Consider the following 115,343-nt stretch of genomic DNA (forward strand, 5'->3'; position numbering starts at 1 on the left):
GGCCGGGGCCCCGAAGGCTTCCGACCCTCCCTGTGTGGGAGACGGGCAAGATAGCCGAACTGCCTGGGGGAGTCAACAGGAATTTCACCACGACCACACAAAAAACTAATGATCCGGAGCCGAGATCACAAGTTCAGTTAGTTAGCATAATAGCCAAAGGGCAAAGCCTGGGGTTTTTCCTTTGACCAGGCTGTTTATTCCACTACAATCGGAACAGATTACCGGCCCCGCAGACAGCGGGCGGACAAACAGATCTCCCTTTTTAAGCCGGGCCAATCTTCATCGCCTAAGATTATGACGACAGGAGGAGCGCCATGGAAACCGCACGCTTTTACCGAGTTCTGGATGAAGACAAGGTGCAGTGCTACCTCTGCCCCCATCATTGCCGAATCACTCCGGGGAAAAGGGGGATTTGCCGGGTGCGGGAAAATCGGGCCGGAACCCTGTACACTCTCAACTATGGCCGGTTGATCAGCGGCAACATCGACCCCATCGAAAAAAAGCCGATCTTTCATCTGCTGCCCGGCTCGCTCTCCTACTCCATCGCCACCGTGGGCTGCAATTTCCGCTGCCTGCATTGCCAGAATTATGAAATTTCGCAATATCCGGCCCTGCACAACAATGAGATCGCCGGCATTCTCCATACGCCGGCGGAGGTGGTGGCGGCGGCCCAGGCGGGAAGCTGCCGCAGTATCAGCTATACCTATGTCGAGCCGACCATCTTCTATGAATTTGCTTTTGATACCGCCCAATTGGCCCGAAAGGCGGGGGTGCGCAACATCTTCGTCAGCAACGGCTACATTGGCCCCGAGGCGACCCGGGAGATCGCCCCCTGGCTTGATGCCATCAACATCGACCTCAAGGCTTTCAGCCAACGATTTTACCATGAGGTCTGCGGCGCCCACCTGCAACCGGTACTGGACACCATAATATTAATGAAGGAGCTGGGGATCTGGGTGGAGGTAACCACCCTTATCATTCCCGGCTGGAACGACTCGACAGAGGAGCTGACAGAGATCGCCCGCTTCCTGGTGGCGATCGATCCCCACATCCCCTGGCACGTCTCCCGTTTCTGGCCCACCTATAAAATGATGGGCCCCCACCCCACCCCACCGGAAACCCTGCATCGGGCCCGGGAGATCGGCCGGGCATCCGGGCTGCATCATGTTTACGTGGGCAATATCCACGACAATGAAGGGGAAAACACCACCTGCCCCAACTGCGGCACCACTCTGATCACCAGACTGGGGTTCGGGGTCGGCAGCAATCAACTGATCAAAGGCCACTGTCCGCAATGCGACACGGAGATCGCCGGCCGCTGGTAGGCGAAGGTGCGGGGGGCCAAGCAAAAACCTTCCACCAATTTCAACGGCAATTTCATTGACGAAACTCGGAATTCAGGGTTTAATCTCGTGATTTTGTCGTCTCTGCGGGAAATACCCGGAAAAAATTGCTAATAGGCCGCCTGCCCATTGAGTTATTTCGTTTACCAGATCATCGCCTGGACCATTTTCCTGATTGTTTTTCCGTTTTTTTTAATCTATTCACTGGGTGGCGGCAGACAGGAACTCTGGCAACGGCTGGGACTTTATCGTGCCACTCCGCGCAAGCCTGACGGCAGGCCGCGAATCTGGCTGCATGCCGCTTCGGTGGGAGAGGTGCAGGTGGCTCGCGCCCTGGTCCGGGAGCTTGGCCGGCAGTTACCCGAAGCCGAAATATGGGTCTCCACTCTGACCCGGCAAGGGTTGCAGGTTTGTCGTGAACAGATGCCGGACGGGGTTCATTGCCTCTTTGCCCCCCTGGATCTGGCCGGGATCTGCTCCCGGATGATGCGGAACATCGGGCCCGATCTCTATGTCTGTCTTGAGACCGAGCTCTGGCCGGAAATTATCCGTCAGGCGGCCCGGCACCAGGCCGGCCCGGCACTGCTTAATGCCAGGCTTTCCGAGCGATCTTTGCGCCGCTATCGGCGCTGGCCGGCCGCCTCATTGATTATGGCAACCATCTCCCGTTTCCGGGTCATCGCCGCCATCGGCGAAGATGACGCCCGCCGCTACCGGGAGCTGGGCGCCGATCCGGCCGCCGTGGTTATCAGCGGCAATGCCAAATATGATTTGACCCCGGTCGCCGCTGGCAAACCCTGCTCGACCCCGGCGACCAGGATCGAGCTGGAAGGTGGTCTCAACAGCTTGTGTTCCCAACTGGGAATCGGCCCAGAGCAACCGGTTCTGGTCTGCGGCAGCACCCACCACGGTGAAGAGGAGCTGCTGCTCACCGCCTGGCGCAAGCTGAAGCGTAATCTGCCCGGCCTGGTCTGGGTTATAGCCCCCCGCCATCTCCGCAGACTGCCGGAGATCGAGGCCATGTTCCGGGGCAGGAATCTCGAATATTGGCGGCTGAGCGAACTCTCCTCCGGAGCGGCGGCCGGCGGAGCCGCCCGAACCGAGAATCAACGGGCCACGGTGATTCTGGTGGACCAGATGGGGAAACTGGCCGAACTTTACGCGGTGGCCGACTATGTTTTCTGCGGCGGCAGCCTGGTTCAGCGCGGGGGCCATAATCTGCTGGAGGCGGCGGCCCACGGCAAGCCGGTGCTGTTCGGACCCCATATGGATGATTTCCGGGAGGATGCCGAGCTGCTGCGCCAGGGAGGTGGCGGTTTTCTGGTCCGTGACGAAGAGGAACTCTGTCAACGGATCATGGCTTTCCACACCCGCCCCGCCGAGTACCACCGGGCGGCGGAGCAGGCTGGCGGCATCGCCCGGCGCCTGCGGGGCGCGGCCCGGCAACAGGTAGAAATTATTAAACAACTGATCGACCAGAACGTCGGAAAAAATAACAGCAGAGGACAATGATGAAAGCATGCATCGCCCTGGAAGACGGGACTGTTTTTGAAGGGGTATCCTTTACCGGTCGAGGCGAAACCACCGGTGAGATTGTTTTCAATACCGGTATGAGCGGCTATCAGGAGCTGTTGAGCGACCCCTCCTATAAAGGCCAGATCGTCGCCATGACCTACCCGCTGATCGGCAACTATGGGATCAACGAGGAAGATATGGAGTCGGGTCGGGTCCAGGTGGAGGCCTTTATCGCCCGCGAATACTGCCCTTTCCCCAGCAATTATCGTTCCACCGGCACCCTGGCCGAACTGCTGCAAAAATATGGGGTACTGGGGATCGAGGGGGTGGACACCCGGGCTCTAACCCGCCATATCCGAACCGTCGGAGCGATGAAGGGGATCGTATCAACCGAGGATCTGGATCATGCCTCGCTGGTGGCCAAGGCGAAAAAATCGCCGGGCCTGGTGGGACGCGATCTGGTCCGGGAGGTTACCTGCCCCGAACCTTACGTCTGGACCGACCGGGGGCCCCAGCCCGGCACCGCCTTTGCGGGGGCCACGCCGGGTCCTTACAAGGTCGTGGCCATCGACTACGGCCTTAAATACAATCAGCTGCGTCTGCTGGCCGAGCGGGGCTGCCAGGTCCAGGTGGTTCCCTGCCATACCGACGCCGACACCATCCTGGGCCTCAACCCCGATGGTATTTTCCTTTCCAACGGCCCCGGTGACCCCGCCGGCATCCCGGGGGTGATCGATACCATCCGGGCCCTGCTGGGCAAAAAGCCGATCTTCGGGATCTGCCTGGGCAACCAGTTGCTGGGACTGGCCTACGGTGGCAAAACCTACAAGCTCAAGTTCGGCCATCGCGGCATCAACCAGCCGGTCAAGGATCTGACCACCGGCAAGGTGGAGATCACCTCACAAAACCATGGGTTCTGCCTGGACATGGCCACTCTCGACCCCACCGAGGTTGAGCTGACCCACATCAACCTCAACGATGATTCGGTGGAGGGGATCCGGCATCGCCGATTCCCGGCCTTCTCCGTCCAGTATCATCCCGAAAACGCCCCCGGCCCCCATGATGCCATCTATCTATTCGACCGTTTCGTCGACGCGATGAAATAGATTGGCACCACCAAGCTTCAATCGATAAAACCATAGATATAAGGATAGCCAACGGCCATGCCCAAACGTACCGACATCAAAAAAATTCTGATCATCGGCTCCGGCCCCATCATCATCAGCCAGGCCTGCGAATTTGACTACTCCGGCACCCAGGCGGTCAAGGCCCTGAAGGAGGAAGGCTACCAGGTGGTGCTGATCAACTCCAATCCGGCCACCATCATGACCGATCCGGAGATCGCCGACGCCACCTATATCGAACCCATCACCCCCGAGTTCGTGGCCAAGGTGATCGAAAAGGAGCGACCTGATGCCCTGCTCCCCACCCTGGGCGGCCAGACCGGCCTCAACACCGCCATCCGGGTGGCGGAGATGGGAGTGCTGGAAAAGTACGGAGTGGAGTTGCTGGCGGCCAAGATCGACGTAATCCGCAAGGCCGAAGGCCGGGACTCCTTCCGGGCGGCCATGCGCAAGATCGGCCTCAAGGTGCCCGAGAGCGTGATTATCCACACCCTGAGCGAGGCCAAGGCGGCGGCGGCCGAGATCGGTTTCCCCATCATCGTTCGGCCCAGCTTCACCCTGGGCGGCACCGGGGGCGGCATTGCCTACAACCAGCAGGAATTGGAGGAGATCTGCGAATCCGGCCTCGACCTTTCCATCAACAGCGAGGTGATGCTGGAAAAGAGCCTGCTGGGCTGGAAGGAGTATGAGCTGGAGGTGATGCGGGACAAGAACGATAACGTGGTGATCATCTGTTCCATTGAAAATATCGATCCCATGGGGGTCCACACCGGCGACTCCATCACCGTGGCCCCGGCCCAGACCCTGAGCGACCGCGAATACCAGGCCATGCGCAACGCCTCCATCGCCATCATGCGGGAGATCGGGGTGGAAACCGGCGGTTCCAACGTCCAGTTCGCCGTCAACCCCGCCGACGGCGAACTGATGGTGATCGAGATGAATCCCCGGGTCAGCCGCTCCTCGGCCCTGGCCTCCAAGGCCACCGGCTTTCCCATCGCCAAGATCGCCGCCAAGCTGGCGGTGGGCTACACCCTGGATGAGATCAAAAACGACATCACCCGCGAGACCTACGCCGCTTTTGAGCCCACCATCGACTACTGTGTAATCAAAATTCCCCGCTGGACCTTCGAAAAATTTCCCGAGGCCGATGATTTCCTCACCACCGCCATGAAATCGGTGGGTGAAACCATGGCCATCGGCCGCACCTTCAAGGAGGCCCTGCAGAAAGGGCTGCGCTCCCTGGAGATCGGCTGCACCGGCTTTGGAGCCGACCGCAGGTTTGAAAAATTCGCCGAGCTGGATGAAGCCGACCTGGAAAGCGCCCTGCGCAAGCCCAATTCCCAGCGGATTTTCCAACTTTATGAAGCTCTGCGCCGGGGAATCAGCGTGAATCGGATCCACGAGGTCACCATGATCGACCCCTGGTTCCTCAACCATATGGCCCAGTTGGTGGAAACCGAGCGGGAAATTCGCCAAGCCGGCTTCACCGGCCTGGAGGCCCAGCGACTCCACAAGGTCAAACAGTACGGCTTTTCCGACCGGCAGCTGGCTTACCTGACCGGCACCTCCGAGGATGATATTCGCGAGTTGCGGGACAAGCTCTCGCAAAAACCGGTTTACAAGCTGGTGGACACCTGTGCCGCCGAGTTTGAAGCCTACACCCCCTATTTCTACTCTACCTACGAGTCAGAAGACGAGGGGCGAGCCAGCGATCGGCGTAAGGTTATGATCCTGGGCGGCGGCCCCAACCGGATCGGCCAGGGGATCGAGTTCGATTACTGCTGCGTCCACGCCTCCTTCGCCCTCAGGGAGCTGGGGGTTGAATCGATCATGGTTAACTCCAATCCGGAGACGGTCTCCACCGACTACGACACCTCCGATCGCCTCTACTTCGAGCCCCTGACCCGGGAGGATGTGCTTAACATTATTGAGCAAGAGCAACCGGAGGGGGTAATCGTCCAGTTTGGCGGCCAGACTCCTTTGAATCTGGCAGTGCCCCTGGCCAAGGCCGGGGTGCCGATTCTGGGGACCTCCCCCGACTCCATCGACCGGGCCGAAGATCGGGAACGATTCCAGCAGTTTCTGCAGAAGTTGAACCTGCGCCAGCCGGCCAACGGTATCGCCCACAACGCCGAGGAAGCCCTGGTGATCGCCAAGGAGATCGGCTACCCGGTGGTGGTCCGCCCCTCTTACGTTCTGGGCGGTCGGGCCATGCGGATTGTCTACAACGAACGGGACCTGACCCATTACATGCACACCGCCGTCGATGTCTCCCCGGAACACCCGATCCTGGTGGACAAATTCCTCAAGGATGCCATCGAGGTCGATGTGGACGCAATCTCCGACGGCCAGACCACCATCATCGGCGGCATTATGCAGCATATTGAAGAGGCGGGGATCCACTCCGGTGATTCCGCCTGCGTCCTGCCTCCCCACACTTTGGCCGCCGAGATGATCGAAGAGATCAAGGCGGCCAGCCGGGCCATGGCGGCGGAGCTTAAGGTCAAGGGGTTGATGAACGTCCAGTTCGCGGTGAAAGAGAACACCCTTTTCGTCCTGGAGGTCAATCCCCGGGCCTCGCGCACCGTGCCCTTTGTCAGCAAAGCCACCGGAGTGCCCTTGGCCAAGCTGGCCACCAAGGTGATGATGGGGGCCACCCTGGCCGAACTGGGCCTGACCAGTGAGGTTAAGATCAAACATTTCGCGGTCAAGGAGGCGGTTTTCCCCTTTGACCGGTTCGATAATGTTGACACCATTCTTGGCCCGGAGATGAAATCCACCGGCGAGGTGATGGGAATCGACGATTGCGTGGGGCTGGCCTTTGCCAAGTCGCAACTTGCCGCCGGCCAGAAAATCCCTCAGTCGGGCACCGTCTTCTTAAGTGTGCGGCATCCCGACAAACCGGCCATCGTGCCCATCGCTCGGCGCCTGGTTGAACTGGGCTTTACCCTGGTGGCCACCGGTGGTACCGCCGCCCAGCTCAAGGGAGAGGGAGTGGATTGCGCCAAGGTGCAAAAAATTTCCGAAGGACGCCCCCACGTTCTGGATATGCTCCGCAACCACCAGATCCAGTGGATCGTCAATATCTCCATGGGCACCCGAACCACCGAGGACTCCTACACCATTCGCCGGGCCGCCCTGGACTACCACCTGCCCTACACCACCACCCTGGCCGGGGCCGAATCGATGGTTCGGGCGATCAGCACCATGCGGGAAAAAACCATGGGGGTTAAGCCGATCCAGCAGTTCCAACAAAGCACCAATTGAGCCGAGGACTGGACTTTCCTCCCTTTCTGGCTTAATGTGTCCGTTTCGGGCTTAACAGCGATCTCACTTGGAGGATCATTTGAATATTTTCTATAAAAACCTCTCGATGTGGCTGATCATCGGTCTCACCCTGATCATGCTCTTCAACCTCTTCAACAAACCGCAGCCCCAGGTCAGCGAAATGAGCTACAGCGATTTCATGACCAGCGTCGAGGCCGGGGCGGTGCGCGAGGTGGAGGTCCAGGGCAGCGAGCTGAGGGTTGAGGGGCCTGAAGGGCGTATCTTCAAGGTGATAACCCCCAACGACGCCGAAATGATCCCCCTGCTGCGCCAAAACGGGGTCAACATCAAAGTCAAGGAGAAGGAGGGCACTCCCTGGTACCTGACCATCCTGGTTTCCTGGTTTCCCATGCTGCTGTTGATCGGGGTTTGGATCTTCTTCATGCGCCAGATGCAGATGGGCGGCGGCAAGGCGATGAGTTTCGGCAAAAGCCGGGCCCGACTGCTGGATCATGAAACCAGCAAAATCACCTTCAAGGATGTGGCCGGCATTGAAGAGGCCAAGGAGGAGTTGTCCGAGATTATCGATTTCTTAAAAGATCCCGGTAAGTTTACCCGGCTGGGCGGTCGTATTCCCAAGGGGGTGCTGCTGATGGGTCCCCCGGGCACCGGCAAGACCCTGCTGGCCAAGGCCATTGCCGGCGAAGCCCAGGTTCCCTTTTTCTCCATCAGCGGTTCCGATTTCGTGGAGATGTTTGTCGGGGTCGGGGCCTCCCGGGTCCGGGACCTTTTTATCCAGGGCAAGAAGAGCGCCCCCTGCATCATCTTTATCGATGAGATCGATGCGGTGGGCCGCCACCGCGGGGCGGGCCTGGGCGGCGGCCACGACGAGCGGGAGCAGACCCTGAACCAGTTGCTGGTGGAGATGGACGGCTTTGAAGCCAACGAGGGGGTGATCATTGTCGCAGCCACCAACCGGCCCGATGTTCTCGACCCCGCCCTGCTCCGCCCAGGCCGTTTCGACCGCCAGGTGGTGGTGCCGGTGCCCGATGTTAAGGGGCGGGAGATGATCCTGCACGTCCATGGCCGGAAAACCCAGATCGCCGATAATGTGGATTGGGCCCAGATCGCCCGCGGAACCCCCGGTTTCTCCGGGGCCGATCTGGAAAACATGGTCAACGAGGCAGCCCTGCTGGCCGCCCGCCAAGGGGCGGAAAAGGTCGAAATGACCCATTTGGAGCAGGCCAAGGACAAGGTGATGATGGGCTCCGAACGCCGGAGCATGATCATCACCGAGAAGGAGAAGAAGATCACCGCCTACCACGAAGCGGGCCATGCCCTGGTGGCCCGGCTGCTGCCCGGCACCGACCCCCTGCACAAGGTCACCATCATCCCCCGGGGGCGAGCCCTGGGCCTGACCCAGCAGTTGCCCCTGGAGGATAAATATACCTACGCCCGCAGCTACCTGATCAACAATATCTGCATTCTGCTGGGCGGCCGGGTGGCCGAGGAGCTGGTGTTTGGCGAGATCACCACCGGCAGCGGCAACGATATCGAACGGGCCACCACCATGGCCCGCAAGATGGTTTGCGAGTGGGGGATGAGCGACGCCATGGGGCCGTTGACCTTCGGCAAGAAGGAGGAGCAGATCTTCCTGGGGCGGGAGATCTCCCAGCATCGGGATTACTCTGAATCCACCGCCATCCAGATCGACAACGAGGTCAAGCGCCTGGTCCAGGATGCCAACGACCAGGTTCATGCCCTGCTCAAGGAAAACCTGGACGCCCTGCACCTGGTCGCCGCCGAACTGCTGGAAAAGGAGACCCTGTTGCTGGAAGATATCGAGCGGATCATTGCCGAGGCCAGGGGGGAGACTCCGCCCCAAGCCCCCCCCCAGACTGAACCGGCGGCCAAGCAGGGGAAAGATAACCCGCCGGAACCCGAGGCGGAATCGGATCAGGCCCCTCCTCCCGAGCAACCGCAAAGCTGAACCATGGAAACCCCAAGCAGTAAAGCCGGGTTTCTCGACAGCTCAGTCCCCCACCGGGCACGGATCATGGGGATCCTGAACCTCACTCCGGACTCCTTTTCCGACGGCGGGAAACTGGCCGATCACCGAAGCCTGCTGGGCCATACCGAAAAGATGCTCGCCGCCGGGGTTGATATCCTGGATATCGGCGGCGAATCCACCCGCCCCATGGCCCCGGCCGTGGCGGTGGAGGAGGAGTTGCGCCGGGTAATTCCCGCCATCGAAGCGATCCGGAAACTGGCCCCCAAGATCCCCATCTCCATCGATACCACCAAGGCCACCGTGGCCCGCCAGGCCCTGGCCGCCGGCGCCGATATGATCAACGACATCAGCGCCCTGCGCTTTGATCCGGCCATGGTGGAGCTGGCCGCCGGCGGCGACTGGCCGGTGATCATCATGCATATGCAGGGCACCCCCCGTGACATGCAGCTTGCCCCCCACTATGATGACGTGGTGGCCGAAATCAAGCGGTTTCTGGCCCGGCGGATCGAAGAGCTGAGCCAACAGGGGATTCAACGGGAGCGGCTGATTATCGACCCGGGCCTCGGCTTTGGCAAAAGCCTGGAGCACAATCTGGCGATCCTGCGCAATCTGGCCCAGTTCCGTTCCCTGGGCCGACCGCTGTTGATCGGCCACTCCCGCAAATCGTTTCTGACCAAACTGCTGGGGGAGTTGCCGATGGAGGAGCGCGACCTGCCCTCGGCGGTGGTGGCCGCTCTCTGCGCCCTCAATGGCGCGGATATTATCCGTACCCACAATGTTGCAGCCACCCGTCAGGCCCTCCGCCTGGCCCAGGTGTGGCAATAAAGGCTGCCCAAGACGTTTGCCCAAACCTTTTGGATGATGCCAAAACCATGAGCCTGCAAACCAAAATTGCCCGCTATCGCAAATATAACGATGAGCGGATCGCCAAGTCGATGGTCTTCAACCCCCAGAAGGGCAATATTATCTTCTCGGTGGTGCCTTACCTGCTCCACGTCAACCATCCGGACCTGCCCGGCCATTTGCCGGCCCCCGGCTCCCCCCGGGGCATCTGCGATTTCGACCCGACCGTCGCTCTTTCCAGTGAACTGTTCCGCCGTTTTTTCCCCACCTCCTCGGCCCCGAAAAGCGATGATATCATGCTGCCGCCGGATCAGTGCGCCATCCACTCACTAAAAACCATTGGCAGTGTCGGCACCATCGCCCAGTCGGAAAAATCGGATTGCGACTACTGGGTCAGTATCCACCAGGAGCAGCTGGGTAGCGAGGGGGTTGAACTGTTGCGCCGGAAATGTGCCGGGATTGAAGAGTGGACCCAAAAGAAAGGGGTTGAGACCCACTTCTTTCTGATGGATATCACCCAGACCCGGGACAATTGCTTTGAATCCACCGCCGAGGAGGAATCCGCCGGCAGCGCCCTCAAAATTCTGCTCAAGGACGAACTGTTCCGCACCCATCTGCTGGTGGCGGGCAAACCCCTGCTCTGGTGGTTTATCCCCCCGGGCCTGGGTGAAGGACAATACCGCTCCCTGGTGCAGCGCCTGGTCGAGGAGCGCAAGATCAACCCCGATGATTTTGTCGACCTGGGCAACGTGACCGGGATCCCCAAGGCGGAGATCTTCGGCGCCTGCCTCTGGCAGATGAACAAAGCCCTGGACAGCCCCTTCAAGTCGGTGATCAAGTTCGCCTACCTGGAGTTGCTGCTCCAGCAGCAGAGCAACGCCCTGCCGCTCTTTTCCGACAAAGTCAAACGGCTGGTCACCTGGCCCGAAAAGCTGACCTACCCCAAGGAAAAGCTCGACCCGGCCGAGGTGGACCCCTATCTCCTGCTGGCCCGGGAAATCATCGCCTTTTATCAGCAGGCCAAGGTCGAACAGATGCACAAGTGGGCCGACCTGATCCGGGAATGCCTCTTCCTCAAAACCCTGGAAGGGGTCGAATCACAAAAGCAGGCCAAGTTCGGTCAGAAAAACCATCTCAAAACCACCATGGCCCAGATGGAAAGCTGGGATATCCTGCCGGCCAACCACCAGGATTTCCTTGATTTTTCCTGGCAGTACAAAGAGCTGCTCTTTTTTGGGACCAGGGTCCATGAGTACCTGATTGAAACCTACAAACGCCTGCGCTGGTTCTTCAAGAAATTCGGTCCCAATACCGGCCTGACCATCACCGAGCGGGACATCTCCATTCTGGGACGTAAACTTTTCACCTTTTATGAACAGAAATCGGCCAAAATTGACTATATCCGCAGCGTCTCCCGCCACCTGATGGCGATGGATGATATCACCATCCATATCACCAAATATGAGGGACGTTTTTTCTACTACGCCTTCTGTGGCGAACAGGACCACAACACGGTCAAGGAGCGGATGGAGTCGGTGATCAAGCGCGACGACAACCTGATCCGGCTGGTCGCCTGGCTCCTGGTCAACGGCATCCTGGCCGCCCAGACCCGGCTCCATCTGACCAAAAACTTTCTCCCCATCGACCTGGTGGACATCCAGAACCTGGCGGAGAGCATGCTCAACACCTTTCCCATCATCCACTTTTCGCAGATCCCCCCCAATCGCTTGCTGGAACAGGAAAACACCCTCCGGGCCCTGGTGATCGTCAACTTCTTCAAAGAGCCGATCATGGGCGGGAAAACCATGGCCTCAACCATCATGAGCGAAAACAGTTATGGCGAATATTTTCTCCACGATTACAGTACACTGACCCAGCTTAAAAACGCGATGCGGGTCCTGCTCACCCGCCACTTTGTGAGCCGCTGGAACAACAACCTGGATTTTTTTATTACCAACCAGGAAGAGGCCAGCAACATCAAGCTGATGCTGAACAATTGACAACCGTTGACGAGAGAGCCTTAATGACCCGCAAAAGCAAGCTTACCTTGGGCCCCGAATCCTGCAAAGAGCACTGCGCCGCCGAGCAGTGCCCGAGCAAGGAACAAGACCAGGTCGCCACCATCCGCTCCCAGTTGCCGGAAGTGGTGGATCGGATCGTCGCCACCTGTGAAAACCGCAACTGCTTCGAGCATGTCGAGGCCGAACCCCTCCCCTCACGGCGCCGGGCGGTTAGCATCCTCGATTCCTGCCGGGAGATCATTTTCCCCGGCTACTTCGGTCGCCAGGGGATCGACCGGGTCAACCTGAGATACCGGATCGGCCTGGAGGTTTCCGAGCTGTTTGATCTCCTGGCCGCGGAGATCGCCAACGCCATCCGCCACGAATGTACCCGTCACGGCCATATCTGTCAGCACTGCGAGGAATCTGGCCAGGAAAAGGCCCTGCTCTTTATCCAGCAGTTGCCGGAGCTGCGCGCCCTGCTGGCCAGCGACGTTCACGCCGCCTACCAGGGGGATCCGGCCGCCGCCGGTTACGACGAGATCATCTTCAGTTATCCCGGCCTGCACGCTATCACCATCTACCGGATCGCCCACGCCCTTTATCGTCTTGAGGTGCCGATCCTGCCCCGGATCATGACCGAACACGCCCACAGTATCACCGGCATCGACATCCATCCCGGGGCCCGCATCGGTCGATCCTTCTTTATCGACCACGGCACCGGGGTGGTGATCGGCCAGACCGCGGTGCTGGGCACCCGGGTCAAACTTTACCAGGGGGTAACCCTGGGAGCCCTGGCCTTCCGCCGTGACGAGGCTGGCCAACTGGAGCGCCATACCAAACGCCATCCCACCCTGGAGGATGACGTCACCGTTTACGCCGGTTCCACCATTTTAGGCGGCGAGACGGTGATCGGGGCCCGCTCGGTGATCGGCGGCAATATCTGGCTGACCCATTCGGTGCCGCCTGATACCAAAGTGGTACTCAACCCCCCCGAGCTGGTTTACAAACGGCAACCAAACGGCGGTCAATCGTCGCCGGAAGTGGCGGCCGCCGACAAATAATAGTGGAAATTAACGACGATTTAGTTTAGCTTTCTCTGATTTGTCGGTCTGCCGGAAGCCAGCGTTCCATGGCCCCTGGTCCCGGATCCACACCCCTGCACAATCAATGGGTATTAACTTATCCTTTTCAATTCAAGCTGAAGGAGTCGAACTATGTCGCGTAAAATGGTCACCATCGACGGCAATCAGGCCTGCACCCATGTAGCCTATGCCACCAGCGAAATCATCACCATTTACCCCATTACCCCCTCCACCCCCATGGCGGCCGAGTCCGACACCAAAGCCGCCGCCGGCCAGAAAAATATCTGGGGTTCAATCCCGGTGGTTACCCAGATGCAATCCGAGGGCGGGGTGGCCGGCGCCCTGCATGGCAGTCTCACCACCGGGGCACTCTGCACCACCTTCACCGCCTCCCAGGGTCTCTTTCTGATCATGCCCAATATGTACAAGATCGCCGGTGAGCTGACCCCCACCGTTTTTCACGTCACCGCCCGTTCGGTGGCCTGCCAGGGGCTGTCGATCTTCGGCGACCACGGCGACGTGATGGCGGTCCGCCAGACCGGCTGGGCGATGCTCTGCTCCCAGAACGTCCAGGAGGCCCAGGATATGGCCCTGATCGCCACCCAGGCCTCCCTGAAGTCCCGGATCCCCTTTATCCACTTCTTCGACGGTTTCAGGACCTCCCACGAGATCCAGAAGATGGAGCAGCTCAGCTTCGACGACATGCGGGCCATGATCGACGAGGAGCTGGTGACGGCCCACCGGGCCCGCGGCCTCTCCCCCGACCGGCCGATGATGCGCGGCACCGCCCAGAACCCCGATGTCTATTTCACCGGTCGCGAGACGGTCAACAAATACTATCAGGCCTGCCCCGGCATCGTCCAGCAGACCATGGACCGCTTCGCCCAACTGACCGGCCGCCGCTACCATCTCTTTGATTACTTCGGCGCCCCCGACGCCGAAAACGTGGTGGTGATGATGGGCAGTGGCTCCGAAACGGTACGGGCCACCCTTGAACACCTGATCGCCAAAGAGAATGCCAAGGTCGGCCTGGTGGTGGTTCGTCTCTTCCGCCCCTTCGACAGCAAGGCCATGGTCAACGCCCTGCCGGCCAGCGTCAAGCGGATCACCGTGCTGGACCGCACCAAGGAGCCGGGCAGCGCCGGCGAACCCCTCTACCTCGACGTCCGGGCCGCCATCGGCGAGTCGGTGGAGAGCAACCGGGCCGCCTGCCAGCCCGTAATCCTCGGGGGCCGTTACGGCCTGGGGTCGGCCGAATTCACCCCGGCCATGGTCAAGGCGATCCTGGACAACATGGCCGCCTGGGCCCCCAAGAACCACTTCTGTGTCGGCCCCAACGACGACGTGGCCTACACCAGCCTCGACTACGACACCGCCTTCAGCATCGAGGGCCAGGAGGTGCATCGCTGCATGTTCTACGGTCTGGGCAGCGACGGCACCGTGGGCGCCAACAAAAACACCATCAAGATCATCGGCACCGAAACCGACAACTCGGCCCAGGGCTACTTCGTTTATGACTCCAAGAAATCGGGCTCGATGACCGTCAGCCACCTCCGGTTCGGCAAAAACCAGATCATCGCCCCCTACCTGATCGACAAGGCGACCTTTATCGCCTGCCACAACTTCACCTTCCTCGATAAGTACGACATGCTGGGCAACCTGGAGGACAAAGGCACCTTCCTGCTCACCTCCCCCTACAGCGCCAAGGAGATCTGGAAGCATCTGCCGGCCCCGGTTCAGCAGCAACTGATCGACAAGCAGGCCAAATTCTACGTGATCGATGCCATCAAGCTGGCCGAGGCCCTGGGCCTGGGCGCCCGGATCAACATGATCATGCAGACCGCCTTCTTCCTGATCTCCGGCATTCTGACCAAAAAGGAAGCGATCGACCGGATCAAGGACGCCATCAAAAAGACTTACGGCAAGAAGGGCGAGAAGGTGGTCAAGATGAACTACGACGCCGTTGATGCCGCGGTCAACAATATCAATGAGGTCAAGGTACCCAAGAAGGTGGATGGTCACCTGCTGCCGCCGGTGGTGCCCGAGGATGCGCCCGAGTTCGTCAAAAAGGTCAGCGCCAAGATGATCGCCGGCAAGGGTCACCTGGTCAAGGTTTCCGATATGCCGGCCGACGGCACCTGGCCCACCGGCACCACCCAGTACGAGAAGCGCAATATCGCCGTCCACGTCCCGGAATGGCTGCCGGAAAACTGCATCCAGTGCGGCCGTTGCTCGCTGGTCTGCCCCCATGCCGCCATCCGGATGAAGGTCGTCAACCCCGCCGACCTCAAGGGCAAAAGCAAGAGCCTCAAGAGTGTCGCGGCGGTGGGCAAGCAATTCAAGGACCGGGAAGCGGTTATCCAGGTCTTCACCGAGGATTGCTGCGGCTGCACCCTGTGTGTCGAGGTCTGCCCGGCCAAGACCAAGGCCCTGAAGATGATCGACAACACCGAGAAGGTCCGGGAGCAGGAAGCTCCCAACGTCAAGTTCTTCCTCAACCTGCCGGAGGTTCCCGATGCCGACGTCGATATCTCCACGGTTAAGGGCAGCCAGCTGAAACGGCCGCTGATGGAGTTCTCCGGCGCCTGCGCCGGCTGCGGCGAAACCCCCTATATCAAACTGGCCACCCAGATGTTCGGGGACCGGATGCTGATCGCCAACGCCACCGGCTGTTCCTCGATCTACGGCGGCAACCTGCCCACCACCCCTTACTGCAAGCGGGCCGACGGCCGGGGACCGGCCTGGGCCAACTCGCTGTTTGAGGACAACGCCGAATTTGGTCTCGGCATGCGCTACTCGGTCAACAAACTGGCCGCCCAGGCGGCTGAACTGCTGGGCGAGGCGGTGGCGGCCAAGCTGATCACCAAGAAGATGGCCGATGAGCTGATCAACGCCTCCCAGAAAAACCAGGTGGAGATCGAAGCCCAGCGGGAGCGGGTGGCCAAACTGAAGGAAAAACTGGCCGGTGACGACTCCGTCATCAGCCGCCGGCTGCTGCCGGTGGCCGACTACCTGGTCAAGAAGTCGGTCTGGATCATCGGCGGCGACGGCTGGGCCTACGATATCGGTTACGGTGGTCTCGACCATGTTTTGGCCTCCGGCGAGAACGTCAATGTGCTGATCATGGACACCGAGGTTTACTCCAACACCGGCGGTCAGATGTCCAAGTCCACCCCCCGGGCGGCCACCGCCCAGTTCGCGGCCGGCGGCAAGAAGATGCCCAAGAAGGATATCGGCATGATCTTCGCTACCTACGGCAACGTCTATGTCGCCCGGGTGGCCCTTGGCGCCAACCCGGTGCAGGTGGTCAATGCCTTTGCCGAGGCCGAGGCCTATGACGGCCCCTCGCTGATCATCGCTTACTCGCACTGCGTGGGCCACGGCATCAACATGGCCAAGGGTCTGGACCAGCAGAAGAAGGCGGTGGAGTGCGGACACTGGCCGCTCTACCGCTTCAATCCCATGCTGGAGGCTGAAGGCAAGAATCCGCTCCACATCGAGAGCAAGGCCCCGTCGATCAAGTTTGCCGAATATGCCCTCAACGAAAACCGTTACCGGGCTTTGAAGCTGATGAATCCGACCATGGCCGACTCGCTGATGGAGCTGTCGCAGCAGGATGTGGATAAGGGTTGGAAGCGGCTGCAGGGGCTCCACAAGGCTCTGGAACCCAGCAAGTAAAGTGGCGGCAATCGCCAATAGCGGATGTTGTCGGGGGACCTCGGAATGAAAATTTCCGAGGTCCCCAACGACACCGGCATCACCGAAGGCGGGCGGGAGATCCGCTACGCCGTCGATGAAGCCGGGCGCTACAGCCCGGTGGGCAGCACCGGCTGGGAACCGGTAAACATTGCCAACAGCCTGGCCTGGGAAAAGATCCAGCAGGAGGTGGCGGCAATGACCATCGCCATCAAAAACGGCAGATTCAGCCCCCTGGCCTATTACATGGCCCTGAACCAGATGGATGCCGCCCTGTTGGCCGGATATGTCGGCATCTCCCGCTGGCGGGTCCGACTCCACCTCAAGCCGTTCTTCTTCCGGCGCCTTAACGACAAAACTCTGGCTCGTTACGCAACCCTCTTCAATATCAGCCCCGATGATTTGCGCCGGGGCAAACTGCTTCCCCCTTCCTACCCGCCGATCCTGACCGAACCGAGCAGATGAACTTCAACCACCGTCAGACGGCCCACTGTGAAAGCGGGGCCATTGCCAATCTGTTGACCCACCACGGCCTTGAACTGTCGGAACCCATGGCCTTCGGGCTGGGCCGCGGCCTCTTCTTCGGCTACTTCCCCTTTATCCGCCTCAATCACCTGCCCCTCATCGCCTATCGAGAGATGGCCGGGGCTATTCTCAAGGCGGTGGTGCGGGCGGTGGGTGCTAGACTGGAGGTGCAAAAGTTCCGTGATCCCCATCGGGCCATGACGGCTCTGGATCAACTGCTGGAGCGCGGAATTCCGGTGGGACTGCAGACCGGGATTTACTGGCTGCCCTATATTCCCCGGGCCTTCCGTTTCCATTTCAATGCCCACAACCTGATCGTTTACGGTCGCCGGGGTGATGAGTATCTGATCAGCGATCCGGTGATGCCCTGGCCCACCACCTGCGCCCGGGCCGACCTGATCCGAGCCCGTTTTGCCAGGGGCGCCCTGGCCCCCAAGGGGAAGATGTACCACATCAGCGCCCTGGAGCAGGCCCCCTCCCTGGCCCCCGCCGCCCGGACGGCGATTAAAAAAACCGCCGCCCGCCTTTTAAATCCGGTACCGCTCTTCGGGGTCAAGGGGATCCGTTTTCTGGCCAAACGGCTGCAAAAATGGCCGGAAAAAATGAGCCCGGAACAGGTAAAACTGCATCTGAGCCAGGTCATTCGCATGCAGGAAGAGATCGGCACCGGCGGTGGCGGCTTTCGCTTTCTCTATGCCGCTTTTCTCCAGGAGTGCGGCGATCTTTGCTCCGATCCCCGTCTGGCCGACTGCTCGCTGAAAATGACCGCAGCCGGGGATCGGTGGCGGGATTTCGCCACCATGGCCGCCAGATTTTGCAAGGATCGCACCCGGGAGGATGATTCTTTTCTGATGATGGGAGATATTCTCCGTGATTGCGCTGAGATGGAAGAAAAACTTTTCCGTGAACTGTTGCTTCTGTAACCATGGATGAGCTGCTGATGGCCCACGGATTGGGCAAGGTTTACCCCGGCCTGACCAGGCCGGCGGTGGATGGGCTTGATATCACCCTTGGCTCCGGGGAAATCCTGGGGCTGCTGGGCCCCAACGGCGCCGGCAAAACCACCTCTCTCGCCATGCTCAGCACCAGGTTGCAACCCACAAGCGGGGAGTTGCGGATCGAAAAACTGGAGGCGGGACGACATAAAAGCCGGGTTCGCCGGCGGATCGGCTATGTCCCCCAGGATATCGCCCTCTATGGCGATCTGACCGGACGGGAAAACCTCCTCTTTTTCGGCAGCCTTTACGGCCTGACCGGAGAGCGGCTGAAAAGGCGGGTCGAGAGGTGCCTGGATTTTGTCCTGCTCGGCAAGGTGGGAGAGCAGCAGGTTGGGACCTATTCCGGTGGCATGAAGCGACGGTTGAATCTGGCGGTGGCCCTGCTGGCCGAACCGCCCATTCTGTTGCTTGATGAACCGACGGTGGGAATCGACGCCCAGTCACGCAGCCTGATCCTGGAATCCCTTGCCACTCTTGCCGCTCGGGGCAACGGTCTAATTTACACCACCCACTACATGGAGGAGGTGGAACAGCTCTGTGACAGCGTGATCATTCTGGACGGCGGCAAGGTGATTGCCCGCGGGACCCCGGTGGAACTGGTGGCCCGGGAAGCCTGTGCCAATCTGGGCGATCTTTTCCTCAAACTTACCGGCAAGAGCCTGCGGGAATAGCATGTTTTTCGCCACCCCCCTCTGGGCAACCATAAAAAAAGAGCTGATCCTGCTGGGCCGGGACCGGGCCGGATTGCTGATCCTTTTCGTGATGCCGGCGGTGCTGGTGCTGGTGATCACCCTGGTCCAGGACAATGTGCTGAAAAAAATGGGGGAAAGTCCGCTGGAGGTGATCCTGGTCGATCAGGATGGGGGGAAGGCGGCCCGGGATTTCAGCCGGCTTTTAACCCAATCGGGACAGCTCGGGCTGCGGCGGGAAGAGGACGAATCGGCGGCCCTGGCCGCGGTGGAGCGGGGAGACGCCCAACTCTGCATTGTTATCCGCCAAGGAATGAGCGACGAGCTTCACAGGCTTGGCCGGGCCATGGTCCGGGAGATGGTGGAGGGCAACAGCTCCCCTCCCCCCGCCCTGGCCCCTGGCCGGCTCGAACTCTATTTCGATCCGCTGGTCATGGGGGGATTCCGCTCCAGCATGCTGGCCTCGGTGAAGATGGCCGCCATGGCGGTGCAGTTCGAGGAACTGCTGGCCGCCCTCCAGGCGGAGCTGACCGGCCTCTTTAACCAGCTGCCGCCACTACCGCCCGAGTTCGAACTTTCCGGCCATACCTCCTGGGAGCTGACCGAGCTGGCTGGCCGGGAGCTGATCACCGTCACCGAGCCCCGTTTTACCCAGGAGAGCGGGGTCGCCCTGCCCGATTCGGTGCAACAGAATGTCCCGGCCTGGTCACTTTTCGGCATATTTTTCATCGTGGTCCCCCTGGCCGGCTCCATCATTCGGGAGCGCATCACCGGCACCCTGGGCAGGCTGCTGGTGATGCCGGTACCCTTTTTCGTTTTTCTGCTGGGCAAGGTCGCCGCCTATGGGCTGGTCTGCCTGGCCCAGTTCGCCCTGATTCTGGCCATCGGCAAATTGCTCCTGCCCTTGCTGGGAGCGCCGGTTTTTGAGCTGGGAGATAATTACGGAGCGATTATTCTGGTTCTCCTGGCGGCGGTGGCCGCCGCCGCGGGCTACGGCATTCTACTGGGCACCGTGGGTCGCTCCTACGAACAGGTCTCCATGTTCGGGGCCATGAGCGTGGTCATCGCCGCGGCCTTGGGCGGGATAATGGTTCCGGTTTACGCCATGCCGGAGGCGATGCAAAAGCTCAGCCAGTTCTCCCCCCTGGGCTGGGCCCTGGAAGCGATGCTGGAGATCTTTGTCCGCCAGGGCGGCTACCGGGAGATTCTGCGGCCCACCGCCCTGCTGACCGCCTTTGCCCTGGCTTGCCTGGCTGGAGCCTGGAGCTATTTCAGCCAGCGGGAAAGGAGCGGCAAATTTTAATTTCATCAATCTGTTGGGGACAAACCCATGAATAAACTGGAAGAGGAACTGCTGACCCTGATCTGCGAGATCTGCCGGCTACCAAAGCCGGAGCATTTCGATCCCACCGGGGACTTGGTCGGCCCGGAGTCCGCCCTGGGGATCGACTCGCTGGATGCGGTGGAGATTGTGGTGACGGTGCGGAAGAGATATGGGGCCAGAATCGCCTCGGAGGAGACGGGCCGCAAGATCATGGCCTCCCTGAGCAGCCTGGCCGATTTTCTGCGGGCCAACGGAGTTGAGTGATCAGGACTCCAGCACGGTCAACAGCATGAATGCGGTGGAAAATCTTCCACTTTCCGGAATATAGCAAAGAATCTTCTGGCCGTGGCGCAGGTGGTTGCCGTTGAACAGCTCCTCCAGCATCAGGTAGACGGAAGCCGAGCCCACGTTGCCCACCGAGGGCAAATTGGTGAACCAACGCTCAAAGGGGATCTCCATTCCCACCTTGCGGAGCCCCTCATACACCTTGTCCCGGAAAAAGCCCGATGAGTAGTGGGGCAGAAACCAGTCGATCTCCTCGGGCCGCAGGGGATGACGGGTAAGGGTGTCGGTCATTCCCCGCTCAACGGTCATGTGAATCACTTTGTCATTGAGCAGTTTGACATCCTGTTTCAGGGCAAAGAGCGATTCCTTCATCACATCTTCCCCGGGATATTCATGCCAGCCGACGAAACGGCCCCAGGCATCCTTGTCGCCACCGGCGTACATGCACACCGGCAGTTCGTGGGCATAGGAAAACTGCTCGATCCACTCGATCCTCAATGACAGCCCCCCGGCTTTAGGTTGGGGCTCAAGCAGCATGGCCCCGGCGCCATCGGAAAGCATCCAGCGCAGGAAATCTTTTTCAAAGGCGATCACCGGACTGCTCTCCAGTTCATCCACCCGGGCCTCATTCTCGGCGGAGAAATTCTTGGCGGTCATGGAAGCGGAAGCGGTTTCCGAACCGGTCACCACCGCGTTATGGTGCAAACCGGCCAGCACCGCCATGTAACCATACTTGAGGGCGATGATCCCCGAGATGCAGATCCCGCTGGGGGAGGCCACCTCACAGGTGGGGTTCCCCAACTCACCATGCACCATCACGGCATGGCCGGGAAGCAGCTGATCCGGCGAGCTGGTCCCGCAGGCCAGGCACTGGATCCGGTCAAGGGTAAAGCCCCCCCCCTCCAGCCGACGAATCGCCGCGGCCGTGAGCTGGGCATTGTTCAGGCTGGGCTCACCGGTGGCGGGATCAATGGCATAGTAGCGGGTCTTGATCCCGTTGCTGCGCAGCACGATGGCCCGGGCCCGGGAGGGTCGGCCACCAATCATCCCCAGCACCGACTCCATCCGGTCGTTATCGATGGGCTCACCGGGTAGATAAGCTGCAATTCGGTTGATATAGACGGCTCTGTTCATCGGCGAGCCATCCCGGCGCTGTACTCCCGCATCCGCTCTTCACCGCTGCCGGATGGTCCTTCAAAATAGCGCCGCTGGGCCTCCAAGCGGCCGGCAAACAAGGGACGGAGCAAGGCGCGCAGGGCCATGCTGACCGGGACCACCGTCATGATCATGGCCAGCAGAAAAACCAGATAGATCATCAACACCGGCTTGCGACCGGGGCTGCCCGGGGGGCCCATCAGGCGGACCAGCCGACTCCAGATTAAAAAACTGCGGGTGGCGATTTTCTCTCCCGGAATAAGACGGATATCGGCCTTAACCGCCTTGAGGCCGGTTAACACCGGCTGGCCGCCATCGAGGATACCTTGGCGCAGGGCGTCAAGAATGGCCTGGCCAAAACGGGTACTGGCGGCAATCTCCTCTTCCGCCACCCCGGCGGGGGGAAACAGCCCCCACAGACGATCCCGACGGCCGGTCAACATCCAGCGGGGAGTGGTGACAAAGGTGGCCAGGCTGCTGCCCTGATCGATCAGCACCACGTTATCCGATAAGCGAGCTCCCGCCTCCCGCAACAAGGTTTTCATCTTCTCCTGGGCCAGATGCCACATGTTGCGGCAGGCGATGACGGTGATTACCGGGGCATCCCGCAAAATCGCCCGCCCGACCTGGGAACGGAGAAAGGCCACCACCGGCGGCGCCGGAGCCAAAAACCAGACGGTATAGGCCAGAATCACCAGATCATAACGGCTATCATCGGCAATGGAGGGCGGTTTAAGGGGCGGAGGATCGAGCCGGACCGACTCCGGGAAGGCGTCAAGAAAGCGCAGGAGGGGCCAGGGGTAGGGATACTCCACCGCCGGGCGCAGGGACTCGACCTGCAGTTCAACATCGGGCGCCATCGCCAACGGGGAGGTGATGGTGTCGACCACGCGCTGGAGCTGCCCGCTCTGGGAGTAATATACCACCAGGACCTTTTTCATGCCGGGTGCACTGTGTTTAAAGATATGGTGTACATGGGAACTGATTCCTATAGCGATTGCATTTGGGATTGTCAACCAGAAACTGGCCTTGAAAAAAAATCGCCCTCGTTTAGCTTCTCCCGGAAAACCGGTCCAAAATGCGCCCTCAAGGGGGACCGGGGCTTGACAGCCCGGCCATGGCCTATTATAGAGCACCCTTGCAGCACCATGGCGATGGCCGCTCCTGGGACAATTTCACCGGGTAATTACGGACTAAAATCGTGGTTCAAAAATCGACAAATGGCCGCAAAGTGGTCGTCACCGGTCTGGGCATCGTCTCCTCTCTCGGCTTGTCCCGCGACCAGGTAACCGCCTCGCTGCGCGACTCCGTCAGCGGCATCGCCCTGTTGCCGGCCAGGAAAAAACTGGGCTTCCAGAGCGGATTAAGCGGGGTGATCAACGATTTTGTCGGCCGCAACCCTTTGGACCGAAGGTATCGCAACCGCTTGCCCGAGTTCGGCTGGTGGGCCTGGGACGCCATCGTCCAGGCTCTGGAGCAGGCCGCAATCGACCCGGCGGAACTGGCCGGCGACCCCGCCGCCGGTTTTCTGCTGGGCAACGATTCCTCGGTGGTGACCGGCGTCGAACAGTGCGAAATGCTCAAGGAGGCGGGGGAGACCAAGGCGATCGGCAGTGGCCACATCTTCCGCCTGCTGACCAGCACCGTAACCCTCAACCTTTGCACCAAACTGCAGTTACGAGGAGCTTCCTGGTCGATCAGCGGAGCCTGCGCCAGCGGGGCCATGGCCATCGGCCAGGCCGCCGACCTGATCGCCCGGGGCCGCCAGGATCGCATGCTCTGCGGCGGCGCCCAGGAGATCTCCTGGCAGTCGATGTGCAGCTTTGACGCCATCGGGGCCTTCTCCCGGCGGGAGGATGCCCCCCATCAGGCCTCCCGACCCTTTGATCAGGAGCGCGACGGCCTGATTCCCAGCGGGGGAGCGGCCATCCTTTTCCTGGAAGCGGAAGAGGTCGCCCGGGCCCGGGGGGCGAAGATCATCGCCGAGATCAGCGGCTACGACTTCTCCTCCGACGGCTATCATCTTTCGGTGCCCAGCGGCGAGGGCCTGTTACGAGCCATGGGGGGGGCCCTGGCCAACGCCGGGGTGCTGCCCGCCGAGATCGACCTGGTGATGGCCCATGCCACCTCCACCCCGGCCGGAGATGAAAAAGAGGCCCAGGTTTTGAGTCAGCTTTTCGGCCTGGAACAGGGGGAGCGGGGACCGATGGTGGCCGCCACCAAATCCCTTACCGGCCACGAATTCTGGATGGCGGGCGCCTCCCAACTGATCTATGCCCTGCTCATGAGCCGGGCCGGCTTTGTCGCCGGCCATCCCAATCTGAGTAAACCGGCGCCGGAAGCGGCGCTGTTACGCATACCCACCGCCACCATCGCCGCCACCCCCCACCATATTCTTTGCAACGCCGCCGGATTCGGCGGCGTCAACGCCTGCCTGGTTGCCAAGGTACACCATGCAGTGTGAGGTGGTGGTGATCGGCAGCGGCGTCAGCGGTTTGACCGCCGCCGCCCTGCTGGCCAAAAGTGGCCGAAAGGTGGTGATCGTGGAGCGGACCTCCCGGCCGGGGGGGGCGCTGAAAAGGTTTGTCCGCCAGGGGGTCCCCTTTGATGTCGGCTTCCACTACACCGGCTGCCTGGGTGAGGGTGAAGTCCTGACCGCCCTCTGGGATTACCTGGGGGTGCGTCCCCTGCTGCCCATCCGCCCCTTCCCCCCCGACGGCCACGACGAGTTATCCATCGCCGGCTACGACCAGCCGGTACGGGCTTTTTTCTCCTACCAGCGCCTGAGGGATGAACTGAACCGGCAATTCCCCGAGGAGCGGACCGCCATCGGTGACTATCTGGGGAAGATTGCCGCAATCTGCCGGCAAATCCCTTTTTACAATCTGGATCTACCCTTGACCCCCTTTCTGCGGGGCTTCCAGGAACCACCCATTTCATTACACGGCTATTTGACCGAAATCACAGCCAATCCCAAGCTCCAGGCGGTCCTGGCCAGCCCCGCCTTTCTCTACGGGGTCCCAGCTTCACGGGCCAGCCTGGCGGTGCATGCCATGGTCGCCCACGGCTTTTACCGCGGGGCCTATACCATCGATGGCGGTGGCCAGGCGGTGGTGGACGCCTTCCTCCAGATCCTGGAGCAGACCGGGGTAACCATACTCGGCAAAAACCGGGTGGAAGAAATCCTGGTGGCGGGTGGCGTGGTAACCGGAGTCCGCACCCACCGCGACCAGGTGATCCATTGCCGGGACGTGATTTACACCGGCCACCCCGCCGCCGTGCCGGCCATGGTGCCGGCGGGCATTTTCCGGCCGATCTATCTGAAGAGAGTGCAAGAGTTGCGCAACACCGCCTCCATGGTCGCGGTTTTCGCGGCGGCTCCGGCTGAGACTCCCCAGGAGCCCGACTGGGTCAACCACTACCACGTCCCGGCCGGACTCGCCATTCTGCCCGAAACCCCGCAGGTGCCCATGGCGGAGAGGGCCCTGATGATGACCATTCCGGAGCGGGGCCGCTTGCCAAACTTGAAAAATAGCCGCCGCGGCATTATACTCCTCAGACCCGCACTCTGGGAGGAGATAAAGAGATTTGAGCCAACCACCCCCCGCCACCGCCCCCCGGCCTACCTGGCCTGGAAGGAGGAGTTGGCCGGGGAGATGATCGCGGCGGCCGGTCGCCACTGGGGAGAAAGCTACGCCACCCTCCACCCCTTGGCGGTGGGAACCCCCCTGACCTTTCGCGACGAGCTGGCGGCCCCGGAGGGAGCCGCCTACGGCGCCCAACACTGCCTGGGCCAGCACAACCCCGGGGCCCGGACCAGACTGCCGGGTTTCTGGCTCAGCGGCCAGAGCACCCTGATGACCGGAGTGGTGGGAGCGGCCCTGGCCGGGCTGGTCAGCGCCGGCGAGATTTTGGGATTGGAATCGACATGGGAGCAAGTGCGCCAATGCCGTTGAAACGAGTTGTCATTACCGGCCGCGGCGCCGTTTCCCCTTTCGGGCTAGGGGTTCAGCCCCTGCTGGAGGGGATCTGGGCCGGGCGCTCCGCCGTCCGGGCCATGCCGGAGTGGGCCCGGATCGACGGCTTAAAAAGTCTCCTGGCCGCCCCGGTTCCCGATTTCCCCGACAAGGAACTCCTGCCCCGCAGCCTGCGACGCACCATGGGGCCCATGGCCAAATATGCCACCCTGGCAGCCCTTGAGGCCGTCAAGGACGCCGGAATCGACCAAGCCCTGCTGGCCACCGGCACCATCGGGGTAGCCGTCGGCTCCACCACCGGCAGCCCCTCCGCCTATGAGGATTTTTACCGCAGCTTCCTGCCCGCGGAAACCATCGGCGGCATCAGGTCCGGCGAATTTTTTAAAATCATGGGCCACAGTTGCGCCGCCAACATCTGCCTGGCTCTGGGGATTCACGGCGAGCAGTGGTCCCCGGTCAGCGCCTGCGCTTCCTCCTCCCAGGCCATCGGCCTGGGCTATCTCCTGATCCAGGCAGGCCGCCAGCGGGCCATGCTCTGCGGCGGCGCCGACGAAGTTCATCACTCGGTCACCGGGGTTTTCGACGTGGTCCGGGCCGCCTCCCTGCAAAACGACAAGCCGGCCGCCACTCCCAGACCCTTTGATGCCGAACGGGACGGGGTGGTTTGCGGCGGCGGGGGCGGGATTCTCCTGCTGGAGAGCTACCAGTCGGCCCGGGAAAGGGGCGCCAGGATTTACGGCGAAATCATCGGTTTTGGCAATGTCAACGACAGTGAGCATATTGCCAACCCCCATGAGGGTTCCATGGCCAGGGCCATGCTCAACGCCATGGGCGAGACCGGGGTCAGCCCCGCCGAGGTGGATTATGTCAACGCCCACGCCACCGGCACCCTGCTGGGCGATCCGGCCGAGGCCGCGGCCATTGCCAAGGTGATGGGGCCCTCAGTGCCCACCAGCTCCCTTAAGGGGCATATCGGCCATACCCTGGGAGCGGCGGCGGCCCTGGAAACCATTGTGGTGCTGGAGATGCTCCAGCGGCAGGAAGTTGTTCCCACCCTTAATCTGGCCGACCCGGACCCGGAGTGCGCCGTGGCCAACCTGGTCCGTAAACTTGAAAAAAGAGCATTAACCACCGTGCTGAAAAACAACTTTGCCCTGGGCGGCGTCAACGCGGCTTTGGTTCTGAGGAGATTAACCCCATGATGAGCAACGACGAACTTCGCCGGCGAGTGGTCGCAACCCTGGCGGAAGAACTGGAGCTGGACCCCGAGGCGTTGACCCCGGAGGCCACCCTTTACGACGATCTGGGTCTGGACAGCCTGGACGCCGTGGATATGGTGGTGGCTCTCGAGAAGAGTTTCGGGATGAAATTTACCGACGAGGAGAGCCTGAAGGCCGTCCGCACGGTCAACGATCTTTTTGAACTTCTGATCAGACTGAAGGAAAGCCAAACCGCGGATGAAGCTTAGCAAGCTGGCGGCCAATCTCTATTGCTGGTCAGTCTTTATCGTCGTTACCCTGGCCTTCGGAGCGTTTCTGCCGCTGTTTGCCCTGGCCCAAACCATCTCTCCGGCGAGATCGCCCGGCCGGCCCCTGCGGCTTGCCATCAGAAGATATGGCTGGATTCTGCTGCGGCTCTTCGCCCCGGTCGTACCAATTTCCGTTGAAAACCGGGCCGGCCCCCTGCCTCTGCCGGCAATCTTTGTGGCCAACCACCGTTCCGCCCTCGACCCCTATCTCTTCGGCATCCTGGAGGTGGAAAACGCCTTCATCACCGGCTGGCCGTTCAACATTCCGATCTACGGCCGGGTGATGCGAGCCGCCGGCTACATCGACGCCCGCGACGGCTGGCCGGAGGTCGAAACCCAAGGCCGGCGTTTGCTGGATGACGGCTGTTCGCTGATCATCTGGCCCGAAGGGCATCGTTCCCGGGACGGCAAACTGGGCCGTTTCCGCCAAGGCGCTTTCAAGCTGGCGGCGGCCAGCGGCCGTCCCCTGATCCCGGTGGTAATCATCGGAGCGGGCGAGGTGTTGGCCCCCGGTAAATCCTTGTTGACTCCCGGCCCGATCAAGCTGATCATTCTGCCGCCGATCACCTTGAAAAAGGGAGATGACGGTGTTATAGTCCCCCGTCTTTTGGCGGCGGAAACCCGCAAGGCAATCACCAAGGAACTGGCTGTTTGGTAAGAGCAGCCCACAACTGTTGGCCACCTGAACCGAAAATGCGGAAACCGCCCACCACCAGCCGATACTCCCTTGCAAGCGGAATCTCCTTGCGCGAATGCGGAAAAGCCCAACGGGAAGCCGTCCAGCTGGAGTTGCTGCGCCGCCACCTGGAACTGGCGGGTAGCTCCGAATTTTATCGGGAAAAATTCCGGCAGGCGGGGGTGGTGCCCAGCCAGCTGCCTTCCCTGGCCGAACTTAACAGGCTGCCCCTCACCGAAAGGGCGGATCTGAACCGCGGCCACGGCTCTTTTTTCCCCGCCGCCGACCTCACCCCCACCGACCTGGCCCTCACCTCCGGCACCACCGGCAATGCCGTCACCGTGCCCTACACCAGCAATGACCTGGAGCGGTTGGCCTACAACGAGATGATCGCCTTTTTTCGCATCGGCATCAAACCCGGCCAACGGGTTCTGCTCTGCGTCACCCTGGATCGCTGCTTTATCGCCGGTCTGGCCTACTATACCGGCCTGGTCCGACTGGGGGCCACCGCCATCCGCAGCGGCGCCGGCAGCCCTTCCCGGCAATGGGAACTGATTCGCACCCTGAAACCCTCGGTTATTGTCGGCGTGCCCACTTTCCTCTGGCAGTTGGCCCAGTGGGGGATGGAGCATGGACTTGACCCGACCCGAGCCGGGATCGAGACCCTGGTCACCATCGGCGAACCGATCCGCGGGGCCGACCTGACCCTCACTCCCCTGGGGGAGATGCTGGAAAAGGGCTGGGGAGCCAAGACCTACGGTTCCTACGGGGCCACCGAACTGGAAACCGCCTTTGTCGAATGCCCCGCCACCGCCGGGGGGCATGTCCACCCCGAACTGATGATCGTGGAGATCGTCGACGAAACCGGCAGGCCGGTGCCCGATGGCCAGCCGGGGGAAGTGGTGGTCACCCCCCTGGGGGTTGAAGGCCTGCCACTGGTCCGTTTTCGCACCGGCGATGTCGCCCGGCTCTATTCTGAGCCCTGCTCCTGCGGCTGGCAAACCCCTCGCCTTGGCCCCATTGAGGGGCGGCTGGCCCAAAGGCTCAAATGCCGGGGAACCACCCTCTACCCGGAAAACATTTTCCAGACCCTCGACCAAATTCCCGGCATTACCGCCTACTATGTGGAGGCCCGGGCCCATTTCAGCCTCGCCGACGAGATCACGGTGGTGGTGGGCGGAGACCATGGGGTTGAGCCGGCCGCGATTCAGGAGCGGTTGCAAGCCAAGCTAAGGGTAAAACCGGAGGTTATTAAAAGATCACCGGCAGAGGTGGTTGCTGTGATTGAAAAAGGCAGTGGCCGAAAGATGAAGAGATTTTTTGATTTTCGGAAGGTAGAATAAACATGTCGTGTCTAAGTGAATATTGGGGCCAGGAGTTCACCCCGCAGGAGATCGCCCAGACCAGGAAAAACAGCGGTCTGCTGTCGCTGGAGCTTGAACTGTCCCGGGCTTGTAATATCCGTTGCGTTTACTGCTACGCCGCTTCCGGCCTGCCCCTGGCCAATGAGCTGAGCGTCGCCGAAATCGAGAATGTGATCGACCAGGCCACCGCTCTCGGCATCCGCAAGATTATCGTCTTAGGCGGCGGCGAACCCCTCTTCTATCCCCGCATTTTCGAGGTGATCGACTATATTCTGGCCAGGGGGCTCAAGGTGGACATCTTCACCAACGGCACCCTGATCACCCCGGAGATCGCCGAGGGCCTGGCCCAAAAAGGGGTGGCGGTGGTGATCAAGATGAACAGCCGCGATGCCGCCGTTCAGGATTATCTGGCGGGCCGGCCGGGAACCTTTGCCGCCATCGAAAAAGGGATGGCGGCTCTGCTGGCCGCCGGTTACCCCAACGAGGATCTGCTGCTGGGCATTCAGACCATCATCTGCCGCCAGAACTATGACGAACTTCCCGACATCTGGCGCTGGGCCCGCAGCCGGAAAATTATCCCCTATGTGGAGATGATGACCCTGCAGGGCAGGGCCTCCGAGCATCCCGAGCTGGAGGTTCCCATGACCGAGATCAAAACCCTTTTTGAAAAACTCTCCGAGCTTGATGCCAAGGAGTTCGGCCACACCTGGACCCCCCACCCGCCCCTGGCCGCTTCCCAGTGTTCCCGCCACGAATACTCCTGCACCGTTACCTCCATCGGCGAGGTTCATCCCTGCCCCGGAGTCAACTTACCGGCGGGCAACATCCGTGAACAATCACTGGCCGATATCCTGCGCACCAGCAAAATCATTCGTGATTTGCGCAACATCCGCACCACCATCAAGGGTAAATGTTCCGGCTGCGACTACAACAGCAGTTGCTACGGCTGTCGCGGCCATGCCTACCAGGTTACAGGGGATTACCTGGCCGAGGATCCGCTTTGCTGGCTGAAATAGCAAAACCAGGGAGAACCGGGGGAATCCGATGAAGATGCGCCGCCGCCCCGGCCAGTACCATAATCCGGTCCGAAGCCCATGGCGGGCGGCGCCTTCGACCCTCTCCCTTTTTTTGCTGATCTTGACCCATCTTTACCCGGGACCCTGGCAGCCGGAGGTGCTGGCCGCTGAGCCTGGGCAAGAACAGAGCAGCTGGACCCTGCTGGCCGGCTACGGCACCAGCCATCCCGGGATGGGGGCCACCAAAATGCGGGTACAGACCATCGATCTGGTCCCCAGATATGAACGGAGCCTGGCAGCAAACTCCGGCTCATCCTGGTACCTGGTCGAGCATTCGTTACTGCTGGAACTGCCGCTCCATCTGGCAATAAGCCCGGACAGTACGCTCATGGCGGGGATCAACTTCCTGGCCTGCTGGCGCTTCACCGGCCATGACCGACTGCAGCCCTACCTCCTGGCCGGAGGTGGCCCCCTCTACATCGCCAGCAATCTGGAAGGGATGGGAACCAGGCTGAACGGCAACTACCAGTTCGGCATCGGTCTGCGCCGGCCAATCGATGACCGCAGATATCTGAATTTTGAATACCGTTTTCATCATGTCTCAAACGGCAACCGCAAAGAGCCCAACGATCCCCTCAACTCCAGCAAATTTTTGCTGGGGGTAACCTTTTAACCGAAGTGGAACCAGTTTTGCCGATGCCAAACAGTCCTGCCCCGCCAGATTATTATCGCTATGCCTTCAGCGAAACGGCCAGCCCGGAGGTGACCCAACTGCTGGGGGCAATTCCTTCCCGCTGGGGAAGAATGCCGCCCCTGAGTCGCGCCCTGGTGGTGGAAGCGGGCCGCGTCCTGGTGGAAAATGGCCTGTTGGCCCCGGGTGAAAAGTTTTCGGACCAGGACAAACGGGTGGGGCTGATCGGCGGCACCGCCACCGGTTCCCTGGCCACCGATCTGGATTTCGCCGCCACCCTGCTGACCGGTCCCAACCTGGCCAGTCCGGCCCTCTTCGGCTATACTCTGCCCAATATTCCCCTCTCCGAGGCCGCCAACCATTTTGGCCTGATCGGCCCGGTCTACGCGATTTTTGCCGCGCAGTCGCCGCTGGCCGCCGCCATGGAGGAAGCCGGCCGCTGGCTTGGCAGCCAGTCCGAACTGACCCTGATGCTGGCCTGTGCCTTCGACAGCCAGCCCAAACCCGATCAGGCCGGCCACCTGGCCATAACCTTTAACATCGTGAGCCGATAAAGATGCAAATCACCCTGGTGTACCCCAAGTGGAATAAGATCCCGGAACAGACCGAATTCCATCTGCCACCCCATGGCCCGGTCTGCGTGGCCGCCTCTATTCCCGAGCACCACCGGCTCAGGTTCATCGACGAGAACGTCGACCCCCTGGACTTCAACCAGCCCACCGAGGTGGTGTTGCTCTCCATGATGCTCACCTGCCAGCTGCCCCGGGGCAAGGAGATCGCGGCGGAGTATCGCAAGCGGGGAGTGCCGGTGATCTGCGGCGGCATCGCCACCATGCTCCACGCCGAAGAGATGGCCGATCATGTGGATTCGGTCTTTCTGGGTGAAACCGAGGGGGGCCGGCTGGCCGCGGTGCTGGAGGATTGCCAGAACAGTAAGCTGCAGCCCAAATACGATTTTTTCCACGATTTCCCCCCCATTGACAGCATCGGTCCCGCCCGGCGGGAGATCCTCAACCGCCAACGTTACATCTACCGGGGAGTGCAGATGGTGGATCTGGTGCACGCCTCCCGGGGATGCCGCTTCAACTGTTTTCCTTGCGCCACCGCCTTTCTCGGCGGGCGTCAGTTTCGACCGCGCCCCATCGAGCGGGTGGTGGAAGAGCTGGCCGGCATCGAGAACAACCGCCTCTTTCTGGTGGACAACTCCCTGGCCCAGGATAAAAAATGGGTAATGGAGCTTTTTGAAGCGATCAAGCCCCTGAAGAAGAAGTGGATCAGCCATCCCATTCTCGACGAAGATGAGGTGGTGGCCAAGGCGGCCGAGGCGGGTTGCTGGTACGTCTACCAGGCGGTCTTCGACACCTCGCAGGTGATCCGGGATCGGGTCAAACGGCTGAAAGACCACGGAATCGGGGTGGAGGCCGCGGTACTGCTGGGCCCCGACAATCAGGATGCCGACTATATTAAGCGGCTGGTTGACTTTCTGCTGGAGATCGATGTCGAGATGGCGGAGTTCTCCATCCTGACCCCCTTCCCCCACACCCCGGTCACCGCCCAGCTGGAAAGGGATGGCCGCATCCTGCACCGGGACTGGAGCCGCTACACCACCGCCGAGGTCTGTTTCCAGCCCAAGAAGATGACCCCGGAGGAGTTGCAGGCCATGTATCACTACGCCTGGGACAACTTTTATCGGGAGATGCCCCAGTCTTTGCGGATGGCCCGCCTCTTCAGCGAAGTGGTCAAGAAAGAGATGGCCGATGGCTCATATGTACCCCGGCGCCTGGCCGCGAAACGCGGCTGGGAGCTGCCAAGGAGCTGAACAGCATGGGTCTGAACTGCCTGCTGGTCTCCGTCAACCAGGCTGTTGTTCCCTACCCCGTCTATCCCCTGGGAGTGGCGCACCTTTGCGGCGCCCTGCGGGAAGCCGGCCACACCCCCACCCACTTTGATCTCCTGGCCGACGGCGGCCAGGAAGGGCTCCAGCGGCTGCTCCGGGATAACAGCTATGAGCTGATCGGACTCTCCATCCGCAACCTGGACACGGTGGACAGCTCCGACCCCCACGGTTACCTGCCGGAGATTGCCGAAACCGCCCAACTGGTTCGCCGCTGTTCGGCGGCGGTGATGGTGTTGGGGGGGCCGGCCTTTTCCATCATGCCCGCCGAGGTGCTGGCCTATCTGCAGGCCGATTACGGAGTGGTGGGCGAAGGGGAGCTTCTCCTGCCCTGGCTGGCCGACGAGCTCGCCTCGGGCCGGCGACCGGCGGCCAGGCTCCTTTACAGCGAACGCAAGGATGAGAGCTGGCCCCGGCCGGTATTCAGCCCCAGCTCTCTCAAGTACTACATCACCCACGGCGGGATGCTCAATATCCAAACCAAACGCGGTTGCCCCCACCGTTGCGCCTACTGCTCCTACCCGACCATCGAGGGCAGAGTTATGCGCTACCGCGACCCTGAGGAAACCGCCGCCGAAGTGGCGCGCTTGAGTAGCGAGCATGGAGCCAAATTTATCTTCTTCACCGACTCGGTGTTCAACGACGCGGCCGGCCATTTCCGTCTGGTGGCGGAAGCGCTGATCAGAAACGGCAACACCACCCCCTGGTGCGCCTTTTTCCGCCCGCAAAACCTGGACCGGGAGGATCTGCTGCTGCTGAAGCGGGCCGGTCTGGCCGCCATGGAGGTTGGAACCGATGCCGCCTCCGACCGCACCCTGGCCGCCCTGGACAAAGGTTTCTCCTTCGAACAGGTGTTGACCACCAACCGGCTGGCCCTGGAAGCGGAGATCCCCTGCGCCCATTTCGTCATGCTGGGCGGCCCCGATGAAAACCGGCAAACCTTGACCGAAGGGCTCGCCAACCTGGAGAGCCTGGGGAAATCCCTGGTCTTCGCCTTTACCGGCATCAGGATTCTGCCGGGAACCAGCCTGGCTGAGCGGGCGGTGGCTGAAGGGGTGATCGAGGCCGGCCAACCGCTGCTGGAGCCGGTTTTCTACTCATCACCCCAGCTTGAGGGGATCGATCTGGAGCGGGAGCTGACCACCTCCTTCGCCGGCCGGCTTGATCGCATCTATCCGGTTTCAGAGGTGATCGACCAGCTCACCATGCTCCACCGCATGGGCCACGTCGGCCCCCTTTGGGATTACCTTCTCCGGCCCCGCACCCGAAGACGATGAAGGAAAAGGAAAAACCCAAAATCATCGTCGTCATCCCGGTTTACAATCATGGCGCCTCCCTGCGGCAGGTGGTGGAACGCGCCCTGGTCGCCGGCTGGCCGGTGCTGGTGGTCGACGATGGCAGCGACGATGATCCCCTGGAGCAGCTAACCGGACTTGACTGCGTCAAGCTCCGGCTGCCGGTTAATAAGGGCAAGGGAGCGGCCATCCTGGCGGGGGCCAGGGAGGCGGCCCGGCTGGGCTATGAAACCATGATCACCCTGGATGGCGACGGCCAGCATGATCCGGCCGAGGCGGAGCTGCTGGCCCGGCAGGCGGCACTCATCGGCCGACCGGCCATTGTGATCGGAGCCCGGCGGATGATCCAGGAGACGGTGCCCAAGGCCAGCCTTTTCGGCCGCGCCTTTTCCAATTTCTGGGTTCGGCTGGAATCGGGACAGGAGCTGGCCGACACCCAAAGCGGCATGCGCCTCTATCCCCTCCGCGAACTGCTGGCCCTGGACCTGACTTGCAGCCGCTACGATTTTGAGGTTGAAGTACTGGTGCGGGCAGCCTGGGCCGGGGTGGCCCTGAGCTCGGTGGCGATCTCGGTCCACTACCCTCCCCCCGGGAAAAGGATCACCCATTTTCATCAGTTACGCGACAATTTCCGCCTGACCCTGCTCCATACCCGCCTGCTGCTGCGCCGGCTGGCCCCCTGGCCCCACCGCCGGCTCTGCGGCCAGCCGGCGCCGCCACAAGAGCAAAAGCCGCGCTTTCCCCGCCCCTGGCGGACCATGCAGATGCTGTTTCGCGAACACAGTTCCGCGCCGGGGCTGGCCACGGCGGTATGGCTGGGGCTGTTCATGGGGGCGCTCCCCCTGATCGCCGTCCATACGGTGGCCATTATCTACGTGGCCCATCGCCTCCATCTGAACAAGGTGGCGGCGGTGGCGGCCAGCCAGTTCTGCATGCCGCCGGTGGTGCCGATTATCTGCATTCAAGTCGGCTACTTCCTGCGGAACGGTCAGCTGCTCCTCGATCTCTCCCGGGAAAAATGGCTGCTTGAGATCCATCTTCGCCTCTGGGACTGGTTGCTCGGCTCCCTGGTGGTCGGCCCCCTGCTGGGCCTCATCGGGGCCGTTCTGGTTTACTGGGCCCAAACCCGACTGTTCCGGCGCCAAACAATGGATAAAGGCCCGCCCCAATGACCCCTGCCTCCCGGCCGCTGGTGGACCGCCTGAAAATCAAGCTCGAAGCCCTGGGCCACGGGATCTTCTACCTTACCCTGCGCCTGTTTGGCCAACTGGGGGCCTACCTGCTGCTGCTGCCGGTGATAACGGTATATGCCGCCACCAGCCGGAAGATTGGGCGCTTGACGGCCCCCTATTTAAGCCGCCGTTTTCCGGCGACCGGCCGCCCGGGCCGCTGGCTGGCCATGACCCGGAATCTGATCGCCTTCGGCCAGGTGCTGGTGGATCGCGCCTGGCTGGGCATCAGCGGCGGCGAGCTGCGGGGCGAATTTATCGGCTATCATCGCCTGGAAGAGCTGGTGAACCGGGGTAAAGGAGTGGTGCTGCTCACCGCCCATGTGGGCAACTGGCAGACGGCCCTGGCCCGGCTGGACAGCCTGCCCACCCGGGTTCATGCCTTGATGCACTACGATCAGGAAGCGGCGGCCAAACACTACTTCGATCTCAGCGGCGGCAAACGGCCCTTTGAGATCATCGACAGCGAAGGGCCGTGGGGCGGGATGATCGAGGCCACCGCCGCCCTCCAGCGGGGCGAGGTGGTCACCATCATGGGGGATCGCCTGGTTAAGGGCTCGGCGGTGGCGGTGGAGTTTCTGGGAGACCGGACCAGAATACCCGAGGCCGCCTACTTCCTGGCCGGCTCGGTCGGAGCCCCGGTGGTTGTGATGTTTGCCGCCAAGACCGGACGCAGATCATACCAGTTAAGGGTCTGGGACAGTTGGTACCCTCACTGGGAAAACCGGGAACAACGAGGGGAGGCTTGCCGCAACTCCGGCGCCAGGTTCGCGAAAAACCTGCAGGAGTATCTGGACGAGTATCCCCATCAATGGTACAACTTTTACGATTTCTGGCAGCAGTAACTTAAACCAACTAATTGGAAGGAACATGGAAGAGCTCAAAGAGAAACTGAAGCGGATCCTGATCGACGAAATTAAAATCCAGGGCATGACCCCGGCGGACCTCAAGGACGACATGCCCCTGTTCGGCGATGACGGCCTGGGGCTTGACTCCCTGGACGCGGTGGAACTGGTTGTCCTGGTGCAAAAGCATTTCGACGTCCAGATTGCCGACATGGAGGAGGGTAAAGAGGCCTTCGCCTCCATCGCCAGCCTGGCCAACTATATTCACCAGAAAAAAAGCTGAAGGTAATCTCTGGTGCCAGCAGCAGACAGGATCGCCATCAGCGGCATGGGGTGTATCTCCGCCGCGGGTAAAAATCCGGAGGAACACCTCCGATCGCTCAACGGCCAACCGGTGGCTTGCGCCCCGGTACCGGGGGAGACCTTTGCCACCTCCCTGACCTTCCCGGTATTCAGCGCTCCAGCCGAGCCGCTGCCCGCCCAAGGCCCCGCTTTCCCACGACTTACCCAAATAGCCGCCGACCTGAGTCCCACCGCCCGGCTGGCCCTCCGGGCCACCCTCCAGGCCCTGGCCCGCAGCGGGATAGAGCCGGCGGATCTGCGGAAAAAGCGGGTGGGAATCTGTCTGGGCACCACGGTGGGTTGCGCCTTTAACGACGAGGATTACTACCGGGCCTGGCGGCAGGGGGCGCGCCCACCCCTGGACCCGGTGCGCCGTTACCTGCGCGGCAATATCAGCGCAATCCTCCAGGAGATCCTGGGGGTGAGCGGCCCCTGCCTGGTGGTCACCAACGCCTGCGCCTCGGGCACCGATGCCCTCGGCATCGCCGGCAACTGGTTGCGCAGCGGGCGCTGCGAGCTGGCCATTGCCGGCGGGGCCGACGGCCTGTCACGCATCGCCTGCAACGGCTTTGCCGCCCTCCAGCTCACCGATTCCTCTCCCTGCCGTCCCTTTGATCAGAGCCGACAGGGGCTGAATCTGGGCGAGGGGGCCGCCGTGCTGCTGCTGGAAAAGGGGGCATCGGCCCACCGGGCCCAGCGCCGGACCATGGGCTGGCTGCGCGGCTACGGCACCGCCGCCGATGCCTGGCATCCCACCGCCCCCCATCCGGAAGGGCGCGGCTTGCAGGCGGCCATTAGGGCCGCCCTTAAAGATGCCATGATCCAAAATCGGGAACAGATCGCCCTGATCAACGGTCATGGTACCGCTACCCCCAGCAATGACCTGGCGGAGACCTCGGCCCTGGCCGCCATCTTCACCGCCGATTATCGTCCGCCGCTGGTTTCAACCAAATCCCTGACCGGTCATACCCTGGGGGCGGCCGGGGCCATCGAGGCGGTCTTTACCCTGCTGGCCCTGCAAAACGAGACAACTTCGGGAACCCGCCGCTGCCGGCAACCCGACCCGGCCTTTCCCTACCGGCCGCTGACCGAAGATGAGCAGGTTGTGCTCTCCGGCAGGATCGGGCTTTCCCAATCCCTGGCCTTTGGCGGCGGCAACAGTTGCCTGGTCCTGGAGGCGGCCCCATGAGCAAGTCGTTGAATAAAGGTATTTTTATCGCTAAGGTGGCACAGGAGATCGGAGAGCCAACGATTCCCGCCGACCTGCTCCGCGACCTGCGCCGGGCCGATCTTTTTATCCAATTGGCCGTTCTGGCCGGCAGCGCGGCCTTGGGTCCCGATCCAGGGGATGATCCCTGCCAGACCGGGGTCTTTCTGGGCACCACCACCGGCCCCCTGGACACCAATTTCGCCTTTCTCGATTCCCTCTTCGACAATGGTGAAAGTCAGGCCTCCCCCACCCTCTTTTCCCATTCCGTCCATAACGCCGCCGCCGGCTATCTCGCCCGGCTGCTCAATCTCAGAGGGCCGGCTCAAACGATCACTACTCCCGGCTGGCCCTTTCTGGCGGCCCTGGCCGAGGCCAAAACCGCCCTGGAGCTGATGCCGCTGAAGCGGGCCCTGGTGCTGGCCGTGGAGGAGGAGTCCCCGGTGCTGGTTGAGGCCGCGGCCAGGGAATCGGCCATGGCGGCGGCTTCCTCCCCGCGACGGGGAGCGGTGGCCTGGCTGCTGACCACCGAGGTCGATTCAGGCTACCGTTTACCCCGCTTGACTGCTATCCTGGTGGAAGAGAACCATAGCGCCGCCGAGTTCTACCTGCGGCGCCAGGAGGAGGCTTTTCAGCCGGACTTTACCCTTGACCCCGCAGCAAAAGTCCCGGCCGGGCTGGCCCCGGCCCTGGCGTTGACCCAGGCGGTGGAGGAGGCCCGGCCCGGAGAAAGTCCGCTCTCCTGGACCGTTACGGGCCCCTGCGGCCGGGCCGCGATCCGCATTGAACGGTAAGGCTCTTGCCCCCGTTTCGGGAAAGCAAACCCACAACCCCAAGGAGGTGTCAAAATGAGATTAGCCAACTGGATTCTGGTTGCCACCGGCGCAATTTTTGCCTCTCTGAGCCTGGGAGCCACCCCGGCCCTGGCCATTCAATCCCTGGGCGGGATGGTCGGCCAGACTTACTATCTGGCCTACAATCTCCACCCCGATCCCGAAAGAAACACCCTCTCGTCGGTGAATTACCAGCTGGATGGAGCCATGATCCCCTGGGGCACCCAGGTGAAGGTGCTGGGGGTCGATCGCCGGGGGATGCGACTGGAGGCGGTGGAGAGCAAAAAGGTTTACCTCTATCAGTTTCATCGGGAAACCGGCCAGACCCTGGCCCTGAGCGACCACCTGGCCAAACTGCTGGTCAAGGATATCTCCGGCCTGAAAAAGGAGGTCAGCGCCCTGCCGGCCCTGGATCAGCGGGGAATCAAAGAGGGGCGGGTCAAGCTGGGGATGACCAAGCGGGGCACCCTGATCGCCATCGGTCACCCCCCGGAATTCGCCACCCCCAACCCCGAAAGCGACAACACCTGGAATTACTGGTACAACCGCTTCCGCACCTTCATCGTTAATTTCGACGACAAGGGCAAGGTGGAAGGGCTGACCGGCTATCCCTTCTAGGCCCGGGGATTCGCCGTAACTCTTGACTTGATGGTAACAAGATGACCCAAACACCCATAGCTTTTATCTCCGGGGCCAGCCGGGGCATTGGCGCCGCCATTGCCCTCCGGCTGGCCGCCGGTGGTTATGATATCTGGCTCAACTACCACTCCTCCCATGGCCCGGCCCAGTCCCTGCGGGAACAGATCGAAGCCATGGGCCGCCAATGCACCCTGCTCCCCTTCGACGTGGCCGATGAGGCGGCGGTGACCGCGGCCCTCGAACCCCTGCTGGACCAGGCGGTGCCCTACGCCTTTATCCATAACGCCGGGATCACCCGCGATGGCCTGTTGCCCATGATGGGGCGCAAAGAGTGGGACCAGGTACTCAACACCCACCTCACCGGCTTTTTCCTGATGGGCCGCCTGATCTCCAAGGCGATGCTCTCCAAGCGGCAGGGACGGATCATCGCCATCGCCTCGGTCTCGGGAGAGACCGGCCAGGCCGGGCAGGTCAACTATGCCGCCGCCAAGGCCGGCCTGATCGGGGCCTGCAAATCCCTGGCCCGGGAGCTGGCCCGGCGCAACATCCTGGTCAATGTGGTCTCCCCGGGACTGATCGCCACCGAGATGATCAAGGATCTGCCCCTGGACAAGATCCTGCCCCTGGTGCCCTTGAACCGGGTCGGCACCGTGGATGAGGTTTCCGGGGTGGTGGAGTTTCTGCTCAGCCCGGCAGCCGGCTATATCACCGGCCAGGTGATCGGAGTCAACGGCGGCCTTTACATGTAGGTAAACGTTCAGCCGTGCCCCATCTTCGGGCGATCAGCCAAGCTTACGTACCCGGGGTACGCGGCGCTTGGCTGCTTACCCGAACCTGGGGCACGGCTGAACGTTTACCGCCCGTTAAATCAAAAGGAACTCGATGAACCCCATCCAACTGCCCCATCCGGTGACGGAATTGCTGCCCCACCGGCCGCCGATTCTCCTGGTGGCCACCCTGCTGGAACGCAACCAGGAGGCCGTGGTCGAGGCCACGGTGCCCGCGACGGGGATCTGGCTTGACCCAAATTCCCGGGTGCTGCCCGAGTACTATATCGAGCTGGTGGCCCAGGCCATGGCCGCAGTCAACGGTTATGACGCCCGGCAGGCGGGTAAGGAGCCCGAGGGGGGAATGCTGGTGGGGGTTGACCATTTCTCCCTGCTGGCGCTGCCCGATCCCGGCCGCACGGTATGGATCGATGTCGCCAAAACCTTTGAGTTCGGGGCGGTCAAAATCGTCAACGGAGTGGTGCGTGATGCCGACGGCAAACTGGCCGAGGTCAAACTTAAAATCTGGTCCGGTGATCTGCCGGGAGGGACCCCATGATCCTGGCTCGACTGATGAGGGGAGGGTTCCTGCTGCTCTGTTTTTTACTGGCGGCGACCCCGGTCATGGCCGCCGGCGAAGACCCGGCCCCTTTGCTGCAAGAGCTGGAAGCCACCGCCGCCCAGGTTCGTAACCTCTCCAGCTCCTTTACCCAGGAGAAGCAGCTGGCCCTTTTCGCCCGACCGGTAATCTTCCACGGCACCCTCCATCTGGCCCGACCCGATCGTTTGCGCTGGGAATTCACCCGCCCGGTGCCCTCGGTCCTGATCTTCAAGGGGGAGAGCGGCCTGCGCTGCGCCGAGGGCCAAACCACCCGCTTTGACCTGAAGAGCGATCCGATCATGGCGATGGTGGCCCACCAGCTCTGGCTCTGGCTGGGCGGCGATTATGCCAAACTGGCGGCTGAGTACCAGCTAACCCTGGCCGCCCCCCACACCCTGCTGGTTGAACCCAAAAACCGCCAGGTCGGCGAATTTATCGCCTCGGTCACCATCGCTTTCGACCCCGACTCCCTGCAACCGCGGCAAGTGATAATTGCCGAACCCGGCGGAGACAGCACCACCATCTCCTTCCACGACTACCAGCTCGATGCCCCCCTTGATGAAAATCTTTTCAGCCGCTGCAACAGCCGTGAATAGAGGGCCAGCTGGTGATCATGGGGAGGGCCGGACCCCGGCCGCCCCGGATTTGCCCGCTGCCGGGCGCATGGACGCGCAGGGGGCAGCTGGCACCTCGCAGGCGGGCAGGATGCCCGCCGAGAATGAGGGGCGGCCGGGGTCCGGCCCTCCCCCTCCCCGTGATCACCCACCATCACGACCGCCGTGGCCCTGGCTGCTGGTGCTGCTGATCGTCCTGGCTGGGACCTGGCAGGCATTCAAGCTGGAGATCAACGACGACGCCCTGGATCTTTTACCCGGAGAGGCGGTTCGCGGTGACATCGCCCTGCTGCAGCAGTTGGGCCTGGTGGACCGCCTCTTCATCACCCTGAGCCATGACCCCACCCACTACCCGGATGGAGAGGCGGCCCTCAGCGCCCTGAAAGCCAGCGCCGTGGGAGTCGGGGAGGCCATGGCGGCGGCCCCGCTGTTCACCGAGGTGATCTACCGTTTCCCCACCGATTTTGAACTGGCCCTTTTCCAGGAACTTGAGCCCCACCTGCCCACCCTGCTCCATGAGGAGGAGCTGGCCGCCCTGGCTCCTCGACTGACTGAAGAGCAACTGACCCGCACCCTGGAAACTAACTTCGCCCGCCTCAACAGTCCGGTCGGTTTTATCCTTAAAAATCAGGTCCAGCGTGATCCCCTGGGCCTGATGGGCCTGGTGCTGCAAAAACTGTCCCATCTTGAAAGCGGCTTCACCGGCTCCATCAGCGACGGTTTTTTCCTCAGCGATGATCGCGCCAGCATCCTGCTGCTGGCGGAAAGCACCAGATCGCTGACCGACTCCAGCGGGGCCAGGGAGGTGGCCCGGCGGCTGACGAAGATCATGGAAGAGAACCTGACCGCCGGGGTGGAGTGGCGGATAATCGGCTCCTTACCCCATACCCTGGCCAATGCCGATTCCGTTCAGCGTGACCTGCGGCTGCTCTTGCCGGTGGCCACCGTTCTCCTCTTCAGCATGCTGATCTTTACCCTGCGGGACTGGCGGGCTTTGCTGGTGCTGGGCATCCCCTTCCTGGCGGCTCCGGCCGCCATCGCGGTGATGGGAATGATCCATGGCCGGGTCAGCGCCCTGGCCCTGGGTTTCGGTATCGTCCTGATCGGCATCGCCGTTGACTTCGCCGTCCATATCTATCTGGCCCTGGTCGGCGCGGAGGGCGACAGCAGACAGATCAAGAAGTTGCTCTTGCGACCCGTGGCCCTGGCCACCCTGACCACCGCCGGGGTTTTCATCATCCTGTTGTTTTCCGAAGTCCCCTCCCATCGGCAGATGGCCTCCCTCTCCCTGAGCGGCATTCTGCTGGCGGTGATCTTCTCCTGGCTGCTGCTGCCCACCCTTGTTGGCCCCGGGCGGATAAGACCGCGCCCGGCCCCCTGGTTCCGGGTGCCGAATATCCCCTCGCTGCCGGGACGGTTCATGGCTCTGGCCCTGTGGGGCTCACTGCTGGCCGCCGGCGTACTCTCCTGGCCGCAACTGACTTACAATGGCGACCTCCAGGTGCTGGACGCCCCCGACCCCAAAGTGCTCGCCGATGAAGAGCACTTCCGGGCCACCTGGCGGGAGCGGGGGGATCAGGCCTTTGTGGTGGCGGCCGGCTCCACCCTGGAGCAGGCCCTGGATCGGAATTTCATTGTCTATCAGCACCTGCGGCAAGCCGACTCTCTGCAATTTCAGAGCCTGGCCCCGCTGCTGCCCGGACCGGCGGCCCAACAACGGCAACTGACCGCCTGGAACGAGTTCTGGCGTTCTCACTCCGCAGAGTTCCTGCCCCGGTTCGACAAAGCCGCGGCGGCGGCCGGCTTTGCCCCCGACGCCTTTAAACCCTTCCTTAAGCGGCTCGAGACGGCACCGACGGCCAGCAATCCGACAAGAATTCTCCAAGGGCCGCTGCAACCTCTGCTGGCCACCATGGTAAGGCTGCCCGGCCCGTCAACCGACGGCAACCAGCCGGATATTCTGCTGTTGACCACGGTGGCACCGGCGGCCGCAGCCCTCCCTTTACTGCTGGCCCTGGAAACGGAGCATCCCGGGATCACCGTCCTTGCCAACCAGAAGTGGCGGCGGCAGGTGGAGGAGCTGATGCGCCATGACATGGTGGTCCTGGTCAGCGGAGCCGCCATCCTGATCAGCCTGCTGGCCCTGCTGGCCTTCCGAAAACCCCGGCTGGTGCTGGCCGTATTGGCCCCGGTCCTGTCGGCCCTGGCCGCCATGATCATCTTCAGCCGGCTAACCAGCGGCGAACTCAATATGATGCATCTTTTGATGGGGATCATGGTGATCGGCCTGAGTGTGGATTACGGAATTTTCGTGGTCTGCGCCCGGGGTGGCCGCCTGGAGGGCAAAACTTTCCTGGCGGTTTCCATTTGCGCCGCCAGCTCCCTGCTCAGTTTCGGGGTCCTGGCCTTTGCCCAGCACCCCGCCCTCCACTCCCTGGGGGTCACCGTCCTTTGCGGCATCGGCCTGGCCTGGCCCACGGCGCTGGTGATCTCGCCCATTCTGGCCGGCAACGGCTGCCGGGAAAGCTAGATGGCAAGATTGCTCCGCTCCCTCACAGCCATCCTGCTGCTCGGCCTGCTGGCCGGCTGCGCCCTGCCGGCCCGGGTGGCGATCGGCGAGCGGGACCACCCGCCGGCCGCACCGGCAGCCGGCGAGGAGCTATTGTGGCGGATCAAGATCCTGCGGGGAGAAAAAACGCAATTTACCGGCCTGCTGGGCACCAGAAGGGAGGGGGACGGACTCTACTATGTCCTGCTGGATGGCTCGGGAGTAACCCTGCTTGAGGCCCGGCTGACCGCCGGCGGCGAGTACCAGCCCATCCGGGAGCTGGCGATCTTTCGCGACCACCGGCTGCCGGAGTTCCTGGCCCAATCCCTGCGGCGGATCTTTCTGTTGCAGCCGGCCGCCACGCCCTGCGACCGCAACCTGCTGTTGCGCTTTTGCCAACAGGAAACCAACGCGCAAGGGATGAAGAAGTTCGCCAAGCTGGGCCTCCTGCCCCTCTGGAGGGTGGAGTATAGTGCCCCCCCGGCAACTTTAGCCGCCAACTGGACGGGAATTACTTTCACAAATCCCTGGCTCCGGGTAACATTGCTGCTCACCAGAGATCAGGAGAGGATTGATGCCGGCGATTGAAGAGGCGCTACATAACTCCCTGCGCCAGTGGCAACGGGAGCAGCGGGCTGGGGAGATTGCCGTCACCGGGGAGTTCAGCTTCGCTCCCGCCTTTCCCGCCTTCAACGGTCATTTTCCCGGGCATCCGATCCTGCCGGCGGTGGTCCAACTGGCCGCGGTGCGCCACCTGGCGGAGTTGGCGGTGGACGAGCAGCTCAGCCCCGGGGGCTGCCGCAACGTGAAATTTCGCGGCGCGGTGCGGCCCGATGACCTTCTCCAGGCTGCTGTCACCCTTAAGCCCCGGGGAGCGGGCTGGCAGGCGGAGTTCTCCCTGCAACGGGCCGGAGAGACGGTGGCCGACGGAACCATCGACCTCTCCGCCGCCAAACGGTAATCCTTGCCATGGGCCTGCTGAAAAAATATTTCTCCACCGACCCGGGCGCTCCCCCTCCCCTCACCGCCGCCACTACCAGACGGGTGCGCTTCGAAGAGGTGGATATGCTGCGGATTGTCTGGCACGGCCGCTACCCCAGCTACTTTGAAGATGGCCGCATCGCCTCCGGCGACCGCTACGGCTTGAGTTACCGCCAGTTTATCGAGTACGGGGTCCTGGCACCCATCGTCCAGATGCAGATCGACTACAAAGCCCCCCTCTTCTTTGACGAAGAGATCACCATCGCCGCAACCCTGCACTGGAATGACGCCGTGCGGCTGGACTACAGCTATCTGATCAGCGGCGCCGACGGCAGGGTGGCGGCCAGCGGTTGTACCATCCAGCTGCTGACCGATCCCCAAGGCGGCCTGATGCTGACTCATCCCCAGTGGATCGCAGCGTTCAGGGAAAAATGGCGGCAAGGTATGCTGGCACCATGAGCGCGATTGTCGTCAGTATGACCGGGATGGAAACGGCCCTGGGCAACGGCGAGGCGACCTGGCAGGGCCTGCTGGCCGGTCGCTCGGGTTTGCGGACCGACCCGCGGGCGGGATTGCCCGATCCCCGGCCGGTGGGAATGGTGGCCGAACTGCCGACCCCCATCGGCACCGATCAACGACTCCGGGCCCTGCTGAATCGGTTGCTGGCCACCATCCCGATCCTCCCCTCCCAAACCGCCCTTATTTGCGCGACCACCAAGGGGGCGGTCGATGAGTTGCTCGGCGGACCGGGCCCCTGGCCGGGCCAGCCCCAAACCCTAAGCGGCTATCTCGGGCGAAAACTGGGCCTGAGCGGTGGAGATCAGCTGGTAACCAGCGGAGCCTGCGCCTCGGGCACCATCGCCGTTATGCAGGCCGCCATGCGCCTCCAGGCCGGGGAGTGCCGGGCCGCCCTGGTGGTGGGGGTGGATCTGCTCAGCCGTTTTGTCCTGGAAGGATTCGCCAGTCTCCAGGCCCTTTCCGCCAACGGCTGCCGCCCCTTTGACGCAGCCAGGGACGGTCTTTCCCTGGGCGAGGGGGGCGGCTGGCTCCTGCTCACCACCGCCACCGAAGCCGCCAACCGGCGGTGGCCGATCCTGGCGCGACTCAGCGGTTACGGCATCTCCTGCGATGCCTCCCATATCACCGCCCCCTGCCGCCGCGCCAGCGGCCTGATCAGAACCCTGCGACAGGCAACCGCCAATGGCCAAAGGGAGGTGGGCGGGATCAATGCCCACGGCACCGGGACATCCTACAACGACGCCATGGAGTTGCTGGCCTTTTCCCGGGTCTGGGAGAGCCCCCCGCCGGTTCACTCGGTCAAGGGTGCCATCGGGCACTGCCTGGGGGCCGCCGGGGTGATCGAGGCGGCCATGGCCGTCCGCAGCCTCACTGCCGGGGTGTTGCCCCCCACCGTGGGGCTCCGGCGGGGAGAAAACGCCGCCATCCCCATGGACGGCAGCACCCCCCTGCCCCTGAGGGCCCCCTCGATAATCAGCTGCAACTCCGGTTTCGGCGGGATCAATGCCGCCCTGCTCTTCAGCAAGGATTCGGAGTCGCTGTAAACCGAGCGAGGGCGGTTTATCCGACCGGACCGGCCCCCCAGGTTTTACTCCACTTAAACCCCTTTTCCTCAAAAAGACGGACACAGGCAGCCACCACGACCGGATCATAGCGGCTGCCCTGATGCTCCCGGATCTCCTGGATCGCTTTATCCAGTTGCAGGGCCGGACGGTAGGGGCGGTGGTTGGTGATCGCTTCCACCACATCGGCCACCGCGATGATCCGCGCCTCAAGGATGATCGCGTCTCCCCGCAAATTCTTGGGGTAGCCGCTTCCATCCAGCCATTCATGGTGCTGGACCACCATTTCGGCCACCGGCCAAGGGAAATCCACCCCCTTGATGATCTCATAACCCACCTCGGAGTGGGTGCGGATGAAGCGAAATTCCAACTCGTCAAGCTCTCCCGGCCGGTTCAACAGTTCCGCCGGAACATAGATCTTGCCGATATCATGGATCATCGCCCCCAGCCGCAAACCTTCGATGCGCTGCTCATCAAGCCCCATCTCCCGGGCGATGGCCACCGCCAACTCCGCCACCCGCTGCTGGTGGCCGGCGGTGTAGGGATCACGTTTTTCGATGGTGGTGGCAATGGCCTGAATCGTCTGCACCAGACTGCGTTGCAGGCGTTCGGTCAGTTGCTGCCGCCCCTGTTCGGCCTCTTTACGTTTCGAGATATCGAGGATGCTGGCCCGGCACTCCACGATCCGACCCGCCTGGTCGAAAACCGGCTGGGCGGTAAGGCTAATCCAGATGATTTCATCGTTTTTGCGCCTAATCTGCAGTTCCTGATCCCTGAGCTGGGCGCCTTCACTGAAAAGGGAGAACAGAGCCTCAGCCCGGGTCAGACCGTTTTCTCCTGCAGGGAACAGGGCGAACAGAGAGCCGCCCACCAGTTCCGCCCTTTGATAGCCCAGCATCCGGATGGCCGCTTCGTTGACCTGGATGATGGTGCCGTCATACAGGCCCAGCAAAAGATAACCCGTCGGCGCGTGTTCAAAAAGCTCCTGAAACCGGGCTTCGCTGGCCGCCAGGTCGCGGACCGCCGCTTCCCGTTCGGCGCGAATCCGCAGCATATGGATGCCAAAGGCGAGATCATCGGCCAGCTCGCTGAGCAGCACCACTTCATGGGTGTCGAAGGCATTGGGTTCGGCGGCATAAATGGAGAGGGCGCCGTACATCTCCTCCCCATCAAACAGGGGCAAGGCAATCACCGAGGCATAGCCCCGCTCCAGGGCTTCCTCCCGCCAGGGTCCAAAGTCCGGGTCGCTTCGCAGATCGCGGGAGGTAACGGCCTGGCGCCGGACAATGGCGATTCCGGTCGGCCCCCGGCCGTGGGGTTCATCGGCCCAGGTTGTCGGCACCGCCTGCAGAAAGCCCTCCTCACGGCCGGCGTGGGCCACCGGCCTTATCGTTTTTGCTTGATCGTCCTGGAGATAGCCCACCCAGGCCATCTGGTAACCGCCGGTTTCCACCAGAATCCGGCACACTTCGTCAAGCAGACCGGACTCGTCAACGGCCCGGACCAGCGCCTCATTGCCCCGGCTGATGGTGCGCAAAGCGCGGTTCAACCGTTGCAGCTCCAGGGCGAAACGGCGCAACTCGGTCAGATCCTCTAAAATGTGAATAGAGTGACGATAACTCCCATCGGGCCGGCGAATCCCAAAGGAGCGGGAGACCAAGACCTCACCCTGGGGCAGGGTTACCTCATCGCCACCCTCCTGGGTCAGCTTTTCCGGGAAATCCCGACAGGAGGGCAACGGCTGGGAGAGCTTGGGAAAAAGTTCGTAGTAGGTTCGACCACGCAACTCCTCCAGCGGCAGACCCGCCCGTTGAACGTAAGCGGGGTTGGCGTGGACGATCCGGTGATTGCGATCATGGATGAATATCGGGTCCTGAATGGCATCGAAGGCGTCATTCCAGTCCCGATGGGCCATCTCGACGCGACGCCGGCTCTCTTCCAGCTCAACATTGGCCTGCTCCAGTTCGGCGGTGCGCTGCCGCACCCGCACCTCGAGATGATCGCGAGCCTCCCGCAGGGCCTGTTCCGATTTTTGCAAAGCGCTGGTGCGCTCCTCAACCCGCTGTTCGAGTTCCTGATTGTAGAGGCGTAACTGCTCCTTTTTTTGCCTCAGGCTTGCGGCCATATTGTAGGCCGCCGCGGTCAGTTCGACCAACTCATCCTTGTGCTGAAAAAAATTTATTTTCCGGCCCGGATCGGCAAGCAACTGCTCCCTGGCCTTGGGGGGGGACTCCTCCTGATCGCGAAATATTTCGAGAATCCCGCGCAGGTTGATCACCACCATGCGGTGAAAGAAAAAACTCAGCGCCAATAACACCAAGGCCAAGCCGCTGGCGACCACCAGGAAAATTAAAGCCGCCTTTTGCCGGGCCTCGACCATGGTCGCCGCCACCGGCACCCCCACCGTCACCAGGCCGGCCAATTCACCGGCAGTTTTGCCGAAACCCAAACGACTTCCGTATGTTTCAACCAGGCTCGGCGGGGCCTGCTCCGGCCGGCCATGGCAGAGCAGACATTCCTCTTCGAAGTAGACCGGCCGGAACCGTTTAAACTTGTCCTCGCCATCAATCTTCAACAGCCCCCGCCATTCGGCCTGGTCGGGATACTCGACGAAATAAGCGATCATCCGCCGTTCCAGTTCATCGGCTTCATAGTGGGGATTGCGGGCATTGATCGCCACCCGGCGATAGTTATAATCCCCCACCAGGGGGGCAAAACGCTCCATCACCGCCCGCCCCACATATGAGGTGGACATGGCCTCGGGGAGAAAATAATCCTGGCCAAACCGGCTGTACATAACCGGCCGCAGCTCTTCCCGAACATAGGCCCGGCTGGCCTCCACCGCCGCCATCACAAGCTCCGACTGATCAAAAGCCCTTGCCACCAGCTGCCTTTTCTCGGCCTGATAGATGATCAGGGCCGTTCCCAGACAATTGAGCAGCAGGATCAAGCCGGTGACCAGGAAAAACTTGGTCTGCACGCTCAAGGAATTTTTCAGCATTGGGCCAAGCCCGGTCGACTTGCCCTGGGCATCTTCAGGATTTTTGCCAGCAATGAGTTTGTCATTCATCACCCACTCCTTGGTCATCGCCCTGATTATCAGGCAACTAAAAAGAGAAAAAACGGATCGGAACAGCCCAAGCCTGTTCTCCAAGCCGGGACTGGCAATCATAAAACTGATGATTGATTATCCAGAATCGCCACCTGAGCTGTCAACCTAAATGCTTGTTATTTCAAGATGGGAGGGGGGCGATCAGCAGCAGTTCCACCGGGCAGTGATCCGAACCCGTGATCTCCGGGTGGATGGCCGCCGCCTTCACCCGGTGGCGACTGTCGGCGTCGACGCAGAAATAGTCGATTCTCCAGCCCACGTTGCGTTGGCGGGCGCCGCCCCGGTAGCTCCACCAACTGTAGTGACCACCCTCGGGATGGAACAGCCGGAAGGTGTCGACGAAACCGGCGGTCAGGAACCGATCCATCCAGGCCCTTTCCCCACGGGAAAAACCGGGGCTCTGCTGGTTCTCCTTGGGGCGGGCCAGGTCGATCTCCCGGTGGGCCACGTTGAGATCGCCGCAGACCACCACGGTTTTTTGCCGGGCCAGGTCGGCGGCGAATTCGCTGAAGCGGCGGCAGAAGGCGAGCTTGTAACCCAGCCGGGCCAGTTCGGGCTGGGCGTTGGGCAGGTAGGCGTTGATCAGAAAAAAATCGGCAAACTCCAGGGTCAACACCCGGCCCTCGCCGTCGAACTCCGCAACCTCCATGCCGTAACGGACCGCCAGCGGCTCCCGACGACTGAAGGTGGCCACCCCCGAATAGCCCTTCCGTTGGGCCGGCAACCAGTAGGCATGATAGCCCGGCAACTCCCTTGCTTCCTTGGGCAGTTGTTCGGGGTGGGCCTTGATCTCCTGCAGGGCCAGGATATCGGGGGCCAGTTGCCCCACGATCTCGGCAAAGCCTTTGCCGACGATGGCCCGCAATCCGTTGACGTTCCAGGAGATCAGCCGCAGCTCCGGCCGGGTGCCGGCAACGGCCGGACCGGTGGGCACCCGACGGGGGGTAACCCCGATTTGGGGGCACCACTGCACCACCGGGCAACGGTCGCAGTGGGGGTAGAGGGGCTTGCAGACCGCCTGCCCGAAGGCCACCAGCATGGAGTTGATGGTCAGCCAGTATTGGTCCGGCAGTTTGGCCCGCAGGGCGGTTTCGGTGGCCAGCGGGGTGGCGGTTTGCACATAGCCCCAGATATTCATGATCCGATGGACATGGGTATCGACACAGATCGCCGGCTTGCCGAAGGCCACCACCACCACCAGGTTGGCGGTCTTGCGTCCCACTCCCGGCAGTTTGATCAGTTCTTCCACGCTATCGGGAATCCGACCGCCAAACAGGGTGTTAACGGCCTCGGGCAAGCGGGCCAGGTAAGCGGCCTTGTTGCGAAAAAAACCCACCGGATGGATCAGCCGGGCCAGTTCCCCTTCCGTCAGCCGGCTCAAGGCGGCCAGGTCCGGCGCCTTGGCGAACAGGCGGGCGGCGGCCCCGGCCGTGGTTTCATCCCGGGTGCGGGCCGAAAGGATGGTGGCCGCCAGCACCTTGTACGGGTCGTGAGTCTGGACCGCGATCAGGTCCACCACCGGCACCCGGTAGTTGGGGATCTCCTCGGCCAGGCGGGTCAATATCTTATCAAGCGTGGCGGTGTCCATTTGCCGCCGTTGTAAAAGTATTGGCGGCTCCGGTCAACCTTAAACCGCCGGTACAACCAGCCGGCGCCATTTTTTTTCAACGGGCCGCCGGTTCGCGAATCTGGTAAGCTTACGCCATGGAAAACGCCGCCACCATCTCCGTCATTAAAGCTTTCGCTCGCAAAGGTGAACTGAAAAGGCCGCTGTTCGCCCAAGGCGTCTCGGCCGGCTTTCCCTCCCCGGCCGAAGATTATATCGAAGGCCGGCTCGATCTCAACGAGCTGATGGTGACCCACCCCGCCGCCACCTTCTTCGTCCGGGTGGCGGGGGACTCCATGATCGGAGCCGGCATCCACCATGATGACATCCTGGTGGTGGACCGCTCCCTGGAGCCGGTCAGCGGCAGGGTGGTAATCGCGGCGGTGGACGGTGAACTTACGGTAAAAAGGCTGTTTAAAGGGGAGGGTCGGGTGCGGCTGCTGGCCGAAAACCCCGCCTATCCACCCATCGAACTCAGCGGGGAGGCAACCTGCGAAATCTGGGGCGTGGTCACCTTCGTCATCCATACCCTCTAAAGAAAACCATGGGCCGGATCTTCTCCCTGCTAGACTGCAACAACTTCTACGTCTCCTGCGAGCGCCTCTTCAACCCCCGGCTGGCCGACCGCCCGGTGGTGGTGCTCTCCAACAATGACGGCTGCATCATCGCCCGCTCCAACGAAGCCAAAAAACTGGGGATCGGGATGGGCGAACCCTTCTTCCGCTGCCGCCGGTTGATCGAAGCCCACCGGGTTGAGGTTTTCTCTTCCAACTTTCCCCTTTACGGCGATATCTCCCGCCGGGTGATGGAGTTGCTGGGTCAGCTGGAACCGGAGGTGGAGATCTACTCCATCGACGAGGCCTTTATCCGGCTGCCCGATGGCAATCCGGTGGAATTGCGGGCAAACGGCCGCGCCATAAGGGCCGTCATCGGCCGCCAGGTCGGGATTCCGGTTTCCATCGGATTCGGCCCCACCAAGACCCTGGCCAAGATCGCCAACCGGATCGCCAAAAATGAGCCGGAACATGAAGGGGTGTTTCTGCTGCCGGAACAGGGCCTTGATGAACTCCTGGCCACCGTGGCGGTAAACGATATCTGGGGGATAGGCCCCCGCTCCGCCGCCCGGCTGGCCACCCGCGGCATCCGTACCGCCCTGGCCCTGAAAAATGCCGATGACGGCTGGTTGCGCCGGCATCTCGGCATTACCGGCCTGCGGGTCGCCATGGAGCTGCGCGCGGTTTCCTGTCTGCCCCTGGTCTCGGTCCCGCCGGCCGGCAAATCGATCGCTTCATCCCGTTCCTTCGGCCGGCCGGTAACCGCTTTCTCCGATCTGCGGGAAGCGCTCTGTTCCTACGTTTCCCTGGCCGCCGAAAAGCTGCGGGGCCAACGGCAGAAGAGCGGCGCCCTCCAGGTCTATCTGGCCGCCAATCTTTTCTCCGCCGACCATGGCCGGCAGGTGGACGGCATGGCCGTCAACCTGCCCCAGCCCACCGCTGATACCCCGGAGTTGATCAGCCGGGCCGCCGCCGTTCTGGCCCGGCTTTACCGCCCCGGCCGCTCCTATCGCAAGGTGGGGGTGGTGTTGCTGGATCTCAGCCCGGCCGATCAGACCCAGCCCAATCTCTTTCAACCGCCCCAGCGGGAAAGGGAGGAGTTAATGGGCGCTCTTGATCGGATCAACCGCCGCTGGGGGCGGGACACCATCCACAGCGCCGCCAACGGGCTGGCAAAAACCTGGCAAAACAAGCAGGCCCGCAAATCCCCGGCCTATACCACCTCCTGGCATGAGCTGCCGGTGGTGATCTAAGTCCGGGGGGGAGGTGCCGACTGATTTGCCTTGCTTTGCGGCGGCAAACCCGGAAATAATCGGGGGATGGAAGATGAACTGAAGGGGATCGTCCAGGGGATCACCCACCATAACCCGGCCAACGGCTGGACCGTCCTGCGGGTGCAGCCCTTTGACCAGCGGCTGGAGCCGGTCAAGGTGGTGGTCCACCAGGCCCGGGTTTTCGCCGGGGCCACCATGCGTTTTACCGGGAGCTGGCACGATCACCCCCGGTTCGGCCGTCAGTTCATGGCCCGAGAAGCCTTGGAGCTCAAGCCGGCCACCGCCGCGGCCCTGGAAAAGTACCTGGGGTCCGGCCTGATCAAGGGGGTGGGACCCAAGACCGCCCGCAAAATCGTGCGCCATTTCGGCGAGCAGACCCTTACGGTTTTTGAAAAGGAGATCGAACGGCTTACCGAGGTGCCGGGCATCGCCCAAGGCAAACTGCAAAGCATCAGGACAGCCTGGCAGGAACACCGGGCGATCCGGGAAGTGATGCTTTTTCTCCAAAACCAGGGGATCAGCACCCTGTTCGCGGTCAGGATCTACAAAGAGTACGGTGACCGGGCCATCGAGGTGGTCAGCCGCGACCCCTATCGGCTGGCCGAGGATATTTACGGAATCGGCTTCTTCTCCGCCGACCGGGTGGCCCTGGGAATGGGCTTTGCCGCCGATGGCGATCCCCGATTGATGGCCGCCATCCGCCATATTCTGGCCGCAGGTAGGGAACAGGGCCACTGCTACCTGACCCGGGAGCAGGTGGAACAGGAGGTCAAACAGTTGCTGGAGCTTGAGGTCGGCGACCGGGTCGCCGGCCTGCTGGCAAGGATGGCGGACGAGGGGCGGCTGATGGTGCGGCACCTGGCCGCAGAGGCAACCTCTCCGGCCCGCCCCTGCTACTACTCCAAAACCCTCTACCATGAAGAGCAGGCGGTGGCCGACCGGATTCAGAGCCGGCTCGTTTCGGTACCCTTTGACCGACAACAGGTGACAGCCTGGCTGGAGCGCTACTGCCGGGGCCAAAAGTTGACGCTCTCCCCGGAGCAGCAAGCGGCAGTGGCCGGAATCACCGGACGCCGCTGCGCCATTCTCACCGGGGGGCCCGGTTGCGGCAAAACCACCGCCACCCGGGTTTTGGTCCGATTGTTGGAAGCGATGGGCCGGCGGGTGCTGCTGGCCGCTCCCACCGGCCGGGCCGCCCAGCGGCTGAGCGAGGTGGTGGAGCGCGAGGCCCGGACCATCCATCGGCTGCTGGAATGGGCCGGCAGCGGCTTCAAGCGCCGGGCCGACAACCCCTTGCATTGCGATTTCCTGATTGTCGATGAATGTTCAATGCTCGACATCAGCCTGGCCGCCGCCCTGCTCCAGGCGGTTCCGCCGGAGGGGCAACTGCTGCTGATCGGTGACCCGGACCAGTTGCCCCCGGTGGGAGCCGGCAACGTGCTGCGCGATCTCATCGCCTCGGGTCGGGTCCCCTGTTTTAAACTGAGCAAGGTTTTCCGCCAGGCGGCAACCTCGGCTATTATCCGGTTCGCCCACCAGATCAATCAAGGGGAAATCCCCCGAATCACCTCCCCCTTTCACCAACCGGCCGGCTGGCGGGAGGATAACGACTGCCTCTTTATCGATTCCGACGAAGCCAGCCAGGAACAGTTGCAGTTTCTCCACCGGGTCCGCGGCCATTTCCGGGAAAAGAGCGCCCCGGTGCCATCGGCTGGCGGCGACCCCTATCAGTTCCGGCTGGGCGAGGAGGTGATCCCCTATGAAAGCGAATTGACGGTGCCGGCCAAATTCCGCCACGTCAACCTGGAGCAACTGCTGGCCGCCGCCACCGCGGCCGAGGAGTTGCGGGCCCTGCTCAGTCGGGTCCATCCCTGGTCGTCGCTGCACTATGGCCTGACGGCGGTGGAGGTGGTGGTCAAGCTCTACCGGGAGTGGATTCCCAAGTACCGGGGCGGACAAACCGAGATTCAGATCCTGACCCCCATGACCCGGGGAACCCTGGGCACCCGCAATCTCAATCAGGTGATCCAGGCCCGGATCAATCCCGCCGGGGCGGACAAACCGGAGATCGAAGCGGGCAGCCGCCTCTTCCGCCTGGGCGACCGGGTGATCCACACCCGCAACAACTACGATCTGGAGGTCTTCAACGGCGATATCGGCACCATCAGCGCCATCGACCACGAGGAGCAGACCTGCCGGGTCACCTTCCCCCCCGATGATCGCGGGGTCACCTACCGCCGTGATCAGATGACTGAACTGGAACTGGCTTACGCCATCACCATCCACAAATCCCAGGGCAGCGAGTTCGGGGCGGTGATTATGCCGGTGCTGACCCAGCACTACAAGATGCTCTTCCGCAACCTGGTCTATACCGGCCTGACCCGGGCCAAAAAGCTGGCGGTGCTGGTGGGCAGCCGCCGGGCCCTGGCCCTGGCGGTCAACAATCGGGACACCTCCCGCCGCCAAACCGCCTTGGCGCAACTGTTAAGAAGTGATGGCGACCCGGGAGCTCTCCAACATGGCCAAAGCCAGGGCGGCGGCCCGCTGTGAGGCCCCGCTCCCCCCCAGCTGCTGGCGGACCTGGGCCAGGGCGGCCACCATCTCCGCTCTTCGGCCCTCATCTTCCAGCAAATCCGCCACCGCCCGGCTGATCTTTTCCGGCGTGGCTTCATACTGCAAGAGCTCGGGAATAACCTCCCGCCCCGCCACCAGGTTGACCAGGGTGGCATGGGGCAGATCGATCAGCAAGCGGCCCAGGAGATAGCTGAGGGGGGAAAGTTTGTAGGCAGCCACCATGGGAACTCCCAGGATCGCCAGTTCCAGGGTGACGGTGCCGGAGGCGGCCATCACCACATCACAGCGGGCCATGGTCCGGTGGCGCTGTTCGGTGCTGATCTCGATCTGGAGATCGGCGGCCTGATCAAGGCCGTAACCCTGCAGTTCCCGGGGATCAAGGCCGGGAGCCAGGGGCAGGACGAAACGGGGCGGGGTCGGCAGTTGGGCGGCCAGACGGCGGGCGGCGGCCAGGAAAATCGGCAGCATGGTGGCAAGCTCCCGGCGCCGGCTGCCGGGCAGCAGGCCGATCAACCGGCCGGGCCCGCCATGGGGAGTGGGACTCTCGCTGACCACCTCCGCCAGTTCATCGAGCAGGGGGTGGCCGACAAACTCCACCGCCACTCCCCGGTTCCGATAAAACTCCTGCTCAAAGGGGAGAATCACCGCCATCATATCCACCCGTTGGCGGATGGTCCGCACCCGACCCTGACGCCAGGCCCAGACCTGGGGGCTGATATAGTAAAAAACCGGGATTCCCAGCTTTTTGGCTGTAGCCGCCAGCATCAGGTTGAAATCGGGATAGTCGATCAGAATCAGCAGCTCGGGGCGCTGCTCCCGCAGGAAGGCCCGCAGTTTGGCCAGGGCGGCCCTGATCTCCCCCAGATGGCTCAACACTTCGATCAGCCCCACCACCGCCAGGCGGCTGGACTCATAAACCAGATTCACCCCCTGGGCGGCCAAGGCCCCGCCACCCATGGCACTGATCCTGACCTCCGGCCGCTGGGCCTTGATCGCCTTGACCAGGTTGGCACCGTGCATGTCGCCGGAGGCCTCCCCGGCGACAATCAGGATATGGGGCTGGGAGTTGGCCACGTCCACCCTCACGCCCGGGGAGGCTGGATCAGGTCGCGATATTTGCTGAAATTGTCCTTGATCTGCTGCATGATCTCCTGGGCCACCGCCAGGGCCATCCGTCCCTGGACCCCGGAAACCTTGGGGGTGGTGCGCTCCCGCACGCTGGCGATAAAGTCCCGCAACTCAGCTTCCAGGGCGTCCTGCTCCGGCAAGGCCACCGTGACGATCTCCTCCTGGGGCAGGCCCAACTGGTTCAACTCATCCTTCAACCTGATCATCATCAGTGATTTTTTGCCGTAATCAACCGAGATATAACTTTTGGGCTGAAAGATGCGCAACCGGCGGATATTGTCCTTGGAGATCCGGCTCACCGTGATATTGGCGGTGCAGCCGTTTTCAAAGATGATCCGGGCGTTGGCGATGTCGGTGATCGGGGTCACCACCGGCACCCCCACGGTATGGATGGAGCTGATCGGGGAATCGACAATGCTGAGGATGATATCGATATCGTGGATCATCAGATCCAGAACCACATCGACATCGAGCCCCCGGGGTTTAAACATATGGATGCGGTGGGATTCGATGAACAGCGGCCGGGTCAGCAGACCCTCCAGGGCAACCACCGCCGGATTGTAACGCTCGATATGGCCCACCTGGAGAATCCGGCCCCCGGCCTCGGCCAGGGCGATCAACCGGTCGGCCTCCTCCAGGGTGGTGGTCATCGGCTTTTCCAGCATGATATCCACCCCCTGCTCCAGGCAATCTCGGGCCACCTGATAATGGTGGACGGTGGGCACCACCACGCTCACCGCCTCCACCTGACCCAGCAGTTCACGATAATCGCCGAAGGGCCGGGTTCCGCACTCCCGGGCCACCCGGGCCGCCTGGGCCGGATCCAGATCCACCACCCCCACCAGCTCCGCCTCGGGCATGGCGGCATACTTGGCGGCATGAAATTTGCCCAGATGCCCCACCCCTATCACTCCGACCGCTATTTTCTTCATCATTACAATCCGTTTGCTGATTACTCTTAACTTTTCCCCGGCTTAATACCACGAAGAGCCGACACAATCAACTTGTTGTTTCAATGCCTTATGCTATTATGGGCCTTTGACTGGGCCCGAAGAGCAAAGAGGATGGCGGAGATCAACCAATGCAGGAAACACGTGAAACCTGGCAGAGCAATATCGGCTTTCTGATGGCCGCCATCGGCTCGGCCATCGGCCTGGGCAACATCTGGCGCTTCAGCTACATGGCCCACGAACACGGGGGCGGAGCCTTTCTGGTTCCCTATCTCACCGCCCTGCTGGTGGCCGGAATCCCCATCATGCTGCTGGAGTACGGGATCGGTCACCGGGAAAAAGCCTCCTCCCCCCTGGCCCTGGCCCGGATCCACCGCCGTTTCGAAGGGCTGGGCTGGTGGATGCCGGTGGTGGCCATGTTTGGCATCATGCTCTACTACTCGGTGATCATCGGCTGGTGCGCCAACTATCTAGTCTACTCCTTCACCCTGGCCTGGGGGGACAACCCCCAGGATTTTTTCTTCAACCACTTCCTCCAGCTTTCCGAGTCCGCCGCCGCCTGGGGCGGAATCCGGCCCTCCATCCTGCTGGCCACCGCTTTGGTCTGGCTGGCCTGCTGGCTCATCTGTTTCCGCGATATCCGCCACGGAATCGAAAAGGCGGCCAAGTTATTCATGCCCCTGCTGCTGATCCTCACCGCCATCATGGTGGTCTGGACCTTCACCCTGGAGGGGGCCCGGGAGGGGATCTTCAACCACTATCTCAACCCGGACTGGAGCAAGATCAATTTTCTCAGCGCCGATCCCGAGGCCCGGGTGGCCGCCGGCCGGGTCTGGGCCGCCGCCTTCGGTCAGATCTTCTTCACCCTCTCTTTGGGTTTCGGAATCATGATCACCTACGCCAGCTACCTGCCGGCCAAGGCCAACCTGGCCCGCAACGCGGTGATCACCGCGACGGCCAACTGTGCCTATTCCATTTTCGCCGGCCTGGCGGTTTTCGGGATCGTCGGCTTCATGGCCCACAGCCAGGGGGTGGGTTTTGCCGAGGCAATCAAAGGCGGCCCGCAGCTGGCCTTTGTCGTTTATCCCCAGGCGATCTCACTCCTGCCCGACTTCAACGCCCTCTTCGGGGTGTTGTTCTTTCTGGTGCTGGTCATCGCCGGGCTCACCTCCGGGGTCTCCCTGATCGAGGCCTTCTCCTGCGCCCTGACCGATAAGTTCGACTGGCCCCGCAAACGGGTGGTCAGCGTCCTCTGCCTGCTGGGGCTGCTGGGCAGCCTGATCTTCACCACCCGGGCCGGACTCTACCTGCTGGACATCACCGATCACTTCATCACCAGCTACGGCCTGGTGCTGGGTGGTCTGCTCCAGTGCCTGATCGTCGGCTGGTTCATCGGTCCGGAAAAGTTGCGCCGCCACATCAGCCGCCTGGGCAGCCGGGTTCCAACGGCCTGGAACCTCTTTATCCGCTACCTGACTCCCCTGGCCCTGGGGATCCTGCTGCTGATGGCCCTCTATGGTGATCTTACCGCCAACTACAGCGGCTACGCGACCCGCCATCTCCTGCTCTACGGCCTGGGCTGGTTGCTCTGCTGCCTGGCGGTGGCGATTGTTTTAAGCCGCAAACCCTGGCGGGCGGCCAAACTAAAGCGGCGGCACCGGCCCGGCGAGGATGAACTTCTGGTCTAAATGTTTTTTAAAATTCGCCTGATATCGCTGGGCCTGCTGCTGACAGCGGCGGCGCTCGGCCTGGCTGTGACCCTGCTGCTCGACAGCGAGCAGGTGCGCGAGCGCTTCGCCCAGCAGCTGGCGGAACGGCTGGCCAGCGACATCGACCTGGACAGCCTCAAACTGGTCTGGCACCCCCTGCCCCACCTGCGGATCGCTGGAATCGAACTGACCCATCCCCAGGCCCGCCTGCGGCTGGGGGAAGCCCAGCTCTATCCCCGCTGGCGTTCCCTGGCCCAACTGCGGCTGGAACTGGGTCAAATCGTTCTCGATTCACCGCAGCTGTTTATCGATCCGGCGGCCATCAAAGCTTCACCAAAACCCGCGGATTCCCCGCCGGCCCCGGCCCTCAAGCTGCCCGCCGCCGGTGAACTGCAAATCCGCCGGGGCAGAATCACCATCACCGCGCCAGGGGAGTTGGCCGGGGTAACCATCGCCCCCCTCCAGCTTGAGGAAATCAACGGCCAACTCTTCCTCAACCCGACCGGAATAACCCTGGAACTTGCAAGCCGCCCCTCCTTCGGAGCCTCCCTGGCCCTGCGGGGGTGGTACCAAACCGGCGGCAGCCACCATCTGACCATCGAGGGCAAGGCCCTGCGACTGCACGAAGCGGTGCCCTCACTGGCTCACGGTCAGGTAAACACTCTGGAAACCCTGGCCAATCTGACCCTGGCGGTCGACGGCAAGGGGCTGGAGGAGTTCACCGCCTCCCTCCATGGCCAGTTCCCCTGTTTTCTCCTGTCGCCCGAGGAGGGCAAAGTCCGGCTGGACTGCGGCCTGGCCCACCTGGAATTGACCAGGAAACAGGATGACTGGCAACTGCTGATCCACGACTTTGAGGTCAAGGAACCGGGCATGCACCTGGAGGGGATGGTCAGCCGCCGCTTAACCGCCGCCGCCAACGCCCCGCCCTCGCCCTACTGGGAGATCGATATCCGGGGCCGTGACCTCGATGCCGGGGAGATCCGCACCGCGGTCATGGCCATGCTGGGCCGCTTTCGGGCGGCCCGCGAGTTCCACGATATCGTCCGGGATGGCCAGGCCAGCAGCGCCGCCTTTCATTTCGCCGGTCCGGAGAGTGATCTGGCCGATTTCAGAAACATGACCGTGGCGGTGGAGGTCGCCACGGCGGAGATCATGGTTCCGGAGGTTGACCTGCATCTTTTCAATGCCACCGGCTCGCTGCTGATCGAAAACGGCATTCTGGAGCTGCGGCAGGCCCGGGCGACCCTGGGGGAGAGCCGGGGCTACGACTGTTCCCTCAGCGTCGGTCTCTTCAAGGAACTGCGCCAGTTCAAGCTGGACCTGGCCCTGGAGGCCACCCTGGCCGATCTGCGGGAGGTACTCCCCGGCCTGGTCCGGCAGCCGACCTTCCAGGACGAGGTCCGCCGCTTTCACCATCCCCAGGGGCTGGCCACCGGCCGCCTGACCATTGGTGACACCCTGGATGAGTTCAACGTCCAGGTCAATATCGCGACCCTTGCGGGGCGGACCGAATATGAGCGCCTGCCCTGGCCCCTGGAGGTGGAGAGCGGCCAGGCCCAAATCAGCCGGGAGGAGGTCCACTGGTCGGGGGTGCGGGGCCGGATCGGCCCCCACCGGGTCGACCAGGCGGTCGGGCAGATCGGGGTTGAGGAGACGGCGCCCTTTATCATCCGGGAACTGAGGGGGGAGCTGGCGGCCGGCCCCCTGTTTCAGCACCTGCTGGAGTATCCCCCGCTGCAAAAAGCCCTGGCGGTGGTTTTAGACGAAGTTGATGGCCAGGTCGAACTGCGGCAAGGGCGGGCGGCGGGCAAGCTCTGGCAGCCCGAAGGTTGGGAATACGAACTGGCCCTGGCCCCCCGCGGCCTGGCCTGGCAATCCCCCCTGCTGGCCACCAGAATTATCAACGAAGGGCATGGCACTCTGTTCTTTTCTTCGGCCGGGGTCCGCTTTCAGGATCTCACCGGCATGTTGCGGGGCGACCGGATCGTTCTCGATGGTCGCCTGCAGCACCGCTTGTTGCAGGAGTGGCGCGGCGAATTGCAACTGAAAGGATTGATGACCGGTGAGGGGAGAGGCTGGCTGCGGGAACGGGACTGGCTGCCCTCCTCCCTGTTGCCCTCGGTCCCCCTGGTCCTGGACCCCCTCACTCTGCACTTAACCAGCGAGCTTCCCGGCCGGGAGACCAGGCTGAGCGAGCTTACCGGAGTGCTGCGCGGCGGCCGGGAAGAAGCTCCCGCCACCTTGCGCTTCACCAGCAAACTTCCCCACGGGAAAAGCGGCAAGCTGACCCTGGAAGCGTCCCTGGAGGATGAACTCCACCAGGCCGCGCTCCACTTGGGACTGGGCCCGCCCCCGGCCGGGGAGGATTCCCGGGCCGCCGTGCAAGTGCAATTCCAGGGTGAACTGGCCCCCGATTCCCTGGCTCGTTTTTTCAGCCAACTGCCCTTCAGCCGGGGCCTGTTGCAGGGCCACGGCCAATTCCTCCTGCCGGAGGGGGCCAGGGCCCCCCTCTTCCAGGGCGAGATCAAGGCTGAAGGGGTCCGCTGGCATCCGCCGGTGGCCCCGACAGAAAGCCCGGATCTGGTTGAAGGGATCTCGGCCCTGGAGATCACCACCCTGGCCCTGGAAGGCCGGGAGCTGACCGGCCCCCAGCCGAAGAGCGATCTCCATCTGCGGCAACTGGAACTGTCCCTCTCCCCCCGAGAGCAGCTCAGCCTGGCCGGCCTGATCCGCTCCAACCCGGCCAGCGGCCTGATCCTTGATCTGGATCTGAACTCCACCTTCCTCCGCCGCTCGACCCTGCTCAGCTGGCAAAACCGGCTGCCCCAAGCCGCTCTGCCCGGGCCGCAAAACGGCCGGGAAGAGGGGGCAACCACAACAGCCACCACCTGGCCCGTTAGCGGAGCAATCACCGTCAATCTGGCCAGATTCGATGCCGGTCCCACCCGGGAGCTTTTGCCCCACGAAGTTCCAGCCGACCAACCCTACTTTACCTGGACCCCTTTCCAGGCCAGACTGGCCCTTCACCCCGGTGGTGGTTTGAGCGCGGAAATCTCCCAGGGGATTCTTTGCTGCCTGGAAACCACCGGCACCTGGTACTCGGATCCCGCCCTGGGAGTGGGAGATTTACGAATCAGGACGATCTGCCCGGAGCGTTCCCGTTTTGAAGATATCCTCTCCTGCCTGGGAATCGGTCAGGATATCATCGTCGGCGATTGCCGGGTCGATGCCCGCTTACGCGGTGATTCGACTTTCTGGCAAGAAGGGCGGATCACCATCAACTCGCCCGGGGGAGGGCGGATCCTGCGCCTGAAAGTGCTTGCCCGGATCTTCAGCCTGATCAACCTGACCGACTTCTTTTCCGGCGGCATCACCGGCCTCGATGAGCGGGGGTTTGCTTACCAGGGCCTGGAGTTCGAGGGGCGCATCGAGGATAACATCCTGTATCTGGAAAGGGCGATCGTGAAGGGCGAGGGGCTCAATCTTTTTGTCCGGGGGCAGCTTGATCTTGGCACCAGGCAGGCCAATATGACCGTTATGATCGCCACCTTCAAAACCCTGGATGCCATCATCGGTCGGATCCCTTTCATCGGCCGGGCCCTGGGGGGGCCGGACACGGCCATCATCACCATTCCGGTGGGAGTCCGGGGGGATATCCGCGAACCCGAGATCACGGTGCTGCACCCGGAGGCGGTGGGGGAAGGGATGCTCAACCTGATGCGCAACACCCTGCTGTTGCCCTTCAATATTTTGAGCCCCATCATTCAGGGGGGCAACCGGGAAGAGGAGGAGTAAGCCCCGCCGAAGAGGCTGACCTTATTTTTCCCCCTTACTGAAAAATCGCCGCCACCACCGGCAGGGCTGTTGCTGTTGGGCCACCATCTTCTGGAGCCACTCGATAACCTCCCGGGACGGTTTTTGCACATACTCCATCCCCAGCTGGAACGGCTTCCCCGGCCTGGTCAAGAGTCGGTCAAACCAAACCGGTCGCACCGCCTGCAACAGCTCCGGCAATCCCTCCTCCCGGGCCAGCTCTTCCGAAGCCGCCAGATAGAGGCTCTTCCCCTCATCCTCATGGAATGAGTAAAAGAGATGGTGGCCACCTATCTTGGCCTGGGGTACGGTCAGCCGCAGACCGTGGCGGGAAATGTCGCTGATCAGCCCCATATCCTCCGCCAGCTCCAGCCCACTGTGATTGTCGCGGATAATGATTCGCACCGAAAGTCCAACCTCGATTCGTTGCGAACGCCGTAGCTCCTTACCCATATTCCATCCCCCTTTTAGCTGGCAAATCCACCTCGGCACCACCCCCGACCGCGGCCCTCATGGCTCCCAGCGCGGCAAAATAATGGTAAAGGTGGTCCCCTCCCCCGGCTGACTGCGAGCGTACAACTCTCCATGGTGATTTTCCACGATTTTTTTACAAATCGCCAATCCCATGCCGGTCCCCGGATATTGCCCCCTCAGGTGCAACCGTTGAAAGGGGCGAAAAATCCGATCGAGATATTTTTCATCAAAACCGATGCCGTTGTCCTCCACCAGAAGCCGAACCCGCCCATTACCAAGTTCCTGCCGGGAAACCCGCACCAGGGGTCTGACCCCTTCCTGGTGAAACTTCAAGGCATTACCGATCAAATTCAAAAAGAGGCGGTGGAGCTGATTGCGGTCGGCGTTGACGCTCCCCAGGGAAGCGATCTCCACCCGCCCGTCGCACTCCTTGCGTCGCTGCTCCAAATCTTCCAGCACCTCCCGAAGCAACGCGTTGAGATCCACCGGGGTTAACTTCTGCTCCTGGGAGGCGACCCGGGAGTAGTCGAGCAGATCCTGAATCAGATGGCCCATTCGGGTGGCCGCCTTTTCTATCCGCCGCAAATAATCACGGCCCTTATCGTCCAGTTGCGCCGAGTGCTTGAGCAGCAGCCGGTTGCCGAACGAGACGATGGTCCGCAAGGGCTCCTGGAGATCGTGGGAGGCGATCTGGGCGAAATCACGCAACTCGGCGTTGGAACGCTCCAGCTTCAAGGTGCGCTGGGCGATGGTCTTCTCCTGTTCGCTGAGTACCTTTTCCATGGCCCGCCACTGCTGGCGCAGCCGATTGAGCAGCAGTGTCAGCACGGCGCCCACCACCAGAAAACCCAGCAAATGGCCGAAAAACATCATCATTTTCTGGGAGCGCAGAATGGCGAAATGGGGCTCGGCCGGAAAAGTCAGACTGATGCCGCCGCGCGACTCACCCAGCTGGTAACCATCCCGGGCGTGGCAGGTCAGGCAGGACTCCTCCACCCGCAGGGGGATCATGTAGCGAAAGACCGCGCCCTCGGCGTCGCGTTGCAGATCCAAACGCCAATTTTTGCCCCCTTGCTCCAGGGCATCGAGAGATGCCAGCTCCCAGGGATCGGCGGCATTGAGGGGATTGAGCGGCTGACGACTGAATATATGGATCACCAGTCCGGTCTGGCGGCGGGTGATCTCACCGATCTGGCGGGTCATGTAAGCGGGGTTGATCATGGTCAGCCGCAAACCCTCCTGGCTTACCAGATCACGATGGGGGATCTGGAGATAGGGGTTGGGCTGGTCCTTGGCGGTGATGGGGACATAGACCCCGCCATGTTGGGCGTTCCAGGTTCGGGTGTTCAGGAGCAGCTGGCTGATCCCCTCGGCATAATGGAGGGCCATCTGGTTGGCATGGCTGCGAATGTTAAGATAGTTGAGAACGGCCGAAACCGTGACGACCAGGGCCAGGAGCAGCAGCGGCAGGAAGCGGCAACCCCGGCGAGCCAGGTATTTTTGCAGGGAGCATTCAGTCATTCAGTTGCGATTAGGCTCAGAGTTCGGCCAGCAAATCATCAACCAGATCACTTACCAGTTGACCGTTGGGGGCGTAGGCCACCGGATTGAGCTCCAGCAGTTGCCGCCAGATATTGATCGCTCCGACCCGGTCGTTAAAGTCATGGAGCAGGACCACCCCCAGATTAAAATGGGCGGTCTCATGGCGGGGGTTGATGGCAATCGCCCGTTCAAAAGAGGTGACGGCCTCTTCCGGCTGGCCGTTACGGCGATACATCACCCCCAGATCGGTAACCACATCGGCATTTTCAGGATCCAGGGCCAAGGAGCGGCCATAGGCAGTGATCGCCTGCTGATAACGGTCGGTATCAAAGTAGAGATGCCCCAGCTGGGTCCAGGCCTGGACGTTATCCGGATCAGCCGCCACCGCCCGTTCCAGACTCTCCATCACCCTGGCCTGCTCGGGACTGAGACCGTTGGAGATGGCCCCGGCCTGGCCGGTAGCAAAGCCGGCTGCTCCCGGCAGCTTGTAAACACTGAAAACGATACCGGCCACAAAGCCGATCACCAGACAGGCAAAGGCGGTGAAAAAAAGGGTGTCCCGCTTGACCATTCCCCCGGGAGACTTGCCGGGGAACCCCGGCAACGGGGATCCCATCTCCTCCTCCCCCAATTGAAAGGGTGTTGATTGCGAACTTCCCCGATCAGCCATAACTATTCTCCTTGTTCTTCCCGGTTGCGACAGTATAATCAGACGCAAACTATAATGGATTTTCGACTCAATAGACAAGGGGCGATTGGCGGATGTTCAAAAATAATGGACTGGAGCGAGGTCTGCGGGAGGCGATTGCTTCGTTTCTTGATGAAGATCTGGGGCGGGGAGATATCACCGGCGAAGCCATCTTCCCGGCAACTCAGCAGGGCAGCGCGGTTTTCATCGCCAAGGAAACCATGGTGACCGCCGGCATCGAACAGATCGCCCCCCTGGTTTTCACCTGCCGTAACCCGGAGATTGCCGCCCAGCCCCTGGTCGCCGACGGCACCAGGGTGGACAACGGAGACCTGCTGCTGCGGTTAACCGGCCCGACCCGCGATCTGCTGGCCGCCGAACGGGTGGCTCTCAATCTTTGCCAGCGGCTCTGTGGGATCGCCACCCTCACCGCCCGCTTTGTCGAGCAGGTACAAGACCTGCCGGTGGTCATCCTCGATACCCGCAAGACCACCCCCGGCCTGCGAACCCTGGAGCGAGCCGCGGTAAGAGCCGGGGGGGGGCATAACCACCGCTTCAACCTCAATGACGGGATCCTGATCAAGGACAACCATATCGCCGCTGCGGGCTCAATCTTGAGGGCGGTGGCTAAGGTGCGAGCCGGCAATCCGAACCGGTTGCCGGTGGAGGTGGAGTGTGAAACCCTGGCCCAGGTTGAGGAAGCCCTGGCCGCCCAGGTGGAGATCATCATGCTGGACAACATGGCCCCGGCCATGATGGCCCAGGCGGTGCAGCGGGTCCGGGGGCGGGCCCTGCTCGAGGCCTCCGGCGGCGTCAACCTGGAAAACGTGCGCCGGATCGCCGAGACCGGAGTGGATCGGATCTCCATTGGAGCGCTGACCCACTCCGCCCCGGCCCGGGATATCAGTATGGAAATGGTTTAAACTCAGCCGTTCTTGGCCCCTTCCAGGCCGGAGGCGATCGCCTTGGCCATCTTGTCGGCGAACAGCCCGTCGATATGCTCCTGGGTGAAAACCCCCTCTTTGCGCATCGCCTTGGTGGCATTGCCAAACGCCATCCGGACCTTGCGATCCTCCACCAGCTGGAGGGCCACCTGCAACCGCTGCCCCAGCTCCTCCTTGCTCAACCCCTCGCTTTCGCCGATGGGACCAAGCTTCTTCACCTCAGCGGTGAAATCGGTGATCAACCGGACAAAACGGGGAGCTTCCGCGGCGGAAGCCCACTGCAGATCGAAGCGCTCCGGCTTGAGGCCCACTTCGGCCAGAACCTTTTTGATCAGGAAACTGGCGCCCATTGCATCATAATTACCAACCTGGTAATGGCATTCGCCCAATTGTCAGCCGCCGGTGAAGATGCCGTCGGCCCCTTCGATAAAGCCCCGGAAAACGAAGGCGGGATCAAGGCGACCGGTGCACATCACCCGGATGGTCCGAAGGTTGGGGGGGTACTGGTAGCGGGAAACCCCGGCGCTGTCGGCCGCCGCGTAGCAACACCAGTTGCAGAGAAACCCCAGGATTCGGGGATTGAATTCTTCCTTAGCCATAAAGATTACTCCTTGTTGTCGCCAAAGGCCTTGATTTGAGCGCTGATCTGCTCGTCGGTGAAACCACCCATGGAGATGGCAAACACCGGACAGTGGGAGGCGCAGATGCCGCAGCCCTTACAGGAAGCGGTGATGGTTTCCGCCTTGCGCTTGTTGTTTTCATCCTTGATGATTCTGATCGCCTGGTAGGGGCAAAGCGACTCGCAGAGACCACAACCGATGCAGGCCGACTGCTCCACCGTGGAAACGGTGGGCTCCACGGTGACCAGGCCCTTGACCAGGGGGATCGCCGCCTTGGCCGCCGCCGCCTGGGCCTGGACCACGATCTCATCCACCGGCTTGGGAGAATGGGCCAGGCCGCAGACATAAACCCCGGAAACCGGCAGTTCCACCGGCCGCAGTTTGACATGGGCCTCCAGATAAAACTTATCCTCATTGACCGGCACCTTAAGCAAACGACTCATCTCGGCCGTACCCTCGGGCACGATTCCGGTGCTCAAAACCAGCAGCTCCGGAGCCAGGGTAACATCCTCCCGCAGCAGGGGATCATGGAAGGTGACCTTGGGGGACTTGCCGGCGCTGAGTTTAGGTTTGGCTGCCAGGCTGTAAGGAATAAAGAGAACCCCCTGCTCCCGGGCCTGGCGATAGTAATCCTCGGCGTAGCCGTAGGTGCGCAGATCGCGATACAGGACCACCACCTGGGACTCGGGATTGATCTCCTTGATCTTCAGGGCATTTTTCACCGCGTCGTTGCAGCAGTTCTTGCTGCAGTAGTTGAGGTCATCCCCCCGGCTGCCGGCGCACTGGATCATCACCACCGATTTCGGGGCCCGGTTCTTGGCCTTGCCGGCCAGCCGACTCTCCAGCTCGCTCTGGGTGATCACCTTGGCCGAATAGGTGACCGGACTCTCCAGCACCTTTTCCGGTCGGTGTTCACGGCCGCCGGTGGCGATAATGATCACCCCGTGGTCAACGGTGGTTTCCTTGGGATTCTTGCCCTTGCCGCTGCGCACCACCGAAGAGAAGTTGCCGACAAAACCACCGACCTGAACCAGTTCGCTGTCGGTAAAGATCGCGATGTTTTTCTCTTTTTTGACCCTGGCAACCAGATCTTTAACCACCTGGGCGGTTTGGTCGCCCTGGAGGGTGTAGGAGGCGCTGAGCAGGTGACCACCCAGCTGCCCCTCCCTCTCCACCAGGGTGGTGACAAAGCCCTGCTCGGCCAGGCTCAAGGCCGCGGTCATCCCGGCTATCCCGCCCCCAAGCACCAGGGCCTTGTCGATCACCGGCACCGTCTGCTCGGGGAGCGGCTTGATATGACGGGCCTTGGCGATCCCCATCCGCAGCAGATCCCGGGACTTGGCGGTGGCCGCGGCCGGTTCATTGGCATGAACCCAGGAGCACTGGTCCCGGATATTAACCATCTCGAAGAGACAACGGTTTAAGCCGGCATCCTTCAGGGTTTCCTGGAAGAGCGGCTCATGGGTCCGGGGGGAACAGGCGGCGATCACCACCCGGTTGAGGTTATGCTCCTTGATCTTCTGCTTGAGCACTTCCTGGGCATCCTGGGAGCAGCTGTAGAGGCTCTGGGCGTGATAAACCACCCCTTCCATCCCCTCCACATACTGATCGACATTGGCCACATCCACCACGCTGGAGATATTGACCCCGCAGTGGCAGACAAAAACCCCGATCCTAATCTCATCCTCATCGGCAACCGCCTGCTCATCGGGATAGGTCTTGACCACAAACCCCTTGCCCCGCTGATCCTTGGTCAGGGCCGAGACCAGACCGGCGGCGGCGCTGGACTGGGTTACGCTTTCGGGAATATCCTTGGGGCCCTGGAAGGCGCCGGCCACCACCACCCCGGGCCGGCTGGTCAGCAGGGGGGTGAAGGTTTCGGTCTGGCAAAAATTGTAGCGATTGAGTTCAAAGTCGGCGATCTTGGCCAGCCCCTGGGCATCGGGGGGGGAGTCCAGCCCCACCGAAAGAACCACCATGTCGAAGGCCTCGAAAAAGTGGGCGCCATCCATGGTGGAGTAGGTCAGTTTGAGCTGCTTATTCCAGGGCATCACATCGGCCACCCGGGCCCGGACAAACTTGATCCCCTTGGCCTCGGCCCGGGTGCGGGCGGCGTCAAACCCCTTGCCCTGGGTCCGCATATCCATGTAGTAGATGGTGATCGAAAGCTCCGGCTCGTGCTCCTTGGCCACCATCGCCTCCTTGATCGCGTACATGCAGCAGACCGAGGAGCAGTAGCCGTTGTCGCAACCCAGATCCCGGGAGCCGACACACTGGATAAAGGCGATCTTCTTGGGATGTTGGCGGTCGGAAAGCCGTAGCAGCTCACCTTCGAACGGCCCCGAGGCACAGAGCAGCCGTTCAAACTCCAGGCTGGTCAGGATGTCGGGATGTTTACCGTAGCCATACTTTTCCAGGGCGGCATCGGGGACCCGACCGAAACCGGGGGCCATCACCACCGCGCCCACGTTGACGGTCCGCTCTTCCGGCTGCTGGGAAAAATCGATGGCCCGGCTCTGACAGACCGGCACACAAATCTTACAGGTCCCGTGCTTCAGGTGGAGGCAAGCCTCGGGATCGATGAAGTAGCTGGCCGGCACCGCCTGGGGATAATCGATATGGATCGGCCGGGTCAGGGCCAGGCCCTCGTTGTAACTGTCCACCAGATGGCGGGGGCAGTACTGGGTACACATCCCGCAGGCCGTGCACTTGTCGGGATCGATATAGCGGGGGCGAATCCGCAGCTTGGCGGCAAAGGCCCCGGGCTTACCCGAGAGCTCCAGAAAATCGGTGTTGCTCAAAATCTCGATATTGGGAGACCGACCGGCCTCCACCAGCTTGGGCGCGAGAATTCAGAGCGAACAGTCGTTGGTGGGAAAGGTCTTGTCCAGCATGGCCATGGCCCCGCCAATGGCCGCAGCTTTTTCCACCAGATAGACGTAGTAGCCCAGCTCGGTCAGGTCGAGGGCGGCCTGCACTCCCGCCACCCCGCCGCCCACCACCAGCACGGCTCCCGCCTTTTTATCCATTGCCTTGGTCATCGTAAAAACCCCCAATGATATGAATACGTAACGCTTAAACTCAAGTCAAATAATGGCAGCAAATCAACCGCTGCCATGCCAAAGGGGCAGCTACCCCTCAATCACTTCCACCCGGACCGCGCAGAGCTTGTACTCGGGGGTCCGGGAGAGCCGGTCAAGGGCATCCAGAGTCAGATAGTTGACCGGGGTTTCGACAAAGTTATAAGGGGCTGAGATGGTCCCCTCCTGGGTGCGTTCGGTGATCTTGGCCCGAATCAGCACCGAACCGCGCCGGGAGGTGACCCTGAGCCGGTCCCGATCTTTGATCCCCATCCGCTCCGCGTCGGCGGGATGAACCTCGGCCAGGGCCTCGGGCGCGATCACGTCGATCTCCTTGGTCTTGCCGGTCATGCTGCTGAAATTATAGCGGGCATACTCGCGGATGGTGGTAAAGAGCATGGGATACTCCCCATCCACCGGCTCGGTGGGCGGAATGTATTTTTCCGGCACAAAGAGGCCCCGGCCCCGGGTAAACTGGCCGATGTGCAACACCGGAGTGCCGGGATGGGCTTCATCGGGCACCGGCCACTGCAGTCCAACCTGGTCCAGGCGCTGGTAGGTGATTCCCCGGTACTGGGGCAACAGCTTGCGAACCTCCTCAAAGATCTCCTCGGCACTGTTGTAATGCATCTCATAGCCCATCCGGGCGGCCAGTTCCGAGAAGATCTGCCAGTCGGGCCTGGCTTCGCCCGGGGGTTCCACCGCCTTGCGTACCCGTTGCACCCGCCGTTCGGTACAGGTAAAGGTTCCGTCCTTTTCGGCGAAACAGGCGGCCGGCAGCACCACGTCGGCCAGCTTGGCGGTATCGGTGAGGAAAAGATCCTGGACCACCAGGAAATCGACCTCCTTCAGGGCTTCCTGGACGTGGGCGATATTGGTATCGGCCAGGGCCGGATCTTCGCCGAAGACGTAAAGGGCCCGAATATCTCCCTTGAGAATATTCTCCCAGACCTCGGTGGCCGGTTTGCCCGGCCGGCGGGGCAGCTTGATCTTCCAGATCTTCTCGTACTGATCGAAAAGTTCGTCGTTGTTCAAACCGCCGTAGCCGGGCAGGGTGTTGAACAGGGCCCCCATATCACAAGCACCCTGCACATTGTTCTGGCCTCGCAACGGGTTGCAGCCGCCGCCGGGGAATCCCACCTTGCCGCAAAGCATGGCCAGGTTGGCGATGGATTTGACCCGATCGGTGCCGGTGGCGTAATGGGTGATCCCCATGCCGTGGTAAGTGGCGTGACGGCCGGGAGCGGCATACATCCGGGCCGCCTTGCGAATATCCTCGGCCGGCACCCGGCAGATCCCGGCCACCTCCTCGGGAGGATATTTGGCCACCAGTTCCTTCAGCTCGGCAAAATCCTCGGTTCGCTCCTCGACATACTTTTTATCCCACAGCTCCTCCTCGATGATCACCTGCATCATCGAGTTGAGCAGGGCGACATCGGTCCCCGGCTGGATCGACAGCCAAAGATCGGCCCGTTCGGCAAATTTGGTCCGGCGAGGATCGATCACGACCAGCTTGGCCCCCCGATCCCGGGCCTGATGGATCCGCAAGCCGATGGTGGGATGGCTGGTATCGGGGTTGCTGCCGATCATCAGGAAGAGATCGGTCTCCTTAATGTCGGCGATGGAATTGGTCATCGCCCCGCTGCCGAATGTGATGGCCAGACTGGCCACGGTGGGAGCGTGTCAGAGGCGGGCGCAGTGATCGATATTGTTGGTTCCGATCGCCGTCCGCATAAATTTTTGCATCAGAAAGTTTTCTTCGTTGGTGGCCCGGGCACAGGAAAAACCGGCCACCGCGTCGGCCCCGTACATCGCCTTGATATCGAAGAAACGCTTGGCGGTATAGCTCAACGCCTCATCCCAGGAGCACTCCACCAGCTGCCCGCCCCGACGGATCAGGGGCTTGGTCAGCCGATCCCGGTGCTGCACGAAATGGAAGCCGAACCGACCCTTAACACAGAGCGCCCCGTAGTTGGGGGCCAGGTCAGGATCGGCGGTGACCTCGATGATCGTGTCGCCCTTGACCTTGAGGTTCATCTGGCAGCCGGCTCCGCAATAGGGGCAGGTGGTGCGGACCAGGCGGACCTCCTCGCCGGTGATCGGCACAATCTGGTCCTTCTTGTTCAAGGCGCCGGTGGAGCAGTTGTCAACACACTTGCCACAAGAGATGCAGTGCTCCATGAAGGTCAGACTGATCCCCTGGGCCCGGCCCTTCTCATCGAAGGATTCGGCGCTCAGATCAAGGGCTCGATACTCGCAGGAGTTGGCGCACTTGCGGCAATAGATACATTTATTGAGGTCAACGGTGATGGTGGGATGGTCGTCCCGCCGGGAATAGATCGGTTTGGTGCCCATCCCGGTCTTGTTGGGATCGACCCCATGGCTGATGGCCAGCTCCTTGAGGTCACAACGATCAAAGGCGTTACAGCCGCAGGAGAGGCAGCGTTTGGCCTCGTTAAGGGCCATCTGCTCGGAAAAGCCCAGGCGGACCTCGTTGAAGTCCTGGGTCGCCCGCTCCGGGGGACGTTCCGGCATCTTCTCCCGCAGCTTGACCCGCACCCCTTCAAAGTTACTGAGGCTGACATTGTCGAAGCTCTTGCCCCGGCTGAAGTTGAAACGGCTCTCTGGGCTCTCCTTGCCCAAGCCCAGCAGCTGCAGGTGGATGTTCTCCGCCGCCCGCCGGGCCGCCACCACCGACTGAATCACCGACCGGGGACCGTTGGTGGCATCACCGGCGGCATAGATCCCCTCCAGGTTGGTCAGGAAGTTGCGGGGATTGGATTTGATATTGTTCTTGGGGGTCAACTCCAGGCGCTCTTCCAGTTCGCTTCCCCCAAGGGCACCGGCCACGGCGGACTGGCCCACCGCCACCACCACGGTATCAACCGCCATCCGGATATTGGAGCCGACAATCGCCTCGGGGAAACGAATTCCCTTCTCATCGGGCTCGCCCAGCTTCATCCGGATCAGGTCCACATCAAGGGCGCCATCACCCCGGTTGCCGGCTTCACTGATCTTGACGGGGGAGGCCATCAACAGGAACTGCACCCCCTCGGCCTCGGCTTCCCGGATATTGCGCTGGTTGGCCGGCATTTCGGTCTGGGCCCGGGGATAAACCACGGTCACCTCATCGACCCCGCAACGCAACAGGGAGCGGGCGGCCTCCATGGCGGTATTGTTGCCGCCGATCACCGCCGCCCGTTTACCGTAATTACCAACAGCACCCTCGTTAACTTCCCGCAGCAGCTTCAGGGCCGGAATAACCTTGGGTAAGGAGCCGCCCTCGATATCCAGCGGCTCATCAAAGTTGGCCCCAACTCCCAGCAGAATGGCCTCAAAGCCCTGATCCTTCAAACTTTGCAGGGTAAAATCACGGCCCCAGCGCTGGCTGAGCTTTACCGAAACTCCCAGGCGGAGAATGGTGTTGATCTCATAATCAAGCACATTGTCGGGAATCTTGTAACGGGGCAAGCCGTAGCGCAACATACCGCCCAGCTTGGGGGCCGCCTCCAGCACCGTCACCTCATGACCCTTCAAGGCCAGATAATAGGCGGCGGTGAGCCCGGTGGGGCCACCACCCACCACCGCCACCCGTTTGCCGGTGGGGGGGGCCGGCTTAAGCTTGAGATCGACCCGGTTGGTCATGCACCAGTCGGCGACAAAGCGTTTGAGATGGTTGATCGATACCGGCTCATCCACCAGAATGCGGCGGCAACGGGTTTCACAGAAACGGGGACAGATCCGGCCCACCGAGAAGGGAAAGGGGTTGCGCTCCATCACCAGGCGAACCGCCTCCTCATACTGTCCCTTGGCCACATGGGCGATATAACCCTGGACATTGATCTGCCCGGGACAGGTCAGATTACAGGGAGCCTTGCAGTCACCGAAATGGGTCTCGGCCAGGATCGCCAGCCGCTCTTTGCGGTGCTCCACCAGGGCCTTGCTCTCGGTGACCACCTGCATTCCGGCGGCCACTGGGGTGGTGCAGGCCCGCAGGGGCTGGTCACTGCCCGCCACCTCCACCAGACACAGCTCGCAAGGACGCTCCGAGGTCTTGCCCTCGACATGACAGAGGGTGGGGATATGGATCCCGGCCCGCCGGGCGGCCGCGAGAATGGTCATCCCCTCATCGGCGCTCACTGCCTGGTTGTTGATTTGCAGGTTGATCTCTTTCATGACTATGCGGCTTTCCACTCCTTCAAGAAAGCGGGCAGGTGCCCGGCTTCACGGGGCCCGATGACGATCTTCCACTCGGGCAGCTCCTCCTCCAGTTCCCCCTTCAGGGAAGCAAGATAGCCGGGAATAATCAGTTCCCGATGCTTCACCTTCTCCAGGATCCCCGATTTCTTGATAAACTGGGCGATCATGTCAGCCCCGAATTTACCTGCCGCCCAGGCGGTCAGCACACTCAGACCCTCGGTATCCTTGATCAACAGCCAGGATGGAACCTTGCTGCCTTCAATTTCGCCGGAAACAATAAAGTAGGTCAGCGAGAAATTGCAGGTGATCAGAACCGGTGAATTCTCACCGGGGCCGTTAACCGGATAGACATCCTCCTGGACCACCATCGGCCGCTGCGGATCGGTGAAGATATTGAGCCGTTCCAGCAGAAGTGGGAACAGGGTGTCGCCCTGGAGGTCGGAGAGGACCACAATCCCGGCATACTTGGCGATCAATACCGAGGCGACCATCGTCTCCAGCATGGGGTCGTCGGTGATCTCGCAGGGGAAGGTGATGGTGGCAAAACCCAGGGGCTTGAACTTGCTCTTGACCGCCGCCCGCCGAGCCGCAACGTTATCCTCGAATGCAGCCCGAACCGTCCGGGCCCCGGTGTCGATCACCAGATCCTTCAGGCCCGCCGCCAGCAGTTTTTCGCTGATGGCCACGGTGTCATCGACGTTCTGACCCTTAACCCCCACCGGGCAACCGCACTCCTGGGCAACCTTGGCCATTGCATCGGCGTTGGCCAGGGTGGCGCCAAAGAGCAGGGGTTTGCGCTCACCGCACTCCTGGGCGGCGGCGGCCAGATTATCGGGGCTGTCGCTGATCAGAATCAGCTTGGCATCCTCGGCCCCGGCCAGGACTTTCTTCACCAGGGCGGTGAAAGCGCCGGCATCGTTCTTGGCGTCCTTGATCGCCACCAGATCGGCCTTGAGCATCACTCCAACCCGCTCATAACGCAGCGACTTGAAGCGCTCCAACCGTCCGTCCACGGCGGCATCGTCCATCTCGGTGGTCACCAGGACCGCGATCCCGGTGGGGTTCTCGAAACGTTTCTCATGGCGGAACTGACAGGTCTCGCCACCGGTGGTGAAAATGTGATCGCCACCACCGAATTTTACAGTGCGGATGGGAGGGGCCGAGGCCTCGCCGATCTGCTCCTTGACCTCGTCGCTGACGTAGGGGCACTCAGCGATTTCGGTCTGCCCGGCTGCCACCTTCATGGCAAAGGCCAGGCAGGTGGGGATACCGCATTCCCCGCAATTTTTCTTGGGGAGCATCTTGAGGATTTGAATTCCCGTCAAAGCCATTTGTCCGTTCCTCCTCGATCAACAGAAAAACTCTAAATTGAGAGTAAGTTATCGTTAAAAAGCAAAATTACGATATTAAGCTACACCACCGCTTCCATCTCAAGGGCCGGATGGCCAACCTTCTTGAGAAACTCGAGAATCTCCTCTTCGGTGGTCCCGTTCTCCTCGGTGGCGATCTTGTCGTAAAAATCGGGCATCCCCACCGCCTGGCAGCGCTCGATCAGCTTATCCTTCAACTCCTCCTTGAGCATCTTGGGCAGCCAGACCAGACGAGAGAGGCCGCCCTCGGCCAGGAAGAGCTTGGGGCTGGTGAGGTAGTGCTTGGAGACCCCCATGAAGCCGGGGGTCTGGGCTCCACCGCCGGCCATTCCCGCCAGGGTGGTGAACTTCATGCCCGAAGGGGTCATCCCCATATAATCGCGGTTGACCACCATGATCCCGTTGCACTGGGGCAGCATGGCGGCGATGGCCTCGAAGCAGCCGCAAGCGGTCATGGGGCTGTTCATCAGGGAGTAACAGGCCAGTTCGGTCACCGCCCCCCGGGAGGCCTGACCGACAAACTCATTGATCCCCTGGAAAATCCCCAGAGCCTGGTCCAGGCAGTCACCCTTGGCAATGGGCTGGTTGGGTCCGGTGGGGTTGATCTGATAGGAGGCTTTGCCGTCCAGCCAGTTGTAGGCCCCGCACATCCCGATCCGTTCCGGGGTGATGATGCAGACATGGCTGGGAGCAAAAGACTGGCAGAGGGTGCAGGAGTAAAAGACCTCCTCGGTCTCGTCGGTCATACTGCCCAGCCGCTCATCCCGGGAGGCGTAGACGCTTTTGGCCAGCTCCATCACCTCGCTCACCTTTTCAGGGGTGGTGTAGATTTTGACCTGGATCTTGTCGACAATGGCCCCGAACTCCTGGTGGAGCTTGCCGTGCAACACCTTGCCGATATGGGTGAGGGAAAAGCCCTTCTCGACGGCGGCCTTGCCGATCCGCAGCCACATGATATCCCGCTGGCCCATATGCATCAGGCCCTGGATGTAGTTGATCAGATGGTGAAACTGGCGCTCTAAAATCGGCTCGTAGTCGGACTGCATCTCACGGCCGGCCACCTCCACCAGAATCGCCAGGGGCAGATTATGGCCCTGCTCGATCTCCTGAATATCCGGGCCTTCCACGGTGACCTTGCCATCCTCGATCTCGGACATATCCTTGGAGATCAGCACTTCGACCCCAGGGGTGCGACCACCGCCGCACTCCATGAAGAGGTCATCCTTTCTGATTCGCTCGCCTTCGAAGGCGGGACCGAAGGACATGGGGATATCGATCTTGGTGACGCTGACCTTGAGCCCCCGCACCTCGATGGCCTTCTGCACGATCTCCTCGTGGGGCACCTGACTGACCACGTGCTCGTAAGTGCAGATCCCGGTGGGCAGCACCTGGGGAATATCATAATCGGAGATGGTGGGAAAACCCCAGTTGATGGCCCCGGCGGCGTTGGCATACCACTCGTCGCTGACCTCGCCGAAGGCCATGACAAAGGCAAAAGTCCGATCCTTGTTGTAGATCAGGTTGCCCTTGTAGTCGCCGGGTTTGATGCCGCCAAACGCCATGGCCACTCGACAGGCAAAGCCGATGGCGAAAACCGCCGTGGTGTAGCTCTTGCCAAACGGGACCAGCCGGGTGTTCCAGCCGATCTGCACCCCGCTCTTGATCAGCTGCTCCGGCATGCTGAGTCCACCGGTCTGGTCATGCATGAAGATATAGAGGTTCTTCTCCTGCAACTCCAAGGCGATCTTGCTGGCCATCTCCGGGTCGGCTGGGGTTCCCATGATGGCGGCAAACCCCGGGGCCGAGCCGTCGACAAACTCCACCCCGCGCTTCCGGAAGACCACGTCGTCGGCCGCCCCCAGCCAGATATTGTCGGCCAGGGGATCTTCGGTCTTGGTATAGAAGTTGGGCTCCTCCAGGTAGCGGATCACCTCGAACATCTCCTCGGCAAAGAAGGTGGCCATGCCGGCGTCAAGGGCCGGAGCCAGATAGGGAAGCCAGAGGTTATCGCTGACCATCTCCGGCAAAAGCTTGCGGCACTCCTGGAAGATCTCCTTCATGTCGCCGATCCGTTCCACCTTGGCTCCCAGCATGCTGTAAATGGTGGGCAGGTAGTAAGCGGTGTTGGGGAAGGCGACCTCCTGCTCGGCGCCATATTTCTTCAGGGCCGCCTCATAACGCTCCTCGGCCATATCGACGATCTTGTGGGCCCCCCGGATGGCGGCGGAACAGATGATCTTGGACATTGCTATTCTCCTTCAGATTTTTTTCCGTTATCTCGTCTGTTTTGCCGTTTAACCCATCAGGCCCTTAATCAGGGACCTGGTCAGGGCGATGGCCCTGGGGTGGCGCATGATCAACACTTCACCGCCGGCCATCAGCATACAGGAGGCGGTGATCGCCTCCATCAGCACCCCGCGGCTCTCCTGATCGCCAAGCAGCTCATCACTGGGCAGACGACACTCCTTGGCCTTCCAGACCTCGCGGCCCAGGTTGCAGATAAACGGCACCTGCAACTTCTCATCCTTCTGGGTCAGGGCGGCCAAACGGATCCGCTCCATGACCGAATAGGTGTACTCGATACCGTAGCCGAGGGCGCCGATGGAGGGATCGATCAACACCGTATCCAGGGGCACCCCGAGATTCTCCAGCAGGATATTGAGCTGTTTGGCCAGGTTGACGTCGATGGGAGAGGAAGCCACCATGGGATGCTGGAAGGCCATGGCGGTGGCGCCCAGGGAACGGTAGTTCTTGTCCTCCAAAGGAGCCAGACAAACCTTCTTGTCGCCGATGATGGCGGTGAGCTCACGCAGGGTCTCGGTGTCCTTCTCGGAATTGCCGCAACCCCAGACGATGATCGGAACATCCACCGCGCTGATCACCTCGGAAGCAATCTTGGCCGCTTCCGAAGCGGGGCGGTTCTTGCCGTTGGGGTCGGTGCCCACCAGGGAGATGCAGAGGGCTTCGGCCTGGTAGTCGTTGACACATTTCTGGGCCCAGGCCACCGGATTGTCCATCACCCCCTCGAAATGGCGGGTCAGAGTGGCCGGCCACTCTTCGGGCTTGATATCGAGGATATCCATGGCGATCAAGGGCTTATTTTCCATCTTCCCTTCAAAGAGATGGAACGGCAGGGCGTTGACCCCCCCCACGGTGACGGTCTTGTCGCCATTGCCCAGCTTCACCTGGCGGATCGCCCCGGAGTAAGCCTGGGTGTACGAATCCTGGGGTACCTTGCCGGCCCGCTCACTCAAAGTGGTCTTCTCTCCGGCCAGTTCGCCAACACTGAGATCAGCGGCGGCCGGGGGCGCGGGGGCGGGTTTGGCTGCTTCGGGCTTGGGCGCGGCGGCCTTTTTGGCCTCTTCCGCTGCCTTGGCCTCCGCCGCCTGCTTGGCTTCCGCGGCGGCCTTGGCTTCGGCAGCGGCCTTGGCTTCGGCAACTTTTTTAGCCTCCTCAGCCGCCTTGGCCTCCGCCGCGGCTTTGGCTGCCGCCGCCTGCTTGGCCTCTTCCGCCGCCTTGGCCTCCGCCGCCGCCTTTTGGGCGGCCTGGTCGGGCGCCGGTTGCGCCGGAGCGGCCGCAGTCGCCGGAGCGGTCGGGGCCGGGGCCGCCGAGGCGGACACCGGTTCACGCTTCAGAACCGCTTCAGCCCCGGCAAACTGAGCCAGAGCCTCAAACTGATCATCCGACAGGTTGAAGGCCTTTTTCAGGGCCGCAAGTCCCATGCGCACGGACTCCAGCGCAATTTGACGTTCTCTTTCGTTCATCTCATCTTCTCCCGCTTCCGCTGATTGAGCATCGGTTTGGTCAATGGTTGCATGGCCGGGGGCAGCACCGGCGGCCGTGGCTTCGGCCCTGAGCCGGGCCGCTTCTTCCCGGGCGGCGGCCACAATCTTCTCCGCTTCCTGGCGGGCAGCGGCCAACTCGGCCTCTCCGGCTCCAACCATGGCGGCCTCCGGGCCCCGGTCGCTGACCTGGATCGGTGCGGCGGCAGGTGCCGCAACCCCCGTCGCGGGTTCCTCCGCCACCTGGGGTCGTTTATCCAGTCCGGCCCGTTTAACGATCTCAGCGGTGGCCGCTTCCCACTCGATGGCCATGACATGGACCCCGGCCACCCCTTTGATCTCCCGGCACTGCTGAATGATCTCGACGCAGATGTCGATCCCTTCCTCTTCCTGGTTTTTGGCCCCCTGGAGGCGCTTGATCACCTCGTCGGTGACATCCAGGCCCGGCACAAATTTCTTCATATAACGGGCCATCCCCAAAGAGCGGGGCGGGGTTACCCCGGCCAGGATAAAGACCTTCTCATCCAGGCCGAGGTCGCGGACCGCCGCCATGAATTTGGCGAAGCGCTCCACGTTATAGATAATCTGGGTCTGGACGAAGTCGGCTCCGTTACCGACCTTCTTGGCCAATCGCGCGGCCCGGGCAGCCTCGTTGGGCCCGGCAAAGGGGTTGGCGGCACAGCCCAGGAACAGGCGCGGTTCATGGCTCTTGATCGCCTCGCCGCACTGAAACTTCTTCTGGTCCCGCAGATCCCGCATCATCCCCAACAGCTGAATGGAGTCCATGTCGAAGACTCCCTTGGCGCCGGGATGGTTGCCGAATTTCTGGTGATCGCCGGTGAGGCAGAGCAGATTTTTCAAACCCAGGGCGGCAGCCCCCAAAATATCGCTCTGCATGCCGATCCGGTTACGGTCGCGACAGGTCATCTGGATAACCGGCTCCACCCCTTCCGACTGAGTGATCAGGCCGGCGCCGATACTGGACATCCGCACGATGGCGGTCTGGCAGTCGGTGATATTGACCGCGTCCACCCTGCCCTTGAGCAGGCGCGCCTTCTCCCTTACCACTTCCGGGTTGCCGCTCTTGGGCGGCCCCAATTCCCCGGTCACGGCAAAGGCCCCGGATCGCAGCACCTGCTCCAGGCGGCTGCCGGATTTCATCGCTGTTTCCATAGCGTCAAATCATCCTTAGCAAAGTAATTAGCAATTTATCAGGCGGCAGGACCGTGACAGCCCGCCCCCGGCACCCCGGCGGTGAGATCACGGCGCATGGCCATATCGAAGAGTACCCGCTCGGCCTTCTTGTTGATGCCCAGGGCGTCACGCTTGGCTTCGATCTTGGCAACCATCAGCTCGGCCAGTTTCTGGGGATCGGATTCCACGTTCCAGTGGGCGCCCAGCGGCCCCATCAGACCCTCCAGCAGATACTTATTGAACCGCTTGGCGCCGGTGGTGGGCAGATCCTGGAAGACCACCTGGGCGCCACTGGCCACAAAGTACTGACCAATGGCCACCGCCTTCTCGCTCATCCACAAGGGGGCGGTACCGATGGCAGGCAGATCGGAGATATCATCGCCCAGCCCCCCCTCACGCACCATCTGGGTGGCGGCGATCAGGATCCGGCTGTTATCGACACAAGAACCCATATGCAGTACCGGTGGCATTCCCACGGTCTCACAAATTTCAGCCAGGCTCTCGCCGCAGAAGCGGGCGGCCTCGGGATTGACCAGACCGGCACGGCCCAGGGAGGTGGCGGCGCAACCGGTGGCCAGCACCAGGATATTGTTCTTGAGCAGATGGCGGACGATCAACTCATGGGTGTCATCGGCCAGGCGGAAGTTGTCACAGCCAACGATGGCGGCCACCCCCCGGATCCGGCCGTTGATGATGTTATCGTTGAGCGGCCGGTAGCTGGCCCGGAAACGGCCGCCCAGCATGTAGTTGATGGTTTCGTGACTGAAGCCCACAACCACATCCAGCTTCTTCTCCTCGGGGATAAAGAACTGGCCGCGCTTTTTGAAATTCTTGATGGCGTGGGTCAGAATCCGCTTGGCGGAATTGAGGGCCTCATGCTCGTCAAACTGGATATGGACAGCACCAGGCATCTTGGCCCGGTAGTTGGTGGTGATGATATCGGTGTGCAGGCTTTTGACCACCTGCCCCAAGGATTCCATCACGCACTGGACATCAACCACCATCGCCTCCACCGCCCCGGTGGCCAAGGCGATCTCCTGCTGGACAAAGCCGGCGGCCACCGGGATCCCCCGGCGCATCAGGATCTCGTTGCCGGTACAGCAAACCCCGGCCAGGTTGATCCCCTTGGCACCCTGCTTCTTGGCCAACTCCAGCATCTCCGGGTCCTGGGCCGCGATACAGAGCGCTTCGGCCAGCAACGGCTCATGGCCATGAACGGTGACGTTGACCTGGTCGGGCTTAAGTACCCCCAGATCGACGATGGAGCGACGGGGCACCGGGGTGCCGAACATGATGTCGGTCAACTCGGTGGAGAGCATGGAGGAGCCCCAGCCGTCGGAGAGGGCGCAACGGGAGGCCTGGAGCATGATATTTTCATAATCCTGATCCACACCCATATGGGTGCGGTGCATCATCTCCACCACCTCGCGGTCGATGCCGCGGGGGACGATCTCCAGCTTCTTCCAGATCGCCTGCCGTTTTTCGGTGGCCCGTTTGGTCATGGCCAGGGGCTCATCGCTCTGGCTGCCGAATTCGGCCAGGGCCTTTTCCCCCAGCTCCAGAGCGATCTCATTGACCTCACGATCCTCGGTGGCAATACCAAAGACGGCGGCCAGGGATTTCAACTTGGCCACATCCTTGATCTGATGCGGCCCCTCGCCCCTGGCGGTTTCGATAAAGCCCTTCACCATCTCCCGGGCATGATCGGTATGGGCGGCGGAACCGGCCGCCACCACCCGGGCGAAGTTACGGGCGGCCACGGTATCGGCGGTGGCGCCGCAAATCCCCACCATATCCTCGATGCCGTCGATTATCTGGCAGGGTCCCATGTTACAGTTACGGCAGCAGGTCCCGCCGGAACCAAAGAGGCAGGCGGACATCCCCCGCTTCTGGACCCGATCATAGGCGGTGATCACGTTCTGGGCCGGGGCCTGGGCCATGACTTCCTTGGTGGACGCACAGGTGATCTCGGTGCAGCCCTCACATCCATTTCTCTTGATAGCCATTATGGTCCCTCTTGTTACGAGTGGGGTTACAGGGTTTGCCGAGCGGCTTGCACGGTGTTCTTCATCAACATGGTGATGGTCATCGGACCTACACCGCCGGGCACCGGGGTGATAAAGGAGGCCTTTTCCTTGACCGCCTCGAAATCGACATCGCCGGCCAGAATCGCCTTGCCGGACTCGCTCTTGCCGATCCGATTGACCCCGACGTCGATAATCACCACGCCATCCTTGACCATGTCGGCGGTGATCATCTTGGGTACCCCGACGGCGGCGATGATGATATCGGCCCGCCGGGTGTGGGCGGCAATATCCTTGGTGCGGGTATGGCAGAGGGTGATGGTGGCATTACCCGCCTCCCGCTTCTGGAGCATCAGGTTGGCGATGGGTTTGCCGACGATATTGCTGCGGCCCACCACCACCACCTCGGCCCCGCTGGTTTCCACCCCGCTGCGTTTGAGCAGCTCAAGGATGCCGTGGGGGGTGCAGGGGAGAAAGCACTGCTCGCCCAAAACCATCTTGCCCACGTTGACCGGATGGAAACCATCCACGTCCTTGTCGGGGTCGATGGCGTAAAGGACCTTGGCCTCGTCGATATGTTTGGGCAGGGGCAGCTGAACCAGAATGCCGTTGATCTTGGGATCTTTATTACACTTCTCCACCAGCTGCAGCAGGTCGGTCTCGGGGGTATCGGCCGGCAGGGTGATCTGCTCGGAATAGATCCCCAGCTCCTTGGCTGTTTTGTTTTTGGCGGCCACGTAGGACTGGGAAGCGGGGTCCTCGCCCACCAGGATGGTAACCAGGCCCGGGGTAACCCCCTTATTGACAAGCTCGGCCACCTCTGCCTTCAATTCTTCCCGAATGGCCTTGGCCACTTCGGTTCCGCTGATGATCTTGGCGCTCATGGTGTAAGTTTTCCTCCTGGTTTTGCGTTTTTTTGGTAGCTATATCTCGTAGGCACGCCCCGCAACGACCGCTTGCGGAACAGACCTGTTTTTTCCTGGGACCAGGTAGTAAGCCCCCTACGCCGGGCACGGTTTTCCCCTTTCGTGTTCCGGGCTTAAAACCCGAAAAGCGCGCTACTGTGCCGTACTGTCACAACCAGGGATAATAAAACAGCGAACCGGAACTAAAAGTTTTAACGAATTTCCATTACCTTTTCAAGCTGTTTCCGCCCTGCCCCGCCAAGTAACACGAAAAAAATGAACGTATGCTCATTTTGTGGCCGACAGATACCACTTTGGTCAACAACTAGGAGTGACGGGGCCGCCCCTCGGCCAGCTTGACGATGATATTATTGGCCTGGCCAAGGCGGCCAACCAGGGTTTTGAAGAGGTGTCGGCCCACATCCGGATATTTACCGATCACCTCCAGCAGCTTGTCCCCGGGAAACCGCTTAACCTTGCAGCGCCCCTTGGCCATGATCGAGGCGCTCCGGGGCTCGCCGGAGATGGCGCTCATCTCACCGAAATATTCACCGGGCTCGACAATCTCGGCAATTTTCTTGCCGTCACGGACCACCAGCAGGGAACCGGTGACCAGTTTGAAGAAGTCCTTATCGGTGTTGTTCTGGCGGATAATCAGGTCCCCATCCTGGTACTCCTCGATATCGGGATGGACCAGATAGGCGGGCAGGCTCTCCTCGGTGATCACGGTGCGGCGCAGCACCTCCTCGATGCTGGTTACCCCCTCCCGGATCTTCTGGAGGCCGGCCTCGCGCAGGGTGGTCATCCCCTCCTGCACCGCGATCTTGCGCAGCTGATCTTCCGGAACCTCGGCGGTGATCGCCTTGGCCACCTCGTCGGTAACCTCCATCAGCTCAAAAAAACCGACCCGCCCCTTGTAGCCGCCCCCGTTACAGGCCGGGCACCCTTTGGGACCATAAATTTTCAGAGTGGGAATCTCCTCTTCGTCGAATCCCATCTTGATCAGTTCCTGCTTGTCCATGGCGGCGATATCCACCGGCTCCTTGCATTTGGGGCAAAGCCGCCGGCCCAGGCGCTGGGAAAGGACCATGGTGATGGCCGAGCCCAGCATGTAGGCCGGCACCCCGATATCGATCAGGCGGCCGATGGTGGCGGGACAGTCGTTGGTATGGAGGGTGGAGAAAACCAGATGGCCGGTCATCGCCGCCTTGATGGCGATTTCGGCGGTCTCCATGTCTCGGATCTCGCCCACCATGATGATATCGGGATCCTGGCGAAGAAAGGCCTTCAGCGCCGCGGCGAAGGTCATCCCCACCTCGGTGATCACGTTGACCTGATTGATCCCCTTGAAGTTGAACTCCACCGGATCTTCGGCGGTGAGGATCTTGGTGTCCTCACTGTTCAGCGAGTTAAGGATGGAGTAGAGGGTTACGGTTTTGCCGCTGCCGGTGGGACCGGTGACCAGCAGCAAACCCTGGGGCCGGTAGATGCAGCGCTTGAGCATCTCGAAGGTTTTCTGCTCGAAACCCAGCTTGGTCAGGTCCACATTGAGGCTGGCCTTGTCGAGGATCCGCAGAACGATGGACTCGCCAAACAGGGTGGGCAGACTGGAGACCCGGAAGTCAACGGCCCGGGTCCGCCCCAGCTTGATCCGGATCCGACCGTCCTGGGGCACCCGGCGTTCGGTGATATCGAGCTGGGCCATGATCTTGATCCGCGAATTAAGCGCGTTCTTGATCGACAGCGGCAGGTTCATCGATTTGTAGAGGGAACCGTCGAGACGATAGCGAACCTGGAGATTTTTCTCGTAGGGTTCGATATGGATATCGCTGACCCCGTCGTTGACCGCCTTGACCAGAATACCGTTAACCAACTTGATGATCGGGGCATCGGAGGCGGAATACTGATCCCCCCCGTCCTCCTGTTCAAAGCTGGTCAGCTCCATCCCCTCGGCGGCCTCCGAGGCCAGGGCGCCGAAGTCTTCAATATGGGTGATCGCCACCTCTTCTTCCGCCGGCCCCGTCCCCTGTTGGGCCAGCAGCTTTTCCCGCTCCTCGTCGCTGATCTTGTAATGTTTGCGGTAAGCCTCGATGATATCGGCTTCGGTGGCGACACAAACCGAGAGCGGCATGCGGACCTCGGCCTGCAGGTTTTCCACGGCCCCGGTGTCGGTGGGCTCGGCCATGGCGACCAGGAGGTTTTTACCAATGATGCGCAGGGGAAAAGCCAGATACCTGGCGGCCACCTCAAAGGGCATTTTGGCCAGGGCATCGGCCTTGGGGGGTTCGCGGGAGATCACCACCGGCTGGTAGTTGTGCAACCGGCTTAAAAAATTAAGGACGGTGTTTTCCTCGATATAGCCCAGCTTGAGCAAAATCGAACTGAGCCTGCCCCCCGATTTTTTCTGCATACCCAGGGCTTCGTCAAGCTGGTTACTGCTGATCTGCCCTTCCTTGCGCAGCAGTTCGCCAATCTTGACCTTCCCGGCCCCGGATTGATCCTTCACCGAAGCCCGGAGTGTCGATTTTTGGGGTGCCTGCGCCATAAAAAGAAAACCCTGAACGTTAAATAAAGAAAACTGCAACACAACCGTTTGAAGTTAGACAGATTAACAGAAATAAGCTCTGTAACGCAAGGATATTCCAGAGATAACCCGGTCGCGTTGAAAACGGAAAGGGGTGATCGGACCGCCACGCGGACCGATCACCCCTGAGTAGACCAAAAAACTGGCAAGGGGTGACTAGAAGACGCCCTTTACCTTACCGGTATTCACATCCACGTCGATCCGGCGATAGGCGGGATCGGAGGCGGTGCCGGGCATCAGGCTGATGGTGCCGGCCACCGGAACCACGAAGCCGGCCCCCTTGTAGGTGAGGATATCCCGCACCGGCAGGGTCCAGCCCTTGGGCACGCCCTTGAGGGTCGGGTCGTGGGAGAGCGAGAGGTGGCTCTTGACCATGCAGGTGCCCATCTCCTTCATCTCCGGGTCGGCCTCCATCCGCTTGAGCTTGGTCTGGGCCTCGGCGGAGTAGCTGACCCCGTCGGCACCGTAAACTTCCTTGGCGATCAGCTCGATCCGCTTGGAAAGCGGGGTTTCGAGGTCGTAGAGGAAGCGGAAATCGTTCTCTTCCTCACAGGCGTCCACCACCGCGTCGGCAAATTCCAGGGCGCCGTCGCCGCCCTTTTCCCAGTGCCGGGAGAGCGCCACCCGGGCCCCGGCCGCTTCGCAGAGCCGGCGCACCGCCTTGATCTCGTTGTCGGTGTCGGTGTAGAAGGCGTTGATACAGACCACAGGGTTGATCCCGGCCTTCTTGACCGTCTCGATGTGATGGAGCAGGTTCTTGCAACCCTCTTCCACCCAGCCCACGTTCTCCTTGCCGTACTCTTCCGGCATCGGCCGACCCGGGACCGGAATCGGGGCCCCGCCGTGGCACTTCAGCGCCCGAATGGTGGCCACCACCACCGCGCAATGGGGCTTGAGCCCGGAGTAACGGCATTTGAGGTTCCAGAATTTCTCAAAGCCGATATCGGCCCCGAAACCACTCTCGGTAACGTTGTAGTCAGCCAGCTTCAAAGCCACCCGGTCGGCGATCACCGAGCTCTGGCCGATGGCGATATTGGCGAAAGGCCCGGCATGAACCACCACCGGCTGACCCTCCAGGGTCTGCATCAGGTTGGGGTTGAGCGCCTCCACCATCCAGGCGGTCATGGCCCCGGCCACATCCAGGTCGGTGGTGGTGATGGGACGGTCCTGCTTGTCGTAGGCCACCACGATCTTGCCGATCCGCTCGCGCATGTCCTTGAGATCCTTGGCCACCGAGAGGATGGCCATGATCTCGGAGCTCACCGCGATGGCAAAGCTGCTCTGCATGGTGAAGCCATCCATCTTGCCGCCCTGGCCGATGGTGATATTACGCAAAGCCTGGGCGCAGTAGTCGATGATCCAGTTGAACTCCACCTTCTTGGGGTGGATATCAAGTCTTCTGAGGCCCCGCTTGGCCAATTGCTCGTCGGTGTAGTTGGCCTCGTGCTGCATCCGCGAAGTCAGGGCCACCATCCCTAAGTTGTGGGCGTTCATGATGGCGTTGATGTCACCGGTCAGCCCCAGGGAGAAGGGGGTCAGCGGGATACACTGGGCCAGGCCGCCACCGGCCGCCGAACCCTTGATGTTCATGGTGGGGCCGCCGGAAGGCTGGCGAATAGCCCCGATCACGCTCTTGTTACGCTTACCCAGGCCCTGGACCAGACCCATGGCGCAGGTGGATTTGCCCTCACCCAGGGGGGTGGGGGTGATGGCGGTCACATCAACATACTTGCCGTCGGGTTTGTCCTTGCAGCGCTCAAGAATCTTGCGGTAGTCGAGCTTGGCCACGTAATGGCCGTGGGGCAGTAGTTCCGCTTTGTCCAGGCCCAGCTTCTCGCCCAGCTCATACACGGTTTTCATGCGGCTTTCCGCCTCTTCAGCGATTTCCCAGTCCGCGTGCTTGGTTGGATCAAGCGCCATTGGTACCCTCCTTAACAGAATGAAATTTGGTATGAAAAAAGTTGGCCGGAACTATTCCGGAACCGTCTAGAACCGTGTTACTCCCCTTGGATCCCCGCGAAGATGACCGGATAACGCCGTTGCATCTCAATCAGCAGCGGATTCATCACTTCCCGCATGGAGGGTTCCGCCGCCCGGGTGGTACGCAGGCGGAAAATATGCAACCACTCCAGCAGGTTGGCATAAACAATGATTTCAGTTTTACAGGAGTTGGGCAGAACGGTGCGGGCCGCCTGGGGGGAGGCGGTGGTCAGCAGCTGCAGGTAGATCCGTTCGGTCTCGGCCATGGCCCGCTCCCAGAGAAGATACTCCTCGCTCCCCTCCTCAAAGAAGAGCGGTTTGATAAAGGTCACCTCATTGCCGAACTTATCCTGGGAGTAGCGGCAATAACGTTGGCTTTCCTGGAGAAAGGAGCAGGGCCGATGGCGGACGATCTCGTGGGTCACCGCCCGGTTGGTGGTAAAACGGACCGCCAGATGGCGGTGCTTGGCCAACAGGTCGGCGGGGAATTGCTCCACCTCGGCCAAGGAGATTTTTTCCACCTCCACCCCGGTCTGGGCCAGAAAGCCCCGGCGGCCGGCCAGATCAAAAAAAAACAGCGGATAACGACCGGCGAGAAAGGTGGTAACTCCCTTGATCAGTTTGACGTTGGGGTGGGACTGGAACAGCTCGCGGAAGGCCCGGACCGTGCCGCTGAGCAGCAGGTTCTTCTCCCGTTTGTCGGGCCGGTCCAACTGCAGAAATTTGGGCTGGATCGCCAGAAACTGGTCGATGATCGCCTCGGTTTCACAGCGTACCCGCAGGGAAAGGGCCGCCATCTCCATCACCGAGTTGTGACCATGCTCCATCACCTTACGAATAAAGGGCTCGGTGGAATCGGTATTGATCTTCTCCTCGCTCTTGTAGCAGAGCCGGCCACAAAACTCGATCCGCCGAGCCATACTCTGCCGGTCAAGCTCGTCAAGGATGGTAAACGATGCCGGGACGATTCGCATAACCCTATCCCTCCAGTCTCAGGAGCAGGAGCAGGGGCAGCTGGCCCCGCCCACCGCTCCCTGGTGGCTGGATTGCCAGAACGGCGACATCTCCCGCAGTTTGGCGATAATGCCGGGCAGCTTCTCGACAACGAAATCCACTTCCGCTTCGGTATTGTAGACACTGAGGCTGAGCCGCACCGACCCGTGGGCGGCGGTAAAGGGCACCCCCATGGCCCGCATCACGTGGGAAGGCTCCAGGGAGCCGGAGGTGCAGGCCGAACCGGAGGAGGCGCAAATGCCGTACTGGTCGAGATGGAGCAGAATCGCCTCCCCTTCCACATATTCGAAGCTGATGTTGGTGGTGTTGGGCAGCCGCTTTTGGGGATGACCATTGAGCAGGGAACTGGGGATTTGGGCCAGCAACCCCTGCTCCAGCTTGTCCCGCAGGGCCCGCACCCGGCTGTTCTCTTCCTCCATCCGGCCGGCGGCCAGTTCACAGGCCTGGCCCAGCCCGATAATGGCAGCCACGTTTTCGGTCCCTCCCCGGCGCCCCTTCTCCTGATGCCCCCCGATGATCAGCGGGGCGAACGGAGCGCCCTTGCGGACATACAGCACTCCGATCCCCTTGGGCGCGTGGAGCTTGTGGCCGGAGATGGAGAGAAAATCAATGGCCGACTCGGCCAGATTGATTGGAATTTTACCCACCGCCTGGACCGCGTCGGTATGAAAGAGGATACCCCGGCTTTTGGCGATCCTGGCCATCTCCTCCACCGGGAAGATCACCCCGGTTTCGTTGTTGGCCCACATCACGCTGACCACCGCGGTATCGTCGGCCAGGGCCGCCTCGTACTGCTCCAGGTCCAGCATCCCCTCCCGATCCACCGGCAACTGGGTAACCCGATGTTTGTGGCCGGTGAGGCGGTCGAGATGCTCGCAAAGATTCTTCACCGCCGGATGTTCCACCCGGGTGGTGACGATATGGCGTTTTTCGGGATTGGCCTGCAAGGCGGCCAGAATGGCGGTGGAGTCGCTTTCGGTGCCGCAACTGGTGAAGATCAGCTCCTCGGGCTGGGCCCCGATCAGCTCGGCCACCTGGCCGCGGGCGGCCGCCACCTGGCGACCCACCTGCCCGCCAAATTTGTGCATGGAGGAGGGGTTGCCGTAAAGATCGGAGAAATAGGGCAACATCGCCGCCAATACCTCGGGGGCCACCCGGGTGGTGGCGTTGTTGTCCATGTAGATCACCGGCTGTTCGCCTTGCCGTGCGCTGGTCATTTTAGCGGGCCTCCTCGACGATCAGGCTGTCGAGCACCTGTTCGCGCAATTTTTTCTCGACATACTCCTTGAGGGTGGTCTGGGACTTTTTGCAGGTGCCGCAAGCCCCACGCAGGGCGACGGTCACGAAATCACCGTCGAGATCGATCAGTTCGATATCGCCGCCATCCTTGCGCAAGGCCGGTCGGATCTCCCGGTCAAACAACTCCTCAATCAGCTTGATCTTCTGGATATTGGTCAGGCCCCGCTTGCGCTGATCGGGGATGATCTCCTGCACCTCGTGCCGCTCCTCGCGCAGAATCTCCTCCAACCGCTCCACGCAGCGGCCGCAACCGCCGCCGGCCTTGGTGAAGTTGGTGATCTCCTCCACCGTTTTCAGCTTGCTCTCCTTGATGGCCCGGCGAATCTCCAGGTCGGTGACCCCAAAGCATTCGCAAACCACCTCCCCTTGAGCCATGGGGATCGGCACCCCTCGGTAGTTGGCAATCGCCGCCTCCAGGGCTTCACGGCCCATCACCGAGCAGTGCATCTTCTCCTTGGGCAGACCGCCGAGAAAGTCGGCGATATCCTCATTACTGATTTTGGCCGCCTCCTCCAGGGTCAACCCCTTGATCATCTCGGTCAGGGCCGAGGAGGAGGCGATGGCGCTGGCGCAGCCGAAGGTTTTGAACTTGGCGTCGGCGATTCGCTGATCGGGGCCGAGCTTGAAAAAGAGCTTAAGGGCATCACCACAGGCCAGGGAACCAACCTCGCCGACCCCATCGGCATCGGGAATCTCCCCCACATTCCGGGGGTTCATAAAATGGTCTCTAACCTTGTCCGTATATTCCCACATGGGGATCTCCTCAAGAAAAAATCTACGCAGATCGGGGAAAAGCACGCAAAAGCGCCAGGGCGGTATTTCGGCAAACCCGAGCAGGATAATTTGTCCCGCCTTAAAAATCAACGTAAACGTTCCATCTTCCTCAGGAGATCCCTCCCCAGTAGCCGCCAACCGCCCACCGGCGGCCGACGGCTACTGGCGCAGCACCTCGGCGCTGACCCCCACCTTGCCGTAGTTGCTGGCCCCACACTCGTTTTTCCCCAGATCCATAATATTGGCTTCCTCGGGGCTGACCTTGAGCCAGCCGCCGTTGACCCGGCGGATCTCGGCATAAACCCCGGGCTGGGGGCGCATGTTCTCCTGAATAAATTCGGCAAACTTCTTCTCGTTGGGCTGGCGAAAGGCGGCCACCTGGCGACGCAAATCCCCCAGCCTCCCCCGGATCAGCAACTCCTGATCGGCTTCCTCCCAGGTGGTGTAGTGGCCGGGCAGGACCACGATCTCATCATCGAGATGGCGCAGGCGAAGCATCAGGGAGAGATAAAGTTCACGGGCCCACTGTTCCCACTTGCCACCCAGGTCCGGCCTCCCGGAGGTGTTGATGAAAATGGTGTCGCCACTCAGCAGGTATTGACCGGCGATCAGGTAGCAGGTGCTGCCCATGGTGTGCCCGGGGGTATGCAGGGCTTTAACCTCCGGGCCACCCTCAGCGAAACCGAAGGTATCGTTATTCTCCACCGCTCCATAGGAAAAATCAGCCCCTTCGAAATCGGTGCGGTTGGCGCCGTTTAAGCAGCCGGTTTTCTCCACCAGGGCCGGCCCGCCGGAGATATAGTCGGCCTGGCGGTGGGTTTCGAAGGTACGGATAATGGTGGCCCCGTGGCTGGCGGCCAATTCGATATAGGCCTCGATATTGCGGGAGGGATCGAAAACCATCGCCTCCCGGCCGCTGACCAGCAGATAGCTGCAGGAGGCCTTGCCGGGCCGGTTAAGCTGATAAAGATGGTAGGGATCACTCGCGGGATTGACCCGGCGGGACACCAGCAAATTACCCCAACCGACAATACCCTGTTCCAGGTAGCCCACATCGGCAAAACCGTTGTCAACCAGGATATCGGCCACATATTTGGCCGAACCCTCCTTGGCGCAGACAATCAGGATCTTCTCCCCGGCTGGAATCTGGGCCAGGCTATCCCGCACGTTTTCCATGAAATGGAAGTAGGGGATATTGATGTAGGGAAAGAATCGTGGCCCTTCCACGCTCCAGTTGGCGAAATCCTTCTCGTTGCGTACGTCGAGGAGGACAAAATCAGGTCCCTGGCTGATCCGGTCAAAAAGTTCCGCGGCGCTGAAAAGATAAGGCTTGTTGGTACTCATCGCTTCTCTCCTGTGAAAAAATGTTTCCCATACTGCCGAACCATGATTTGCCCTGGGCCCGGCTCTAAAGTAAAAATCTAATTACCACGTGGACGACAAGTAGTAAAAATATTTATTTGCGTTTAGTTTGGATTTTCAAGAAGAGCCTGGAGGGTGAAAATGGGCATGGATGGCGGCTGCCAGCTCGGGACCGACCCCGGGCACGGCCGCCAGTTGGGCCGGAGTGGCGGCGTTAACCCCGGCCAGGCTGCCCAGGGCTTTAAACAAGGCCTCTTTGCGGGCCGGGCCGATGCCGGGAATCCGGTCAAGGTCGGAGAGTAGTTGTTGTTGGCCGCGCAGCTTACGGTGAAAGGTGATGCCGTAACGATGGGCTTCGTCGCGCAACCGCATGAACAGCAGCAACACCGGCGAGTGGGCCGGCAGGTTGAGGGGATTTTTGCGGCCGGGGATAAAGATTCTTTCACCAGTTCCCCCGCGATCCTTGGCGATGGAGGCCAGGGCGGGGTGGTCTTCGGCCAGGCCCAGTTCGCCGGCCACCGCCTGGGCCACCCCCAGCTGCCCCTTGCCGCCATCCAGCAACAGCAGATCGGGCAGGGTACCCTCCTCCCGGCTCCGACCCAGGTGCCGCAGCAGCACCTCGCGCATCATGGCATAGTCGTCGGGAGTATCCTTGGTCCTGATCTTAAAACGGCGATAACGGGCGGGCTCCTTCTCCCCGACCCTGAAGGAGATCAGCGATCCCACCGCCTCCCGGCCGCCCAGGTTGGAGATATCAAGGCACTCAAGCCGCTGGGGCGGTCGAACCAGCCCGAGGGCGGCGGCAATCATCCCGGCCAGCCGCTCCTCTTGCTGGTGGCGACTGGCCTGCTCAGCCAGCGCCTGGGCGGCGTTGTCCCCGGCCAGCTCCACCAGGGCCCTTTTATCCCCCCGCTGGGGCACCGGCAACCGCACCGGCCCGCCCCGTTTTTCACTCAACCATTCGGCCAGGGCCGTGACCCCGTCGGGCACAAAGGGGAGCAGAATGCTGGGGGGAATTTGGCGCTCGGCCGGGCCATAGAAACGGCGCAGCAGTTCGGCCAGCACCTCGGGATCATCGCCCAGGGGTTGATCGAGGAAAAACTCCCGTTTGTCGGCCAGGGCCCCCTCCCGGATCAGCAGCAGGGCCACCGCCACCCTCCCCTCCCGGCGAACAAAGCCAAAAACATCCCGGTCGGCCGCTTCCCGGCTCAAAACCACCTGTTTCTCCAAGGTCTGACCCAGGGCGCGGACCTGATCCCGCAGGGCGGCGGCCTCCTCGAAGCGAAGAGCCGCGGCCGCCGCCCGCATCGCCCCCTCCAGCTCGCGGATCAAATCCCGCTTGCGTCCCTCGAGAATGGTCAGTACCCGGCTTACCCGCTCCCGGTATTGTTCCGGGGTGATGGCACCAATGCAGGGAGCGGGGCAACGCCCCATCTGATAATTCAGACAGGCCCGCTGCCCCAAGCGGAATTGTTTGCTTTTGCAACGCCGGAGCGGGAAAAGGGTGTTAAGCAGGCGGATGGTTTCCCACATCGCCGCGGGGGAGGCGTAGGGTCCGAAGTAGCGGGCCCCGTCCCGGTTGACCCGCCGGGTCATCAGCAGCCGGGGCCACTCTTCGTTGACCGTGACCTTGATCGAGGGGTAGTTTTTGTCATCCCGCAGGATCACGTTGTAGCGGGGCCGATGCTGCTTGATCAGGCCCGCCTCCAGGATCAGGGCCTCCTTTTCGGTGCGGGTGAGCATGGTGTCCACCCTCGCCACCCTGGCCAGCATCGCCGCGGTCTTGCCGGCCCCGGCCCGGTCGATCCTGGTGTAGGAGGAGAGCCGTTTGCGCAGGCTGACCGCCTTGCCGACATAGAGGACCTCACCCGAGGCCTCCCGCATCAGGTAAACCCCCGGCCCGTCGGCCGCGCCCTTGATCATCTCCGCGCTGAACATCTCCGGCTAGATGGTGACCTCAAACCGGCAGACCCGGTCCCCGGTACACCAGCAATCGGTTTCCCGCACCCGGCATTTTTGTCCCAGGTGGGCGGAAAAGAGCCCGGCGATCAACCCTTCGTCAAAGGTGCAGACCGACTCGTGGGTGATGGGGAGACCGGAACAGTCGAGATCCTCGGAGATGGTCAGCACGAAAAGACCGGCGGCCTGATCGACCCGCTCCACCCGCAGCAGGCCGATCTCCAGCTCCTCCAGCAACTCGGCCAGTTCATCGACAAACTGATCAAAACCGGCGGTCTGAGTCAGATAGTGATCATAAAGCGCCCGACCCGCCTGGAGGCCGGCCTGGTAAAAGATGCGATTGGCCGTCTCCGGCCCAAACTCCCTGATCAGGAGATCCCGCAGGGAAAACTGCATCATCCGATAGGCCAGCACGCTGGTTCGGTTACCGAAGGTCGGCCTGCCCCAGGCGATATCACCCAGGTGAGACCATTTGAATTGCAGTAACTGCCGCTGCTCTTCAGACATGGCCCTGTTCTCCATCGTAAAGTTTGTCGACGTCGCAAAAAGCCGCGACGACGACGGGGTACGCTTCGTAACTTGTTGTTTTCGCATGGCCGACCAACGCGTTTAGCGGTTTTTTGCCAGGCCATCAAGTTTGGGGGAAACGCAAAGCGCCAGCCACCGCCCAGGGGCCGGCGGGTTCTCGACACCCAGCACAACCAGAAACTGTCGCAACTCCTCCGGGGTACAGTTAAGGGAGGAGGTTCTAACCCCGGCCATGGTTTCCCCAACCTCGTTTTCGAGAAAACCGACCAGGGCCGCGCCAATCTCCCGGCGCAACTCCCCGGCGGGCTCAAGCCGGCAGCGGCGGCAGAATTTACCCAGCCGCTGCCAGTTCCAGATGGCCCGCCGCACCCCCCGATAAATGGCAAGGTCACGATTTTCCGGGGTAAGATCGCGCAGGATTATCTCCCGGTAGCGGGCCACCACCCCGGCCTGCAAGCCGGCCAGCTCCTCCCGGTTCAGATCGGTCAGACCGGGCCCCTGGGGGTCCTCCCGCAGGTAATAGAGCGAGTTATAATAGGCAATCTCGGGAATCTCCCCGGAATTGCGCACAATCAACTCCTCATCGGCCAGCAGGGCCCGACGCTCCATGCCCGGATCAGGGACGATGCTGGTGCTGCGGTTCACTCATCCTCCGCCGTTGGGCCCGGCGCCGGCGAATCATGATGGTGTCGTCGGCCCGGTCCAGATAGGCCCGGCGCAGGGCGGCCTCGAAATCACCCAGCTCACCGCCCCGCTGCCGCCTGATCTCCTCGGCTTTCTCCCGGGCGGCAAAGGCCATCTTGCTGACCCGGCTCATGGTTCCCGGCAGGTCGGAACCGATCAAATAAACCGCCTGCTCAACCTCAACCAGGGGCTTAACCTCCTCCTCGGCCCCAAAATCGGCGGCATAGATCGCCATGGGGCCCCGGTCGATATTCAGGGCCAGGCTGAGGGCGGCACAGCCCAGGGAGCAGGTGGCATCCACCAAAAGATCTTCATAGTGAATCAGATGGCGACTGTGATGCCAGCGGCGGCGATCCATCCCGCAGTAGGGACAGTTGGGGTATTTAACCAACTCATCGCTCAACGGCTCGGGATCGGGTTTGGTCTTGGGGATAAACTGCAGCGGCGTGCCGTTGGTGGAGTTGCCGCAGGAGCAGGCGGAATTTTCCCCGCTCACTTGAGCGGCCTGGCAGGGGCGAGCCTCCGCCCGGCCCCCGCTGAGCAAAACGGTCCCGGCCAGGGCGCCAGCCCCCATGATTTTAAGCAGCTGTCGTCTGTTCACGGTGGTTACGGTGCTGTCCATCGCTCTCCTCTTAGAATTTTGGCCTTGTCGAACCGAGGTCGACCAAGCGCTTCAACTTTCGGCGATAACATCGGGGGCCTTGCCGGCCAACCATTTGATCAGGTTATTAAGCTTGCGCTCCACATCGCGCTCCATGGTCCCGGGATGAAAGTAGAGGGCCATATGGTAAGCCAGGGAGGTGGGGTGGAAGGTGTCTTCCGCCTCCAAACGGACAATCCGGCCAAACAGGCCGCTGATCAGTGAAGTGTCGCTCTCCAGTCCATTGGGATCCAACAGTTTCAGCTCCACCTCGCAAACCTTGAACAGCCCGATTACCGGATCGAACCGTACGCCGGCGATGGCCGCCCCGGTGCGGCTCAAATCAATGAGCTGGCCGGAAAAAACCTTTTGGCCCACCTGCAAACTGGCCACGTGGGCCGGCATGGCGTAACGCTTTTCCCGGCGCCGATTGAGGATATTGATCGAGGCCCGGATCTTGGTCTCCAGTTCGTTGACCGAGAAGGGCTTGACGATATACTGGGTGACCCCCAGCTGGATGGCCATGATGATGAAGTCACGACCGGCGTTGGTGGTCATCATGATGAAAGGGGTCGCCGCCAGCTTGGGATCGTTGCGCACTTGATAGAGCAACTCCTCGCCGTTCATGTTGGGCATGTTCCAGTCGGAGATGATGATATCGATCTCCTCCTCACCCAGAACCTGCAGGGCGACCCGGCCATCCTCGGCCATGAAGATGTCGCTGGTGCCGAAGATCAGTTTCAGGGATTGCCGCACCAGGTCGCGGATGGTGGCACTGTCATCGACCACCAGAAAAGACAGTTTTTTCAACTTAACCCTCCCTTTGCAACCCCAAAGACCCTATCCGTCTGTTTGGAAAAGAAAAAACAATGACTAGCTTGCCGAAAGAATACCCTGCCGTCAAGTTAATACCGCATTGAAAGTATCGGCTCCAGCGAAATACAGCAAAAAATTCTATCTAAGAAAACGGCGTTTGCTTATAATGCTTTCTTGATATATTCAACAGTTGCCGACAAACCGCCCCGCGGCCAAAACCGGAGAACTAAGCGTGTGAAGGACAAAAACGACCCGGCAATTGCCGGCCAAAACGATCATCCCCAGGAGCTGGGCTTTCTGCTGGCCGCCATCTTCTGGACTTTGATGATCGCCATCTTGGCCACCTGGCAGCAGAGCAGCGACCGGCAGGCCGCCCTGGAAAACGCCCAGGCCACCGCCCGGCAGAGCTTCGCCAAGGATCTGCTGATCCGCCGCTGGGCCACCGAACACGGCGGGGTTTATGTCCCGGTCACTCCCGCCTCTCCACCCAACCCCTATCTGTCCCATCTGCCCGAACGGGATATCACCACCCCCTCGGGCCGCTCCCTGACCCTGCTGAATCCCGCCTATATCATTCGGCAAATCCATCAATTTGCCCGCGCCTCAAGCAATCATGGTCACGGTCATATTACCAGCCTGGAGCCGATCAGACCGGAAAACGCCCCCGATAACTGGGAAAAATCGGCCCTGGCAAAGTTGGCCGGCGGCGAACCGGAGTGGTCGAGCCTGGAATGGCTCGAGGGGGAAACCTATCTCCGCCTGATGCGGCCCATAATCATGGAGCCGGCCTGTCTCCAGTGCCATCCGGAGCAGCCGGTGGGTTCAATTCGGGGCGGGATAGCGGTATCGATCCCCTGGGCGCCGTTCCAGGCGACCCTCGCTCAAAAACGGACCATGATCTGGCTGGGCCATGGGGCCATCTGGCTGCTGGGGCTGGCCGGCCTGGGCTTTGCCCGCCACCATCTGCTCCGCCACCTATGCCTGATCCGGCAAAGTGAACAGCGCCAGCGCCAAAGCGAAGAGCGCTACCGCCTGTTGACCGAAGGAACCCTGGCGATCCCCTGGGAGTTTGACCTTGGCGCCGACCGCTGGACCTACATCGCCCCCCAGGTCGCCAAGGTACTGGGCTACTCTCCGGAAGAGTGGCGTGATCTCCGGTTCTGGGAGGAACATATCCATCCGGAAGACCGGCGGCGGGTCCTCGAGCATTGGCGGTCCTGCGCCGAACAGGGCCGGGATCGGCAGTTCGAGTACCGTTTCCTGAAAAAGGATGGCCATATCGCCTGGCTGAAAACGTTGACCACGGTGGAGATGAGCGCCGGTCGGCCGATCCGGATCCGCGGAGTGATGCTTGATCTGACCGAACACCGCATCATGGAAGAAAAGCTCCGCCAGGCTTCCAAGATGGAGGCGGTTGGCACCCTGGCGGCAGGAGTAGCCCACGATTTCAACAACATACTCACTTCGCTGATCAGCTTTACCACCCTGGTCAAACGGCGTCACCTGGATGATGAGATCAGCCGGGACTATCTCCAGGAGATCCTTGACGGCGCCAACCGGGCGGCGGAACTCACCCGCAGCCTGCTGGCCTATAGCCGCAAGCTGGAGATCCAGCTCAAACCGGAAGACCTCAACGATATCGTCGATAAAAATCGCAAGATGCTCCGCAGATTGATCCGGGAAAACATCGAGATCGCGACGGAACTGACCGAGAGCGAACTGCCGGTGCTGGCGGACCGAACCCTGATTGAACAGGTGTTGATGAACCTGGCCGGCAACGCCCAGGACGCCATGCCCATGGGCGGCACCCTGACCATCGGCACCGGTCGCATCGATTCTCTGAGCCAGGTAAACCAGCCGGCTTCATCGGCCATTCCCCTGCCCTGCGCCATCTTAACCGTGTCCGATAGCGGCATCGGCATCGATCCGGACAAACTCGAGCGGATCTTCGACCCCTTTTTCACCACCAAGGCGGTGGGTCGGGGCACCGGCCTGGGCCTGGCCCAGGTTTACGGGATCGTGCAACAGCACAACGGTACGATCACCGTGGACAGCGAACCGGATGGGGGCAGCGTGTTCACCATCTTTCTTCCCCTCCACACCTCCCGATCGGAAGCGGACGATCGGACGAAGATCGGCGCAAGCCCTTCGACCACCGGCAAAACCCTGACCATCCTGCTGGTGGAGGATGAACCCCAGGTGAGAAAAGTTTTGCAACGGCTGCTGACCAGCCAGGGCCATCGGGTTCTGGAAGCCGCCCAGGGGGAGGAGGCTCTGCAACTCCTGCGGCGGCAGCCCCAAGGCATTGATCTGGTGATCATGGATGTGATCATGCCAGGGATGAGCGGTCGGGAGACCTACCGGGAGATGCGGGCCATTCGAGCCGATATCAAGGTGCTGTTCATCAGCGGCTACCCCGGTGACGTCATCACCGTCCAGAATATCCGGGACGAGCAGCTCGAACTTTTGGCCAAACCCCTGGTCCCCCAGGAACTGATGCAAAAAATCAAAGAGATGACCAACAAGTGATGACGATCTCCATCGAACTTATTTTTAACCTGGCCCTGCTGGTGGCCTTAAGTATCATCTCCGGGTTTATCGCCCAGCGCTGGCCGCAAACCAGTCGCCGCGGACTCCTGTTGCAGGGGCTGCTTTTCGGCGGCGCCGCCGTGGTCGGAATGCTCAACCCCCTGGTGCTGGGGCCAGGGCTGATCTTTGACGGCCGTTCGGTAATGATCAGCCTCTGCGGTCTGTTTTACGGCCCCTGGGCCGCCGGGGTGGCCGGCCTGCTGACCATCGTCGCCCGACTGGAGATGGGGGGCGCCGGGGCCTTCACCGGGGTGATGACCACCATCACCGCCCTGGTGGCGGGGCTGCTGGCCCACTACCGGCTCACCCCCAACCGGCGACCCCTCACCACCAGTGAGCTCTATCTTTTCGGACTGGCCCTCCATCTGGCCGTGCTGCTGGTAATGTATCTAACCTTCCCCGCGGAGATCGCGCTGGACATCCTTAAAAGGGTGGGGTTGCCGATTATCCTGCTTTACCCCCTGGCCACCATTCTGGTGGGCAAGATTCTGGTGGACCAGGCGGCCTTAAGGACCAGCGAGCAAAACTACCGGCGACTTTTTGAGGATCACGCCGCTATTAAAATGCTGATCGATCCCGATACCGGGGCGATCATCACCGCCAACCACGCCGCCGCCGCCTTCTATGGGTGGTCCCGGGAACAGCTCCAAACAATGAACATCAAGCAGATCAACATTCTGCCCCCGGAACAGATCGAAGAGGAGATCAAAAAGGTCAGGGCCAACAGCCGGGTTCACTTTGAATTCAAGCATCGCCGGGCCGACGGTTCGCTCCGCGACGTGGCGGTATTCAGCAGTAAAACCACCATGAGCGGCCGGGAGTTGCTCCACTCCATCGTCATGGATATTACTGAACAGAAAGAGGCGGAAAGGGAGCAGCAGAAGCTGCGGGCCCAACTTCTTCAAGCCCGCCAACTGGAGGCGGTGGGTCGGCTGGCCGGGGGAGTGGCCCACGAGTTCAACAACATGATGACCGTGGTCCTCAGCCGGGCCCAGATGGCCATGGACCACGCCCGACATAATCCCCAACTGGAGGAGGATCTGAGCGAGATCAGCAAGGCCGCCGAACGCTCCGCCGCTTTGACCCGGCAGTTGCTGGCCTTTGCCCGCAAGCAGTTGATCATCCCCCAGACCTTGAACCTCAACACGGTGGTGGAGAACATCAAGCCGCTGCTGACCAATCTGCTCGGCGAAGAGATTGAGCTGCAATGGCACCCGGAACCCCATCTGTGGCCCCTCAAACTTGACCCCCACCAGACTGAACAGTTGCTGCTCAACCTGGTGGAAAATGCCCGGGACGCCCTGGGCGAAAGCGGGGTGATCAACATCGCCACCGCCAACACCACCCTGCGACCGAGTGATTGCGCCGAACGCCCCTGGCTGGTGCCCGGCGAATATGTTTTACTTGCCGTCAGTGATAATGGCCGGGGGATGGATCGGGAAACCCGGGCGCATATATTCGATCCCTTTTTCACCACCAAGGAGTTCGGTCAGGGGCCCGGCTTGGGCCTGGCCACCGTTTATGGTATCGTCAAACAGAACCGAGGATTTATCGATCTGGAGAGCGAACCGGACCGGGGGACCACCTTTACCGTCTATCTCCCCCGGCACCACGAGGAAGAGCCCGCAGATGAACGGCAAAGTTCTGATCATTGACGATGAGATCCCCATCCGCAAGGCCTTCACCGCCCTGCTGGAGGAACGGGGGCTGACAACCACCGCGGTGGAAAGCGGGTCCGAGGCTTTGGCCCTGCTGGCCGCGGCCGGGGCCGATTTCGATATCGTCCTGCTGGACTTTGCCATGCCAGAGATGGACGGACTGGCGGTACTCCGGGAGATCCACCACCGCCACCCGGAAATAGTGGTGATCATGATCACCGGCTATACCGAGGTTGCCTTGGTGGTGGAGGCGATCAAACTGGGGGCGTACGACTATCTGCTCAAACCCCCCGATCCCGACCATCTGCTGCTCACCATCGAACGGGCCCTGGAGAAGGGGCGCCTGCAAAGGGAGGTGCGGCAACTTGACCGCAGCCTGGACTCCTCCCTGGAGATGCAGTTGGGCCGGAGCGAGGCAATCAGACGGGTGATCGAGGAGATCCGGCAAGTGGCCGCCTCCGATTTTTCCCTGATCATCGAAGGGGAAACCGGCACCGGCAAGACCTTCATCGCCTCCCTGATCCACAATCTGAGCCACCGGGCCGCCGGGCCCTTTATCGCCCTGGACATGGGCTCCATCCCGGAAAGTCTCCTGGAAAGCGAGCTGTTCGGCCATGAAAAAGGGGCTTTCACCGGGGCCGAGCGCCGGAAAAAGGGTTATTTCGAGCTGGCCCGGGGGGGCACCCTGCTGCTTGACGAGTTGCAGAACCTCAGTCTCCAGGCCCAGGGCAAGATCCTGCAGGTGGTGGAGGAAAAAAGTTATTACCCGGTGGGGGGGAGCCGGCCGCTGACCACCGACCTGCGGATCATCGGGGCCACCAACTCCGACCTAAGCCGAGCCGTGGCGGAACGAACCTTCCGCCAGGACCTCTACTACCGGCTCAACGAATACCACATCACCCTGCCCCCCCTGCGCCAACGCCCCGAGGATATCCCCCTGCTGGCCGCCCGCCTGCTGACCGACGCCGCCACGGAAATGAACCGGGGGTTTACCGGCCTGGATGAGAGCGCCCTGGCCCTGCTGGCCGAGCACCCCTGGCCGGGCAACGTGCGGGAGCTGAAAAACGTACTGCGCCGGGCGGCCCTCCAGAGCGACAACCTGGAGCTGAACGCGGAGATGATCGCCTGGGCCCTGGCCAACGGCCGGAAAGATTCGGCAACCGCCCCGGAGCGACCAAGTGGTCAAGCCGCCAGCGCCCCCATCAGCCTGGAGGCGGCGGAGCGGGAAGCCATCGACCGGGCCTTGGCCCATACCGGCGGCAACCGGACCAAAACCGCCGCCATCCTGGGAATCACCCACAAAACCCTGCTGACCAAGATCAGAAAATACGGCCTCTCCTAAGCGGCTTCCGACCGAGGGCTGTCCAGGACCTGGCGCACCTTGACCGCCAGCTCCTGTTCGGCAAACGGCTTGGGGATGAAGCTTACTCCCTCATCGAGCACCCCCCGGTGGGCGATAACGTCGGCGGTATAACCGGACATGTAGAGCACCTTGAGCTCGGGATACTGCCCCAGCAGCTTTTCGGCCAACTCACGACCGTTCATCCCGGGCATCACCACATCGGTGATCAGCAACTCGATGCCGCCGGCATGGCCGTTGACCAACGCCAACGCCTCCCTGGGACTGCCGGCCGCCAACACCCGATAACCCAGCTTCTCCAGCATCTTCTGCCCCATCCGCAAGATCGCCCGTTCATCCTCGACCAGCAGCACCGTTTCGCCCTGGGCCCGGGGGGACTCGATGGCGCCGGCGGAGGCCAGCTCGTCGGCATCACCGGGATGCCGGGGCAGATAGATCTTAAAAGTGGTCCCCTTGCCCGGCTCACTGTAAACGTTGATAAACCCTTCGTTTTGCTTGACGATACCGTAAACGGTGGCCAAGCCCAGACCGGTACCCTCCCCCACCCCCTTGGTGCTGAAAAAGGGCTCGAAGATATGCTCCCGCACCGACCTCTCCATTCCGCAGCCATCGTCGCTCACCATCAACAGGGCAAAATCGCCGGGGATGGCCTCCTGGTGGTGGGCGCAATAGTTTTCATCAAAGGTGATATTTCTGCTCTCGATGGTGATTTTACCCACCCCGGCAATGGCGTCCCGGGCATTAACGCAAAGATTGGCCAACAACTGATCGAGCTGGGAAGGGTCGATCTTGATCGGCCAGACCCCGGCCCCGGGCAGCCAGGCCAACTCGATATCCTCTCCGATCAACCGCCGCAGCATCTTGAGGGTGGAGCCGACCCGCTCATTGAGCCCCAGCACCTCGGGGGCAATGATCTGACGGCGGGCAAAGGCCAGCAGTTGCCGGGTGATGTTGGCGGAGCGTTCGGCGGCACTACGAATCTCATGGAGATCGCCACAAAGCCGGTCATTGGGGTCGATGTCGGCAATGGCCATCTCGGTATAGCCCATGATCACGCTGAGCATGTTGTTGAAATCATGCGCCACCCCCCCGGCCAACTGGCCCACCGACTCCATCTTGCGGGCCTGGAGCAGTTGCTCCTGGAGCTTCTCCTGCTCCCTGGCCGCCCTGACCCGCTCGGTTACCTCCCAGACCATGGACGCCATCAGCCCTTTGCCGAGGATCGGAACATTGCGGGCCGTGATATAGGTGGTCTCCCGGCCCCGGCGAGTAATGGGCACATCCTCCCAGAGCATCCGCTCCGGGTCACCGCCGGCACAGTCGGTCAGCACCCTTTGCTTGATCTTCTCCCTGAACTGGGGATCCTCATAAACACTCTCCCAGAAATCGCCGCTGATCAAAGCTTCCCTGGTCGTCCGATAAAACCGGGGAAAGTTGTCGTTCATGTAAGCAAACTTCACCGCTGGATCGACGGAATTAACCGCGATGCCCACCGGCAGATGATCCATGACCATCCGCACAAACGACTCGCTTTCCCGCAACTCCGCAGTCCGTTTGGCCACCTGCTTGCGCAACGACCAGGACCAGAGGAAAAAGATCAGGACAAGAAGCAACAGGGGGCCGGCCACCATGGCGAGATAACGCATGATTTCCAGGGGCAAGGGGGCAAAATCCTCATACACCCCCATCCACTGCTGGTGAATTCGGCGATACTCGCCGGTGTCGGCCAGCACCTTCAGCCCTTCGCTGAGCTGGGCCAGCAGGGCCTGGTTACCTTTGGCCACCGCGTAACAGTAGCCGGAGGAGAGCAGGGGCTGGTGGCCGACCAGCAGATTGCCCCAACCCTGCCTGTTGATCCAGTAGTGGGCGCTGAGACGGGAAACCAGGGCGCAATCATGGCGGCCGAGGGCCAATTCCCGCAGGGCCTGCTCCGGCCCGTCAACCACGGTAAGCCACTCGCCGAGCCCGTTCTCCAGGGCAAAGTCGTGCATGATATCGCCCGCCTGCACCACGAGCCGCTTGCCCACCAGTTCGGCCAGATTGGCCGGCGGCGCGCTCTCACCACTCCTGACCACCGCCACCCCATCCTTGATCAGATGGGGTTGGGTGAAATCAAAGCTGCGGTTCCGGGCAGGAGAGTAGAACATCCCCTGCAGGGCGTCAATCTCGCCCATGGCCAGGGCCCGGCGGATCTCCGCCCACGGTCCCAGACGGATTTCAACGTTGAGCCCCATCTCCCGGGCGATGGCCCGGGTGAGATCGACATTGTAGCCGGCCGGCCGGCCATGCTCATCCAGGTACTCAAAGGGGGGATAGTTGTGATCGCCTCCGATCACCACGGGACGATGACTTGGCAGCTCCAGGGCGGCGAACCATTTGGCATGCAGAGTCCGGAAAGTGCCGTCGGCCATGACCAAGGCCAGACCTTCGTTGAGCAGGGCCAGGGTTTCATGGTCTCCCTTTTTGACGGCAAAACAGAAATCCTGGCGGAACTCTTCCAGGGGCCGGTTGATGACCCGGAGATTGGTAAGACCGGTTTCCTGAATCAAGCGCAGGGCCACCAGCCGCTGGGTCACCACGGCGTCATGGCGCCCCTGGGACAACTCCCGCAGGGCCTCCTCGAAAGAGAGGGTGGTGTGGATCGTGATCCCCCGCTCTTCCCGCCGCAAAAACTCCTCGGCATTGTCCCCCTTCATCACGGCGACCTGTTTGCCCCGCAGGTCATCGAGAGCGCCTATCCCCTGGGTGTCCGCCCGGACCACGATGGCCCCATGCATAGAAATGTAGGGAAAGGTGAAATCGAAAATATCTTCCCGTTCCGGGGTACGGCCCACCAGGGGCAGGGCCTGGACCTCACCCTGGGCCAGCCAGCCCCGCACCTCGGACCAGGGCCCGGTGCGAAAGGTGACCTCCCGGCCCATGGCCGCAAGCGCCGCCCGCAGCAACTCCACCGAAAAACCGCTGGGCCGTCCCTCCTCATCCAACACACAAAAGGGGGGAAATTCAATTTCGCTGCCGCCGCGGATCGGCTCCCGGGCCATCACCGCCCCTGGCTGGACAAAGGTCCAGGCCAGGACCATCACCATCAAGAGCAGACCTTGTCCGGCCAAATTCCTGCCCCAAAAGAGCGGCGGGCGTTTTGACAATCCCCCGTTGGACATCACTTTTTCCCGGTTAACACATTATTTTTTAATGGGGTCCCACTTCGTGGTTCCCTATCCGAAAGGTTTATAAAAATATGGGGTCGCCTGTCAAGGCTTACGGAAAAAAATTGCCCAAGACTTTAAGAGAGCTCAACCGACGACCAAGCTCACCATCCCTGTAATTATTACTCTGTAAAAATTCCCATCCTGTAATTACGCCCCCCGGTCCGGCACCAGTACAAATTAGATTTATCACGCTATTTCAAGGCAATCATCAGTTGGCATCAACCTTGCTATGGGGAATGGCCGACCCACGGCTTGCCCCGGGCTTTGGCCCGCTGATTCAACCAAACAGGAGTAACCCATGAACAATGTGGACGAGAGCAGAACAATCCTGGTGGTGGACGACGATTCTCAGGTTTTGAAAGCGGTGAAGGCGGTCCTCCAGGGCGAAGGCTACCAGGTCGACGTCTGCCATGATGGCCTCGAGGCGCTAAAGGCCTTCCCCGCCAAGGAGTATGAAGCGGTCCTCTCCGACATCAAGATGCCGGGCATGGACGGAATTGCCCTTTTGGAAAAGCTGCGGCAATTGGACCAGGAAGTTCCGGTCATTCTCCACACCGGCTATGCCGAACTGGACACCGCCATGACCGCCGTCCAGCAGTCGGCCTTCGATTACCTGGTCAAACCCGTCGATCCTGACAGATTGAGCAAGACCATCGGCCAGGCGGTGCTGTTCCGCAATCACAACCGGCTGAAAAAAAATTACCAGAGTCGGCTGGAGTCCGAGGTGGAGGCGGCCACCGTCGGCCTGTTCAAGATGGTGGAGGAGTTGCGGGAGGCCCGGGACGAAGCCTTGGTGGCCTCCCGGCTCAAGTCGGAATTTGTCGCCAACATGAGCCATGAGATCCGCACCCCCCTCAACGGGATAATCGGCGCCACCGGCCTGCTGCTGCTGGACCCGGAAACCAAACCGGCGGCCCGGGAGTATCTGACCATGATTGAGGAGAGCGCCCTGACCCTGAACAACTTGCTCAACAATCTGTTGGAGCTATCGATCCTCGATGCCGGTCGGGTTCGGCTGCAGGAGAGGGCTTTCAGCCTGGAGCAACTGCTCCGGGAACTAAAGGAGGAGTATGGACAGCCCGCCAGAGCCAAGGGACTGGATCTGGTCGTCACCTGCACCGGTTGCGGCCCGGAGCGGCTGCACGGCGACGATGCCCGGCTCAAGCAGATCTTTAACCTGCTGCTGGACAACGCTCTTAAATTCACTGAACAGGGCTCGATTTCAATGTCGGTCAGCCGCCGAACCCCGGTTCCGGGCCAAACCGAGCTGGCCTGCAAAATTTTCGATACCGGCTGCGGGATTCCCGCCGACAAGATCGCCTGTATTTTCGATAAATTCCGCCAGGCCGACGGCTCCTGCACCCGCAAGCACGGAGGAGCTGGCCTGGGACTGGCCATCGCCCAACGGCTGGTCAGGCTGCTGGGCGGCGAGATCGCCGTCAAGAGTACGGTTGGCCAGGGCACCATGTTGACCTTTACCATCAACTTAAAACAGCCACCGGCCGGGTCCGAAGCCTGAACGGTCGAATAACGAGGAGGAGGAAGCCCCCATGGCAGAGGAAAAACTAAATGGCGAAATCAGGGATGAGTGGGACGAGGATAACGAGGATACCCAAAAGGATAAGTACCTCACCTTCCATCTCAACGGAGAGGATTACGGGATCGAGATCCGTTTCGTTACCGAGATCATCGGCATCCAGAAGATCACCCGGGTGCCGGACATGCCCCACTTTCTCAGGGGGGTAATCAACCTCCGGGGCAAGGTGATCCCGGTGATGGACGTCAGGCTCCGTTTCGGGATGCCGGAACAGGAGTATGACGAGCGAACCTGTATCGTGGTGGTCAACATCAACGAAACCGCCATCGGCCTGGTGGTGGACAAGGTCCAGGAGGTGGTGGACATCCCCGCCAACCAGGTGGAGCCACCCCCGGAGATGAGCCGGGGCAAGTCCAGCCCCTTTCTCCAGGGAATGGGCAAGATCGGCGATGAGGTCAAGATTCTCCTCAACGTGGAGCAGCTGCTCTATGACGAGGCATTGCAAAACATTAAAGCCGCGACCGGCAAAAAGGAAGGAGAAGCATCATGAAGATCGACCGGCAAAAATGGTTCAAATTGAGTCTGAAGCAAAAGATGATGATCCCCCTGTTGGCCTCGGTGCTGATCTCGGCCCTGCTGGCCATGCCCCTGGTCCATCGGGAGCTGGAGCGGCTGAAAACCGGGATTATCGAAGTAGCTGTCCAGGACAAGCAGGAGGAGATTGAACGGGCCATCGACCGGGCGGCCATGGAAGCCCTGGAGAAAGCCTCGATCTTCACCCGCCTGCCGGAGGTACTGACCGCTTACGAGATTGCCCACCAGGGTAATTTCGATGCCGAGGACGATCCCCACGCCCAACAGGCCCGGGAGCTGCTGCGTCGGGAGTTGCAGGCGGCGGTCAGGGGTTTTGCCGACGCCGCCGGGGTGCCGATGCAACTCCACTTTCATCTGCCCAATGGCCGCAGCCTGGCGCGGATGTGGCGGGAGCGCCAGATCCAACGTAACGGGGTGTGGGTGGATATCTCCGACGATATCTCCGGTTTCCGGCCCACGGTCCTGGATACCAACCGCAGCGGTCAGGCGGTACGGGGAATTGAGGTGGGCCAGGGCGGTTTTGTCATCCGCGGAGTGGCCCCCATCAAATCCACCACCGGCCGCCAGCTGGGTTCGGTGGAGATGCTGGCCGATTTCGAGCAGTTGTTCCAGGCCGCCGCCGGCAGCGGCCAGCACCTGTTGCTCTACATGAATTCCGATCTGCTTGCCGTGGCCGGTCGCCTCCGGGATGCCCAAAAATATCCCATCCTGGGCAATCAATACGTGCTGGTTTCCGGCACCCCGGAAGGACGAATCGAACAGCTTATCACCCTCGACCTGCTGGATAAGGGCCGGCAGGCCCAGGAGATCCATCAGGCCGACAACCTGGCCCTGGCCGCCTTTCCGGTCAACGATTACCGGGGCAACCAGATCGGGATCATGGTTCTGGCCAGCGACACCTCCTCGATTGAGGCCGGGATCCGTAACGTCCTGGTGATTCTGGGAGCGATTGCCGCCCTGATCATGTTCCTGATCGTGGGGATCAACTATCTCACCACCCGAGCCATCACCCAGCCCATCGGTAAAACCGTGGAGATGCTCAAAGAGATGGGCCGGGGTCGGCTCGACAGGCGTTTGCATCTTGCCAGCAATGACGAGATCGGCCAGATGGCCAAGACCATGGATCAGTTCGCCGACGATCTGCAGCACCAGGTGGTGGCGGCCCTGCAGAGCCTGGCCCGGGGGGATCTGACCTTCGAGGTCAAGCCCTATGACGACCGGGACGTGATCGGCAACGCCCTGCTCAAGACCCGGGATGATCTCAACCGGATCGTGGGCGAGATCCTGGCCGCCACCGAGCAGATCGCCGCCGGCGCCGGCCAGGTGTCCAGCTCCAGCCAGTCCCTCTCCCAGGGCGCCACCGAATCGGCCGCTTCCCTGGAGGAGATCACCAGCTCCATGACCGAGATGGCCTCCCAAACCAAACTCAATGCCGAAAACTCCACCCAGGCCAACCAGCTGGCCGACGAGGCCCGCGACCGGGCCGAAACCGGCAACGAGCAGATGGAGAAGATGATGCTGGCCATGGGTGAGATCAACCAGGCCGGTCAGAATATTTCCAAGATCATCAAGGTGATCGACGAGATCGCCTTCCAGACCAACCTCCTGGCCCTGAATGCCGCCGTGGAAGCGGCTCGGGCCGGACGCCACGGCAAGGGCTTCGCGGTGGTGGCGGAAGAGGTGCGCAACCTGGCGGCCCGCAGCGCCAAGGCGGCCAAGGAGACCGCCGAGCTGATCGAGGGTTCGGTGGCCAAGACCGAAAACGGCACCGAGATCGCCAGCAAGACCGCCGAATCGCTGAACGCCATCGTTGCCGCCATCACCAAGGCCACCGATCTGGTGGGCGAGATCGCCGCCGCCAGCAACGAACAGGCCCAGGGAATCTCCCAGGTCAACGAGGGGTTGGGCCAGATCGATCAGGTAACCCAGACCAACACCGCCAACGCCGAGGAGGGCGCGGCGGCGGCCGAGGAACTCTCCAGCCAGGCCGAACATCTGCGCGGCCTGGTGGCCGCCTTCACCGTCAAGGGCGGCAGCGTAACCAGAAAACAGCAGCAACTGCCGGCCGCCCCCGCGACCAGAAGCAGCGCCAGCGAGTTCAAGGGCTGGGACCGGAACGAATATACTCCCGGCAAAAAGCTCCGGCCCAGCGAGGTAATCGCCCTTGATGACCGGGAATTCGGCAAATATTAACCGGGATAAGCAGGTGGGGGAGGCTCAACTCCCCCCACGGTCAGGGAGGAGACGGTCGCGGCCGGAACCGCCCCCAGGCTCGTCTTCAACAGGGAGAAATTCTCCGAATGAACAATGGTCTCACCATCAGCGACCGGGAGTTTCGCTTGATTCGCACCCTGGTTTACGAGCGTTTCGGGATCAATCTGACCGACCAGAAACGGGCCCTGGTGGTGGGACGTTTACAGAAACTGTTGCGTGACGGCGGGTTCAGCTCCTTCGATCATTATCACGAGGCCGTGACGGCGGATAAAAGCGGCACGGCCCTCGATCAACTGGTCAACCGGATCTCGACCAACTACACCTATTTCAACCGGGAACAGGCCCATTTCCAGTTTTTCACCCAGACGGTGCTGCCCGACCTGGTTGCCCGCCAGCGAACTCGCAACCACCGCGACCTGCGAATCTGGAGCGCCGGCTGCTCTTCGGGGGAGGAGCCCTATATGCTGACCATGCTGATGATGGAGCATCTCGGCAGCGATTATGACTCCTGGAGCGCCGGGGTGCTGGCCACCGATATCTCCGATCAGGCCCTGGGCAGGGCCCGCCGGGGAATTTACGAGGAAGAGCAGGTGGCCAAGGTGCCGGCCGCCATCAAGCAAAAATATTTCCAGCGCCTGGGGGACGATAGGTGGCAGGTGATGGAAAAGTTGCGGCAGCAGGTGACCTTCCGGCGCTTCAATCTGATGAACCGCCAGTTCCCCTTTAAAAAACCGTTCCAGGTCATCTTCTGCCGCAACGTGATGATCTATTTCGATACCCCGACCCGGCAAGCCCTGGTCAGACGCTACCACCGGCACCTGGAGCCCGGCGGCTACCTCTTTATCGGTCACTCCGAATCCCTGGGCCGGCAACAAGAGGATTTTCAGTACATCATGCCCGCCGTCTACCGGCGCAACAGGGACGGAAACAACCATGACCGCTCTTAACCGCAAAATCCGGGTGTTGGTGATTGATGACTCCTCGCTGGTCCGGACCATCCTGAGCCAGGGCCTGGCCCAGGACCCCGGCATCGAGGTGGTGGGTTCAGCCCCCGATCCCTTTGTGGCCCGGGACAAGATCGTGACCCTGCAGCCCGATGTCCTGACCCTGGATGTGGAGATGCCGCGAATGGACGGGGTGGAATTCCTGCGCCGGCTGATGCCCCAGTATCCCCTGCCGGTGGTGATGGTCAGCGCCCTGACCAAAAAGGGGCAACGGATCACCCTGGACGCCCTGGAAGCCGGGGCGGTGGATTTCGTGACCAAGCCCAGCACCGACGTGGCCCGAGGCTTGAGCTCCATGCTGATGGAGCTGCGCACCAAGATCAAGATAGCCTCCGGGGCCAATGTCGCCCACTGGAAGGAGCGGCGGGCCACCCTGTTTGCCGGTAAAGCTTTGGCCGCGCCCAGGGCGTTGGCCGAGTCCACCGACAAGATCATCGCCATCGGGGCCTCCACCGGCGGCACCGAGGCGGTCCGGGCGGTAATCAGCCGCTATCCCGCCAACACTCCGGGAGTGTTGATCGTGCAGCATATGCCGGCAGGGTTTACCCGGCTGTTTGCCGACCGCCTCAATGAACTTTGCCCCATGCAGGTCAAGGAAGCGGCCAGCGGCGACCGGATCATGACCGGCCGGATCTTGATCGCCCCTGGTGAACGGCAATTGTGGGTGCGGCGCTCCGGCGGAATCTACGAAGTTGAGTGCCGCCCCGGCGAAAAGGTTTCCGGCCACTGCCCCTCGGTGGATGTGATGATGCACTCGGTGGCCGAGGCGGCGGGCCCCAACGCGGTGGGGATCATGCTCACCGGCATGGGCCGGGACGGGGCCGCCGGCATGCTGGCCATGCGCCGGGCCGGAGCCCGCAATATCGCCCAGGATGAGAAAAGTTCGGTGGTTTTCGGGATGCCCAAAGAGGCCTTTGCCAATGGGGGAGCCGAAAAGCTGGTTCCCCTGGAAGAGATTGCTCAAACTTCCCTCAACATGCTGGCTTAAGAGGATAAACCATGGAAAGTCAACTCAGCGCCGATCAAGTGGAGATCATTCAGGAGTTCATCCAGGAGTGCACCGATCTGTTGGACAATCTTGAACCGACCATCGTCGCCTTTAACGAGTTCACTCAACACAGCGATTTCTCCCCCACCGAAGAGAAGATGCCGATCCTCCACGAGGTTTTCCGGCTCTTCCATTCGATCAAGGGCAGCGCCGGGTTTTTGAATTTCGACCATATGTCCACCACCGCCCACGCCGCCGAAAATCTGCTGGATAAGATCAGAAAGGGAGAGCTGGCCATGAGCGGCGACCATGTTGATCTGCTCTGCCGGACCTGTGACTTTATGCGGGCCACCCTGGACCAGGTGGCCAGTCAGCTCAACGACCAGAACATGGCCCAGGAGGCCGAGGAGTTGACCAAACGGCTTAAAAGTTCCCTGGCCGGAGCCCAATCCCCCGCCAGCGCCACCCTGGCCGAACCTGCCGGCTCCACGAAACCCGCCAAGCCGGACAGCGACCAGTTCGATTCGGCGATGACCCCGGAGATGATCGCCGCCTTTGTCCAGGAGGCCGTCGAGCAGTTGCAGGAGGTGGAGGAGGGTTTGCTGGCCTGGAGCCGGAATGGCGACTCCAACTCCCTCATCGGCGAACTGTTCCGCAAGATCCACAGTTTCAAGGGGAACTGCGGCTTTGTCGGGCTGGCCGATCTGGAACGCCTGAGCCATGGCATCGAAACCGTGCTCGACACGGCCCGGGCCGGAGCCTGCCCGGCCAAGGTCCGGCCCGCCGACACCCTGCTCAATCTGATCGATATCCTCAAAGGGGCTTTGGCCGATATCGCCGCTGGCGGCAAGGGTCGGATCGACGGCCTGGATCTCTACCTGGAACTGCTCGAAGATCTCCTCCCCGCCCACCGGAAAGGCAACGGCACCCCCCCGGCGGCTCCCCGCCTGGGGGAGATCCTCCAGGAGCAAGGAGTGGTCAGCGCCGAGACCATCAACCAGGCCCTCAAAACCCAGGGTCGGCCCTTGGGAGAGATCATGGTGGAGATGGGCGCGGTTACCGCCGAGGAGGTGGACCGGGCCCTGGAAGCCCAGAAACAAGCGGCGGCGCGGGCGGAAACGCAACCGGCCTGTCCCGGAGGCATTGCCAAACGCCAGGACCTGCGGGTCGATGTGGAAAAGATCGACAATCTGATCAACCTGATCGGGGAACTGGTGATTGCCGAAAACATGCTGGTCCACAGCCCCGATATCGAAGATCTGGAGCTGGAAAATTTCACCAAGGCCTCCCAGCAGATGAGCAAGATCGTCAAGGAGCTGCAGGAGGTGGCCATGTCGATCCGGATGATTCCGGTGGCTGGCCTTTTCAATCGGATGACCAGACTGGTCCACGATCTCTCCCGCAAATCGGGGAAAAAGGTGAACCTGGTCACCGGCGGCACCGAAACCGAGGTGGACAAGACGGTGATCGAGAAGATCACCGATCCCCTGGTCCACCTGATCCGCAACTCCATGGATCACGGGCTGGAAAACCCGGAAGAGCGACGAACGGCGGGCAAGGAGGAGAGCGGCACCCTGCGGCTGACCGCCAGCCATGAAGAGGGTGAGGTGCTGATCCGGATCGAGGATGACGGCCGGGGGCTCAACCGGGACAAAATTTTGCAAAAGGCGAGCCAGAAGGGGCTGCTGGAAGGCGATGGCGCCGGTCTCAGCGACCAGGAGGTGGCGGCGATGATCTTCCTGCCCGGGTTCTCCACGGCCGAACGGGTAACCGATGTTTCCGGCCGGGGGGTGGGAATGGATGTGGTAAAACAGAATCTTCAGCAGATCAACGGCAAGATCGACATCGAGAGCAGCCCCGGCCAGGGTACCCTGATCACTCTGCGAATCCCCTTGACCATGGCCATTATCGACGGGATGATGGTCCGGGTCGGAGAGAGCCGCTATATAATCCCGATTCTCGCCATCCGGGAATCGTTTCGCCCCAGCCCGGGGGCCATCACCATGACCCCCGACGGCGGCGAGATGGTCCGGGTGCGGGACCGGCTCTTTCCGGTGTTGCGGCTCAATCGTCTCCACCGGGTGGCCGGAGCCCGCCAGCGCCTGGATGAGGGAATTCTGATTCTGCTGGAAAACCAGGGCCGCAATGTCTCCCTTTTTGTGGATGAAATTCTGGGCCAGCAGCAGACGGTAATCAAGGGCCTTTCGGGATATATCGGCGTAATCGGTCAGGTCCGCTGCGTTTCCGGCTGCACCATTCTCGGCAACGGCGAGGTCTGTCTGATCCTGGATGCCGGCAACCTGACCGAAATCGATCCGGTCGCCATCTAAACAGGGAGCGGGGTAATGAAAATTTTGATCGTGGAAGATGATTTTATCAGCCGGACGGTGCTGCAGGAGATTCTGGCACCCTTCGGGATCTGTCACCAGGCGGTGGATGGCCGGGAGGCCCTAGCTGCCCATCGCCGGGCCTTGAACGAAGGGACCCCCTACAACCTGATCTGCCTTGACATCATGA

Annotated in this window: 85 protein-coding genes (1 of these 85 running past the window's edge); 56 read left to right on the forward strand and 29 right to left on the reverse strand. The window is 61.6% G+C overall.

Annotated elements, in window-relative coordinates:
- Positions 1–314: 314 nt before the first annotated feature.
- From amrS to ACHHRT_RS04650, 14 genes are all read left to right on the forward strand, one after another.
- Entirely contained in the window at positions 315–1,325 is a 1,011-nt protein-coding gene (gene amrS / locus ACHHRT_RS04585; protein WP_395498169.1) for an AmmeMemoRadiSam system radical SAM enzyme, read from the forward strand.
- Between the two features lie 147 nt (positions 1,326–1,472).
- The gene (locus tag ACHHRT_RS04590) at positions 1,473–2,855 is read left to right on the forward strand and encodes a 3-deoxy-D-manno-octulosonic acid transferase (RefSeq protein ID WP_395498171.1); all 1,383 of its coding nucleotides are present in this window, start codon (positions 1,473–1,475) and stop codon (positions 2,853–2,855) included.
- Positions 2,855–3,964 (forward strand): glutamine-hydrolyzing carbamoyl-phosphate synthase small subunit, encoded by a 1,110-nt coding sequence (carA, locus tag ACHHRT_RS04595; RefSeq protein ID WP_395498428.1) that lies wholly within the window; start codon positions 2,855–2,857, stop codon positions 3,962–3,964. Before ACHHRT_RS04590 ends, carA begins: the two co-directional genes overlap by 1 nt.
- Before the next feature lie 57 nt (positions 3,965–4,021).
- Positions 4,022–7,249 carry a carbamoyl-phosphate synthase large subunit gene (gene carB, locus ACHHRT_RS04600; protein WP_395498173.1) on the forward strand — a complete coding sequence of 1,076 codons (3,228 nt, stop codon included), beginning with the start codon at positions 4,022–4,024 and terminating at the stop codon, positions 7,247–7,249.
- 79 nt (positions 7,250–7,328) lie between these two features.
- Positions 7,329–9,239 (forward strand): ATP-dependent zinc metalloprotease FtsH, encoded by a 1,911-nt coding sequence (gene ftsH / locus ACHHRT_RS04605; protein ID WP_395498175.1) that lies wholly within the window; start codon positions 7,329–7,331, stop codon positions 9,237–9,239.
- A gap of 3 nt (positions 9,240–9,242) precedes the next feature.
- On the forward strand, positions 9,243–10,085 hold the full coding sequence (gene folP, locus ACHHRT_RS04610; protein WP_395498177.1) for a dihydropteroate synthase: 843 nt from the start codon (positions 9,243–9,245) through the stop codon (positions 10,083–10,085).
- Between the two features lie 47 nt (positions 10,086–10,132).
- Complete coding sequence (locus tag ACHHRT_RS04615) at positions 10,133–12,103, forward strand: class I adenylate cyclase (protein ID WP_395498179.1); 1,971 nt, start codon at positions 10,133–10,135, stop codon at positions 12,101–12,103.
- Positions 12,104–12,126: 23 nt separating this feature from the next.
- Entirely contained in the window at positions 12,127–13,167 is a 1,041-nt protein-coding gene (gene epsC / locus ACHHRT_RS04620; RefSeq protein ID WP_395498181.1) for a serine O-acetyltransferase EpsC, read from the forward strand.
- 153 nt (positions 13,168–13,320) lie between these two features.
- On the forward strand, positions 13,321–16,866 hold the full coding sequence (nifJ, locus tag ACHHRT_RS04625) for a pyruvate:ferredoxin (flavodoxin) oxidoreductase (protein WP_395498183.1): 3,546 nt from the start codon (positions 13,321–13,323) through the stop codon (positions 16,864–16,866).
- A 45-nt stretch (positions 16,867–16,911) separates the two neighbouring features.
- Positions 16,912–17,349: a DarG family dialkylresorcinol biosynthesis protein gene (locus ACHHRT_RS04630; protein ID WP_395498185.1), complete on the forward strand. Its 438-nt coding sequence runs from the start codon at positions 16,912–16,914 to the stop codon at positions 17,347–17,349.
- Positions 17,346–18,332 carry a BtrH-related acyltransferase DarH gene (darH, locus tag ACHHRT_RS04635; RefSeq protein WP_395498187.1) on the forward strand — a complete coding sequence of 329 codons (987 nt, stop codon included), beginning with the start codon at positions 17,346–17,348 and terminating at the stop codon, positions 18,330–18,332. The genes ACHHRT_RS04630 and darH overlap by 4 nt, the downstream gene beginning before the upstream one ends.
- 2 nt (positions 18,333–18,334) lie before the next feature.
- Positions 18,335–19,078, forward strand: a complete 744-nt coding sequence (locus ACHHRT_RS04640) for an ABC transporter ATP-binding protein (protein WP_395498189.1) — start codon at positions 18,335–18,337, stop codon at positions 19,076–19,078.
- 1 nt (position 19,079) lies between these two features.
- Positions 19,080–20,399 (forward strand): ABC transporter permease, encoded by a 1,320-nt coding sequence (locus tag ACHHRT_RS04645; RefSeq protein WP_395498191.1) that lies wholly within the window; start codon positions 19,080–19,082, stop codon positions 20,397–20,399.
- 27 nt (positions 20,400–20,426) lie between these two features.
- Entirely contained in the window at positions 20,427–20,684 is a 258-nt protein-coding gene (locus ACHHRT_RS04650) for a phosphopantetheine-binding protein (protein ID WP_395498193.1), read from the forward strand.
- Here the strand turns inward: ACHHRT_RS04650 and ACHHRT_RS04655 are convergent, their stop codons facing one another.
- Both ACHHRT_RS04655 and ACHHRT_RS04660 read right to left on the reverse strand, forming a co-directional pair.
- Positions 20,685–21,839: a beta-ketoacyl-ACP synthase III gene (locus ACHHRT_RS04655; RefSeq protein WP_395498195.1), complete on the reverse strand. Its 1,155-nt coding sequence runs from the start codon at positions 21,837–21,839 to the stop codon at positions 20,685–20,687.
- Positions 21,836–22,801, reverse strand: a complete 966-nt coding sequence (locus ACHHRT_RS04660; RefSeq protein WP_395498197.1) for a dialkylrecorsinol condensing enzyme — start codon at positions 22,799–22,801, stop codon at positions 21,836–21,838. The genes ACHHRT_RS04655 and ACHHRT_RS04660 overlap by 4 nt, the downstream gene beginning before the upstream one ends.
- 290 nt (positions 22,802–23,091) lie before the next feature.
- Between ACHHRT_RS04660 and ACHHRT_RS04665 the strand changes: the two genes are divergently transcribed.
- The 25 genes from ACHHRT_RS04665 to ACHHRT_RS04785 all read left to right on the forward strand — a co-directional run bounded on the left by ACHHRT_RS04665 (position 23,092) and on the right by ACHHRT_RS04785 (position 46,469).
- Complete coding sequence (locus tag ACHHRT_RS04665) at positions 23,092–24,324, forward strand: beta-ketoacyl-[acyl-carrier-protein] synthase family protein (protein ID WP_395498199.1); 1,233 nt, start codon at positions 23,092–23,094, stop codon at positions 24,322–24,324.
- A complete protein-coding gene (locus ACHHRT_RS04670) occupies positions 24,299–25,816 on the forward strand; it encodes a phytoene desaturase family protein (RefSeq protein ID WP_395498201.1) in 1,518 nt (505 codons plus the stop codon). The genes ACHHRT_RS04665 and ACHHRT_RS04670 overlap by 26 nt, the downstream gene beginning before the upstream one ends.
- Complete coding sequence (locus ACHHRT_RS04675) at positions 25,807–27,039, forward strand: beta-ketoacyl-[acyl-carrier-protein] synthase family protein (RefSeq protein WP_395498203.1); 1,233 nt, start codon at positions 25,807–25,809, stop codon at positions 27,037–27,039. The genes ACHHRT_RS04670 and ACHHRT_RS04675 overlap by 10 nt, the downstream gene beginning before the upstream one ends.
- The gene (locus ACHHRT_RS04680) at positions 27,036–27,305 is read left to right on the forward strand and encodes an acyl carrier protein (RefSeq protein ID WP_395498205.1); all 270 of its coding nucleotides are present in this window, start codon (positions 27,036–27,038) and stop codon (positions 27,303–27,305) included. The genes ACHHRT_RS04675 and ACHHRT_RS04680 overlap by 4 nt, the downstream gene beginning before the upstream one ends.
- Complete coding sequence (locus tag ACHHRT_RS04685) at positions 27,295–28,023, forward strand: lysophospholipid acyltransferase family protein (protein ID WP_395498207.1); 729 nt, start codon at positions 27,295–27,297, stop codon at positions 28,021–28,023. The genes ACHHRT_RS04680 and ACHHRT_RS04685 overlap by 11 nt, the downstream gene beginning before the upstream one ends.
- An 86-nt stretch (positions 28,024–28,109) precedes the next feature.
- Positions 28,110–29,384, forward strand: a complete 1,275-nt coding sequence (locus ACHHRT_RS04690; RefSeq protein WP_395498209.1) for a phenylacetate--CoA ligase family protein — start codon at positions 28,110–28,112, stop codon at positions 29,382–29,384.
- 2 nt (positions 29,385–29,386) lie between these two features.
- On the forward strand, positions 29,387–30,421 hold the full coding sequence (locus tag ACHHRT_RS04695) for a radical SAM protein (RefSeq protein WP_395498211.1): 1,035 nt from the start codon (positions 29,387–29,389) through the stop codon (positions 30,419–30,421).
- 28 nt (positions 30,422–30,449) lie between these two features.
- Entirely contained in the window at positions 30,450–31,094 is a 645-nt protein-coding gene (locus ACHHRT_RS04700) for an acyloxyacyl hydrolase (RefSeq protein WP_395498213.1), read from the forward strand.
- Positions 31,095–31,117: 23 nt separating this feature from the next.
- A complete protein-coding gene (locus ACHHRT_RS04705; protein WP_395498215.1) occupies positions 31,118–31,666 on the forward strand; it encodes a beta-ketoacyl-[acyl-carrier-protein] synthase family protein in 549 nt (182 codons plus the stop codon).
- 2 nt (positions 31,667–31,668) lie between these two features.
- The gene (locus ACHHRT_RS04710; RefSeq protein ID WP_395498217.1) at positions 31,669–32,931 is read left to right on the forward strand and encodes a B12-binding domain-containing radical SAM protein; all 1,263 of its coding nucleotides are present in this window, start codon (positions 31,669–31,671) and stop codon (positions 32,929–32,931) included.
- A 5-nt stretch (positions 32,932–32,936) separates the two neighbouring features.
- Positions 32,937–34,283, forward strand: coding sequence for a lipid biosynthesis B12-binding/radical SAM protein (locus ACHHRT_RS04715; protein ID WP_395498219.1), 1,347 nt, complete (start codon positions 32,937–32,939; stop codon positions 34,281–34,283).
- Positions 34,280–35,473, forward strand: a complete 1,194-nt coding sequence (locus tag ACHHRT_RS04720; RefSeq protein WP_395498221.1) for a DUF2062 domain-containing protein — start codon at positions 34,280–34,282, stop codon at positions 35,471–35,473. Before ACHHRT_RS04715 ends, ACHHRT_RS04720 begins: the two co-directional genes overlap by 4 nt.
- Positions 35,470–36,375, forward strand: a complete 906-nt coding sequence (locus tag ACHHRT_RS04725; RefSeq protein WP_395498223.1) for an LpxL/LpxP family acyltransferase — start codon at positions 35,470–35,472, stop codon at positions 36,373–36,375. The genes ACHHRT_RS04720 and ACHHRT_RS04725 overlap by 4 nt, the downstream gene beginning before the upstream one ends.
- Before the next feature lie 25 nt (positions 36,376–36,400).
- Positions 36,401–36,658 (forward strand): phosphopantetheine-binding protein, encoded by a 258-nt coding sequence (locus ACHHRT_RS04730; RefSeq protein ID WP_395498225.1) that lies wholly within the window; start codon positions 36,401–36,403, stop codon positions 36,656–36,658.
- A gap of 12 nt (positions 36,659–36,670) precedes the next feature.
- Positions 36,671–37,906, forward strand: a complete 1,236-nt coding sequence (locus ACHHRT_RS04735) for a beta-ketoacyl-[acyl-carrier-protein] synthase family protein (RefSeq protein WP_395498227.1) — start codon at positions 36,671–36,673, stop codon at positions 37,904–37,906.
- Positions 37,903–38,718 (forward strand): beta-ketoacyl synthase chain length factor, encoded by an 816-nt coding sequence (locus ACHHRT_RS04740; RefSeq protein ID WP_395498229.1) that lies wholly within the window; start codon positions 37,903–37,905, stop codon positions 38,716–38,718. The genes ACHHRT_RS04735 and ACHHRT_RS04740 overlap by 4 nt, the downstream gene beginning before the upstream one ends.
- A gap of 54 nt (positions 38,719–38,772) precedes the next feature.
- Positions 38,773–39,375, forward strand: coding sequence for a hypothetical protein (locus ACHHRT_RS04745; protein WP_395498231.1), 603 nt, complete (start codon positions 38,773–38,775; stop codon positions 39,373–39,375).
- 41 nt (positions 39,376–39,416) lie between these two features.
- Entirely contained in the window at positions 39,417–40,145 is a 729-nt protein-coding gene (fabG, locus tag ACHHRT_RS04750; RefSeq protein ID WP_395498233.1) for a 3-oxoacyl-ACP reductase FabG, read from the forward strand.
- Between the two features lie 133 nt (positions 40,146–40,278).
- Positions 40,279–40,722, forward strand: coding sequence for an ACP dehydratase (locus ACHHRT_RS04755; protein ID WP_395498235.1), 444 nt, complete (start codon positions 40,279–40,281; stop codon positions 40,720–40,722).
- The gene (locus tag ACHHRT_RS04760; RefSeq protein WP_395498237.1) at positions 40,719–41,360 is read left to right on the forward strand and encodes a LolA family protein; all 642 of its coding nucleotides are present in this window, start codon (positions 40,719–40,721) and stop codon (positions 41,358–41,360) included. Before ACHHRT_RS04755 ends, ACHHRT_RS04760 begins: the two co-directional genes overlap by 4 nt.
- Positions 41,361–41,469: 109 nt before the next feature.
- On the forward strand, positions 41,470–43,908 hold the full coding sequence (locus tag ACHHRT_RS04765) for an MMPL family transporter (RefSeq protein ID WP_395498239.1): 2,439 nt from the start codon (positions 41,470–41,472) through the stop codon (positions 43,906–43,908).
- Entirely contained in the window at positions 43,909–44,514 is a 606-nt protein-coding gene (locus ACHHRT_RS04770) for a hypothetical protein (RefSeq protein WP_395498241.1), read from the forward strand.
- The gene (locus ACHHRT_RS04775; RefSeq protein ID WP_395498243.1) at positions 44,501–44,887 is read left to right on the forward strand and encodes a 3-hydroxyacyl-ACP dehydratase FabZ family protein; all 387 of its coding nucleotides are present in this window, start codon (positions 44,501–44,503) and stop codon (positions 44,885–44,887) included. The genes ACHHRT_RS04770 and ACHHRT_RS04775 overlap by 14 nt, the downstream gene beginning before the upstream one ends.
- Before the next feature lie 8 nt (positions 44,888–44,895).
- Positions 44,896–45,366, forward strand: coding sequence for an acyl-CoA thioesterase (locus ACHHRT_RS04780; RefSeq protein ID WP_395498245.1), 471 nt, complete (start codon positions 44,896–44,898; stop codon positions 45,364–45,366).
- On the forward strand, positions 45,363–46,469 hold the full coding sequence (locus tag ACHHRT_RS04785) for a beta-ketoacyl synthase N-terminal-like domain-containing protein (protein ID WP_395498247.1): 1,107 nt from the start codon (positions 45,363–45,365) through the stop codon (positions 46,467–46,469). The genes ACHHRT_RS04780 and ACHHRT_RS04785 overlap by 4 nt, the downstream gene beginning before the upstream one ends.
- A 16-nt stretch (positions 46,470–46,485) precedes the next feature.
- Here ACHHRT_RS04785 and ACHHRT_RS04790 read toward each other — a convergent pair whose 3' ends face one another.
- Complete coding sequence (locus ACHHRT_RS04790; protein ID WP_395498249.1) at positions 46,486–49,467, reverse strand: HD domain-containing phosphohydrolase; 2,982 nt, start codon at positions 49,465–49,467, stop codon at positions 46,486–46,488.
- Between ACHHRT_RS04790 and ACHHRT_RS04795 the strand changes: the two genes are divergently transcribed.
- Entirely contained in the window at positions 49,442–49,708 is a 267-nt protein-coding gene (locus ACHHRT_RS04795; protein ID WP_395498251.1) for a hypothetical protein, read from the forward strand. The two genes, ACHHRT_RS04790 and ACHHRT_RS04795, sit on opposite strands and share 26 nt — an antisense overlap.
- 12 nt (positions 49,709–49,720) lie before the next feature.
- On the opposite strand, the gene ACHHRT_RS04800 is transcribed toward ACHHRT_RS04795, so the two are convergent.
- A complete protein-coding gene (locus ACHHRT_RS04800) occupies positions 49,721–51,187 on the reverse strand; it encodes an exodeoxyribonuclease III (RefSeq protein WP_395498253.1) in 1,467 nt (488 codons plus the stop codon).
- Positions 51,188–51,303: 116 nt separating this feature from the next.
- Between ACHHRT_RS04800 and ACHHRT_RS04805 the strand changes: the two genes are divergently transcribed.
- From ACHHRT_RS04805 to recD2, 3 genes are all read left to right on the forward strand, one after another.
- A complete protein-coding gene (locus ACHHRT_RS04805) occupies positions 51,304–51,741 on the forward strand; it encodes a LexA family protein (RefSeq protein ID WP_395498255.1) in 438 nt (145 codons plus the stop codon).
- Between the two features lie 8 nt (positions 51,742–51,749).
- Positions 51,750–53,012, forward strand: coding sequence for a Y-family DNA polymerase (locus tag ACHHRT_RS04810; RefSeq protein ID WP_395498257.1), 1,263 nt, complete (start codon positions 51,750–51,752; stop codon positions 53,010–53,012).
- Between the two features lie 66 nt (positions 53,013–53,078).
- Entirely contained in the window at positions 53,079–55,583 is a 2,505-nt protein-coding gene (recD2, locus tag ACHHRT_RS04815; protein WP_395498259.1) for an SF1B family DNA helicase RecD2, read from the forward strand.
- On the opposite strand, the gene lpxB is transcribed toward recD2, so the two are convergent.
- Complete coding sequence (lpxB, locus tag ACHHRT_RS04820; RefSeq protein ID WP_395498261.1) at positions 55,518–56,681, reverse strand: lipid-A-disaccharide synthase; 1,164 nt, start codon at positions 56,679–56,681, stop codon at positions 55,518–55,520. The two genes, recD2 and lpxB, sit on opposite strands and share 66 nt — an antisense overlap.
- Before the next feature lie 8 nt (positions 56,682–56,689).
- On the reverse strand, positions 56,690–57,667 hold the full coding sequence (locus ACHHRT_RS04825; RefSeq protein ID WP_395498263.1) for a Gfo/Idh/MocA family protein: 978 nt from the start codon (positions 57,665–57,667) through the stop codon (positions 56,690–56,692).
- A 149-nt stretch (positions 57,668–57,816) separates the two neighbouring features.
- Here ACHHRT_RS04825 and ACHHRT_RS04830 point away from each other — a divergent pair, with 149 nt between their 5' ends.
- The gene (locus ACHHRT_RS04830; RefSeq protein WP_395498265.1) at positions 57,817–59,373 is read left to right on the forward strand and encodes a sodium-dependent transporter; all 1,557 of its coding nucleotides are present in this window, start codon (positions 57,817–57,819) and stop codon (positions 59,371–59,373) included.
- A complete protein-coding gene (locus ACHHRT_RS04835; protein ID WP_395498267.1) occupies positions 59,374–63,192 on the forward strand; it encodes a YhdP family protein in 3,819 nt (1,272 codons plus the stop codon).
- 21 nt (positions 63,193–63,213) lie between these two features.
- On the opposite strand, the gene ACHHRT_RS04840 is transcribed toward ACHHRT_RS04835, so the two are convergent.
- Genes ACHHRT_RS04840 through ACHHRT_RS04850 form a run of 3 tightly spaced genes read right to left on the reverse strand, consistent with a single transcriptional unit; the run spans position 63,214 to position 65,896 of the window.
- On the reverse strand, positions 63,214–63,663 hold the full coding sequence (locus tag ACHHRT_RS04840; protein ID WP_395498269.1) for a PilZ domain-containing protein: 450 nt from the start codon (positions 63,661–63,663) through the stop codon (positions 63,214–63,216).
- 57 nt (positions 63,664–63,720) lie between these two features.
- Positions 63,721–65,205, reverse strand: coding sequence for a sensor histidine kinase (locus tag ACHHRT_RS04845; RefSeq protein ID WP_395498271.1), 1,485 nt, complete (start codon positions 65,203–65,205; stop codon positions 63,721–63,723).
- A gap of 16 nt (positions 65,206–65,221) precedes the next feature.
- Positions 65,222–65,896 carry a tetratricopeptide repeat protein gene (locus tag ACHHRT_RS04850; RefSeq protein ID WP_395498273.1) on the reverse strand — a complete coding sequence of 225 codons (675 nt, stop codon included), beginning with the start codon at positions 65,894–65,896 and terminating at the stop codon, positions 65,222–65,224.
- A gap of 92 nt (positions 65,897–65,988) precedes the next feature.
- On the opposite strand from ACHHRT_RS04850, the gene nadC reads away from it, so the two are divergent.
- Positions 65,989–66,837: a carboxylating nicotinate-nucleotide diphosphorylase gene (gene nadC, locus ACHHRT_RS04855; RefSeq protein ID WP_395498275.1), complete on the forward strand. Its 849-nt coding sequence runs from the start codon at positions 65,989–65,991 to the stop codon at positions 66,835–66,837.
- A 2-nt stretch (positions 66,838–66,839) separates the two neighbouring features.
- Here nadC and ACHHRT_RS04860 read toward each other — a convergent pair whose 3' ends face one another.
- The 19 genes from ACHHRT_RS04860 to ACHHRT_RS04950 all read right to left on the reverse strand — a co-directional run bounded on the left by ACHHRT_RS04860 (position 66,840) and on the right by ACHHRT_RS04950 (position 97,667).
- A complete protein-coding gene (locus ACHHRT_RS04860; RefSeq protein ID WP_395498277.1) occupies positions 66,840–67,457 on the reverse strand; it encodes a hydrogenase iron-sulfur subunit in 618 nt (205 codons plus the stop codon).
- A gap of 5 nt (positions 67,458–67,462) precedes the next feature.
- Positions 67,463–70,519 (reverse strand): FAD-dependent oxidoreductase, encoded by a 3,057-nt coding sequence (locus ACHHRT_RS04865; protein WP_395498279.1) that lies wholly within the window; start codon positions 70,517–70,519, stop codon positions 67,463–67,465.
- 90 nt (positions 70,520–70,609) lie between these two features.
- A complete protein-coding gene (gene fdhF, locus ACHHRT_RS04870; RefSeq protein ID WP_395498281.1) occupies positions 70,610–74,734 on the reverse strand; it encodes a formate dehydrogenase subunit alpha in 4,125 nt (1,374 codons plus the stop codon).
- A 2-nt stretch (positions 74,735–74,736) separates the two neighbouring features.
- Positions 74,737–76,089: an acetyl-CoA decarbonylase/synthase complex subunit gamma gene (gene acsC, locus ACHHRT_RS04875; RefSeq protein ID WP_395498283.1), complete on the reverse strand. Its 1,353-nt coding sequence runs from the start codon at positions 76,087–76,089 to the stop codon at positions 74,737–74,739.
- A gap of 80 nt (positions 76,090–76,169) precedes the next feature.
- Positions 76,170–78,374, reverse strand: coding sequence for an acetyl-CoA decarbonylase/synthase complex subunit alpha/beta (gene acsB / locus ACHHRT_RS04880; RefSeq protein WP_395498285.1), 2,205 nt, complete (start codon positions 78,372–78,374; stop codon positions 76,170–76,172).
- Positions 78,375–78,422: 48 nt separating this feature from the next.
- Positions 78,423–81,083 carry an acetyl-CoA decarbonylase/synthase complex subunit delta gene (locus ACHHRT_RS04885; RefSeq protein ID WP_462348130.1) on the reverse strand — a complete coding sequence of 887 codons (2,661 nt, stop codon included), beginning with the start codon at positions 81,081–81,083 and terminating at the stop codon, positions 78,423–78,425.
- A gap of 38 nt (positions 81,084–81,121) precedes the next feature.
- Positions 81,122–83,110 (reverse strand): anaerobic carbon-monoxide dehydrogenase catalytic subunit, encoded by a 1,989-nt coding sequence (gene cooS / locus ACHHRT_RS04890; protein ID WP_395498289.1) that lies wholly within the window; start codon positions 83,108–83,110, stop codon positions 81,122–81,124.
- Between the two features lie 26 nt (positions 83,111–83,136).
- Positions 83,137–84,012 (reverse strand): bifunctional methylenetetrahydrofolate dehydrogenase/methenyltetrahydrofolate cyclohydrolase FolD, encoded by an 876-nt coding sequence (folD, locus tag ACHHRT_RS04895; protein ID WP_395498291.1) that lies wholly within the window; start codon positions 84,010–84,012, stop codon positions 83,137–83,139.
- A gap of 346 nt (positions 84,013–84,358) precedes the next feature.
- Positions 84,359–86,578, reverse strand: coding sequence for a type IV-A pilus assembly ATPase PilB (pilB, locus tag ACHHRT_RS04900; RefSeq protein ID WP_395498293.1), 2,220 nt, complete (start codon positions 86,576–86,578; stop codon positions 84,359–84,361).
- A gap of 195 nt (positions 86,579–86,773) precedes the next feature.
- Positions 86,774–88,537 carry a formate--tetrahydrofolate ligase gene (locus tag ACHHRT_RS04905; protein ID WP_395498295.1) on the reverse strand — a complete coding sequence of 588 codons (1,764 nt, stop codon included), beginning with the start codon at positions 88,535–88,537 and terminating at the stop codon, positions 86,774–86,776.
- Between the two features lie 77 nt (positions 88,538–88,614).
- The gene (locus ACHHRT_RS04910; RefSeq protein ID WP_395498297.1) at positions 88,615–89,571 is read right to left on the reverse strand and encodes an FAD-dependent thymidylate synthase; all 957 of its coding nucleotides are present in this window, start codon (positions 89,569–89,571) and stop codon (positions 88,615–88,617) included.
- Positions 89,572–89,589: 18 nt separating this feature from the next.
- Positions 89,590–90,828 carry a cysteine desulfurase NifS gene (gene nifS, locus ACHHRT_RS04915; RefSeq protein ID WP_395498299.1) on the reverse strand — a complete coding sequence of 413 codons (1,239 nt, stop codon included), beginning with the start codon at positions 90,826–90,828 and terminating at the stop codon, positions 89,590–89,592.
- A gap of 1 nt (position 90,829) precedes the next feature.
- Positions 90,830–91,663 (reverse strand): Fe-S cluster assembly protein NifU, encoded by an 834-nt coding sequence (gene nifU, locus ACHHRT_RS04920; RefSeq protein WP_395498301.1) that lies wholly within the window; start codon positions 91,661–91,663, stop codon positions 90,830–90,832.
- A gap of 180 nt (positions 91,664–91,843) precedes the next feature.
- Positions 91,844–93,028, reverse strand: coding sequence for an MBL fold metallo-hydrolase (locus ACHHRT_RS04925; RefSeq protein WP_395498303.1), 1,185 nt, complete (start codon positions 93,026–93,028; stop codon positions 91,844–91,846).
- Between the two features lie 135 nt (positions 93,029–93,163).
- Positions 93,164–94,984, reverse strand: a complete 1,821-nt coding sequence (gene uvrC, locus ACHHRT_RS04930; protein WP_395498305.1) for an excinuclease ABC subunit UvrC — start codon at positions 94,982–94,984, stop codon at positions 93,164–93,166.
- A 6-nt stretch (positions 94,985–94,990) separates the two neighbouring features.
- A complete protein-coding gene (locus ACHHRT_RS04935; protein ID WP_395498307.1) occupies positions 94,991–95,512 on the reverse strand; it encodes a V4R domain-containing protein in 522 nt (173 codons plus the stop codon).
- A gap of 102 nt (positions 95,513–95,614) precedes the next feature.
- Positions 95,615–96,178: a hypothetical protein gene (locus ACHHRT_RS04940; protein ID WP_395498309.1), complete on the reverse strand. Its 564-nt coding sequence runs from the start codon at positions 96,176–96,178 to the stop codon at positions 95,615–95,617.
- Positions 96,150–96,839, reverse strand: coding sequence for a nitrous oxide reductase accessory protein NosL (locus tag ACHHRT_RS04945; RefSeq protein ID WP_395498311.1), 690 nt, complete (start codon positions 96,837–96,839; stop codon positions 96,150–96,152). Before ACHHRT_RS04945 ends, ACHHRT_RS04940 begins: the two co-directional genes overlap by 29 nt.
- A gap of 51 nt (positions 96,840–96,890) precedes the next feature.
- Positions 96,891–97,667, reverse strand: a complete 777-nt coding sequence (locus ACHHRT_RS04950) for a response regulator (RefSeq protein ID WP_395498313.1) — start codon at positions 97,665–97,667, stop codon at positions 96,891–96,893.
- A 240-nt stretch (positions 97,668–97,907) separates the two neighbouring features.
- On the opposite strand from ACHHRT_RS04950, the gene ACHHRT_RS04955 reads away from it, so the two are divergent.
- The 3 genes from ACHHRT_RS04955 to ACHHRT_RS04965 are packed head-to-tail and all read left to right on the forward strand — an operon-like array spanning position 97,908 to position 103,262.
- Positions 97,908–100,202 carry an ATP-binding response regulator gene (locus ACHHRT_RS04955; RefSeq protein WP_395498315.1) on the forward strand — a complete coding sequence of 765 codons (2,295 nt, stop codon included), beginning with the start codon at positions 97,908–97,910 and terminating at the stop codon, positions 100,200–100,202.
- On the forward strand, positions 100,202–101,917 hold the full coding sequence (locus tag ACHHRT_RS04960; protein WP_395498317.1) for a LytS/YhcK type 5TM receptor domain-containing protein: 1,716 nt from the start codon (positions 100,202–100,204) through the stop codon (positions 101,915–101,917). The genes ACHHRT_RS04955 and ACHHRT_RS04960 overlap by 1 nt, the downstream gene beginning before the upstream one ends.
- Positions 101,892–103,262 (forward strand): sigma-54-dependent transcriptional regulator, encoded by a 1,371-nt coding sequence (locus ACHHRT_RS04965; RefSeq protein ID WP_395498319.1) that lies wholly within the window; start codon positions 101,892–101,894, stop codon positions 103,260–103,262. Before ACHHRT_RS04960 ends, ACHHRT_RS04965 begins: the two co-directional genes overlap by 26 nt.
- Here ACHHRT_RS04965 and ACHHRT_RS04970 read toward each other — a convergent pair.
- A complete protein-coding gene (locus ACHHRT_RS04970; RefSeq protein WP_395498321.1) occupies positions 103,259–106,390 on the reverse strand; it encodes a transporter substrate-binding domain-containing protein in 3,132 nt (1,043 codons plus the stop codon). The two genes, ACHHRT_RS04965 and ACHHRT_RS04970, sit on opposite strands and share 4 nt — an antisense overlap.
- Positions 106,391–106,787: 397 nt before the next feature.
- On the opposite strand from ACHHRT_RS04970, the gene ACHHRT_RS04975 reads away from it, so the two are divergent.
- From ACHHRT_RS04975 to ACHHRT_RS05005, 7 genes are all read left to right on the forward strand, one after another.
- Positions 106,788–108,008 carry an ATP-binding response regulator gene (locus ACHHRT_RS04975; protein ID WP_395498322.1) on the forward strand — a complete coding sequence of 407 codons (1,221 nt, stop codon included), beginning with the start codon at positions 106,788–106,790 and terminating at the stop codon, positions 108,006–108,008.
- Between the two features lie 31 nt (positions 108,009–108,039).
- Entirely contained in the window at positions 108,040–108,576 is a 537-nt protein-coding gene (locus ACHHRT_RS04980) for a chemotaxis protein CheW (RefSeq protein WP_395498324.1), read from the forward strand.
- Positions 108,573–110,813 carry a methyl-accepting chemotaxis protein gene (locus ACHHRT_RS04985; RefSeq protein ID WP_395498327.1) on the forward strand — a complete coding sequence of 747 codons (2,241 nt, stop codon included), beginning with the start codon at positions 108,573–108,575 and terminating at the stop codon, positions 110,811–110,813. Before ACHHRT_RS04980 ends, ACHHRT_RS04985 begins: the two co-directional genes overlap by 4 nt.
- A 107-nt stretch (positions 110,814–110,920) precedes the next feature.
- A complete protein-coding gene (locus ACHHRT_RS04990; RefSeq protein WP_395498329.1) occupies positions 110,921–111,781 on the forward strand; it encodes a CheR family methyltransferase in 861 nt (286 codons plus the stop codon).
- Positions 111,768–112,826 (forward strand): protein-glutamate methylesterase/protein-glutamine glutaminase, encoded by a 1,059-nt coding sequence (locus ACHHRT_RS04995; RefSeq protein WP_395498331.1) that lies wholly within the window; start codon positions 111,768–111,770, stop codon positions 112,824–112,826. Before ACHHRT_RS04990 ends, ACHHRT_RS04995 begins: the two co-directional genes overlap by 14 nt.
- Positions 112,827–112,837: 11 nt before the next feature.
- Positions 112,838–115,156: a chemotaxis protein CheA gene (locus ACHHRT_RS05000; RefSeq protein WP_395498333.1), complete on the forward strand. Its 2,319-nt coding sequence runs from the start codon at positions 112,838–112,840 to the stop codon at positions 115,154–115,156.
- A gap of 15 nt (positions 115,157–115,171) precedes the next feature.
- Positions 115,172–115,343, forward strand: partial view of a response regulator gene (locus ACHHRT_RS05005; RefSeq protein ID WP_395498335.1) — the start only. 230 nt of this gene lie beyond the right edge of the window; 172 of the gene's 402 nt are visible here — the first part of the coding sequence; it begins with the start codon at positions 115,172–115,174; its stop codon lies off the right edge, out of view.

It is taken from the genome of Desulfurivibrio modestus (genome assembly GCF_044068625.1).
Classification (GTDB): domain Bacteria; phylum Desulfobacterota; class Desulfobulbia; order Desulfobulbales; family Desulfurivibrionaceae; genus Desulfurivibrio.

Excerpts from the sequence above, each read along its gene's own strand:
- ACHHRT_RS04905 (WP_395498295.1), bottom strand. The coding sequence starts at position 88,537 with ATGGCGCTTGATCCAACCAAGCACGCGGACTGGGAAATCGCTGAAGAG.
- pilB (WP_395498293.1), bottom strand. The coding sequence starts at position 86,578 with ATGGCGCAGGCACCCCAAAAATCGACACTCCGGGCTTCGGTGAAGGAT.
- carA (WP_395498428.1), top strand. The coding sequence starts at position 2,855 with ATGAAAGCATGCATCGCCCTGGAAGACGGGACTGTTTTTGAAGGGGTA.
- acsB (WP_395498285.1), bottom strand. The coding sequence starts at position 78,374 with ATGTCCAAGATCATCTGTTCCGCCGCCATCCGGGGGGCCCACAAGATC.
- nadC (WP_395498275.1), top strand. The coding sequence starts at position 65,989 with ATGTTCAAAAATAATGGACTGGAGCGAGGTCTGCGGGAGGCGATTGCT.
- ACHHRT_RS04775 (WP_395498243.1), top strand. The coding sequence starts at position 44,501 with ATGCCGGCGATTGAAGAGGCGCTACATAACTCCCTGCGCCAGTGGCAA.
- ACHHRT_RS04680 (WP_395498205.1), top strand. The coding sequence starts at position 27,036 with ATGATGAGCAACGACGAACTTCGCCGGCGAGTGGTCGCAACCCTGGCG.
- folP (WP_395498177.1), top strand. The coding sequence starts at position 9,243 with ATGGAAACCCCAAGCAGTAAAGCCGGGTTTCTCGACAGCTCAGTCCCC.
- ACHHRT_RS04740 (WP_395498229.1), top strand. The coding sequence starts at position 37,903 with ATGAGCAAGTCGTTGAATAAAGGTATTTTTATCGCTAAGGTGGCACAG.
- ACHHRT_RS04760 (WP_395498237.1), top strand. The coding sequence starts at position 40,719 with ATGATCCTGGCTCGACTGATGAGGGGAGGGTTCCTGCTGCTCTGTTTT.
- ACHHRT_RS04770 (WP_395498241.1), top strand. The coding sequence starts at position 43,909 with ATGGCAAGATTGCTCCGCTCCCTCACAGCCATCCTGCTGCTCGGCCTG.
- ACHHRT_RS04850 (WP_395498273.1), bottom strand. The coding sequence starts at position 65,896 with ATGGCTGATCGGGGAAGTTCGCAATCAACACCCTTTCAATTGGGGGAG.
- ACHHRT_RS04715 (WP_395498219.1), top strand. The coding sequence starts at position 32,937 with ATGGGTCTGAACTGCCTGCTGGTCTCCGTCAACCAGGCTGTTGTTCCC.
- ACHHRT_RS04980 (WP_395498324.1), top strand. The coding sequence starts at position 108,040 with ATGGCAGAGGAAAAACTAAATGGCGAAATCAGGGATGAGTGGGACGAG.
- ACHHRT_RS04995 (WP_395498331.1), top strand. The coding sequence starts at position 111,768 with ATGACCGCTCTTAACCGCAAAATCCGGGTGTTGGTGATTGATGACTCC.
- ACHHRT_RS04730 (WP_395498225.1), top strand. The coding sequence starts at position 36,401 with ATGGAAGAGCTCAAAGAGAAACTGAAGCGGATCCTGATCGACGAAATT.
- ACHHRT_RS04800 (WP_395498253.1), bottom strand. The coding sequence starts at position 51,187 with ATGGACACCGCCACGCTTGATAAGATATTGACCCGCCTGGCCGAGGAG.
- ACHHRT_RS04925 (WP_395498303.1), bottom strand. The coding sequence starts at position 93,028 with ATGAGTACCAACAAGCCTTATCTTTTCAGCGCCGCGGAACTTTTTGAC.
- ACHHRT_RS04885 (WP_462348130.1), bottom strand. The coding sequence starts at position 81,083 with ATGGAAACAGCGATGAAATCCGGCAGCCGCCTGGAGCAGGTGCTGCGA.
- darH (WP_395498187.1), top strand. The coding sequence starts at position 17,346 with ATGAACTTCAACCACCGTCAGACGGCCCACTGTGAAAGCGGGGCCATT.
- ACHHRT_RS04960 (WP_395498317.1), top strand. The coding sequence starts at position 100,202 with ATGACGATCTCCATCGAACTTATTTTTAACCTGGCCCTGCTGGTGGCC.
- ACHHRT_RS04630 (WP_395498185.1), top strand. The coding sequence starts at position 16,912 with ATGAAAATTTCCGAGGTCCCCAACGACACCGGCATCACCGAAGGCGGG.
- ACHHRT_RS04985 (WP_395498327.1), top strand. The coding sequence starts at position 108,573 with ATGAAGATCGACCGGCAAAAATGGTTCAAATTGAGTCTGAAGCAAAAG.
- ACHHRT_RS04810 (WP_395498257.1), top strand. The coding sequence starts at position 51,750 with ATGGGCCGGATCTTCTCCCTGCTAGACTGCAACAACTTCTACGTCTCC.
- nifS (WP_395498299.1), bottom strand. The coding sequence starts at position 90,828 with ATGACCAGCGCACGGCAAGGCGAACAGCCGGTGATCTACATGGACAAC.
- ACHHRT_RS04705 (WP_395498215.1), top strand. The coding sequence starts at position 31,118 with ATGCCAAACAGTCCTGCCCCGCCAGATTATTATCGCTATGCCTTCAGC.
- ACHHRT_RS04975 (WP_395498322.1), top strand. The coding sequence starts at position 106,788 with ATGAACAATGTGGACGAGAGCAGAACAATCCTGGTGGTGGACGACGAT.
- ACHHRT_RS04830 (WP_395498265.1), top strand. The coding sequence starts at position 57,817 with ATGCAGGAAACACGTGAAACCTGGCAGAGCAATATCGGCTTTCTGATG.
- ACHHRT_RS04685 (WP_395498207.1), top strand. The coding sequence starts at position 27,295 with ATGAAGCTTAGCAAGCTGGCGGCCAATCTCTATTGCTGGTCAGTCTTT.
- ACHHRT_RS04935 (WP_395498307.1), bottom strand. The coding sequence starts at position 95,512 with ATGTCTGAAGAGCAGCGGCAGTTACTGCAATTCAAATGGTCTCACCTG.
- uvrC (WP_395498305.1), bottom strand. The coding sequence starts at position 94,984 with ATGTTCAGCGCGGAGATGATCAAGGGCGCGGCCGACGGGCCGGGGGTT.
- ACHHRT_RS04990 (WP_395498329.1), top strand. The coding sequence starts at position 110,921 with ATGAACAATGGTCTCACCATCAGCGACCGGGAGTTTCGCTTGATTCGC.
- folD (WP_395498291.1), bottom strand. The coding sequence starts at position 84,012 with ATGAGCGCCAAGATCATCAGCGGAACCGAAGTGGCCAAGGCCATTCGG.
- ACHHRT_RS05000 (WP_395498333.1), top strand. The coding sequence starts at position 112,838 with ATGGAAAGTCAACTCAGCGCCGATCAAGTGGAGATCATTCAGGAGTTC.
- ACHHRT_RS04845 (WP_395498271.1), bottom strand. The coding sequence starts at position 65,205 with ATGACTGAATGCTCCCTGCAAAAATACCTGGCTCGCCGGGGTTGCCGC.
- nifU (WP_395498301.1), bottom strand. The coding sequence starts at position 91,663 with ATGTGGGAATATACGGACAAGGTTAGAGACCATTTTATGAACCCCCGG.
- ACHHRT_RS04675 (WP_395498203.1), top strand. The coding sequence starts at position 25,807 with ATGCCGTTGAAACGAGTTGTCATTACCGGCCGCGGCGCCGTTTCCCCT.
- ACHHRT_RS04720 (WP_395498221.1), top strand. The coding sequence starts at position 34,280 with ATGAAGGAAAAGGAAAAACCCAAAATCATCGTCGTCATCCCGGTTTAC.
- ACHHRT_RS04945 (WP_395498311.1), bottom strand. The coding sequence starts at position 96,839 with ATGGACAGCACCGTAACCACCGTGAACAGACGACAGCTGCTTAAAATC.
- ACHHRT_RS04755 (WP_395498235.1), top strand. The coding sequence starts at position 40,279 with ATGAACCCCATCCAACTGCCCCATCCGGTGACGGAATTGCTGCCCCAC.
- ACHHRT_RS04910 (WP_395498297.1), bottom strand. The coding sequence starts at position 89,571 with ATGCGAATCGTCCCGGCATCGTTTACCATCCTTGACGAGCTTGACCGG.
- carB (WP_395498173.1), top strand. The coding sequence starts at position 4,022 with ATGCCCAAACGTACCGACATCAAAAAAATTCTGATCATCGGCTCCGGC.
- ACHHRT_RS04805 (WP_395498255.1), top strand. The coding sequence starts at position 51,304 with ATGGAAAACGCCGCCACCATCTCCGTCATTAAAGCTTTCGCTCGCAAA.
- ACHHRT_RS04640 (WP_395498189.1), top strand. The coding sequence starts at position 18,335 with ATGGATGAGCTGCTGATGGCCCACGGATTGGGCAAGGTTTACCCCGGC.
- ACHHRT_RS04645 (WP_395498191.1), top strand. The coding sequence starts at position 19,080 with ATGTTTTTCGCCACCCCCCTCTGGGCAACCATAAAAAAAGAGCTGATC.
- cooS (WP_395498289.1), bottom strand. The coding sequence starts at position 83,110 with ATGGCTATCAAGAGAAATGGATGTGAGGGCTGCACCGAGATCACCTGT.
- ACHHRT_RS04745 (WP_395498231.1), top strand. The coding sequence starts at position 38,773 with ATGAGATTAGCCAACTGGATTCTGGTTGCCACCGGCGCAATTTTTGCC.
- epsC (WP_395498181.1), top strand. The coding sequence starts at position 12,127 with ATGACCCGCAAAAGCAAGCTTACCTTGGGCCCCGAATCCTGCAAAGAG.
- amrS (WP_395498169.1), top strand. The coding sequence starts at position 315 with ATGGAAACCGCACGCTTTTACCGAGTTCTGGATGAAGACAAGGTGCAG.
- ACHHRT_RS04840 (WP_395498269.1), bottom strand. The coding sequence starts at position 63,663 with ATGGGTAAGGAGCTACGGCGTTCGCAACGAATCGAGGTTGGACTTTCG.
- ACHHRT_RS04765 (WP_395498239.1), top strand. The coding sequence starts at position 41,470 with ATGCCCGCCGAGAATGAGGGGCGGCCGGGGTCCGGCCCTCCCCCTCCC.
- ACHHRT_RS04615 (WP_395498179.1), top strand. The coding sequence starts at position 10,133 with ATGAGCCTGCAAACCAAAATTGCCCGCTATCGCAAATATAACGATGAG.
- ACHHRT_RS04655 (WP_395498195.1), bottom strand. The coding sequence starts at position 21,839 with ATGAACAGAGCCGTCTATATCAACCGAATTGCAGCTTATCTACCCGGT.
- ACHHRT_RS04965 (WP_395498319.1), top strand. The coding sequence starts at position 101,892 with ATGAACGGCAAAGTTCTGATCATTGACGATGAGATCCCCATCCGCAAG.
- ACHHRT_RS04825 (WP_395498263.1), bottom strand. The coding sequence starts at position 57,667 with ATGAAGAAAATAGCGGTCGGAGTGATAGGGGTGGGGCATCTGGGCAAA.
- ACHHRT_RS04695 (WP_395498211.1), top strand. The coding sequence starts at position 29,387 with ATGTCGTGTCTAAGTGAATATTGGGGCCAGGAGTTCACCCCGCAGGAG.
- ACHHRT_RS04835 (WP_395498267.1), top strand. The coding sequence starts at position 59,374 with ATGTTTTTTAAAATTCGCCTGATATCGCTGGGCCTGCTGCTGACAGCG.
- ACHHRT_RS04710 (WP_395498217.1), top strand. The coding sequence starts at position 31,669 with ATGCAAATCACCCTGGTGTACCCCAAGTGGAATAAGATCCCGGAACAG.
- ACHHRT_RS04780 (WP_395498245.1), top strand. The coding sequence starts at position 44,896 with ATGGGCCTGCTGAAAAAATATTTCTCCACCGACCCGGGCGCTCCCCCT.
- ACHHRT_RS04700 (WP_395498213.1), top strand. The coding sequence starts at position 30,450 with ATGAAGATGCGCCGCCGCCCCGGCCAGTACCATAATCCGGTCCGAAGC.
- ACHHRT_RS04660 (WP_395498197.1), bottom strand. The coding sequence starts at position 22,801 with ATGAAAAAGGTCCTGGTGGTATATTACTCCCAGAGCGGGCAGCTCCAG.
- acsC (WP_395498283.1), bottom strand. The coding sequence starts at position 76,089 with ATGGCTTTGACGGGAATTCAAATCCTCAAGATGCTCCCCAAGAAAAAT.
- fabG (WP_395498233.1), top strand. The coding sequence starts at position 39,417 with ATGACCCAAACACCCATAGCTTTTATCTCCGGGGCCAGCCGGGGCATT.
- ACHHRT_RS04725 (WP_395498223.1), top strand. The coding sequence starts at position 35,470 with ATGACCCCTGCCTCCCGGCCGCTGGTGGACCGCCTGAAAATCAAGCTC.
- ACHHRT_RS04785 (WP_395498247.1), top strand. The coding sequence starts at position 45,363 with ATGAGCGCGATTGTCGTCAGTATGACCGGGATGGAAACGGCCCTGGGC.
- nifJ (WP_395498183.1), top strand. The coding sequence starts at position 13,321 with ATGTCGCGTAAAATGGTCACCATCGACGGCAATCAGGCCTGCACCCAT.
- ACHHRT_RS04650 (WP_395498193.1), top strand. The coding sequence starts at position 20,427 with ATGAATAAACTGGAAGAGGAACTGCTGACCCTGATCTGCGAGATCTGC.
- recD2 (WP_395498259.1), top strand. The coding sequence starts at position 53,079 with ATGGAAGATGAACTGAAGGGGATCGTCCAGGGGATCACCCACCATAAC.